Origin of the sequence: Actinoplanes sp. NBRC 103695 (genome assembly GCF_030269485.1) — a bacterium.
Taxonomy (GTDB): Bacteria; Actinomycetota; Actinomycetes; order Mycobacteriales; family Micromonosporaceae; genus Actinoplanes.
This window is the reverse complement of the sequence record NZ_BSTL01000001.1, coordinates 351,931-465,125: the sequence shown is the minus strand read 5'-3', so window position 1 is coordinate 465,125 and position 113,195 is coordinate 351,931. Positions and strand designations below refer to the sequence as shown.

General features: G+C 71.9%; 102 protein-coding genes (2 of these 102 only partly in view). 39 read left to right on the top strand and 63 right to left on the bottom strand.

The window, feature by feature from the left end; all coding sequences use genetic code 11:
• The 3 genes in view from QSK31_RS02005 to QSK31_RS01995 are tightly spaced (at most 49 nt apart) and all read left to right on the top strand, a layout consistent with a single transcriptional unit that may run on beyond the window.
• Positions 1–849: the 3' portion of a hypothetical protein gene (locus tag QSK31_RS02005; protein WP_285680324.1), read on the top strand. 180 nt of this gene lie to the left of the window's left edge; the window shows 849 of its 1,029 coding nt (coding positions 181–1,029); its start codon lies beyond the left edge, outside the window; it ends in the stop codon at positions 847–849.
• A 35-nt stretch (positions 850–884) separates the two neighbouring features.
• On the top strand, positions 885–2,795 hold the full coding sequence (locus QSK31_RS02000; RefSeq protein WP_285680323.1) for a hypothetical protein: 1,911 nt from the start codon (positions 885–887) through the stop codon (positions 2,793–2,795).
• 49 nt (positions 2,796–2,844) lie between these two features.
• Positions 2,845–6,081 (top strand): right-handed parallel beta-helix repeat-containing protein, encoded by a 3,237-nt coding sequence (locus tag QSK31_RS01995; protein WP_285680322.1) that lies wholly within the window; start codon positions 2,845–2,847, stop codon positions 6,079–6,081.
• Here the strand turns inward: QSK31_RS01995 and QSK31_RS01990 are convergent.
• The 4 genes from QSK31_RS01990 to QSK31_RS01975 form a co-directional block, all read right to left on the bottom strand.
• Positions 6,036–6,545, bottom strand: a complete 510-nt coding sequence (locus QSK31_RS01990) for a sigma-70 family RNA polymerase sigma factor (protein WP_285680321.1) — start codon at positions 6,543–6,545, stop codon at positions 6,036–6,038. The genes QSK31_RS01995 and QSK31_RS01990 overlap by 46 nt on opposite strands.
• 11 nt (positions 6,546–6,556) lie before the next feature.
• Positions 6,557–8,404 carry an AfsR/SARP family transcriptional regulator gene (locus QSK31_RS01985; protein ID WP_285680319.1) on the bottom strand — a complete coding sequence of 616 codons (1,848 nt, stop codon included), beginning with the start codon at positions 8,402–8,404 and terminating at the stop codon, positions 6,557–6,559.
• 176 nt (positions 8,405–8,580) lie between these two features.
• Positions 8,581–9,783: a hypothetical protein gene (locus QSK31_RS01980; RefSeq protein ID WP_285680318.1), complete on the bottom strand. Its 1,203-nt coding sequence runs from the start codon at positions 9,781–9,783 to the stop codon at positions 8,581–8,583.
• On the bottom strand, positions 9,773–10,294 hold the full coding sequence (locus QSK31_RS01975; RefSeq protein ID WP_285680317.1) for a SigE family RNA polymerase sigma factor: 522 nt from the start codon (positions 10,292–10,294) through the stop codon (positions 9,773–9,775). The genes QSK31_RS01980 and QSK31_RS01975 overlap by 11 nt, the downstream gene beginning before the upstream one ends.
• A gap of 183 nt (positions 10,295–10,477) precedes the next feature.
• Between QSK31_RS01975 and QSK31_RS01970 the strand changes: the two genes are divergently transcribed.
• The 3 genes from QSK31_RS01970 to QSK31_RS01960 all read left to right on the top strand — a co-directional run bounded on the left by QSK31_RS01970 (position 10,478) and on the right by QSK31_RS01960 (position 13,146).
• On the top strand, positions 10,478–11,773 hold the full coding sequence (locus QSK31_RS01970) for a hypothetical protein (protein WP_285680316.1): 1,296 nt from the start codon (positions 10,478–10,480) through the stop codon (positions 11,771–11,773).
• A gap of 1 nt (position 11,774) precedes the next feature.
• On the top strand, positions 11,775–12,488 hold the full coding sequence (locus QSK31_RS01965) for a CHAP domain-containing protein (RefSeq protein WP_285680315.1): 714 nt from the start codon (positions 11,775–11,777) through the stop codon (positions 12,486–12,488).
• Positions 12,489–12,600: 112 nt separating this feature from the next.
• On the top strand, positions 12,601–13,146 hold the full coding sequence (locus tag QSK31_RS01960; RefSeq protein WP_285680314.1) for a snapalysin family zinc-dependent metalloprotease: 546 nt from the start codon (positions 12,601–12,603) through the stop codon (positions 13,144–13,146).
• Between the two features lie 21 nt (positions 13,147–13,167).
• Here QSK31_RS01960 and QSK31_RS01955 read toward each other — a convergent pair whose 3' ends face one another.
• Positions 13,168–13,491, bottom strand: coding sequence for a TraR/DksA family transcriptional regulator (locus QSK31_RS01955; RefSeq protein WP_285680313.1), 324 nt, complete (start codon positions 13,489–13,491; stop codon positions 13,168–13,170).
• Positions 13,492–13,517: 26 nt separating this feature from the next.
• Here QSK31_RS01955 and QSK31_RS01950 point away from each other — a divergent pair, with 26 nt between their 5' ends.
• Together QSK31_RS01950 and QSK31_RS01945 are read left to right on the top strand one after the other, a co-directional pair.
• Complete coding sequence (locus QSK31_RS01950) at positions 13,518–14,261, top strand: HEAT repeat domain-containing protein (RefSeq protein WP_285680312.1); 744 nt, start codon at positions 13,518–13,520, stop codon at positions 14,259–14,261.
• The gene (locus tag QSK31_RS01945; RefSeq protein ID WP_285680311.1) at positions 14,258–15,625 is read left to right on the top strand and encodes a serine hydrolase domain-containing protein; all 1,368 of its coding nucleotides are present in this window, start codon (positions 14,258–14,260) and stop codon (positions 15,623–15,625) included. The genes QSK31_RS01950 and QSK31_RS01945 overlap by 4 nt, the downstream gene beginning before the upstream one ends.
• Here the strand turns inward: QSK31_RS01945 and QSK31_RS01940 are convergent.
• The 14 genes from QSK31_RS01940 to QSK31_RS01875 all read right to left on the bottom strand — a co-directional run bounded on the left by QSK31_RS01940 (position 15,595) and on the right by QSK31_RS01875 (position 32,400).
• On the bottom strand, positions 15,595–16,404 hold the full coding sequence (locus QSK31_RS01940) for a class I SAM-dependent methyltransferase (protein ID WP_285680310.1): 810 nt from the start codon (positions 16,402–16,404) through the stop codon (positions 15,595–15,597). The two genes, QSK31_RS01945 and QSK31_RS01940, sit on opposite strands and share 31 nt — an antisense overlap.
• Before the next feature lie 29 nt (positions 16,405–16,433).
• Positions 16,434–19,283, bottom strand: coding sequence for a helix-turn-helix transcriptional regulator (locus QSK31_RS01935; protein ID WP_285680309.1), 2,850 nt, complete (start codon positions 19,281–19,283; stop codon positions 16,434–16,436).
• A gap of 145 nt (positions 19,284–19,428) precedes the next feature.
• Positions 19,429–20,109, bottom strand: coding sequence for an alpha/beta fold hydrolase (locus QSK31_RS01930; protein WP_285680308.1), 681 nt, complete (start codon positions 20,107–20,109; stop codon positions 19,429–19,431).
• 43 nt (positions 20,110–20,152) lie between these two features.
• Positions 20,153–21,328, bottom strand: coding sequence for an acyl-CoA dehydrogenase family protein (locus QSK31_RS01925; protein WP_285680307.1), 1,176 nt, complete (start codon positions 21,326–21,328; stop codon positions 20,153–20,155).
• Between the two features lie 904 nt (positions 21,329–22,232).
• The gene (locus QSK31_RS01920; protein ID WP_285680306.1) at positions 22,233–23,222 is read right to left on the bottom strand and encodes an SAM-dependent methyltransferase; all 990 of its coding nucleotides are present in this window, start codon (positions 23,220–23,222) and stop codon (positions 22,233–22,235) included.
• A 31-nt stretch (positions 23,223–23,253) separates the two neighbouring features.
• A complete protein-coding gene (locus QSK31_RS01915; protein ID WP_285680305.1) occupies positions 23,254–23,649 on the bottom strand; it encodes an AtzH-like domain-containing protein in 396 nt (131 codons plus the stop codon).
• Positions 23,650–23,651: 2 nt separating this feature from the next.
• Complete coding sequence (locus tag QSK31_RS01910) at positions 23,652–25,232, bottom strand: SulP family inorganic anion transporter (protein ID WP_285680304.1); 1,581 nt, start codon at positions 25,230–25,232, stop codon at positions 23,652–23,654.
• Complete coding sequence (locus tag QSK31_RS01905) at positions 25,229–25,897, bottom strand: cysteine hydrolase family protein (RefSeq protein ID WP_285680303.1); 669 nt, start codon at positions 25,895–25,897, stop codon at positions 25,229–25,231. The genes QSK31_RS01910 and QSK31_RS01905 overlap by 4 nt, the downstream gene beginning before the upstream one ends.
• Position 25,898: 1 nt before the next feature.
• Entirely contained in the window at positions 25,899–26,591 is a 693-nt protein-coding gene (gene biuH, locus QSK31_RS01900) for a biuret amidohydrolase (RefSeq protein ID WP_285680302.1), read from the bottom strand.
• Complete coding sequence (locus QSK31_RS01895) at positions 26,588–26,992, bottom strand: allophanate hydrolase-related protein (RefSeq protein ID WP_285680301.1); 405 nt, start codon at positions 26,990–26,992, stop codon at positions 26,588–26,590. The genes biuH and QSK31_RS01895 overlap by 4 nt, the downstream gene beginning before the upstream one ends.
• Positions 26,980–28,140, bottom strand: a complete 1,161-nt coding sequence (locus QSK31_RS01890) for an allophanate hydrolase (RefSeq protein WP_285680300.1) — start codon at positions 28,138–28,140, stop codon at positions 26,980–26,982. The genes QSK31_RS01895 and QSK31_RS01890 overlap by 13 nt, the downstream gene beginning before the upstream one ends.
• A 57-nt stretch (positions 28,141–28,197) precedes the next feature.
• Positions 28,198–28,836 (bottom strand): GntR family transcriptional regulator, encoded by a 639-nt coding sequence (locus QSK31_RS01885; protein ID WP_285680299.1) that lies wholly within the window; start codon positions 28,834–28,836, stop codon positions 28,198–28,200.
• A 1,392-nt stretch (positions 28,837–30,228) separates the two neighbouring features.
• The gene (locus QSK31_RS01880) at positions 30,229–30,483 is read right to left on the bottom strand and encodes a hypothetical protein (protein WP_285680298.1); all 255 of its coding nucleotides are present in this window, start codon (positions 30,481–30,483) and stop codon (positions 30,229–30,231) included.
• A 288-nt stretch (positions 30,484–30,771) separates the two neighbouring features.
• A complete protein-coding gene (locus QSK31_RS01875) occupies positions 30,772–32,400 on the bottom strand; it encodes a GGDEF domain-containing protein (RefSeq protein ID WP_285680297.1) in 1,629 nt (542 codons plus the stop codon).
• A gap of 77 nt (positions 32,401–32,477) precedes the next feature.
• Here QSK31_RS01875 and QSK31_RS01870 point away from each other — a divergent pair, with 77 nt between their 5' ends.
• Positions 32,478–33,542 carry a hypothetical protein gene (locus QSK31_RS01870; protein ID WP_285680296.1) on the top strand — a complete coding sequence of 355 codons (1,065 nt, stop codon included), beginning with the start codon at positions 32,478–32,480 and terminating at the stop codon, positions 33,540–33,542.
• Between the two features lie 122 nt (positions 33,543–33,664).
• Here the strand turns inward: QSK31_RS01870 and QSK31_RS01860 are convergent, their stop codons facing one another.
• Positions 33,665–33,781: an MBL fold metallo-hydrolase gene (locus tag QSK31_RS01860; protein WP_285680294.1), complete on the bottom strand. Its 117-nt coding sequence runs from the start codon at positions 33,779–33,781 to the stop codon at positions 33,665–33,667.
• Positions 33,778–34,566 carry an alpha/beta fold hydrolase gene (locus QSK31_RS01855; RefSeq protein ID WP_285680293.1) on the bottom strand — a complete coding sequence of 263 codons (789 nt, stop codon included), beginning with the start codon at positions 34,564–34,566 and terminating at the stop codon, positions 33,778–33,780. Before QSK31_RS01855 ends, QSK31_RS01860 begins: the two co-directional genes overlap by 4 nt.
• Positions 34,567–34,615: 49 nt before the next feature.
• Here QSK31_RS01855 and QSK31_RS01850 point away from each other — a divergent pair, with 49 nt between their 5' ends.
• The 3 genes from QSK31_RS01850 to QSK31_RS01840 all read left to right on the top strand — a co-directional run bounded on the left by QSK31_RS01850 (position 34,616) and on the right by QSK31_RS01840 (position 38,780).
• Entirely contained in the window at positions 34,616–35,461 is an 846-nt protein-coding gene (locus QSK31_RS01850) for a helix-turn-helix transcriptional regulator (protein WP_285680471.1), read from the top strand.
• A gap of 7 nt (positions 35,462–35,468) precedes the next feature.
• Complete coding sequence (locus QSK31_RS01845) at positions 35,469–36,248, top strand: TIGR02452 family protein (RefSeq protein WP_285680292.1); 780 nt, start codon at positions 35,469–35,471, stop codon at positions 36,246–36,248.
• A gap of 198 nt (positions 36,249–36,446) precedes the next feature.
• Complete coding sequence (locus tag QSK31_RS01840; protein ID WP_285680291.1) at positions 36,447–38,780, top strand: glycoside hydrolase family 32 protein; 2,334 nt, start codon at positions 36,447–36,449, stop codon at positions 38,778–38,780.
• A gap of 4 nt (positions 38,781–38,784) precedes the next feature.
• Here the strand turns inward: QSK31_RS01840 and QSK31_RS01835 are convergent, their stop codons facing one another.
• Entirely contained in the window at positions 38,785–39,843 is a 1,059-nt protein-coding gene (locus tag QSK31_RS01835) for a glycoside hydrolase family 43 protein (RefSeq protein WP_285680290.1), read from the bottom strand.
• A 147-nt stretch (positions 39,844–39,990) separates the two neighbouring features.
• Here QSK31_RS01835 and fdhA point away from each other — a divergent pair, with 147 nt between their 5' ends.
• Positions 39,991–41,229: a formaldehyde dehydrogenase, glutathione-independent gene (gene fdhA, locus QSK31_RS01830; protein WP_285680289.1), complete on the top strand. Its 1,239-nt coding sequence runs from the start codon at positions 39,991–39,993 to the stop codon at positions 41,227–41,229.
• Here the strand turns inward: fdhA and QSK31_RS01825 are convergent.
• Both QSK31_RS01825 and QSK31_RS01820 read right to left on the bottom strand, forming a co-directional pair.
• Positions 41,226–42,743, bottom strand: coding sequence for a GGDEF domain-containing protein (locus QSK31_RS01825; protein ID WP_285680288.1), 1,518 nt, complete (start codon positions 42,741–42,743; stop codon positions 41,226–41,228). The two genes, fdhA and QSK31_RS01825, sit on opposite strands and share 4 nt — an antisense overlap.
• A 31-nt stretch (positions 42,744–42,774) precedes the next feature.
• Positions 42,775–45,813, bottom strand: coding sequence for an amidohydrolase family protein (locus tag QSK31_RS01820; protein WP_285680287.1), 3,039 nt, complete (start codon positions 45,811–45,813; stop codon positions 42,775–42,777).
• Between the two features lie 90 nt (positions 45,814–45,903).
• On the opposite strand from QSK31_RS01820, the gene QSK31_RS01815 reads away from it, so the two are divergent.
• From QSK31_RS01815 to QSK31_RS01795, 5 genes are all read left to right on the top strand, one after another.
• Positions 45,904–47,391 carry a family 43 glycosylhydrolase gene (locus QSK31_RS01815; RefSeq protein WP_285680286.1) on the top strand — a complete coding sequence of 496 codons (1,488 nt, stop codon included), beginning with the start codon at positions 45,904–45,906 and terminating at the stop codon, positions 47,389–47,391.
• Positions 47,392–47,468: 77 nt separating this feature from the next.
• Positions 47,469–47,975: a SigE family RNA polymerase sigma factor gene (locus QSK31_RS01810; RefSeq protein WP_285680285.1), complete on the top strand. Its 507-nt coding sequence runs from the start codon at positions 47,469–47,471 to the stop codon at positions 47,973–47,975.
• A gap of 22 nt (positions 47,976–47,997) precedes the next feature.
• Positions 47,998–49,236, top strand: a complete 1,239-nt coding sequence (locus QSK31_RS01805; protein WP_285680284.1) for a hypothetical protein — start codon at positions 47,998–48,000, stop codon at positions 49,234–49,236.
• A 14-nt stretch (positions 49,237–49,250) separates the two neighbouring features.
• On the top strand, positions 49,251–49,484 hold the full coding sequence (locus tag QSK31_RS01800; protein WP_285680283.1) for a hypothetical protein: 234 nt from the start codon (positions 49,251–49,253) through the stop codon (positions 49,482–49,484).
• 109 nt (positions 49,485–49,593) lie between these two features.
• Complete coding sequence (locus tag QSK31_RS01795; protein ID WP_285680281.1) at positions 49,594–49,944, top strand: hypothetical protein; 351 nt, start codon at positions 49,594–49,596, stop codon at positions 49,942–49,944.
• Positions 49,945–49,947: 3 nt separating this feature from the next.
• Here QSK31_RS01795 and QSK31_RS01790 read toward each other — a convergent pair whose 3' ends face one another.
• Complete coding sequence (locus QSK31_RS01790; protein WP_285680280.1) at positions 49,948–51,216, bottom strand: pectate lyase family protein; 1,269 nt, start codon at positions 51,214–51,216, stop codon at positions 49,948–49,950.
• 117 nt (positions 51,217–51,333) lie between these two features.
• Between QSK31_RS01790 and QSK31_RS01785 the strand changes: the two genes are divergently transcribed.
• Entirely contained in the window at positions 51,334–52,506 is a 1,173-nt protein-coding gene (locus QSK31_RS01785; RefSeq protein WP_285680469.1) for a putative acyl-CoA thioester hydrolase, read from the top strand.
• A gap of 78 nt (positions 52,507–52,584) precedes the next feature.
• Here the strand turns inward: QSK31_RS01785 and QSK31_RS01780 are convergent, their stop codons facing one another.
• Genes QSK31_RS01780 through QSK31_RS01770 form a run of 3 tightly spaced genes read right to left on the bottom strand, consistent with a single transcriptional unit; the run spans position 52,585 to position 56,358 of the window.
• Entirely contained in the window at positions 52,585–53,130 is a 546-nt protein-coding gene (locus QSK31_RS01780; protein ID WP_285680279.1) for an alpha/beta hydrolase family protein, read from the bottom strand.
• The gene (locus QSK31_RS01775; RefSeq protein WP_285680278.1) at positions 53,123–53,638 is read right to left on the bottom strand and encodes a hypothetical protein; all 516 of its coding nucleotides are present in this window, start codon (positions 53,636–53,638) and stop codon (positions 53,123–53,125) included. Before QSK31_RS01775 ends, QSK31_RS01780 begins: the two co-directional genes overlap by 8 nt.
• A 59-nt stretch (positions 53,639–53,697) precedes the next feature.
• Positions 53,698–56,358: an alpha/beta hydrolase gene (locus tag QSK31_RS01770; protein ID WP_285680277.1), complete on the bottom strand. Its 2,661-nt coding sequence runs from the start codon at positions 56,356–56,358 to the stop codon at positions 53,698–53,700.
• 124 nt (positions 56,359–56,482) lie between these two features.
• Between QSK31_RS01770 and QSK31_RS01765 the strand changes: the two genes are divergently transcribed.
• A complete protein-coding gene (locus QSK31_RS01765; protein WP_285680276.1) occupies positions 56,483–57,895 on the top strand; it encodes a cytochrome P450 in 1,413 nt (470 codons plus the stop codon).
• Here the strand turns inward: QSK31_RS01765 and QSK31_RS01760 are convergent.
• Genes QSK31_RS01760 through QSK31_RS01735 form a run of 6 tightly spaced genes read right to left on the bottom strand, consistent with a single transcriptional unit; the run spans position 57,885 to position 63,873 of the window.
• Positions 57,885–59,306, bottom strand: coding sequence for an NAD-dependent succinate-semialdehyde dehydrogenase (locus QSK31_RS01760; protein ID WP_285680275.1), 1,422 nt, complete (start codon positions 59,304–59,306; stop codon positions 57,885–57,887). The genes QSK31_RS01765 and QSK31_RS01760 overlap by 11 nt on opposite strands.
• On the bottom strand, positions 59,296–60,414 hold the full coding sequence (locus tag QSK31_RS01755; RefSeq protein WP_285680467.1) for an iron-containing alcohol dehydrogenase: 1,119 nt from the start codon (positions 60,412–60,414) through the stop codon (positions 59,296–59,298). The genes QSK31_RS01760 and QSK31_RS01755 overlap by 11 nt, the downstream gene beginning before the upstream one ends.
• Position 60,415: 1 nt before the next feature.
• A complete protein-coding gene (locus tag QSK31_RS01750) occupies positions 60,416–61,147 on the bottom strand; it encodes an SDR family NAD(P)-dependent oxidoreductase (RefSeq protein WP_285680274.1) in 732 nt (243 codons plus the stop codon).
• Complete coding sequence (locus QSK31_RS01745) at positions 61,137–62,042, bottom strand: cupin domain-containing protein (RefSeq protein WP_285680273.1); 906 nt, start codon at positions 62,040–62,042, stop codon at positions 61,137–61,139. The genes QSK31_RS01750 and QSK31_RS01745 overlap by 11 nt, the downstream gene beginning before the upstream one ends.
• Positions 62,039–62,962, bottom strand: coding sequence for a 3,5-dioxohexanoate:acetyl-CoA acetone transferase (gene kce, locus QSK31_RS01740; protein ID WP_285680272.1), 924 nt, complete (start codon positions 62,960–62,962; stop codon positions 62,039–62,041). Before kce ends, QSK31_RS01745 begins: the two co-directional genes overlap by 4 nt.
• Positions 62,962–63,873: a DUF6282 family protein gene (locus tag QSK31_RS01735; protein ID WP_285680271.1), complete on the bottom strand. Its 912-nt coding sequence runs from the start codon at positions 63,871–63,873 to the stop codon at positions 62,962–62,964. The genes kce and QSK31_RS01735 overlap by 1 nt, the downstream gene beginning before the upstream one ends.
• A gap of 113 nt (positions 63,874–63,986) precedes the next feature.
• Between QSK31_RS01735 and QSK31_RS01730 the strand changes: the two genes are divergently transcribed.
• The 6 genes from QSK31_RS01730 to QSK31_RS01705 all read left to right on the top strand — a co-directional run bounded on the left by QSK31_RS01730 (position 63,987) and on the right by QSK31_RS01705 (position 69,780).
• The gene (locus tag QSK31_RS01730) at positions 63,987–64,865 is read left to right on the top strand and encodes an ABC transporter permease (protein WP_285680270.1); all 879 of its coding nucleotides are present in this window, start codon (positions 63,987–63,989) and stop codon (positions 64,863–64,865) included.
• Positions 64,862–65,650, top strand: coding sequence for an ABC transporter permease (locus tag QSK31_RS01725; protein ID WP_285680269.1), 789 nt, complete (start codon positions 64,862–64,864; stop codon positions 65,648–65,650). Before QSK31_RS01730 ends, QSK31_RS01725 begins: the two co-directional genes overlap by 4 nt.
• Before the next feature lie 3 nt (positions 65,651–65,653).
• Positions 65,654–66,742 carry an ABC transporter ATP-binding protein gene (locus QSK31_RS01720; RefSeq protein WP_285680268.1) on the top strand — a complete coding sequence of 363 codons (1,089 nt, stop codon included), beginning with the start codon at positions 65,654–65,656 and terminating at the stop codon, positions 66,740–66,742.
• Positions 66,739–67,797, top strand: coding sequence for an extracellular solute-binding protein (locus QSK31_RS01715; RefSeq protein ID WP_285680267.1), 1,059 nt, complete (start codon positions 66,739–66,741; stop codon positions 67,795–67,797). Before QSK31_RS01720 ends, QSK31_RS01715 begins: the two co-directional genes overlap by 4 nt.
• Positions 67,798–67,934: 137 nt before the next feature.
• Entirely contained in the window at positions 67,935–68,690 is a 756-nt protein-coding gene (locus QSK31_RS01710; protein ID WP_285680266.1) for an IclR family transcriptional regulator, read from the top strand.
• Positions 68,680–69,780: a cyclase family protein gene (locus tag QSK31_RS01705; protein WP_285680265.1), complete on the top strand. Its 1,101-nt coding sequence runs from the start codon at positions 68,680–68,682 to the stop codon at positions 69,778–69,780. Before QSK31_RS01710 ends, QSK31_RS01705 begins: the two co-directional genes overlap by 11 nt.
• 381 nt (positions 69,781–70,161) lie before the next feature.
• On the opposite strand, the gene QSK31_RS01700 is transcribed toward QSK31_RS01705, so the two are convergent.
• Both QSK31_RS01700 and QSK31_RS01695 read right to left on the bottom strand, forming a co-directional pair.
• Entirely contained in the window at positions 70,162–70,929 is a 768-nt protein-coding gene (locus QSK31_RS01700; RefSeq protein WP_285680263.1) for an ABC transporter permease subunit, read from the bottom strand.
• Entirely contained in the window at positions 70,926–71,834 is a 909-nt protein-coding gene (locus tag QSK31_RS01695) for an ATP-binding cassette domain-containing protein (protein WP_285680261.1), read from the bottom strand. Before QSK31_RS01695 ends, QSK31_RS01700 begins: the two co-directional genes overlap by 4 nt.
• A gap of 145 nt (positions 71,835–71,979) precedes the next feature.
• On the opposite strand from QSK31_RS01695, the gene QSK31_RS01690 reads away from it, so the two are divergent.
• Complete coding sequence (locus tag QSK31_RS01690; protein WP_285680260.1) at positions 71,980–73,419, top strand: sensor histidine kinase; 1,440 nt, start codon at positions 71,980–71,982, stop codon at positions 73,417–73,419.
• Positions 73,416–74,096 (top strand): response regulator, encoded by a 681-nt coding sequence (locus tag QSK31_RS01685; protein ID WP_285680259.1) that lies wholly within the window; start codon positions 73,416–73,418, stop codon positions 74,094–74,096. The genes QSK31_RS01690 and QSK31_RS01685 overlap by 4 nt, the downstream gene beginning before the upstream one ends.
• 12 nt (positions 74,097–74,108) lie before the next feature.
• Here QSK31_RS01685 and QSK31_RS01680 read toward each other — a convergent pair whose 3' ends face one another.
• Positions 74,109–75,347, bottom strand: coding sequence for an aldo/keto reductase (locus QSK31_RS01680; RefSeq protein WP_285680258.1), 1,239 nt, complete (start codon positions 75,345–75,347; stop codon positions 74,109–74,111).
• A gap of 35 nt (positions 75,348–75,382) precedes the next feature.
• Positions 75,383–76,309: a helix-turn-helix domain-containing protein gene (locus tag QSK31_RS01675; protein ID WP_285680257.1), complete on the bottom strand. Its 927-nt coding sequence runs from the start codon at positions 76,307–76,309 to the stop codon at positions 75,383–75,385.
• A gap of 93 nt (positions 76,310–76,402) precedes the next feature.
• On the opposite strand from QSK31_RS01675, the gene QSK31_RS01670 reads away from it, so the two are divergent.
• Entirely contained in the window at positions 76,403–77,635 is a 1,233-nt protein-coding gene (locus tag QSK31_RS01670; protein WP_502872884.1) for a YncE family protein, read from the top strand.
• On the opposite strand, the gene QSK31_RS01665 is transcribed toward QSK31_RS01670, so the two are convergent.
• Entirely contained in the window at positions 77,619–78,737 is a 1,119-nt protein-coding gene (locus QSK31_RS01665) for an LCP family protein (protein WP_285680255.1), read from the bottom strand. The genes QSK31_RS01670 and QSK31_RS01665 overlap by 17 nt on opposite strands.
• A 106-nt stretch (positions 78,738–78,843) precedes the next feature.
• Between QSK31_RS01665 and QSK31_RS01660 the strand changes: the two genes are divergently transcribed.
• A complete protein-coding gene (locus QSK31_RS01660) occupies positions 78,844–79,347 on the top strand; it encodes an LURP-one-related/scramblase family protein (RefSeq protein WP_285680254.1) in 504 nt (167 codons plus the stop codon).
• On the opposite strand, the gene QSK31_RS01655 is transcribed toward QSK31_RS01660, so the two are convergent.
• From QSK31_RS01655 to QSK31_RS01610, 10 genes are all read right to left on the bottom strand, one after another.
• Positions 79,344–80,453 (bottom strand): LLM class flavin-dependent oxidoreductase, encoded by a 1,110-nt coding sequence (locus QSK31_RS01655; RefSeq protein WP_285680253.1) that lies wholly within the window; start codon positions 80,451–80,453, stop codon positions 79,344–79,346. The genes QSK31_RS01660 and QSK31_RS01655 overlap by 4 nt on opposite strands.
• Before the next feature lie 2 nt (positions 80,454–80,455).
• Entirely contained in the window at positions 80,456–81,469 is a 1,014-nt protein-coding gene (locus tag QSK31_RS01650) for an LLM class flavin-dependent oxidoreductase (protein WP_285680252.1), read from the bottom strand.
• Positions 81,466–82,731: an LLM class flavin-dependent oxidoreductase gene (locus QSK31_RS01645; protein WP_285680251.1), complete on the bottom strand. Its 1,266-nt coding sequence runs from the start codon at positions 82,729–82,731 to the stop codon at positions 81,466–81,468. The genes QSK31_RS01650 and QSK31_RS01645 overlap by 4 nt, the downstream gene beginning before the upstream one ends.
• Positions 82,724–83,665: an LLM class flavin-dependent oxidoreductase gene (locus QSK31_RS01640; protein WP_285680250.1), complete on the bottom strand. Its 942-nt coding sequence runs from the start codon at positions 83,663–83,665 to the stop codon at positions 82,724–82,726. The genes QSK31_RS01645 and QSK31_RS01640 overlap by 8 nt, the downstream gene beginning before the upstream one ends.
• Positions 83,662–85,170: an ATP-binding cassette domain-containing protein gene (locus tag QSK31_RS01635; RefSeq protein WP_285680248.1), complete on the bottom strand. Its 1,509-nt coding sequence runs from the start codon at positions 85,168–85,170 to the stop codon at positions 83,662–83,664. The genes QSK31_RS01640 and QSK31_RS01635 overlap by 4 nt, the downstream gene beginning before the upstream one ends.
• The gene (locus tag QSK31_RS01630) at positions 85,170–86,003 is read right to left on the bottom strand and encodes an ABC transporter permease (RefSeq protein ID WP_285680246.1); all 834 of its coding nucleotides are present in this window, start codon (positions 86,001–86,003) and stop codon (positions 85,170–85,172) included. Before QSK31_RS01630 ends, QSK31_RS01635 begins: the two co-directional genes overlap by 1 nt.
• Positions 86,004–86,006: 3 nt before the next feature.
• Complete coding sequence (locus QSK31_RS01625; protein WP_285680244.1) at positions 86,007–86,918, bottom strand: ABC transporter permease; 912 nt, start codon at positions 86,916–86,918, stop codon at positions 86,007–86,009.
• A complete protein-coding gene (locus QSK31_RS01620; protein WP_285680242.1) occupies positions 86,915–88,516 on the bottom strand; it encodes an ABC transporter substrate-binding protein in 1,602 nt (533 codons plus the stop codon). Before QSK31_RS01620 ends, QSK31_RS01625 begins: the two co-directional genes overlap by 4 nt.
• Entirely contained in the window at positions 88,517–89,035 is a 519-nt protein-coding gene (locus QSK31_RS01615) for a flavin reductase family protein (protein ID WP_285680240.1), read from the bottom strand.
• A 98-nt stretch (positions 89,036–89,133) separates the two neighbouring features.
• Positions 89,134–89,988, bottom strand: a complete 855-nt coding sequence (locus QSK31_RS01610) for a LysR family transcriptional regulator (RefSeq protein ID WP_285680239.1) — start codon at positions 89,986–89,988, stop codon at positions 89,134–89,136.
• A gap of 100 nt (positions 89,989–90,088) precedes the next feature.
• On the opposite strand from QSK31_RS01610, the gene QSK31_RS01605 reads away from it, so the two are divergent.
• Positions 90,089–91,255 carry a sulfite oxidase gene (locus QSK31_RS01605; RefSeq protein WP_285680238.1) on the top strand — a complete coding sequence of 389 codons (1,167 nt, stop codon included), beginning with the start codon at positions 90,089–90,091 and terminating at the stop codon, positions 91,253–91,255.
• A gap of 664 nt (positions 91,256–91,919) precedes the next feature.
• Here QSK31_RS01605 and QSK31_RS01600 read toward each other — a convergent pair.
• Positions 91,920–93,500 (bottom strand): MBL fold metallo-hydrolase, encoded by a 1,581-nt coding sequence (locus QSK31_RS01600; RefSeq protein WP_285680237.1) that lies wholly within the window; start codon positions 93,498–93,500, stop codon positions 91,920–91,922.
• Positions 93,497–94,642, bottom strand: coding sequence for an LLM class flavin-dependent oxidoreductase (locus QSK31_RS01595; protein ID WP_285680235.1), 1,146 nt, complete (start codon positions 94,640–94,642; stop codon positions 93,497–93,499). Before QSK31_RS01595 ends, QSK31_RS01600 begins: the two co-directional genes overlap by 4 nt.
• A 46-nt stretch (positions 94,643–94,688) precedes the next feature.
• Between QSK31_RS01595 and QSK31_RS01590 the strand changes: the two genes are divergently transcribed.
• Positions 94,689–95,906, top strand: coding sequence for an aminotransferase class V-fold PLP-dependent enzyme (locus QSK31_RS01590; RefSeq protein WP_285680233.1), 1,218 nt, complete (start codon positions 94,689–94,691; stop codon positions 95,904–95,906).
• On the opposite strand, the gene QSK31_RS01585 is transcribed toward QSK31_RS01590, so the two are convergent.
• From QSK31_RS01585 to QSK31_RS01570, 4 genes are read right to left on the bottom strand one after another with little or no spacing between them, the layout of a single operon-like run.
• The gene (locus QSK31_RS01585) at positions 95,863–96,708 is read right to left on the bottom strand and encodes a TauD/TfdA dioxygenase family protein (protein ID WP_285680231.1); all 846 of its coding nucleotides are present in this window, start codon (positions 96,706–96,708) and stop codon (positions 95,863–95,865) included. The genes QSK31_RS01590 and QSK31_RS01585 overlap by 44 nt on opposite strands.
• A complete protein-coding gene (locus QSK31_RS01580) occupies positions 96,705–97,472 on the bottom strand; it encodes an ABC transporter ATP-binding protein (RefSeq protein ID WP_285680229.1) in 768 nt (255 codons plus the stop codon). The genes QSK31_RS01585 and QSK31_RS01580 overlap by 4 nt, the downstream gene beginning before the upstream one ends.
• On the bottom strand, positions 97,459–98,484 hold the full coding sequence (locus QSK31_RS01575) for a taurine ABC transporter substrate-binding protein (RefSeq protein WP_285680227.1): 1,026 nt from the start codon (positions 98,482–98,484) through the stop codon (positions 97,459–97,461). The genes QSK31_RS01580 and QSK31_RS01575 overlap by 14 nt, the downstream gene beginning before the upstream one ends.
• A 15-nt stretch (positions 98,485–98,499) precedes the next feature.
• On the bottom strand, positions 98,500–99,354 hold the full coding sequence (locus QSK31_RS01570) for an ABC transporter permease (protein WP_502872883.1): 855 nt from the start codon (positions 99,352–99,354) through the stop codon (positions 98,500–98,502).
• 340 nt (positions 99,355–99,694) lie between these two features.
• Between QSK31_RS01570 and QSK31_RS01565 the strand changes: the two genes are divergently transcribed.
• From QSK31_RS01565 to QSK31_RS01555, 3 genes are all read left to right on the top strand, one after another.
• On the top strand, positions 99,695–100,087 hold the full coding sequence (locus QSK31_RS01565) for a hypothetical protein (RefSeq protein WP_285680224.1): 393 nt from the start codon (positions 99,695–99,697) through the stop codon (positions 100,085–100,087).
• An 84-nt stretch (positions 100,088–100,171) separates the two neighbouring features.
• The gene (locus QSK31_RS01560; protein WP_285680222.1) at positions 100,172–100,846 is read left to right on the top strand and encodes a DUF6766 family protein; all 675 of its coding nucleotides are present in this window, start codon (positions 100,172–100,174) and stop codon (positions 100,844–100,846) included.
• A 149-nt stretch (positions 100,847–100,995) separates the two neighbouring features.
• Entirely contained in the window at positions 100,996–102,180 is a 1,185-nt protein-coding gene (locus tag QSK31_RS01555; RefSeq protein WP_285680220.1) for a zinc-dependent alcohol dehydrogenase, read from the top strand.
• 160 nt (positions 102,181–102,340) lie between these two features.
• Here QSK31_RS01555 and QSK31_RS01550 read toward each other — a convergent pair whose 3' ends face one another.
• The 4 genes from QSK31_RS01550 to QSK31_RS01535 all read right to left on the bottom strand — a co-directional run bounded on the left by QSK31_RS01550 (position 102,341) and on the right by QSK31_RS01535 (position 107,052).
• Positions 102,341–103,219 carry a hypothetical protein gene (locus QSK31_RS01550; protein WP_285680219.1) on the bottom strand — a complete coding sequence of 293 codons (879 nt, stop codon included), beginning with the start codon at positions 103,217–103,219 and terminating at the stop codon, positions 102,341–102,343.
• A gap of 147 nt (positions 103,220–103,366) precedes the next feature.
• Positions 103,367–104,860: a D-alanyl-D-alanine carboxypeptidase/D-alanyl-D-alanine endopeptidase gene (dacB, locus tag QSK31_RS01545; protein ID WP_285680217.1), complete on the bottom strand. Its 1,494-nt coding sequence runs from the start codon at positions 104,858–104,860 to the stop codon at positions 103,367–103,369.
• A 47-nt stretch (positions 104,861–104,907) separates the two neighbouring features.
• Positions 104,908–105,792: a class I SAM-dependent methyltransferase gene (locus tag QSK31_RS01540; RefSeq protein ID WP_285680215.1), complete on the bottom strand. Its 885-nt coding sequence runs from the start codon at positions 105,790–105,792 to the stop codon at positions 104,908–104,910.
• Positions 105,793–105,831: 39 nt separating this feature from the next.
• Positions 105,832–107,052, bottom strand: coding sequence for a cytochrome P450 (locus QSK31_RS01535; protein ID WP_285680213.1), 1,221 nt, complete (start codon positions 107,050–107,052; stop codon positions 105,832–105,834).
• A 109-nt stretch (positions 107,053–107,161) separates the two neighbouring features.
• On the opposite strand from QSK31_RS01535, the gene QSK31_RS01530 reads away from it, so the two are divergent.
• The 3 genes from QSK31_RS01530 to QSK31_RS01520 all read left to right on the top strand — a co-directional run bounded on the left by QSK31_RS01530 (position 107,162) and on the right by QSK31_RS01520 (position 108,767).
• Complete coding sequence (locus tag QSK31_RS01530; RefSeq protein ID WP_285680212.1) at positions 107,162–107,833, top strand: TetR/AcrR family transcriptional regulator; 672 nt, start codon at positions 107,162–107,164, stop codon at positions 107,831–107,833.
• Positions 107,834–107,904: 71 nt separating this feature from the next.
• Complete coding sequence (locus QSK31_RS01525) at positions 107,905–108,366, top strand: hypothetical protein (protein ID WP_285680211.1); 462 nt, start codon at positions 107,905–107,907, stop codon at positions 108,364–108,366.
• Positions 108,367–108,371: 5 nt separating this feature from the next.
• Complete coding sequence (locus tag QSK31_RS01520) at positions 108,372–108,767, top strand: GntR family transcriptional regulator (protein WP_285680464.1); 396 nt, start codon at positions 108,372–108,374, stop codon at positions 108,765–108,767.
• A gap of 118 nt (positions 108,768–108,885) precedes the next feature.
• Here QSK31_RS01520 and QSK31_RS01515 read toward each other — a convergent pair whose 3' ends face one another.
• Genes QSK31_RS01515 through QSK31_RS01500 form a run of 4 tightly spaced genes read right to left on the bottom strand, consistent with a single transcriptional unit; the run spans position 108,886 to position 112,956 of the window.
• Complete coding sequence (locus QSK31_RS01515) at positions 108,886–110,103, bottom strand: ABC transporter permease (RefSeq protein ID WP_285680209.1); 1,218 nt, start codon at positions 110,101–110,103, stop codon at positions 108,886–108,888.
• Positions 110,100–110,777: an ABC transporter ATP-binding protein gene (locus QSK31_RS01510; RefSeq protein WP_285680207.1), complete on the bottom strand. Its 678-nt coding sequence runs from the start codon at positions 110,775–110,777 to the stop codon at positions 110,100–110,102. Before QSK31_RS01510 ends, QSK31_RS01515 begins: the two co-directional genes overlap by 4 nt.
• Positions 110,774–111,952: an efflux RND transporter periplasmic adaptor subunit gene (locus QSK31_RS01505; protein ID WP_285680206.1), complete on the bottom strand. Its 1,179-nt coding sequence runs from the start codon at positions 111,950–111,952 to the stop codon at positions 110,774–110,776. The genes QSK31_RS01510 and QSK31_RS01505 overlap by 4 nt, the downstream gene beginning before the upstream one ends.
• Before the next feature lie 47 nt (positions 111,953–111,999).
• Positions 112,000–112,956 (bottom strand): hypothetical protein, encoded by a 957-nt coding sequence (locus QSK31_RS01500; protein ID WP_285680204.1) that lies wholly within the window; start codon positions 112,954–112,956, stop codon positions 112,000–112,002.
• Between the two features lie 209 nt (positions 112,957–113,165).
• On the opposite strand from QSK31_RS01500, the gene QSK31_RS01495 reads away from it, so the two are divergent.
• Positions 113,166–113,195, top strand: the start of a protein-coding gene (locus QSK31_RS01495; RefSeq protein WP_285680202.1) for an FAD-dependent oxidoreductase. 1,353 nt of this gene lie beyond the right edge of the window; 30 of the gene's 1,383 nt are visible here — the first part of the coding sequence; the start codon lies at positions 113,166–113,168; the stop codon falls past the right edge of the window.

Sequence of the window (113,195 nt, the reverse complement as noted above, 5' to 3'; positions counted from 1 at the left end):
CTGGCCGCCGCCCTGGACGCGGCCGGCGCGGACGCCGAGGTGGTGGCCGCCCTGGAACGCTCGGAGACGGACGCGCAGAGCTGGTTCGGGCTCGCCCCCGTCGGCCCCGACACCCTCGACGCGTACGGCGAAGCGGTGCCGTACAGCATGGACCTGACCGCGCCGTACGAGGGACCGGGCCACGCCGACCCGATCGACGAGTCGATCCGCGCCGCGGTGTCCGCCGGCGACGTTGGCGGCGTGCCGATCCTCGGCGTGTGGCGGGCCTGGCGCTTCCCCGCCCACAACACCCCGTGGCCGCCACCGCGCCGCATCTACCTGGTGCAGGGCGACGCCGCCGACGAGAGCCTGGTCCGGGTCGCGCCGGTCCTGCAGGACGCGCTGACCGCCGCCGGCGAGACCGACCCGCAGGTCGAGGTGTTCCGCGAGCCCGGCGCCCTGCCCGCCTTCCAGCGGACCGCGCTCGGCTTCGGCGCTCTGCTGTACGCCTCGGTGCCGGCCCCCGAGATCAGAATGGCCCGGGTCTTCGACGAGACCGAGCCGGCCCTGTCCGACGGCGAACGGGCCGAGGTCCTCGGCTACCTCGGCGCGGGCACTCCCCTCATGGTCAGCCCGCAGCGCACCGAGGACGTGGCCGATCCCGCCCGGGGCGCCGTGGTGCCGGTCGCCTATCACACCGACGGCCGCTGGGTCTGGCCCGAGGCGACCGGCTACTACCTCACCGAACACGCCCTGGCCCCCGACTCCGGGCTGCTCGCGCACATCCGCGCGGCCGGATACCGGCCGCCCGCGGTGGACACCGTGTCGGTGCATCGGGCGCTCACCCGGCTCTATGCGACCGGCGGGTGAACTTTGCCGCCCGGCCGTCCGTCGTCCTTGTCGAGATGGACACCGGTCTGGAGCGCACCCCCGCGAACGGCGGCTTCCTCGAGCTGCCCACCGGCCGCCCGCCGCTCAGCCACCGCCCGCGCGCGCCCCGGGCGTCCCGCTCCCGCCCTCTGCCGCCGCCACCCACGCAGGTGCCCGGCCGGCCCACGGGAGCGGGCTGGAGCTTCCTGGACGGCGCGTCGGTCCTCGGGCCCACGGCGGCCGGTTTCGTGGTCGAGGTGGCCGTCGACACCATCGGCTTCCGGGTGGCCGGCCGGCCCGCTCGCCCACCCGACCTGGCCGCGCATCTGGCCGCGATCTGCCCGCCGGCCCGCTCGCTGCTGCTGGCACCCTCGGGAGTTGTCACGTCGGCGCCGGCAATGACGCTGCTGCTCGGGTCCCTGGTGGACGCCCTCGGCCGGCCGGTGGTGGTGGCCACACCGGATTTCCGGGTCACCGCGACGGGCCTCGTGCTGGGCGGTTTCCGGCGCTTCCACCCGCGTTCCGGCCGCGCCGCGCGCCGCATCGACGACCTGGGCCCGGCCCTGCCGATCCCGCCCACCGGCTTGGCGCCGGCCGCGTCGCCGGTCCGGCCCCACCCTCCGGTACGCCGTGAGCCCGCTCCTCCGTCACCCGCGTCCCCTCCCGGCCCATCACCCACCTCTCCGCCCGGGGCCGCCGGACCGTCCGCGGCCTCCGTTCCGCCCGGCGCCGCGTCCGATTCAGCCACCTCGGCCTCCGCAGCCGCACCCGCCGTCCTTCCGCCGTCCGGCACCGCCTCGTCCTCCGCCGCCTCCACGCCCACCTCAGCTCAGCCCACCCCGGCTCCGGCCGGGCCCACTCCGCCTGTCATCACGCCGCGTCCCGCCGGCGTCTTGCCGTCCGCCGCGGATCCGCCGGCGGTGGATCCTTCAGCGCGGCCCGCCGCCACGCCACAGCCCGGGGAAGCAGCCGCCGGGCCGACCAGCGCGCCCTCGCCGATCGACGCCGAGCTTGTCGCCCTGCTCGCCGCGCGGCCGGTCCTGGTCTTCGCGAATCTGGCCGGACCGGCCACGGCCGCCGCGCCCTCGGCCGAGCCGGTAACGCTGACCAAGCCGGTGTCCGCGCCGCCCGCCGTGCCGGCCCCGGCGCACGATGGGGAGGAACCGGCCACCGGCGCGCTGTGGCTGCCCGAGGCCGCCCCGGCGGCGGCCGATCGGGGTGCGGTCCGGCAGGCGCTGAACGGGCGCTACGACGCCCACGCGCGGATCGTCGCCCGGCGGCTGTCCGAGGATCCGGGATTGCGGGCGGTGGCCGGTTCATCCGCCGACATCACCGCGGGGCTGGTGGCAGTCCGGGCCTATCTGCTCGAGGAACGCGACACGGTCAACCGGGTGCTGCGCGGCGACGAGGTCGACGACGCCGGGCGGGAGCAGGCGGGGATCCTCGCTCGGACCGCGACCTACGGGCTGCACCGGCTGCCGTCGGTGTTCGGCCCGGTGTTCCATGCGACGGCGGCCGGGAGCGCGGCGGTGTCCGGCTACCGGCCGGGGGACGAACTCGTCGAACCCGCCTTCCTCGACGTCGACCTGACGCCGCCCGCGCCCGGCCCGGAGACGTCGGTGGAGATCGCGATCTGGTCGGTCAGCGCTCGCCGGGTCGGCGGCCTGGAGGTCGGCGACGCCGCCGCGTTGTTCCCGCCGGGCAGCCGGTTCGCGGTTCTCGCCGTGGACCGCTCCGACGAAGCCCCGCCGCGCGTGCTCCTGCGGGACCTGTCGGCCGTGCGCCGCGGTGGCGGGGACGACCTGGACCGCATCCTGTCCCGGCTCCGGGACGCACCCCGCAACCGGCGGGCTCCGGGCGGGCGGCCGCGTTCCCGGTATGCGCCGGGACTGGACGACTCGGGCCGGCGCTACCGGCGACCGGACCCGACGGCGGCCGGCACGTGACGGGGCGGCGGGCAGGCAGGCGGCACGACGGGCTAGAGGGTGGGGCAGCGTGAGCAACAGCGTGGTGTCGGTGTCGCAGACCGAGCCGGGATGTGAGTCCTCCATCTCGGCGGCCCTCGCGGTGGCCGCGCCGGGCGCCACCGTCGTGGTGCAGCCGGGCGTCTACCGGGAGCAGCTGCACGTCTCCGGCGACGTGACCGTGGTGGCCGAGGACGGCCGCGGCACAGTCACTGTGGACGGTGGTGACGGAGTGGCGTTGTACGCCGCGGGCGGCTCACCGACGCTGCGGGGGCTGGTGCTGGTCGGCGGGGGTACGGCCCTGCCCGCGGTGCAGGTCGGGCGGGGTGTGGCCACGCTTGCCGACTGTGAGGTCAACGCGAGCGGCGTGGTGGCGGTGCACGCGCCGGGCGGCAAACTGGAGATGACCGACTGCGTGATCCGGAACCCGGCCGGCGCGGGGCTGCTGGTGGAGAAGTCCGGTCAGGCCAGCGTCACCGGCACCACGCTGCGCGAGATCGGCGCGTCGGGACTGGTCACCACCGGCGGCGCGGATCCGTTGCTGCGGGCCTGCACGATCACCGACGTACGCGGATCGGCGGTCCTCAGCACCCGAGGCGGCCGCGGCACCCTGCAGCGCTGCGACATCAGCGCCGCGGACGGGCCGGCGGTGGCGGTCGAGGAGGACAGTTCGATCCGGCTGACCGGCACCACGGTGCACGACACGCCGGGGTCGGGCGTCGTGGTGACCGGCGGCACCCCGGTGCTGGAGGACTGCGAGCTGCGGTCGATCGGCGGGCACGGCATCGTGGTGTCGGGCAGCGCGCGGCCGCGGGTGCGGCGGACCCGGGTCCGGTCCGCGGGCGGGCACGGGATCCTGTTCGTCGAGGACGGCGCGGGCGATTTCGCCGAGTGCCGGGTGGAGGGCACGGGCGCCGCGGCGGTGGCGGTCGGCGACCGGGCCCGGCCGACGATCGAGGGCGGGCACTTCGCCGGCGGCGACGAGGCGGGGCTGTTGTTCACGGGTACGGCCGGCGGGCACGTCCGGGGTGCCGTGGTCAGCGGTGGCCGGGTCGCGGTGGCGCTCACCGGATCGGCCGCGCCGACCCTGGAGGACGTGACCGCCCGGGACTGCGCCGAGCACGGCATTCAGGTGGCCGAGCAGGCCCGGCCGACGATCCGCCGCGGGCGTGTCGAGCGGTGCCTGGTGGCCGGCGTGGCGGTCGGCGCCGGCGCGTCGCTGGAGGCGACCGAGCTGACCGTGCGGGACGGCAAGCACGGGGTCACGGCGGCGGCGGACGCCACGATCCGGCTGACCAGCTGCGACATCGCCGACGCCAAGGACGCGGGGGTGCTGGCCGGAAACGGCGCCACAGTCACGGCTGTGCGCTGCCGGATCCACGGCGGCGGGGTGGGCGTCCGCTTCGCGCCGGGTGCCACCGGGCAGCTGGACGAGTGCGAGGTCATCGACAACGCCCACGACGGGGTGGTGGTGGAGACCAAGGAGACGGTGAAGGTCACCGGCGGCGCGCTGACCGGCAACGGCGGTGAGGGGGTACGCCGGACCGGACCCGATCCCACCGCCGGCGAGGACACGGCCGTCCCGTTGCTGAAGGACCTGGACCAGCTGGTCGGGTTGGCGGGGGTGAAGCAGGAGGTCGCCACGCTGGTGGGCCTGCACCGGGTGGCCGCCCGGCGCGCGGCCGCCGGGCTGCCCGCGCCGCCGATGTCGCGGCACATGGTCTTCGCCGGCGCGCCCGGCACCGGCAAGACCACGGTGGCCCGGCTCTACGGCAATATCCTGGCCGCGCTGGGCGCCCTGAAGACCGGTCAGCTGGTCGAGGTGGCCCGGGCCGATCTGGTCGCCGAGCACATCGGCGGCACCGCGGTGAAGACGGCCGAGAAGTTCGCCGAGGCGATCGGCGGCGTGCTGTTCATCGACGAGGCGTACACGCTGTCCCCGGTGGAGGGTGGCTCCGGCCACGACTTCGGCCGGGAGGCGGTGGACACGCTGGTGAAGCTGATGGAGGACCACCGCGACGAGGTTGTGGTGATCGTGGCCGGCTATTCGGCGCAGATGCGCGCGTTTCTGAACGCCAACCCGGGCCTGGCCTCGCGCTTCTCCAAGACGGTGGAGTTCGAGAGCTACTCCACGGCCGAGCTGGTCACCATCGTCGAGCGGATGTGCAGCTCGCACCACTATGCCCTGGAGTACGACACCCGGGTCGCGCTGGCCGCGCTGTTCGACGGCATGGTCCGGGACGCGAACTTCGGCAACGCCCGGGTGGCCCGCAAGGTGTTCGAGGAGATGATCGGGCGGCAGGCGTTCCGGCTGTCGGAGAGCAGCTCCGGCTCAGGGGTCGAGCTGGCCCAGCTGCTGCCGCAGGACCTGGGCGCGCCGCCGGCGTCCGGGGTGCGGGCCGGGGACGCCCACACCGAGGTCGTGGACCGGCTGCTCGGCAAGCTGCACAGCATGATCGGCCTGGCCGGGGTGAAGAAGGAGGTCTCCGAGATGATCGACCTGCTCTCCACCACGCGGGCCCGGGTGGCGGCCGGGCTGCCCGCGCCGTCACTGTCCCGGCACCTGGTCTTCTCCGGGCCGCCCGGCACCGGCAAGACCACGGTCGCCCGGGTCTACGGCGACCTGCTCACCGCACTCGGTGTGCTGGCCGGCGGGCAGTTCGTCGAGGTGGCGCGTGCCGACCTGGTGGGCGAGTACATCGGCCACACCGCGCAGCGTACGAAAGAAGCCTTTGAAAGGGCCCGCGGTGGCGTGCTGTTCATCGACGAGGCGTACACGCTGGCGCCGCCCGGGGTGCGCAACGACTTCGGCCGGGAGGCGATCGACACGCTGGTCAAGCTGATGGAGGACCACCGCGACGAGGTGGTGGTGATCGCCGCCGGGTACGAGCGCGAGATCGAGGTGTTCCTGGCCGCCAACGCCGGTCTGGCGTCCCGGTTCTCCCGGCGGATCCACTTCGCCAACTACAGCCCGGACGAGTTGGTCGCGATCTTCCAGCGGCTGGCCATGACCAGCGGGTACGAGTGCCCCGGCGAGACCCTGGTGGCGTTGCGGGAGCACTTCGAGCAGGTGCCCCGCACCGCCACCTTCGGCAACGGCCGGTACGCCCGGCAGGTGCTGGACGACTCCGTCACCCGGCAGGCGGGCCGGCTGCGTACCCTCGCCTCACCGACCGTGGAGCAACTCCGCACCCTGACCGTCGCGGACGTCTCGCCGAAGGATCACGCCGCCTCGTCCAGCGCGCTGCGCAGCGAGCGCAGCGCGTAGTAGGCCCGGGACTTCACCGTGCCGACCGGAACGCCCAGCCTGGCCGCGGCCTCGTCCGCCGAGGCGCCCCGCAGGTACAGCTCCGCGAGGATCGTGCGGTGGGAGTCGGTCAGCGCAGTGAACGCCTCCTGCATCGAGTGGTTGGCCAGCGCGTTGTTCGTGGTCTGGTCCTCGGTGGCCAGGTCGATGGCCTCGAGCAGGCTGACCTCGGCCGGCCGGACCTGCCGCATCCGGGCCGCGTCGATCGCGATCCGGCGGGCCACCGTGAACAGCCAGCGGCGTGCGTTCTCCTCCTCCACCGGCAGCGCGTCGAGGTGTTGCCAGGCCCGGACCATCGTCTCCTGGACCAGATCCTCCGCGGTGTGCCGCTCGTTGCGGGTCAGGCTCAGCAGGAACCGCAGCAGTGGTGCCGCATGGGTGGCGTGCACCCGCGCCATGCGGGATTCGGGGTTTTCATGGGTCACGGGGCGTGACGTTACGACGACCGGAGTGACGTATTTGTGGCTCGCGGAGGGAGGCGGGTCACTTCACTTCCCGGTTGCTTTCCCGTTGCCCGGCGGCGCATTTCCGTCGCGTACGCACGGGCGAGTTTGTGCCAGGAGTAGCGCCCCGAGTTGCGTTCGGACACCAGCCCGGCCCGATCCAATTCGGCCAGCAGCGCGTGCGCGGTGTCCGGTGGCAGACCGCCGGTGCCGGCCGCAACCGCGACCGTCAGCTCGTCGGCGGGATAGAGCGACAGCAGCCGGAACAGGCGCGCCGCGGGCATGCTGAGGCGGCGGTACGACCCGGCGAACGCGGTCCGCACGCCCGCGGCGATCTCGCTGTGCGCGTATCTTTCCGGCTCGTCGGCCAGCTGCCGCAGCTCGTCCGCCAGGTCGGCCAGGCTCAGCTCGGGATGGGCCGCCGCCCGGCCCCCGGCCAGAGCGAGCGCCAGCGGCAACCGGCCACAATGGTCGATGACCGCGTCCAGGGCAGCCGGCTCGGCCGCGGCCCTCTCGAGTCCGACGTGCGCGCGCAACTGGCCGCGCGCCTCGGCCAGCGACGGCAGCCCGACCGGCACCAGGTGTGCGCCGGCGGTCGCCCGCAGCCGGGTCAGCTTGCGCCGGCTGGTCACCAGCGCCAGGCAGCGGTCGGTGCCGGGCAGCAGGTCGGCGACCTGGTCGGCGTCCCGGGCGTCGTCCAGCACCACGAGCATCCGCCGCCCGGCCAGCAGGCTGCGGTAGAGCCCGGTCATCGCCTGCCTGCGGGGTGGTACCGCGGCCGGCTCGACGCCCAGCCCGGCGAGCAGGTCGCGCAGCGCCTCCTCGGCGGTGAGCGCGGTCCGGGCGTGGTCGAAGCCGCGCAGGTTCAGATACAGCTGGCCGTCCGGGTAGCGGGTGGACAACCGGTGCGCGGCGCGGACGGCCAGGGTGGTCTTGCCGGTGCCCGGCATGCCGTGCAGCGCCACGACCGGGCCGCGCACCTGGGCCAGCAGGTCCGCCCGGCCGGTGAAGAACGGCAGGTCCGGCGGCAGCTGGGCGGGCGCCGCCTGGACCACGGACGCCGACGGGAACTGCTGGCGCAGCACCTGCTCGTACGCCTGCCGGAGCTCGGCGCCCGGGTCGACGCCCAACTCGTCGCGTAACCGGAGGCGCACCCGCTCGTACCGGGCCACCGCGTCGCCCTGCCGGCCGGAGGCCGCCAGGGCGAGCAGCAGCCAGGCCTGGACCGCCTCGTCGTACGGGTGCCGGTCGGCCGCCTCCTCCAGCGCGGGCAGCGCCACCCGGGTCTGCCCGAGCGACAGTGACGTCCGGGCGAACTCCTCCACCACGGTCGAGTACTCACGGTCGATCGCGGTGAAGGCCGGGTGGGCTCGGTGTATCGGGTCGAGATCCGCCGCCACCGGGCCCTTCCACCAGCTGAGCGCCTCGGCGTAGAGCTTGACGGCCCGGTCCGGCTGCTCGTCCGCGGCCCGTTCGGCGAGGCTGCGGAAGGTCAGCAGGTCGAGCGAGCCGGCGTCGACGGTCATGCCGTACCCGCCGCCCCGCGGCACCAGGAACCGGCCGCTGGCCCGGTTGGGCAGCTCCGGCTCGCACTGCCGGCGCAACCGGCCGACGTGCCGGTGCACCAGGTTCACCGCGTGGGCGGGCGGTTCCTGCTCCCAGAGCAGCTCGACCAGCTCGGAGAGGCTGGCCGTCTGCCGCGCCCGGGCGAGGAGGAGGGCGAGCATCGTGCGTCGTTGCCGCGGTCCGAGGTCCATCTCCTCGCCGTCGCGCCACATGCGCACCGGCCCGAGGATCTGAAAGCGCACCGCGGGCGTCGCGACGTCGTGGGGATGGTGCATCGTCGCTTCACCACGCCAATTTGGTGTGATTTGTCTAGGGGGCGACGAGGACGCTACTCCACCCTACGATGTCCGCAAACGGTCTGCCCCCATCGAAACCCGCCTATTCACGTGGCGTTCACCGGGACCGATCAGCGACCTGCGACGCTCGCACTTCCGAAGTGGACGCCGGTAATTCAGCATCGCCAGATCAGCGGCGTCTCGGCGCCGTCACCGGCCGTCTGCCGGCCGACGATGACCCGGCCGTCGGCGCTCACCCCGGTCGCCTCGTCGGAGTCCCGGGCCTCGGTCAGGTGCGCCAGCTCGACCATCGGAGCGGCGCCGCGGATGACCGCGTCCCGGTACGGCGGCTGCGCCTCGGCCCGCGACGACGTCCCGACCGTGTCGCCGTCCCGGGTGATCCCGGAGGGCATGACCCCGGTCAGCACGTCGGCGCGCGGGAGCGGGTATGTCGTCAGGCGCCACCGCACCGCCCGTCCGCTGGTGGCCGGCGCCTCCCGGATGGACGGCGGATTCCCGCCGGCGATGCCGTAGGCCCAGTCCCCGACGATGCCGAGCATGGCGCCGGCGTCGTCGTACACGGTCGGCGGCTGCCGCCCGAACCCCTTGGCGTCCCAGAAGATGGGCCCGCCGCCCAGATGACCGACCACCACACCGGCGTCGGAGATGCCCAGCGCCGCCGACGGCACGTCGCGCCGGTCGAGCGCGCGCACCGTCCCGGGTTGCGCGGCCGGCCACAGCACGGCCGTGGTCAGGTTCTCGTCGCCGAACGCCACCCCGACGATGTCGCCCCGGGCGTTGACGGCGTTGGCCACCATCGCCCGCCCCTGGTACGCGGGCAGCGTCTGAACCCGGCCGTCCCGGTAGACCCAGGCGGCGAGCTTCTCGTCCCGGGTCACCCCGCCCACCACGACACCCGACGCGTTCACCCCGAACGGCGTCGGGGCGAACCCCGGCACGGCCAGGCCGAGCAGCCGGCCGTCGTCCCAGAGCATCGCCCGGCCCTGCGCCTCGGTCTCCTCCGAACCGGCCGCCGCCCCGATCACGTACCGGCCGCTCGGGTCGATCCCGGTCGGCGCGAGGTGCTTCTCCCCCGGCGGCGCCTGCAGGGCGGCGACCCGGCAGGCCGGTGCGGCCGTCGCCGACGGCGGCGGCTGCACCGGCACGGTCCGCCGTTCGTCCTGGGTGGCGGTCAGCACGCCGGCGGCGACGGCGACCGTGGTGAGCGCGGCCGCCCCCGATACCGCGGCCGCACGCTTGATCCGCACCCGGCGGCGACCGGTCACGATGGCCCGGTCGAGGTCCACGTCGAGCGGCGGCGCCGGCTGCTCACGCAGCGCGGCGAAAGTGTCCATCCCGTAGCGGCTGTCAGTGTCCATGCGAACTCCCCAGAGCGGTCCGGGCGGCGACCGGTTCGTCCAGCAGCCGCCGCATCATGGCGAGCCCGCGCGAGCTCTGACTCTTCACCGTGCCCTCGCCGCAGCCCAGCAGCGCGGCCACCTCGACGACCGGCAGGTCGTAGAGGAACCGCAGCACCAGCACGGCCCGCTGCCGCGGCGGCAACCGGCGCATCGCGGCGACCAGCGTCGCCCGTTCGTCGTCGGTGCGGGCGGGCGCGGCGGTCTCCGGCAGGGTCGCGGACAGCCGGATCCGCGCCCACGGACGCCGCCGCTCCATCAGGAACTGCCGGAGGAGCATCTTGTTCACGTACGCGTCGACGTGCTCCACCCCGCGCACCCTGGGCCACCGCTCGTACAGCCGGACCAGCGTGCCCTGGACCAGATCGGACGCGGAGTGCACGTCCCCGCAGAGCGTGTACGCCAGCCGCTTCAGCCGCTCCATGCCGGCTGTCGCATAGTCGACGTACTCGCGCTCCCACTCGACGCGCATGCACACCCCTTCCGTCGCAAAAGGTAATGCGCCGCAACGGCGGAAAGGTTGCCTCCTGAGTGGTCCTTTGTTCGTACCGAGTGGAGTCGGATGATCGTCTCACTTCCGAGCCGGGTAGCTGACAGACGGAATCGCAGGTAGGGGTGGATCCTTCTCGCCAGGTACACGACAGGAGGTCCGACGATGTCCGTCCCGCCCGGAGGCCGGCTGTGGCCCGAGCACTGGGCGGTGCAGGCCGATCTCGAAGCCGACCGGATCCAGCACCGGCTCAACGTCGCGACCGCCCGCGAGCTGCTCCCGTCCGAGGTGGAGGCGCACGCCGCGGTCGAGCACCACGTGACCGAGGCGCGCGGCGCGTGCCGGGCCAGCGGCCGGTTCAAGCGCCGCGGCTTCCTCAACCAGTGGCGCGGCGCCTCGGTGGAGCGCGCCTACCTGCACCTGCACACCGCCAAGATCTTCCTGGTGGAGGTGCTGCCCGAGCACGAGGTCACCGCCCTTCTCCCGGAGGTGTCGACCCGGCTCGGACAGGCGCTGGACCGCAACGACCCACGCCGGGTCGAGGGCGAGCGTGCCCTGCAGACCACCACCGGGGTCGCCCGCCGGGCCGCGGTCAAACAGGCCATGGAGGTCGCGTACGACGCGTCCGACGAGGAGTACGTCCGGCTGCGCGACTTCCGGAACATCATCGTGCTCGCCGCCGCCGCGATCACCCTGCTGACCGGGCTGCTCATCCTGTTCGTGGCCGAGTCGCCGAACGCGATACCGCTCTGCTTCGACCCGGCCGTCACCGCCCCGCCGGACCCGGCCGTGCAGGCCCCGGTGCCGGCGCCGAACGTCTGCCCGCGCGGCGCCCCGCTCGGCCCCGGCCGGGGCGACATCCTGATCGTCGCCGGGCTGGGCGCGCTCGGCGGGGCGCTCGGGGCGCTGATCGCCATCCGCCGGTTGCGGGGCACCTCCACGCCGTACTCGGTGTCCACCGCCCTGGCCGTCCTCAAGGTCCCGTCCGGGGCGCTCAGCGCGATCATCATGATGCTGCTGCTGGCCGGCGGCTTCGTCCCGGGCCTGACCAATCTGGACAGTCAGCGCCAGATCCTGGCGTACGCCCTGCTCTTCGGCATCGCCCAGCATCTGGTCACCCGGGTGGCGGACAACCGGGCGCAGCAGCTGATGGACAACATCCCGAGCAAGGACGCGCAGGCCAAGCAGACCGAGCCGCCGGTGGTCGTGCCCGCCCCGCCCGCGTTGCCTCCGTCCCCGCCGCCGGTCGTGGCACCGGTCACCGAGGCGGACGACGAGTTCCTGCCCGAGCACGAGGTCGGCGCTCTGGTCGACCAGTTGAAGGCGGCCGACGAGGAACTGGAGGTGGAGGCCTTCCCGCTGCGGCCGGAGGAGCCCGACGAGTTCCCGGACGACGACGGCGACCCCGAGATCGACGACGAGGAGCTCGCCCAGACCGGTACGGACAAGGGGGTGGGCTGAGATGGCCCGGACCGCGGCGGACGTCCTCCGGATCGCCCGTTCCCAGATCGGCTACCAGGAGGGCCACAACAACGACAACAAGTACGGCCGGGCGTACGGGATGAATCATGTCTTCTGGTGTCAGCAGTTCGTCTGGTGGGTGTTCAGCCAGGCCGGCGCCGGCGTCGAGATGCCGAAGACGGCCGTGACGCGCGTGGCGTACCCCTGGTACCGCAAGCATCGCGGCCTGGTCCGGGTGCGCGACGCGAAGCCGGGCGACGTGGTGTGGTTCGACTTCAGCGGCAAGCTCAAGCCGGTCTCGCACGTCGGCATCGTGGAGAAGAACCTGGGCGGCGGCCGGCTGCAGACCATCGAGGGCAACACGAACGGCAAGGGCTCCCGGTCCGGCGGCGGGGTGCTGCGCAAGGTGCGGTCCGGCCGGATCGTCGCCATCGGACGCCCGCGCTACACCGTTTCCGTGAGGAAGACGGGCTCCACCGACCTGCGTTACCCCGGCCACTCGATCGGACCCGGCAGCAGGGAACGCGCGACGGTGCGATGGATCCAGGCGCGGCTGAACGTCTGGGCCGGTACGCGGCGCAAGCACCTCACGGTGGACGGCGAATTCGGCCCGCACACCACGAGAATGCTGAAGGACTTCCAGGTCGGCCGGGGCCTCAAGGGCGTCGGCGTGGCCGGCCCGAAGACCTGGCCGCTGCTCAACGCGATCCGCTGACCGCCGGCTGCCGCCCGGTATGACGATTTCCATATGCCCGGATGACATTGATGGTCTTCTCTGTCTTGGTACGGTCGGCCGGTCAGCTTTCCGACCCCCAGGAGGGCAACGAATGTTGCTTCGCAGGTTGGCCGCGGCACTGCTCGCCGCAGTCTTCGTCACCGCCGGCCTACAGGTCACCGGTGCCACCCCCGCCACAGCCGCACCGCGGGTGCTCTACTACGACGCGTCCCAGGCCCAGGAGTTCGTCGCCGCGGTCGACCAGGGCGCCCAGATCTGGAACAGCCGGGCGACCAACGTCCGGCTCGAGCCGGTCCCGTCCGGCCGGACCCCCAACATCCGGGTGTACGCCGACAACGGCTGGCCGCGCACCTACACCACGTCGCTCGGCAACGGCCGCTGGTACATGGGCCGCGAGGCCGTGAACGAGGGCTACTACGTGCCCCGGATCGCCGCCCACGAGTTCGGCCACATCCTCGGCCTGCCGGACCGGCGCACGGGCCTCTGCGCGGACTTGATGTCCGGCAGCAGCGCCCCCGTGAGCTGCACCAACCCGAACCCCAACGCCCAGGAGACCGCCCAGGTCAACGCCAACTTCCGCACCGCGGCGAAGATCCCGGCGCAGACCTACGTCTGGGTCGGCGCCCCGGCGGCCTGACGCATCAGGCCCCCGAGCATCTCAGGCGCAACCCATGCAGGTCCGGGCGAACGGCCGCGCCTCGAGCCGCTCGCCCGGAATGGCCTTGCCGCAGCGCTCGCACACGCCGTAGGCGCCGGCCGCGATCCGGGACAGGGCGTCGTCGAGGTCGGTCACGCGACGGCGGGCCGCGGCGAGGACCGCGGTCAGCTGTGCCCGCTCGTACGCGATCGTGCTGCCCTCCGGATCGTGCTCGTCGTCGGCGTTGGAGTCGCGTGACGCCGCGAACAGGGCGCGCAGGCTCGCCTCGAGGTCCCGCACCTCGCCGGCGGCCTCGTCCCGGAGTCGTCGCAGTTCGTCACCCATGGTTGTTCCCACTATGCTCCGCCGCGATGGCCAGACTCGTGCACCTGACGCTGGAGGCCAACGCCCGCCGGATCATCGCCGGGGGCATCTCGGCCCGCAGCCGCGCCCGCACCGGTGACCGCGGCGTCTACTGCATGCCCGTCCTCGCCTCGTTCACGCTGACCCACCAGTGGATCCGCGAACTCCGCCGGTGGAAGCCGGGCGTTCTGGTGGCCGCGGACGTCCAGATCCCGGACGACGAGCCGGTGACGATGGGCCGCTACAACCACGAGCCCGTCCCCACCACAGCCGCCCATGCGGTCGGCGTCATCAGGGACCTGCCCGACCCCCGGGGCCACGAGATCTTCGTGCCGCGAGCCATCACGGCGCGGGAGGTCAGGCGGATCCGCCGCGTGCCCCAGCGGATCGGCTGGCGCTACCGTCCCGACGCCCACGGCCGCCGGCCCTGCGCCTGCCCGTCGTGCCTTCCGCCGGGCCTGCCCGGCGTGGCCCGCCTGCGCCGCCGGTTCCCCGTCTCCCCGGTGCCCGAGCCGAAGGCGCAGCTCATGGCCGCCCTGGCCGAGGCGACCGAGCCCGAGGCCATCGTCGACCTCCTCGGCCGGCTGGCCCGCGGCCGGCGTGGCGCGGCGGAGGAACTCGCCTACCTGGCCGATCACCCGGACGCCGACGTACGCGAGACGCTGTTCTACGCCCTGGACTCCTACCGGGGCGACGCCGCGGCCGTTCTCCGTGACCGGCTGGCCCCGGAATTCGATATAACCGAGGAATGACCCTCCCTCGCAGCACCCCGGCCGAGCAGGGCGTCGACTCCCGTGGCATCGACGCGTTCGGGGCCGCGCTGGACCCGTTGCCCGGCGTCGAGACCCACAGCCTGATGGTCGTCCGGCACGGCCACGTGGTCGCCGAACGCTGGTGGCGGCCGTACGGCCCGGACCGCGCGCACCTGCTGTACTCGCTGTCCAAGAGCTTCACCTCGACGGCGCTGGGCTTCGCGGTGACGGAGGGGCTGGTCGATCTGGACGCGACGGTGCTGTCGTACTTCCCGGAGTGGGAGCGGCGGGTCACCGACGAGCGCAGCCGCCGCACGAGGGTGCGGGACGTCGCGTCCATGGCGTCGGGTCATACCGACGAGACCATCGACGAGGCCGTCGTGAAGGGCGACGGCGACATGGTGCTGGGCATGCTGCTGATGCCGCCGGAGCACGAGCCGGGCAGCTTCTTCGCCTACAACCAGCCCTGCACCAACGCGCTCTCCGCGATCATCCGCCGGGTCTCCGGTGGCACGCTCACCGACTTCCTGGCGGCCCGGCTGTTCCGGCCGCTGGGCATCGACACGTACGGCTGGTGGACCGACCGCACCGGCCGTGAGCTGGGCTTCTCCGGCCTGCATATGACGACGGAGGCGATCGCGAAGCTCGGGCAGCTGTATCTGAGCGGTGGCGGGGACCTGCTGCCCCCGGAGTGGGTCACCGAGGCCACCCGCGCCCACGTGACGACCGAGATGCCGAACGTGGACTCGTCCCAGGGGTACGGGTTCCAGTTCTGGCGCAGCCGGCACGGCTACCGCGGCGACGGCGCCTACGGCCAGCTCATGGTGGTGCTTCCGGAGGCGGACGCGGTGGTGGCGATGACCGCGCAGAGCCCGGACATGCAGGCGGTCCTGGACCAGATGTGGACCCACCTGCTGCCGGCGCTGACCGCGGAGGACGGCCCGGCCGGTCCGTGGCCGTCCGAGTGGCCGGCGTTGCCGGGTCCGGCCGGGCAGGCACTCGGCAGCCGGCAGGAGTGGCCGGATCTGACGGCGCCCTTCGCCGGCCTTCCGACGGGCGCCTTCCAGCCCGATCCCGCCAGCGCCACGCATCGCGTGCACGCCGTCCGGGTCACCCCCACCGAGATCACCCTGGACGACGGCCGTCCCCTCACGGTGCCGGTCGGCGACGACTCCGGTCCGGTCATCGCCATGGTGGCGACGGCCGGTGAGCGGTACCGGATCGACGTGGTGTTCGTCGAGAGCCCGCACCGCCTCCGGCTGACGCTGGACCCGGCGACGAACACGTTCGTCGAGGACTGGCAGACCGAGCCGCTCGGGCCGACCCGGCTGGGCTACCTGCGGATGCCGATCACCTCGACGTAACGGGACGGGATCTTGAGGGTGCCGTCGGTGGCGACGTTGTGCTCGTCGGCCAGCGCGACGATGTCGTCGTACAGGGCCTTGCCGTTGTCGCCGAGCGCCTCGAACGCCTTCAACGTGGGCCCGTAGTTGTCCCGGAAATAGTCGGCGAGCCCAGCCGCCGACGCGAACCGGAACACCAGGTCGCGGGGCGTGATCGTGAGCTCCGGGAAGGAGGACCCGAGGAGCTCCCGAAGGCGCTCCGAGGAACCCCACAGCGGCGGCGGGCTGATCCCGGGCGGCGGCGGCACGTGCCGGCCGATCGTCTTGAACAGGTGCCCGATGAAGCCGTCCGGCGTCCAGTTGGCCAGGGCGACCGTGCCGCCGGGACGGCACACCCGGGCGAGCTCGGCGGCGGCCACCTCCTGGTGCGGCGCGAACATCACACCGACCACGGAGAGCACCGCGTCGAAGGAGCCGTCGGCGTACGGCAGCGCCTCGGCGTCCGCCTCCTCGGTGGTGAGGCGCAGGCCCTCGGCCTGTGCCCGGGTGCGGGCGCGGTCCAGCAGGGCGGTCACGTAGTCGGTGGCGACGACGTCGCAGCCGCAGCGGGCGGCGGCGATGGACGCGTTGCCGGTGCCGGCGGCGACGTCCAGGACGCGGGCGCCGTACGACAGGTCGGCCGACTGCACGAGCAGCTCGGCCATCGGATGGATGAGGGCGGCCACGGCGCCGTAGTCGCCGCTCGCCCAGGTCTTCTGCTGCTTCGCCTTGATGCCGTCCAGGGCCAGTGTCGTAGTCATGCCGTTGACGCTAGGAGCGGCGAGGACCCCTACTCATGGGTGGATCTCCCCATCTTGGAAGCTGCCGCTGTCCGGGTTGCGACACCGAGCCTGGCCAGGATCGCCGACACGTGATGGTCGACCGTCTTGGCGGACAGGTGCAGGCGGGACGCGATCTGCGCGTTGCTCAGGCCTTCGGCGATCAGGGCCAGGACCTCACGCTGGCGGGCGGTCAGCCCGGTCGGGTCGGCGGAGGTCGAGGGTCTCGGTCCCCGGGGTACGCGCTGACCGCGGTCCCGCAGCTCACGGCGGAGAACGGCGGCCCGTGCCACCGCCCCGAACCGGTCGAAGACGCGGAGCGCCTCCTCGCGCGCCTCGGCGTCACCGTGGGAGAGGGCTTCGGCCCGGGCGTACGGGCAGCCCCGCGCTTCCCACTCCTCCGCCGCGCCCCGCCAGTCCCCGTTGATCAGCAGCCGGTAGGGCGTGGCCACCCCGGTCGGCGCCTCGCTCAGCCGCCCGCACCGCCACAGCCAGAACGCCAGCTCACCGGCCATCCACGGCTGCCCGATCCGCTCGACGACCTCGAGCCCGCGCTTCGCTTCGGCGGCCGCCCGGTCCACGTCGCCGGTCAGCCAAAGATGCTCGGCCAGCGCGGTCGCCCCGGGCGCCACGAACTGCATCTCGCCGGTGCCGTGCCCGCGCTCGGAGGCGAGCCGCACATCGTCGACTGCGCCTTCCTCGCCGCGCCGGCTGCGGATGACACCCCGCACGGCCAGCGAGAGCACCAGGGCGCCGCCGGGCATCTGCGGTCCGGGGATCGCCTGCTCGGCGGCGTCCCGCGCGCCCGTCCAGTCGCCGCGGAGCATCCGCAGATGCGCCTGATAGCCGAGCAGGTGCCGGGTGTATCCGTTGAGGTCCCGGGCGACCGTGAAGGCAAGCACCCGCTCCAGCGTCTCGGTCGCGAGCTCCAGGTCGAGCCAGTCGGTCGCCATGCAGGCCAGGTTGACCAGGGCCCGGGCGGCCGGGTCGTCGGCGCCGGCCTCGGCCGCCTCCCGGTGCGCCTGTTCCAGTTCCTCCCGGCCGGTCGGGTAGTTCCGGTACATCCGGGCCGTTCCGATCGCGATCAGTGAATGAGCCGCCGTCGGCACGTCGCCGGCCTCGCGGGCCAGGGCCAGCGCGCGTTCGCCCTGGGCGATCGCCTCGACGTCCCGGTCGGCGAGCATCATCAGCGAGGCGAGCTGACTGTGCGCGGCGGCCAGATCCCGCCCGGCAGCCCCGTCTTGCCCGGCAGCCCCGCCCCGCACGGCAGCCCCATCCCGCACGGCAGCCCCATCCCGCACGGCAGCCCCATCCCGCACGGCAGCCCCGTCTTGCCCGATGGGCGGCGCGGACAGCACCTCGATGGCACGCTCGCACGCCGCCATCGCCTCGTCGGTCTCCCCGAGCCACCAGGTCAGCCGGGCGATCCAGCGCAGGTTGTCACCGATGCGCGGCCCGTCCCCGGCGGACTCGCGCAAGATCAAGGCTTCCCGGTACGCCGCCAGCGCGTCGACCGTCAGCCCACCGTGATACGCCGCCAGCCCGTACGCCTCGAGCAGCCCGGCCCGATCGTCGACGGCGAGCGGCAGCGCCGTCTCGTAGTGCGCGGCCGCCTGCCGGTACGCCCCCACCGCCGACGCCCGCGCGGCCGCGATCGGGGCCCACCGCAGCACCGCCGCCGCGTCCCCCGCGTGATGGGCGTGATGCACCAGCCGCGCCGGATCCACCCCCGGCACCGGTCGCGCCTGCTCCACACCCAGCACCGGTCGCGCCTGCTCCACACCCAGCACCGGTCGCGCCTGCTCCACACCCAGCACCGGTCGCGCCTGCTCCACACCCAGCACCGGTCGCGCCTGCTCCACACCCGGCACGGGCCGCGCCGCGTCCGCCCCCGAGACCGGCCGCGCCGGCTCCACACCCGGCCTGCCGGTGAGCGCGGCCAGCACCTCCGCGTGCAGAGCCGCCCGGCGCACCGGCGACAACGACTCCTCCACGGCCCGGCGCAGCAGCTCGTGCCGGTACGCGACCCCGTCCCCGGCCGCGGTCAGCACCCCGCCGGCCAGGCATTCCTCGACCGCCGCGGCCCGGCCGCCGAGCAGCGCCGTCTCGGCCCGGGTCGGCAGCACCGCCACCAGCCCGGCCACTTCACGGGCCGCCTCGGACAGCCCCGCGAGCCGGGACAGCACGAGGTCACGCACGGTTGCCGGCACGCCCCGCCCGCCGGACAGGAACTCGGTCACCAGGAGGGGGTTTCCGCCCGTCACGTCGTACACATGGGAGGGAGATCGACCCGCGCGGCGCGCGAGGTCCGCGACGGCGGTGACCGACAACGGCGCCAGGGAGAGCCTGCTCAGGGCCGGTCGCGGCAGGCCGGCCAGGACGGATCGCAGCTGGTGCGCCGGCCCGACCTCGTCGTCACGGTAGGTGAGTACGAGCAGGGCCCGGCAGCGGGCGAGCCGCCGGCCGAGGAACGCGACCATGTCCAGCGTGGCCTCGTCCGCCCAGTGCAGGTCCTCGACGATCAGCACCGGCCGGGCGGCCCGCGGCGGCACCTCGAGCAGGTCGATGAGCGCGTCGAAGACCTGGTCGCGGGGCCGGTCGGCGACGCGTTCGCGGAGGGCGCCACCGGCCTGCCGGGCGATGTCGTGCAGCGGGCCCAGGGCACGCGGGGTGAGCAGCGGGTCGCAGGCGCCCCAGTACACGCGGGCCCGTCGCCCGGCCCGCGCGGCGAACGCGGTGGCCAGCGCCGACTTGCCCGCTCCGGCCTCGCCGGACACGACCGCGACGCGCCCGCCGACGGCGCTGGCGGTCAGCAGATCGTCCAGCGCGGCCAGCGGCGCCGCCCTCTCCAGCAGGTCCATCACGGCCGATGATCGCAGGTCAGGGCCCTGCCCGGCAGTCGCCTTCCGGTCTAATCACGCAGCGTCGCGACGGCCGGCCACGCACCGCGGCCCGCGGCGATCACGCAGCGTCGCCGCCACTCGCCAAGCGGTCGGCCCGCTGCGATCACGCAGCGTCGTGCAGGATCGCCGCCAGCTCCGTCGGCTGGTCGATCATCGGCCAGTGGGAACCCGGCAGCTCGCGGAACTCGCCGCTCATGTGCTGGAACGCCGGCACGGTGCCTGCCATCCCTTTCACGTCCGCCTCGGTGAAGCTGCTCATCACGAACAGCCGCGGCAGCTTCTCCCACGCACCCGTGTAGTGCACCGGCGACGTGGCGGTCGCTACCGGCTGCGGCACGGAAAGCCTGGTCAGCCGCTCGGCGTGGCCCGGGACGACCTGCTCCCACGGCGGCGCCGGCACCACTTCGGCGACCTCGCCCGTAGGTTCGCCATCGGTGGTGAAGTCGGCCTGCGACATGCCTTCCGGCAACGGTCCGGTGTCGACGAACACCAGTTTCGCGATCCGCTCCGGCGCCCGGTCGGCGACGCTCGGCGTCACCACGGCGCCGGCGTAGCTGTGCCCCACCAGCACGACGTCGTGGAGTTCCTCGTACCGGAAAAGGTTGAGGGTGTCGGTCACGTGCGTGTCGAGGTCGGTGCCCGGCCCGGCGAGATGCGCCCGCTCCCCCATGCCGGTCAGGCTGAGCGCGTGCACCTCGTGGCCGCGTCCCCGCAGGTCGGCGGCGACATCGCGCCAGGACCAGGCGCCGAGCCAAAACCCAGGGATGAGCACGAAGGTCGTCATGCGGTCCACGCTAGCGACGATTGCGGCCAGTTCCCGTCCGTAATCACAGCTGCCCGTGATTGGGCGGCACTGTGTCGGCGAGCTCGTAGGCGCCGAGGTGGTGATATTTCCAGTCGACCGGGTCGTGAACACTGTGCGTGCGCGCGTTCCGCCAGTGCCGGTGCAGATCCCAGCGCTCGTCGGTGGCGCTCGTGCCGCACAGGGCGAAAAGCTCACTGGCCGTCTCGACCGCGACTTCACTGGCAAAGGCTTTCGCGGCCGCGACGGCGAGAGACCCACGCGCGGCGGCCTCGGCATCCGCCGGCACAAGACCAACCCCGTCGAGGGTACGCGCCGCGTCCGCGAGCAACGCCTCCGCGGCACGCACCCGGGCAGCCGCCCGCCCGTACCGGTGCAGCACATGCGGATCCTCCGCGGCGCTCGAGGCGCCGTACCGCACCGCCTCGGTCGAGGGCCGCGCCCGTTCCCGCAGGTAGGCCCGCGCATCCCGGAGCGCCCCGCCGGCGATCCCCGCCTCGATGGCGGCATGCACGAGCTGCGCCCGCGCCCCGAGCTGCTGCGGCACCGCGAACGCCCCCGCCCAGTCCACCACCAGCTCAGGTTCGACCGGCACCCCGTCGAACCGGGCGGTGCCACTGATCGTGGCCCGCTGCCCCATCGCATTCCAGTCGGCGTCCACGCCGACCCCGTCCGCATCCCGCCGCACGAACACCAGCGAAAGCCGCCCCGAGGCATCGAGCGCACTGACCGCGATCCAGGCCGCCGTGAGCGCCCCCGTCGTGTAGTACTTCGTGCCGCTCAGCACCCCGTCGGTGTACCGCGTCTTCAGATCCTGAGCATGCTTGCCGCCCCGCTCAGCGAGCGCGTTCCCGATCCGCCGCCCCGCCAGCACTTCCCCGAAGAGCCGCTTCCGAGCCTCCGCACTCCCATGCACGGCCAAGGCATCCACGAGGAGAAAATGCCCTTGAGGCACCTGAGCAAGAGCCGGGTCGACGGCGGCCAGCACCCGGACCACCTCGGCCAGCGTGACCGCCCCCAGCCCCGGCCCACCGTCACTCGCGGGCACGGTGATCCCCAGCAGCCCGGAGGAGTCGAGCGCGGCCAGCGCCTCAACCGGAACCACCGAGGCCCCCGCCCGATCCCGCTCGACAACCCCATCAACCCACCCCGCGGCAACCCCCTCGGCGGCGCCAACAGCTGCGTCGTGCGTCCTCACCATGCGTCCTCCTCCAGCGGCAAAGCAGCCTATCCCCCGCATCCCCCGCTGCGCCCTCCCCAACCAGCCCCGCAACGCTGACCTTCTACGACGTGGTCGACGGAATGGGACCGAGAGTGGAGGAATCTGCGTCGGAATTTCGGAGGTCCCATCTCTTCCGGACCCTTTGCCTGCGCCAGGAAATCCGCTGGCCCTCCCACGCAATCGCACGCCACCACCCCTCACGGAAAGGCAATGACCGCCCCTCGCCGGCGATCCATTCTTCGTTGGTTCGGGCATTGCTTCCGTTCGGATCGTCCGCCCGAGCTGGGCCTCGGCCGCAGGGGACGTCTTTTGTTCTTGGCTGATCGGCGTTTCGGGAGCGCAACGATGTCCAGCCAGGCGGCCAAGACGCTCGGCATGCCGCCTTTTCAGGCCCCATGCGCGGTGACGTTCATGCTCGCGGCGGAATTCTTCCCCCGCCGGAGAATAACTGCGAGAGGCTTTCCGATCGCGCATTGTCGACAATTCAGCCATCGTGAACATCTGAAGCTGCCGCATGGATAAATTATCCCGCAGCCCACCCATTCCACGTCAGTATTCGATCATGCCAAAATTTCATCCCGTTGCCATTCAACTGAGCTAAAGGACGTCTCTCACGATAGGCTTGACAAAGCCGCCAAGCTCGCGTGCGATGGGCCATGGCAAGCGCTTTTGACTTAAAGGTCTCGAGCGATACGCGGCAGCAATGCATCCAAGCGGTCAGACCAGCGGCAGCAATGCATCAGAGCGGTTAGACCAGACGACGCGAAAGGACAGCGCGGAACCAGCAACCCAGACGACGCGAGCAGCAACCCAGACGACGCGAGCAGCAACCCAGACGGCGCGCGCGGGGACTGAGCTGGAAGTGAGCCACACCCCCGCAGCCCTAGAGACGACGCGCCACCACGGCCGTGGCGAACGAGCTCGGATGGACAGTGCCCCCCGCAAATCCGGCCGTGGTCAACTCAGTGCAAAGCTCCTCGGTCGTCAGCGCCGGAATCTCCCACCCCTGGGTCAGCAGCACGCTCAGCGACGTCTGCGGCTCGGCAGCCGAGGTGCCCGGCGGGATCAGGCCCGGGACGATCAGCAGGCCGCCGGGCCGGAGGCGCTCGTACGCGTTGGCCAGGGCCTTGACCCGGGTGGCGGCGGGGAAGAAGAACTGGCTCCAGAAGACCACGTCGAACGGCTCCGGGTCGGTGTACGCGGTGGCGTCCTCGATGACGTACCGGACCCGGTCGTCCACGCCGAGTGCCGCCGCCTCGACCTTTGCCAGGGCCAGCAGGTCGGCCGACAGGTCCACCCCGACCGCGGTGAGCCGGGGGTAGAGCTGGAGCATGGTGAGCAGCGCCCCGCTCAGGCCGCAGCCCAGTTCCAGGTAGCGCACGTCGCCGGCGGCGAGCAGGTCGTTCCACGCCGGGATGCCGCCGACGACGCCCTGCATCGCCGCCCGGGCGAGGGCGGTGGACGGCGCCAGGGTGACGCTTGCCGCCAGCGCCGCCCGGTCGGTGTCGGCCAGGTCCTCGTAGCGGTCCGGTCCGTCGGCGGTGAACATCTGCTCGATCAGGCGGGCGCGGACCGCCGCGCCGCCGAGCTGGTTGGCGAGGTGGGTGCCGGTGCCGTCGTTCAGCATCGGAGCGTAGGTCGTGCTCAGCCGGTAGCGGTCGGGGTTGTCGGTTTCCAGCACCCCGGCCGCGCGCAGGGCGACGCACAGGTCGCGGACCCGGCCCGGGCCGAGTCCTGTCACCCGGGCCAGGTCCTCGACGCTCGTCTCGCCTGCGCAGTGCGCCAGGAAGCCGGAGGTCAGCGCTCCCCGCAGCAGCGCCGACTGCTGGGTTGCCAGCGCGAGCGCACTCACTGCCTCGTTGATGTCTGTCATGCCAGGCTTGACGCCGTGCCTCTTCCCGTGTTCAACGGGACTGTCGAACAGGGGCGTCCGGACCAGGTTCGGAGACATGGGCGTGCACGATGCGCCAGCCCTCGGGCAGACGTGCCCACGTCTGCGACTGCCGGCCCAGGATTTCCCGGCCGGGGTAGCCGAACAGAGTCGTCACGATCGCGACGTCACGCCCGTACCCCCGGACGGTGGTGTCCTTGAGGTGTCGTCCCGGCGGGAGGGTGGGCTGGGCGCGCCGCCAACGCTCCTGCTCGGCGGCGCCGGACTGCTGGTCGGCGATCCCGAAGCGGACCGCATCGCCGGCGAAGAACCCGATGATGCGGTCCACGTCGTTCGCCACCAGCGCCTCCTCGTAGGCCTCGAAAGCGGCCGAAACCTCGGAGACGACATCTGGCAGGTCGAGGATCATGGTCAGGCGACCGCAGCGGGCTCTTTGACCGGCGCGGGCGAAGGCGAGCCCTCGAAGGCGGCCGGCTCGCCGGGCTCCGGAACCCGCGGCGATGGGCGGGACAGGGCGAACAGCACGCAGACCACGGTGAGGAACAGGTATCCGAGGGTGACCTGGCCGTCCGCGTTCCACTGCACCTTCTCGGCGTGGATCAGCCCGACGAACGTCAGCACCGCTCCCGCCCCGGAGAACACCGCCGCGTGCCAGAAGCGTTTGTCGATGATGAACGCGACGATGCCGCCCAGCACCAGCCCGGCGAGGATCGCGCCGGAGCCGAGCGTCTTCAGCCCGTCGTAGACCACGCCCGCCCCGGCCAGCGCCGGCATGCCCACCTCGGAGGCGCTGGTCCCGGCGGCCGAGAGCACGTTGTCCATCTGCCCGGTGGCCCACGAGGCGATGTTCGGGATCAGCGCGGCCACCACGGCCGCCGCATGCGCCCGCGGGGTCGCCTGGAAGGCCTGCGCGCCGATCAGCAGGCCGATGTAGAGCAGGATCGGCACGATCGCGGCGGTCGGGAAGATCGCGCCGAGCACCCCGAACATCCCGAAGAAGCAGAGCAGCGCGATCACCACGCCGGTGGCCATCGAGTAGCCGGTCCGGCCGCCCGCCGCCTTCCAGCCGGGGTGCCCGACGTAGACGGCGGGCGGGAACGGCGAGCCCAGCGCCGAGCCGAGCACCGCGCCCGCGCCGTCGGCCAGCAGCACGCTGCGCAGGTTGTACCGGTCGCCGGCGGTGGAGGCGCTCTCCACGTTCGTCATCGCCTCGGTGAAGTTGTAGACGCCCAGCGGGATCGCGGTGGCGAGCAGCGGCGCCATGTCCCGCAGGCCGTCGATCAGCAGGTCCACCTTGAGGTGTGGGAAGGCGAACGCGATGTCCTTGGCCGCCCCGGTCACGTCGGGCACCGACATGGCGCCGCCGATCCAGCCGATCGCGGTGCCGATCAGCAGCGCGGCCAGCCCGATCGGGATGTTGAACGGCAGCTTCACGTCGGTGAGCAGGCCGATCAGCAGCAGGCCGAAGACCGGCAGCGCGATCCACGCGGCGGTCCACATGTTGCCGGCCGGGGTCATCGAGATGAAGGTGATCGAGATGCCGGCGAGGGTGCCGAGCAGGGCGGCGCGGGGCGCGTACTTGCGGATGTACGGGCCGATGAACGCGCCGATCAGCACGATCACGCCGATGATGAACGCCCAGGCGATGCCCGCCGTCCACGCCCGGAGCGGGTCGCCGGTGGTCAGGTAGATGGGCAGCATGATCACGAAGATGACGATGAACATGTGCGGCACGCTGGGCCCGTACGGCATCGCGGTGACGTCGGTGCGGTTCTCCCTGCGGGCCAGCCGGCGAGCCAGAAAGGTGTAGTAGACGTTGCCGGCGACCAGCGCGATGCCCAGCGCGGGCAGGATCACGCCGAAGACGTCGGACGCCGGCATCTTGATCACGCCGATGCACAGACCGGTCAGGGTCAGCACGTTGACCAGGACGTTGACGCCGAAACCGAAGAACGCGTTCGTGTCGCCGCGTACCCAATGAGGCAGTTTCATTTGATCTCTCCCGGCGTAGCGAGCGCGGCGATCACGGAAGGGGAGTCGGCGACCCACCCGAAGATCCCGCCCTGGGCGGCGATCATCTCCAGGCCGGCCTGGTGAAATGACGGGAAGTAGGAGCCGACGCAGTCGGCCAGGACCAGGCACTCGTAGCCGCGGTCGTTGGCCTCGCGGACGGTCGTGTGGACGCAGACCTCGGTCGTGACACCGGTGACGATCAGGCTTTCAACCCGTAATTTGTCCAAGATGTCTGACAGCTCGGTCGCATAGAACGCACCCTTGCCGGGCTTATCCACCACGGCCTCGTCGGGCGCCGGCGCGAGCTCGTCGATGATGTCGTGCCCATACTCGCCTCGGATCAAGATGCGTCCGAATTGTCCCTGCTGGCCGATGTCCGGACCTCGCCGCAACTTGGCCGGTGGACAGTCTGACAAATCGGGCAGGTGGCCCTCTCGGGTGTGGATGACCGGCAATCCGGCGCCCCGCCAGGCGGTCAACAAGGCGCTCAGGGGAGCGATCGTGCGGCGGAGCTGCGAGACGTCGTTGCCGAGGCTCTCGCCGAAGCCGCCCGGCAGCAGGAAATCCCGCTGCATGTCGATCACGAGCAGGGCGGTCGTCGAAGGATCGAAGGTGAACGGGGTCGGTTTCGCGAGGACTTCCATGTCAGGCCTCCGTGGCCGCGATGACGTCGTCCGAGGTGGACACGCAACCGAAGACGCCGCCCTGCATCGTGACCATGTGCAGCGCGGCGGTGTGGTTGCCCGGATCGGTGGCCCCCGTGCAGTCGGAGAGGATCAGGCACTCGTACCCGCGGTCGTTGGCCTCGCGCATGGTCGTGTGCACGCAGACGTCCGTGGTGATCCCGGTCAGGATCAAGTGCGTGATCTGATGCGTACGCAGGACGAGGTCCAGATTCGTGGCGTAGAACGCGCCCTTGCCCGGCTTGTCGACGATCACCTCGCCGGGCGCCGGGGCGACCTCCGGGACGATCTCCCAGCCCGGCTCCCCCTTGATCAGGATCCGGCCGCACGGTCCCGGCCCGCCGATCTCCGCGCCGATCTGGGCGGAGCGCCAGCGCTTGTTGGCCGGCAGGTCGGACAGGTCCGGGCCGTGGCCCTCCCGGGTGTGCACGACCAGCATGCCCAGCTCGCGGGCGTGCTGGAGGAGGCGGGCGGTGGCCGGCAGCCCGGCCCGGGTGAGCGCGATGTCGTAGCCCATGGCGTCCACGTAGCCGCCCGGGCCGCAGAAGTCGGTCTGCCAGTCGATGCAGATGAGCGCGACGTTGCGGACGTCGACCGAGCCGTCGTACGGCCAGAGGTAGGGGTTTGCCTTGACCGGCCCGATTCGTGCGGTCATGCGCGAAGTCCTTCCTGTAGGAACCGCCGCCAGCCGCCGCTGGCGGTGATGTCGATGGCGTCGTCGGCCGCGTACGCCTCGCAGAGGAAGCCGGTCACCTGGGCGCCGTCCTCGAGCTCGACCCGGCCGAGCGTGAGCGGCTTGGCGATCCGGTCGAGCAGGCTGCCCGCCCCCGCGTACGGCAGCGTCCAGAGCTCGACGTCGATGCGGTGCCCGGGCGCCCGCCGGACCAGGCCGGGCACGCCGGACGGCAGCCGGTAGAGCCGGTACGCCGCGGTGGTGCGCGCGGGCCGCAGGAACGTGCCGCCGCGTTCCAGCAGTTCGCCGTTGCGGGGCTCGCCGCGCAGGTGCAGCCCGACCACGGCCAGTGTCATCAGCGGGTCCAGCGTCATCGATGCCATGCCGCCGCCACCTGCGCCAGGTCGTCGTCGCTGAACGCCGGTCCGAAAAAGGTCAGGCTCGCCGGGCGGCCGTCCGCGGTCATGCCGTTCGGCACGGCCACCGCGGCCAGGTCGAGCAGGTTGGTGAACTGCGTGTACCGGCCCAGGTCGAGGTTGCGCCCGATCGGGTCGGCGGCGACCTCGGCGTGCGTCCAGGTGGTGCCGACCGTCGGCAGGACCAGCACGTCGATGGTCCGGAACAGCCGCTCGGTCCAGGCTCTCAGCTCGCGCAGCCGATGCATCCCGGCGAACGCGTCGGTCGCCGTGAACGTCCGCCCGCTCTCCAGCACCGCCCGCGTGACCGGCAGCACCGACTCGGGATGCTTGTCCAGGAAACCACCGAGATCCGCCAGCCGCTCGGCCACCCACGGCCCGCGATAGAGCAGGTCACCGGCCTCCAGCAGCGGCCCGATGCCGACCTCGACGACATCCCCGAGCCTCTGCCGCGCCCCGGCAAAGGCGCGCGCCTGACCGTCATCACCAAAAAAGTCAAGCTCATCGGGTACGCCGTAGACGAGGCTCCCGCTGATCCGGCGTTCGCCCTGGCGTCCCCACGGATCGTCCGGCACCAGACCGCGAGCGATCATGGCAACGGTCGCCGCCAGCTTCACGTCCCTGGCGAAGACCGACACACAGTCCAGCGAGCGGCAGGCCGGCACCACCCCGACCGTGCTGAGCAGGCCACGGGTCGGCTTCACCCCGACGATGCCGTTGAGCGCGGCGGGCACCCGGCCGGAGCCTGCTGTGTCCGTACCCAAGGAGAAGTCGATCTCTCCGGACGCCACCGCGACCGCCGATCCGGAGCTCGAGCCGCCCGAGATCAGCCCGCCGCCGAAGACACTCTCCGGCGCGCCGTAGGGAGAACGGGCGCCGGTCAGCCCGGTCGCGAACTGGTCCAGGTTGGTCTTGCCGACCAGCACCGCGCCGGCGTCGACCAGCCGCTGCACCACCGGCGCCGTCCGTTCCGGCAGGTAGGCGAAGTCCGGGCAGGCGGCGGTGGTCGGCACGCCGGCCACGTCGATGTTGTCCTTGACCGCGAACCGGAGGCCTTCGAGCGGACCCTTGGGCCCCTCGCGCTCCGGGATCATGCTGATCCAGACGCCGTTCATTCTGTCGATTGTTGACAGAATCATTTCGGGAGCGGTCGCTGAATTGTTACCGGGTGATTACTGCGCCAGGTAGGCGCGACCCCCGTGCCTGCTCAACGCCTCCCCGATCGTGGCCGGATCACCCGACTCGACCGCATCCAGCAGCCGCTCGTGCCGCCGCACCCCGTCCGCGGCATCGGCGACCTCGGCCTCCCGGGCCAGGTTCACGGCCATGTACAGCTGCAGCCGCACCAGGATCGACTCGAACAGGGCGGTCAGCTGACGGTTCCCCGACAACGCCACCACCTCGACGTGGAACCGCCGGTGCGCCTCGGCGATCGCGAACCGGTCCCCCGTCTCGGTGGCCTTACGCATCACCTCGACCGCGCCCCGCAGCCCCGTCAGATCCAGCACCTTCGGCAGGGCGGCCGCCACATGCCGTTCCAGGAGGTCACGGATCTCGTAGAGTTCTTGAACGTCCTCGTCGGACAGGGTGGCGACCCGGGCGCCCCGGCGCGGAATATGCTCGACCAGGCCCTGCTGCGCGAGCAGGCGCAGGGCCTCCCGCAGAGGGCCCCGGCTGATGCCGAGCTGCCGGGTCAGCTGCTCCTCGACCAGGCGCTGGCCGGGCTCCACACGGCCGCTGAGGATCTCCCGGCTGAGCCGGTCGAGAGCCAGCTCGACGAGGCTGTAGCTGGCCAGTTCCCCATCGCTCACGCAAGAGAGTGTGTCACGGGCCCGCCCCGTCTCCACGCACCGCGCCCGCCGGGGGTCTGTTCCGGGTCGTCTTCCCGAGCGGGGTCGGTGGTGCTCTTCCCGGCCCGGGGCCCGACTCCGTCCCGACGCCCGTCCCGACGTCTTGCCTCCCATCCCCCCTTCCGTCCCTCCTCGCGTGCCGACGCTCGTTCCGTCTCCGGTCCTGACGCCCGTTCCGCTCCCGACGCCCGCCTTCCGTTCGCGACGCCCGCCTTCCGTTCGCGACGCCCGCCTTCCGTTCGCGACGCCCGCCTTCCGTTCGCGACGCCCGCCTTCCGTTCGCGACGCCCGCCTTCCGTTCGCGACGCCCGTTCCGCCTTGGCCCCGCGCCTCTCCAGTCGCCCGGGCCGGCGCTTGGCTGCCTCGCTGCCATGCATCGGTTTGAGGCCTTTAGGTCAAAAGCGCTTGCCATGGCCCGTCGCACGCGAGCTTGGCGGCTTTGTCAAGCCTATCGCGAGAGACGTCATTTAGCTTAGTCGAATGGCAACGAAATGAAATTATGGCATGATCGACTACTGACGTGGAGTGGGTGAGTTGCGGGATAATTTATCCATGCGGCAGCTACAGATGTTTACGACAGCTGAATTGGCGACGATGCGCGATCGGACTGCGTCTCGTAGTTATTCTGTGGCAGGCGAAGAATTCCGCCGCGAGCATGAACGCCATCGCGCGTGGGGCTTGAAGAGGCGGCATGCCGAGCGTCTTGGCCGCTTGTCTGGGCATCGTTGTGGCCGCGAGGCGTCGATCACGCGGGGACCAACGGCGACGCCCCCGCTGGAGTCGGTGGAGGCCCAGCCGGCGCGGACCGCCGAAACGAAAGCGGCGCCCACGCCAGTGAGGAACGGGACATCCGCCGCGCCGGAGGAAGCCGCAGCTGTGCTGGAGAGAGCGTCAGCTGCGCCAGACTTGGCCCCGGCGGTGCAGGATGGAATGCCGGCTGCGCCGGAGGAAGCCGCAGTTGTGCTGGAGAGAGCGTCGGCTGCGCCAGACTTCGCCCCGGCCGCGCAGGATGGAACGTCGGCTGCGCCAGACTTCGCCCCGGCCGCGCTTGAGGAAATGTCAGCCTCGCCGGACATGGGCCCGGCTGTTCCAGAGGAAACGCCGGCCGGGCGGGTAGTCTCGGCCGGAACGGAAGGCGTTTCGTCTGAGCGAGAGGGGTCACCGGCGGCGATTCGACGGCGCCCCTCCGCGAGTAGTGGTAACACGAATCTGCATGGAAACGGAAGCCGCTCTCGTGGCGCGGTAAAAGGCATCGCCTGTAAATATGGTTGCAACATGCGGGAGGAGATTTTGGAGGGGCTGCCTGCAATTCCTGATCCTGCCATCCGAGAGATTATGCAAGTCGCCCGGCATTCAGCAGTCGCCCGGCATCCAGCAGTCGAACGCGGACCAGCAGATGTCGTTGCGCAGCCTCTGGTCGTCGAGGACGAGTTTGCGGATCGCTTCCGGAAGCTGCTCCCGTTGCCATCGGCATTCGAGGCGGCCTGCCTCCAGGCTCAGGTCTGCGGCTGCGGCCGCCCACAGCGTGAGGAGATGGTCCGCGTCTGTGCGAGTTCCGCCACGGCGGATCGTCACGAAGCGTGGATCCCGGACCTTCGGGAGGATCACGATCGATGGCCTTCCTCACGCGGGGGCACGGTCCAGGGTCGCATCGGCCGGACGGTGCATCAGCCAGGCACAGTCCAAGCGCCGCATCGGCTGGGAGGCTCGCCTTTGGGAGGAGCATGGCATGGTCCGGGGTCGCACCGCCTGGGCGGCTCGCCTCCGGGAGCAGCATGGCATGGTCCAGGGTCGCACCGGCTGGGCGGCTCGCCTCCAAGACCGGCAGAACACGGTTGGGGGCGCGAGTCGGCCAGAAGGGGTCGGGGCGGATCGGGTGGTGGGTCGGGTTTGGGATCAGCTGGCCGCGGCTACGGCTCGGCCTCTGCCTGTTGCTTTGGCTCGGTAGAGGTTTCGGTCGGCGTCCTCGATCAGGCGGTCGACGTCTCGGGCGGGGCCCACTGCCTGGCCCGCGCTGATGCCGACCGTGAGGCCGGGTGCCAGGTCCTCCCAGCGGTGCAGGGCGATGGCTCGCACGATGCCGTCGGCCAGGACCGGGATGTCGTCGCCGGGTGGGAGGTCGACCAGCAGGAGCATCTCGTCGCCGCCTCGTCTGATCGCCATGTCGCCGGGGCGGGTTGCGGCCTGCAGGACCGTGCCGACCGCGCGCAGGACCTCGTCGCCGACCACGTGGCCGTATGTGTCGTTGACCGCCTTGAAGTGGTCCACGTCGACCACCACCACGCCGATTCGCTCCTCGGGGGCCCGGCGGCGCAGGCGGGCCAGGAACGGGCCCTCGGCGTGGCGGTTGGCCAGGCCGGTCAGGGCGTCCAGGTTGGCCTGGCGGGTCAGCCGGTCGCCCTGGCGCAGGACCCGGGCCGCCGCCAGCCGGGTGCGCATCGCGCCCAGGACTGCCATGCGGGCCTGCCAGCGCTGCTCGGCGACGTGCCGGGCGTACCGCAGGGCGGTCCTGTCCTTGCAGTCCTGGGCGGACAGGCACAGTGCCAGGGAGGTGAGGCTGGGCTTGTAGTCGTCCAGGAGCTCGGCGGCGCGGTTGGCGAGCCTCGCCGCGGACGGGACGTCGCCGCTGTCGTGGGTGCCGACGGCGGCGGCCAGCAGCAGGCAGGCGCGGTAGCCGGGCCAGGTGCTGCCGGCGAGGCGGTCGTAGAGGTCGGCGGGGACCTGGCAGGGGCCGCCGGGCAGGTCGGTGCGGCCGGCGACGACGTCCAGGAAGCGTTCCAGGGCGAGGGCCTCGACGGCCCAGGCGGTGGGCAGGTCGGCGCGTTCGGCCGGGTCGGGGCGCACGGCGTCGGCCGCCACGCGGGCGGCCGGGTCGCGCAGGCCGACCTCGATCATCGCCCCGGCCAGGGCCACCGCCGCCTCGAGGCGGTTCATGACGAGGGCGCGGCGGGTGAACGCCGGCACCGAGCGGGCCACCGGCGGCAGGGGCGGGTCCAGCCACTCGGCGGCCCGGGCGTACATCTGCTCCTCGATCTCCCACAGACCGAGCCGGTGGAACGCCTGGCCGCACTCGACGTAGACGACCGGCACCTCGAGCGCGCGCAGGCCCAGGGCGTCGCCGGCGAACTCGATCGTGTCGTCGACCATGGCGACCGCCTGGGCGAGCAGGCCGCCGACGTCCTCGCCGAGATCGTCCGGATGGGACGGATCCTCGATGAACAGGGCCCGGGAGGCGAGCGCCAGGCCGATCAGGATCTCGTCGCCGCCGGCCTGGGCGGCGTTCAGCATGGCGTCGGAGCTCTGCCGGACGGCGCGGCGGCCGGCGTTCTGCAGCGAGCGGCCGATGAGCTGGCCGTGCAGCAGCAGGACGCGCACCTCGGACCAGCCGGCGCCGCGGGCCTGCTCGGCGAGCCCGCCCAGGATCTCCGGCATCGGGCTGACCTGGGTCTGCTCGATCAGGGCGTGCGCCATCACGCGGGCTGTCAGCCGGTCCCTCGGCAGCGCCGGGACCGCGGCGGAGGTCACTGACCATTCCTAGCAGAAATCAGGCGTTCACCGTGGGGCCATCGACACTCATCCAACCCACCGGCACGATGGCATCCATGGCTCTGCATGTTTCCCGGCGCGCGTTGTTCGCCGCCGGAGCGCTGCTGACCCTGCCCGCGCCCGAGGCCGTCGCCTACGCCGGGTTCCGGGTGGTGCGCCGGAGGCCCGGCCTGCCGTCGGTCCCGGAGATCACCGTCCCGGCCGGCTACACCCTCATGACGGGTACGCAGTACCAGGCGGCCAGCCGCGCCGAATATCTGCGCTTCGTCCAGGGCGAGCGCGACGACGCCGGGATCCGGGTGTCGGTGCGCTGGCCCGACGTACCCGTGAAGGATGTGATCGCGGGCGAACGGCACCTCGCGCTGGAGAGAGATCGGTGGACGGTGAGTTTCACGCTGCCGATCCACCGGACCTCGGCCACCGCGGACTCCCCGACCGTGCAGGTGTGGAGCTATCTGGGCCAGCCGGCGAGCGGGCTGTACTGGCATGTCGAGCACAACGACCCGGACCGGGCGGCGGGCGTCTGGCAGACCGTGCCGTGGCCGTCCGGCGAGGTGATCGCCGTGCAGTCGTGGATGGCCGCGACCCGGGAGGTCCTCGCCGATTCCGGCCTGGTCGCGGAGGCGCAGCGGCGCGGCCACTTCTACGCGCTGATGGGCTTCGAGACGAACAACCCGCTGCACCTGGACAACCCGCCGCACTGGCACATGTCGTACTACCCGGGTCCGACGATGGCCGCGCCGAAGGCCACCGTGCCGCACTTCTGGGTGGACGCGCGCGGGCGGACCTTCTACAACGGACAGGATGTGCAGGGCGGGGGCCGTACGCCGTACCGGGTGGACCAGCCCGCGCCGATCCTGGACGCCGAGGGCAACCTGGTGGTGACCACGACGATCCGCGCGAACGGCGGACTGGACATCGATCCGCCGGACGGGCCGACGTATTCGATCGTCGCGGCGGCCGGCGAGGATTTCACCGGCCGCCTCAAGATCTTCAAGGCGGGGCGGCCGTGGCGTTCGGTCGGCACCTACGACAACGTCCGTCAGGGGCACCTGCAGATCTCCGCGTCCGGCGTACGGACCGACTACCGCTACGACCCGCTGACCGGGATCACCCGCTGACCCGGCAGCACCACGCGGACCAGGTCGCCGAAAACGCCTCCAGGTCGCAGTGGTCGTAGTGCTCGTGGGTGATCGGCACGGCGTCCAGCTCGGGCAGGTCGGCCACGCTCAGCGCGACACGCTCACCGGGGGTCGTAGGTGGGCGTCACGGTGAACCACGGGTCGGTCAGCAACCGCCGCCCGCCGATCTCCAGCAGGTGGCAGCTGTGCCCGATCCGGGTCACGGCCAGGTCGCTCATCGCTCAGCTCCCGCGACGAGCGGGGCCGTCACGGCCGCGAGCAGTTCCTCCGGCGTCTCCAGCTGCGGCAGGTGTCCCGCGCCCTCGATCAGCGTGAACGTCGCGCCCGGGATCGCGTCGGCGTAGGCCCGGCCGTACTCGGCGACGGCGATGCCGTCCGCCGCACCCCAGACCACCTTCACCGGCAGGTCCAGGTGGGCGAGCCGCTTGCGCAGGGTGGGATCCGACATGCTCATTCCCGTGTACGCGGCCAGCGCCGTCAGGTCCGGCCCGGGTCGCGTCGGGTCCGGCGGGAACCTCTCCGGCTCCCGGAACGACAGCTTCGCCAGCTCCGCCGGGGCCAGCCCGCGAACGTCGGTGATCGGATGTTCCGGCACGTCCAGCCCGACGGCGTTGACCAGCACCGCGCCGCTGACCCGGGGGCTGCCGAGCAGGGCCAGCTCGGCCGCGACCCAGCCGCCGATCGAGTTGCCGACCACCGTGACGTCCCAGACGTCCAGCCGCTCCAGCAGGTCCGCGTAGAGCGCCGCCAGCGCCGGGATGCCGGCCAGGTCGTCCGGCCTCGCCGTGCCCGCGAAGCCGGGATGCGTCGGCATCAGCACGCGCGCGTGCAGCCGCGCGGCGAGCAGGTCGCCGAACCCGGCCACCGACACGGGCCCCGCACCCCCGTGCAGCAGCAGGAACGGCCGGGTGCGGTTCCGGTCGAGCAGGGTCACGCTCGCGGTGCCGAGCTCGTGGGTGGTGGTCGTGGAAGGCCGGCGGAGGGCCGAAGGGATCGTGGTCACGCCTCGACTATCGACCGCTTTCCGGGCGGGTAGGAGATGATGGTTGATCGTGGGACTCTCACCACCACCCTCAGCGGCTGGGGACGGGGCGGCACGCCGGGCCGAGCTCGCCGACTTCCTGCGTACCCGCCGCGCGGCCCTGTCGCCGTCCGACGTCGGCCTGCCGGACAGCGGCCGCCGGCGCACGCCCGGGCTGCGCCGCGAAGAGGTCGCCCAGCGCTCCGGGGTCGGCCTGTCCTGGTACACCTGGCTGGAGCAGGGCCGCGACGTGAGCCCGTCCGAGCAGGTGCTGCTGGCGCTGTGCCGGGCGCTGGCGCTGTCCCCGTCCGAGCGGGGACACCTCTTCCTGCTGGCCGGTGTGGCGCCGCCCGGCCTGCCCGACGGCCCCGTCGACCCGGACACCGCGGCCCTGGTCGACGGCCTGCTGCCGCACCTCGCGTTCGTCCTGGGCCCGCGCTTCGACGTGCTGGCGCACAACCGGGCCGCCGAGCTGATCATGTCCGATCTGGTCGCCGCGCCGCCCGACCGGCGCAACATGCTGCTCTGGCTGTTCGCCACACCCTGGGACAACGGGGCGTGGGAGCACACGGCAAGAGCCAACCTCCTCGATTTCCGTACGGAGTTCGCCCGCCACCCCGGCGAGAAGTCGTACGTCTCCCTGGTCGACGAACTGACCGCCCGCAGTCCCCGGTTCCGCGAGTGGTGGGCCGACCACGACGTCCAGGTGATGGAGCCGTCCGAGAAGCACATCCCGCACCCCGAGCTGGGCCTGCTGCGCCTGCTGTCCACCCAGTCCCGCCCCGCGCACGCCCCCTGGTTGCGCCTGCGCATCCTGGTCCCGGCGGACGACGCCACCCTAAAGTCGATCGCGGCGGCCCTGGACGCCACGCGATGATCCTGGGGTGAGCAGCAGGTTGCGGGCGATCGCCCGCGAGACGGTGGAGATCGCCGAGCGCGGTTCCTACGGCGACATCTCCCTCCGGGACGAGGTCGCCCGGGCCGTGGCCGGAACCCGCCTCCATCTCCCCGACGACCCGGTGGCCGCCCCGGCGCCGGGCGGCCCGGCCACGATCACGGTGACCGGCGAGACCTCCCTGGCGGCGACGAGGCGCCTCGGCGGCGACGTGGCCTGCCTGAACTTCGCGTCGGCCCGCAGCGCCGGCGGTGGTTTCCTCAACGGCGCCCAGGCCCAGGAGGAGAGCCTGGCCCGCAGCTCGGCGCTGTACCCCTGCCTGCGAGCGGCCGGCGACTTCTACGCCTACCACCGCTCCCACCCCGAGCTCACCTACACCGACCGGGTGATCTACTCCCCCGCTGTCCCGGTCTTCCGCGACGACAAGGGCACCCTGCTGCCCGAGCCGTACCCGGTCTCGTTTTTGACCGCGGCCGCCCCCAACCGGGCAGCGATCGTGACCAACCAGCCCGACCTGCTCCCGGAGGTCCCGGCCGTGCTGCGCCGGCGGGCCGCCCGCGTCCTGGCGGTGGCGGCCGCCCACGGCCACCGCCGCCTCGTGCTGGGCGCCTGGGGCTGCGGCGTCTTCGGCAACGACCCGCCCACCGTGGCGTCCGCCTTCGCCGACGCCCTCCGGGAGAGCCCGTGGTTCGACGAGATCGTCTTCGCCGTCCTCGACCGCGCGCCCGCCGCTCCCATCCGCTCCGCGTTCGCGGAGGCCTTTGCCTGAAGCTCAACTAGAGGCTGAGGGTCAAGGTCTGGTTGAGGGTTAGGGTTTGGGATTGCACGCACGAGCCCGGAAGGGCTCGGGCCATCCCCGATGGGCCCCAGCCCGTAGCCCGCGGGAGCATACGGTCCGTACCCCGACGGACGCGGGCAACGAAAGATCTTGATCCTGATTCATCGATGTCTACCTATACTCTGCGGTATGGGGAGACTCTGGCGAGGTGCGGTGTCCGGTGTGCTCGCTCTGGTGGTCGTGATGGCGGCGCCGGTCGTGCCCGCGCGGGCCGGGACGCCCGACGGCTACCCCGAGTTCCCCTACCCCGCGACCTCCTACGACGAGCCGCTGCGCGGGCAGTTCCACTTCAGCTCGCGCGCCGGGTGGATGAACGACCCGAACGGCTCGTTCTGGTACCGCGGCCAGTACCACCTGCTCTACCAGCACAACCCGCACGGCCTCGCCTGGGACACGATGCACTGGGGGCACGCCACCAGCCCGGACCTGGTGCACTGGACGCAGAAGCCGATCGCGCTCGAGCCGGGCGTGCACCCGGGCGAGCTGTGGTCCGGCAACGGGATCGTGGACACCGGCAACGTGACCGGGCTGAAGAGCGGCGACGACGACCCGATCCTGGTCTTCTCCGGCACCGGCGGCGCGATCATCCACTACAGCCTGGACGGGGCCAGGACCTTCCAGACGTACGCGGCGGGCCGCAAGGTGGCCGTCCCCAACGGCACGAGCCGGGACCCCAAGGTCTTCTGGCACGCGCCGTCGCGACGCTGGGTGATGGTCATGTGGTCGGACGGCGGTGGCAACGGCGCCGACTTCTTCACCTCGACCAACCTGCTCACCTGGACGTGGCGCAGCCGGTACGCGGCCGGCTGGTTCTTCGAGTGCCCGGACATGGTCGAGCTGGCGATCGACGGCGACCCGGCACGCAAGACCTGGGTGCTGACCGACGCGAGCGGCGAGTATGTGAGCGGCGACTTCGACGGCACCACCTTCCGGCCGCGCACCGGCGTGCAACGCATGGACTACGGCGCCAACGACGCGGGCGGCACGTTCTACGCGGGCCAGACGTTCACCGGCGACCCGCAGGGCCGGACCGTGCAGATGGTGTGGCAGCCCGCGTCGCGAGGCAGCGTCTGGAGTGGCAACCTGACGTTCCCGGCCGAGCTCGAGCTCAAGGGCACGACCTTGACGCGTACGCCGGTGAGCGAGATCGCCTCGCTCCGGTCCGGGACCGTCACGGCGCCCGCGCGGACGCTGACCCCGGAGGCGCCGTATGTGACCGGGGGCGCGGACGCCTACGAGGTCAGCGCGACGTTCGACACGGCCGGTGCCACGGCGACCCGGTTCGGGCTGCGACTGAACGGGCGGACGATCGCCTACGACCGGGCGGCGCAGACCCTCTACGGCGCGCCGCTCGCCCCGGACAACGGGCGTGTCACCGTCCGGGCGCTGGTCGACCGCGGGCAGCTGGAGATCTTCGGCAACGACGGGCGGCTGTCGGTCAGCGACGTGGTCACCGACTTCGACCCGGCCGCCGGGGTCCGCGCCTACGCCGAGGGCGGCTCGGTCCGGCTGGCGTCGTTGCGCTACGACCGGCTGGGCTCGGCGTGGGGCCGCGGCGAACCGACCCTGGACAGCAACCTGGGCGGCACCTGGGCGGCGTCCGGCGGCGCCTGGACCGACGACGCCGACGGCAAGCTCGGCACGGCGGCCGGGGACGGCTTCTACCTGAACAGCGGCTCCTTCCAGAACGGGACCTACGAGGCTGATGTACGGCTGCGTGACGCGGCCGCCGCGGGGGTGACGTTCCGCGACCAGTACACGGCGAACGTGGACGTCTCCGGGGTGGTCAAGCTGTGGCGCCCGGGGCGGGTCATCGCGACCGCGCCGGCGGCGATCACCCGCGACCGGACGTACCACCTTCGAGTGGTCGCCGCGGGTTCGCACTTCCAGGTCTTCCTGGACCACGGCACGACCCCGCTGATCGACGCGACGGACACCGGTCAGCCGCTGTCCGGGAAGGCCGGGGTGAACGTCTTCGACGGCACCGCGGTCTTCGACAACGTGCACCTGAACGCCACCGGCTTCCGCACCAACCTGACCGGGCCGTGGACGTCGTCGGCCGGCACGTGGACGTCACCGGGCGACGGCCTGTCCGGGCGCGGCGCCGGCGACTCCTTCACGTACAGCACGCAGCGCGGCGCCGACTTCACCTACGACGCCGACGTCCGGCCGGTCAACGGCATCGCCGCCGGCATCACGTTCCGCGACGGCTACACGGCGAACGTCGACGTCACCGGCGTGGTCAAACTGTGGCGGCCGGGCCGGGACCTCGCCGCGTACGCCACCCCGATCGTGCCCGGCCGCTGGTACCACCTGACCGTCGTCGCCGCGGGCAGCCGCCTCCGCGTCCGGCTCAACGGCGTCCAGGTGATCGACGCGACCGACACGGCGTACCCGGAGGGGCGCTTCGGCCTGAACACGTACGCGGGCAGCGGCGCCTTCCAGAACGTCCGCGTCAGCTGACCAGCTACTCGAAGAACTTCAGGCCCCAGCCGGTGTCGTTGTTCGGTCCGGGGACGTTCGCGCGGCTGTAGGTCACGCTGCCCCACCAGCAGAACGAGCCCGTGTACCAGTACCGGTTCTCCCAGGAGTACGGCGTGCCCTTGGGGACCGCGTGGAACATCAGCGGGAACCGCGGCCCGGCCGGCGGGCTGGTCGCGATGTCGCCGTAGAGCAGCACGAACGTGTGGTGGCCGGGCCCGTCGACGAAGAGGGTCGGATCCCAGCCGCCCATCATCGTTCCCCGGTTGGAGCCGAACAGGCAGCCGTTCGACTTGTACCAGTCCCACACGTAGGTGGGGTCGCCGCCGGCGCGTAGCCGCAGGTCGGCCAGGCAGTACTGGTCGCTCCAGGAGCCGTTGGCGGAGTAGACGACGTGCAGCTGGCCGTTGGGGTCCTTGATCGGTTCGGGGCCCTCGTTGATGAACGGGTTGCCGACGACGCGTTCCCAGCCCTCGCGAGGCTGGGAGATGATGTACCGGCCGCCGGTGGCCGCGCTGGGGCTGCTCATCCGGGCGATGTACAGGTTCTGTTCATTGCTGGTGTCGCCGGACCAGCCGGACCAGACGAACCAGCGCTGCCCGTTGAAGGTGAACATGGTGCCGTCGATGGCCCACTTGTCGTCGGGCAGGGCCACCTTGGTCTCGGCGCCGTACCCGCTGTTCGGGGTCGCGGAACTGATCACGTACATCCGGTGGGCGGCGCCGCGACCGGCGGCGAAGTGGATGTAGAAACGGCCGCCCTCCATCGAGAACTCGGGCGCCCACACCTCACCCAGGTTGCGGGTGTCCGACCAGACCTGGTGGACGACCGGCGCGCCGGCCAGCCCCTCGGGCGAGGACGCGGTCCGGACGCCGAGGCCGCCGTTCCAGGACTGGACCGAATGGTAGGTGCCGTCGACCCGGATGACGCTGGGGTCGGCGGCGCGGATGCTCTGGGCCGCCTCGGCGACATCCGGCGCGGGCAGACCGATGGCGGCGACCAGAGCGAGCACCAGGGCGCCCAGGACGAATCGGGATCTGACCATGATCACGGTCCCCTTCCGGTGAGGCCTCTCCATCGTTGTACATCAATATGTCAGCGGGCCCTCGGTTTCGGATTGCGCGACAAACGACCGGCCTGTATCGGCGGCGGGCGGGAACCCTGGCGTCATACGACGCGATGGGAGGCAACGATGCCAGCCAATCGGGCTGTGGTTTATCAGGGGCCTGGCAAGGTCGAGGTTCAGGACATCGACTACCCGACGTACGAGGTGAAGGACGGCCCCGGCGTCAACAAGGCGAACGTCGGGCGGCGGGTTCCGCACGGAGCGATCCTGCGGACCGTCGCCAGCAACATCTGCGGCAGCGATCAGCACATGGTGCGCGGCCGGACCACCGCGCCGGAGGGGCTCGTGCTCGGCCACGAGATCACCGGCGAGGTGGTGGACGTCGGATCGGACGTCGAGTTCGTGAAGGTGGGCGACATCTGTTCGGTGCCGTTCAACATCGCCTGCGGGCGGTGCCGGAACTGCAAGGAGGGCAAGACCGGCATCTGCCTGAACGTGAACCCGGATCGGCCCGGTTCGGCGTACGGCTACGTCGACATGGGCGGCTGGGTCGGCGGGCAGGCCGAATACGTGCTGGTGCCGTACGCGGACTGGAATCTGCTGCGGTTCCCGGACCGGGATCAGGCGCTGGAGAAGATTCTCGACCTGGCCATGCTCACCGACATCTTCCCCACGGGATATCACGGGTGCGTGAGCGCGGGCGTGACCACCGGCTCCACGGTGTACGTCGCGGGCGCGGGGCCGGTGGGTCTGGCGGCGGCCAGTTCGGCGTGGCTGCTCGGCGCCGCGGTGGTGGTCGTCGGTGATCTGAACGAGGAGCGGCTGGCGCAGGCCCGGAGCTTCGGGTGCGAGACGGTGAACGTGAGCGAGGGCGATCCCGCCGATCAGGTACGCCAGATCCTGGGCCGGGACGCGCCGGCGATCGGTGAGCCGCTGGTCGACTCGGCGGTGGACGCGGTCGGCTTCGAGGCTCGCGGGCACGGGGCGGACGCGGCGACCGAGATGCCGGCGACGGTGCTGAACTCGTTGATGTCGCTCACCCGGGCGGGTGGTGCGGTCGGGATTCCGGGGCTCTACGTGACCGGCGACCCGGGCGGTGTGGACGAGGCGGCGAAGGTCGGCTCGCTGTCCCTGCGGCTGGGGCTGGGCTGGGCGAAGTCACTGTCCTTCGTCACCGGTCAGTGCCCGGTCATGCGCTACAACCGGAACCTGATGATGGCGATCCTGCACGACCGGGTCCAGATCGCACGGAACGTCAACGCGACGCCGATCCCGCTCGATCGGGCGCCGCAGGGCTATCAGGACTTCGACCAGGGCGCGGCGAAGAAGTACGTGCTCGACCCGCACGGCATGGTCAGAAGTTAGGACGTGATCGCGTCGGCTGCCACAGCGGGCTCGCGGTGGCGGCCGGTGACGCCGGTGACGCCGGTGCGGCGGTCGCGGCGGCTGGTCTTCTCGGCGTACATCTCGCCGTCGGCCGCGGCCAGCAGGGCTTCCGCGTCGGGCTCCGGCAGGCTGCTCGCCGCCGCCACACCGATGCTCACACCGATGGTGAAGCACTCGTCGGAGCGCCACACGGGCTCGTCGCAGAGGCCGCGGAGCCGCTCGGCGATCGCCTGGGCGTCGTCCTCGTTATCCACGTTCTGGGCGAGCACCACGAACTCGTCGCCGCCGAGCCGGGCCGCGATGTCGCCGGGCCGCAGGTCGGAACGGAGCCGGCGGGCGAACTCGACGAGCACGTAGTCGCCGGAGGCGTGCCCGTGCCGGTCGTTGATCTGCTTGAAGCCGTTGAGGTCCAGGTAGTAGACGACCGGGCCGAACTCCTTCGCCCGGGACCGGGACCGCAGCAGCGCCAGGTCGAGCCGGGACAGCAGGGCCTGCCGGTTGGCCAGCCCGGTCAGCTGGTCGTGCTGGGCCCGGTGGGCGAGCACCGCGCGGATGTACTCCTGTTCGCGGACCACGAGCACGAAGCGGACCAGGATCAGCGACGTGAGCACGGCGATCGAGGTGAGCAGCGAGATCCGGCTGACCAGGCTGTCGAAGGTCTGCATGCCGGCGAACATGGGCAGGGCCACCAGCGCGATGCCGAGGAACACCACCCGGGCCGGGTGCAGGCGCTGCTCGAGCAGGTCGTCGGGTTCGGCGATCCGGGCGGCGTCGCGGTGCACGAGGGCCGCGGCGAAGAAGCTGTTGGCGACCAGCAGCGCCCCGTCGAGGCGGTCGACCTGCGTGGCCCAGGGCAGGTCGGGGAAGATCTGCGGCAGCATCGAGATGGCGACGTCGCCGATCAGGGTGACGACGAGGGCGGCGGCCAGGTAGAGCGTGGGGCCCCTCTTGGGGCCGGGGGCCAGGATCAGGATGGCCGCGGCGGCGAAGAGGACGACGTCGCCGAGTGGGTAGAGCGCGGCGCCCAGGGTGCCCAGGGTGAACCGTTCGCCCTCGAACGCCGGGAGGATGATGAACTGCCAGCAGAGCCAGGCCATCACGGTGGCCATGGCGAGGGCGTCGAGCAGGCCCTCGCGGAGCTTGCCGGGCGCCCGCAGCCGGACGAGCTTGCCGAGGCCGATGGCGAGCAGCGGGTAGCCGCTGATCCAGAACACGTCGGACGGTGAGACGAGGCCGAGCGGGCCGATCAGACGGTCCAGCACGTCGTACAGGAGGTCGCCGAGCAGCCAGACGGTGAGGGCGCCGACGATGAACGCGTAACCGGTACGGACCAGGCCGTGCAGCGAGCGCAGCCGCGCCCAGCCGAGGACGACGAGCGCGACGAACCCGACCTGGTAGCACACGTGTGCGAACACGGTGCCCGGCCAGATCGCGGTGGGAAGTCCGCACAGCGCGGCGAAGACCGGCAGTAGCGGGGCTGGCACGCGTCTCATACAGTTCTCTTCGGCCCCCGCGGCCGGAAACCTAAGAAGTTTGCGCGCAGCAGGCATTCCTCCCTTCCTCGACCCAGTGCGGGTCGTGCCACCAGTGCGGGTCGTCCGCGCGCCGGACGAAGGGCGCCACCGCGGATTCGGGCGGCGATACGTGCGCGAACGGCTCGATGAGGTCGGAAACGGTGTGCGGGACCCCGTTCGTCACCACGGCACGCACGTCCGAGGCGTTGGCGATGTCGGCGAGCGGGTCGGCGTTGAGGATCGTCAGGTCGGCGTAGTGCCCGGGGGCGACCCGGCCGAGCGGTTCGGCGAGGAACTCCCCCGCCGCCCGGGTGGCGGTGCTCAGCGCCTCGTACGTGGTCATGCCGTAGCGGACCATGGCGCGCAGGTTGAGGTGGGTGCTGATCCCGTTGGCCGCGATCGGCGAGTCCGTCCCGTTGACCACGTGGCCGCCGGAGCGGATCAGCCGGGTCAGGTGCTCGACCTGGCGGGCCAGGTTCTCCCGGGTGGGCGTCTGGTCGGTGGCCCGGCCGGCGGCGATCTGCGCCTGGAGGGCCGCGTACTCCCACGGCGGGTACAGGGCCTGGACCCGCGGGTCGGTGGCCAGGGCGTCGTCGTCGACCAGCAGGGTGGCCGCGGTGAACAGGGTCGGGGTGAGCCGGGCGCCCGCCGCGACGAACAGCTTCCGCACCTCGGGGTAGACCGCGCCCAGCGTGGAGACGGTCCGCGAGTAGCCGAAGCGGCTGGTCGCGCCGACGTGCTCCATCTGGTCGCCACCGAAGTTCAGCGCCGGGTAGTGGTAGTGCGAGGTGGCCGGCACGCCGTGCCGGTGCGCCCAGTCGATCACCCGGCGCTGCCACACGGGCGGCAGCCGCACGTACGCCTTCATCAGGTCGTAGTCCAGCGCCCCCGCACGCGACAGCTCCAGTGCCAGCTGAGCCGGGGAGAACGTCGGCCGCATGAAGTTGTAGTAGATGCGCGGCCCGTCGACCGCCTCGCCGGTGCCGAAGTACCGCGGCCCGATCCGCGCGCCGGACTGGATCGACTCCCGCTCCTCGACCATGTGGTAGGCGGGACTGCCCGGCGACCGCGTGGTGGTGACGCCCAGCGACAGCCACAGCCGGCCCTGCCGGGCGCCGTACGAGTAGCCCTGCATCTCCCGGTGGTGGTGCATGTCGATCAGCCCCGGGATCACCACGGCGTCCCGGGCGTCGACGACGCGCCCGTCCCATTCCTGCGGGGAGGACGAGACGGAGGCGATCCGATGCCCCTCGACGACCACGGTCACGTCGCGCTCGAGGCGACGGGACGTCCCGTCCCAGAGGCGGCCGGCCCGGATCACCGTACGCCCGCGTGGTTGTGAATTTGCCCAGGTCAACGGCATCGGGACGGGGCGCGGGGCGCCGCCCGACGCGGAGACCAGCCGGAACGTGCCGTTGTGCAGGTAGAGCAGCTCGTCGTCGCCGCGCCACACCGGTGCGTCGGTGACCTCGTCGGTGACCTGGCGCGGGCGGCCGGCGAAGGTGCCGTCCGCGTCGACCCGCACGACCCACAGGACGCTCGCCACCACGTACGCCAGTCGTGTCCCGTCCGGCGACCACACCGGCCCGTCGTCGCCGCGGGTCTGGATCGAGCGGTCGGGCAGCGGGTCGGCGTAGCGCCCGGCGCCGGTGGCCACGTCGACCAGCAGGATCTTGCTGAGCCCTTCGCGGTAGCGGGCCGAGTAGGGCACGATCGCCGCCAGCGCGATGGTGCGCCCGTCCGCCGACCAGGTGGGCCGGCCCGGTTCGAAGGTGGCGGTGAAGAGCTGCCGCAGCGCGCCGGTCGCCACCTCGACGGTCCAGAGCGCGCCGGTCTGGTCGAGGAACGCCAGCCACCTGCCGTCGCGCGACCAGCTGCCGGAGACGGCGGCCGCGTTCGGCAGGCGGGTGAGCTGCCGGTCGGCGCCGGTGGTCAGGTCGTGCAGCCAGATGTCGAGCTTGCCGCCGCGGTCGGTGGAGTAGGACAGGTGCCGGCCGTCCGGCGAGAAGGCCGGGTCGCTCTTCCACCACAGGTCACGGGTCAGCGGGCGCGGGGCCTTGCCGATCGGCATCAGGTAGATGTCGTTGAGCGCGCGGAAGGCGATGGTCCGGCCGTCCGGGGAGACGGCGGGGCTGCCGAGGCCGCGAACCGGCCTCGGCAGCGGCGAGTCGAAGTCGCGCTGCCGCTTGCGATAGCTGGGCCGCGTGACACTCAGAGGCGCCACGAAGCCGATCCGGCCACCCGTGGAACGCCGGATCTCCCCGCCGGCGGTGTAGACGAAGGAGGACGGCGACCGCCAGGACACCCGGAACGGGAAGACGTCCTCGCCGGTCACCAGGGGCACGTTGCCGCGCCACAGCTCACTGCGCCCCAGCCCGCTCACGTTGTGGATCAGCTCGGCGCCGTCCGGGGTCCATTCCGGGGCGTGGATGACGCGGCCGGCGGGCACGGTCACCGCGGTCTGGCGTACGCCGGAGGCGACGGTCAGCACGTCGATACGCGTGTTGTCCACGACGAACGCGACCTTGCCGCCGTCCGGGGACCAGGCGGGCTCGTACTCCTGCTGCCCGGCCTGGTCGACCAGCGGTGTGACCTCGCCGGACGCCACGTCGAGGAGCCACAGCCCGTAGCTGCCGCCGCGGTCGCTGGAGACGACGATCCGCCGCCCGTCGGGGGCGAAGCGGGGCTCGCGGTAGTCGTACGGCCCGGTGGTCAGCCGCCGCAGCCCGCCGCCGTCCGGCCGGATCGTCCAGATGCCGAACGAGGAGTCGCGGTACGACTGGAACGCGATGCTGCGGCCGTCCGGCGCCCAGTCCGGCTGCCCGATGTCGTAGAGGTCCCCGGTGAGCCGGCGCGCCGGTCCGCCCGACGAGGGCAGCACCCACAGCACCCCGACCAGGTCCATGGCGATCCACCGCCCGTCCGGCGAGACCCGCGCGGCGATGTCGGTCCCGGTGCCGGCCTCGACCGGCCGCCCCAGGGTGACGGCCGGAGCCGCGACCACCACACCGGCCGCGCCGGCCAGAAGTTCCCGTCTGCTGATCGGCATGGTCTCGACGGTAGTGCCGATGACCATCGATGGGAATGAATGGAACACTTGACGACATGAAGTAACACAGGCAAACATCGTCTAATGTCGATGTTCGGAGGAATCGTGAAGAAGGTCGCCGCCGTCGCGGGGATTGTCGCCGTCACCGCGGCCGCAGCCCCGGCCTCGGCGGCCCCGCCCGACTACACCACCGCCGAGGCCGGGAACCCGTTCGTCGCGGGGTGGTACGCCGACCCCGACGTGGCGATCTACAACAACCGGTACTACGTGTTCCCGACCTCGTCCCGCCCGTACGCGGAACAGACCTATCTCGACGCCTTCTCCTCCACCGACCTGGTCAACTGGACCAAGCACCCGAACGTCCTCACCACCGCGAACGTGACCTGGGCCCGCTACGCCGTCTGGGCGCCCGCCCCGATCGCCCGCAACGGCAAGTACTACCTCTACTTCGCCGCCAACGACATCCAGAGCAACGCCGAGCTCGGCGGCATCGGGGTGGCCGTGGCGGACCGGCCGGAAGGGCCCTACCGCGACGCGATCGGGCGGCCGCTGATCGCGCAGTTCGTCAACGGCGCCCAGCCGATCGACCAGGACGTCTTCATCGACGACGACGGGCAGGCGTACATCTACTACGGCGGCTGGGGGCACGCCAACGTCGCCCGGCTCAACAGCGACATGACCAGCCTGGGCACGTTCCCCGACGGCAGCACGTACAAGGAGATCACGCCGAGCGGGTACGTCGAGGGCCCGCAGATGTTCAAGAAGAACGGCAAGTACTACCTGATGTGGTCGGAGGGCGGCTGGACCGGGCCCAACTACGCCGTGGCGTACGCGATCGCCGACTCCCCCACCGGGCCCTTCACCCGCCTCGACCGGATCCTCGGGCAGGACGCCGCGGTGGCGCGCGGCGCCGGGCACAACTCGGTGCTGAACATCCCGGGCACCGACACCTGGTACATCGTCTACCACCGCCGCCCGCTGAGCGAGACCGACGGCAACGCCCGGCAGCTCGCGTACGACCGGATGACCTTCCGCCCGGACGGCACGATCGAGCCGGTCAAGATGCTGGTGAAGGACAACTTCGCGGACGGCAACGCGCTCGGCTGGAAGACCTACGGCGGCACCTGGTCGGTGTCCGGCGGCCAATACCGCACGACCGCCTCGTACGGCGGCAAGTCCCTGTTGGACGACAACCACACCAACGCCGTGTACGACCTGGACGTCACCGTCACCTCCGGGGCGGGCGACGCCGGCCTGGTCTTCCGGGCCACCGGCGCCGGCGTGGGCACGGACACCTACCGCGGCTACTACGCCGGCATCACACCGGCCGGGCGCGTCGTGCTCGGCCGGGCGAACAACAACTGGACCCAGCTGGGCTCGGCGCCGCTGACGATCACCCCGGGCACCCAGTACCATCTGCGCGTCGAGACCAACGGCTCGACCCTGAAGGTCTACGTCGGCGACCTGAGCACCCCCAAGATCACGGTCACCGACACGACCTACGCCTCCGGCGCTTCGGGCGTACGCGTCTACAACGCGGCGGCCGCCTTCGACAACGTGGTCATCACGAATCGATAAGAGCGAGGATCGTGCCAACCGGATCGTGGCCCATGCCCGTCTGAGGGGGTGGAACGGGCTGCGGGAGGGACTGGGCGATGCGGGATGGTTCGGACGATGAGTACGTCGAGTACGTCGCGGCGCGGGTTCCCGCGCTGCGACGTCTGGCGTACGTCCTGACCGGCGACGGCCACCGCGCCGACGACCTGGTTCAGCAGACCATCACCACGCTGTACGTGAAGTGGCAGCGCGCCCGGAACGCGGACAACCTCGACGCGTACGTGCGGACCATGCTCATCCGCACGTTCGTCGACGAGCGCCGGCTGGCCTGGGCCAAGGTCCGGCTCTTCCGGGACACCCCGGAACCGGCGCCGGTCGTCGAGAGCGGCACCGAGGACCGCGAGGTGATCCGCGCCGCGTTGCGCCGGCTGCCCCGCCGGCAGCGGGCCGTGCTGGTGCTCCGCTTCTTCTACGACCTCTCGGTCGACGAGGTGGCCCGGTCGCTGGACTGTTCGCCGGGCACCGTCAAGAGCCACACCTCCCGGGGCCTGGCCGCGCTGCGTGGGCAGCTCGGCGTCCGGGCGCTCGCCGGGCACACCCCCTGATTCGACTGCGAGGAGCAGATACATGCCTTCCGAAGTGGACCTGCTGCGGTCGCTGGACGACGAGCCGGACACCCCCTCGACCATCGACATCCGCAAGGCGATGAGCTCGGGCCGCCGGCGCCGGGCACGCCGCCAGGCCGGCTACGCGGGCGCCGCCGCGCTCACCGCGATCGCCGTCACCGGCACGTCGGTGGCGATCAACCTGAGCGCGAGCCCAGGTCCCGTGGCGCAGCCCGCCGCCTCGGGTGCGCCACGGGCGTCAGCCGGCGCCACGACACCGGTGACACCGGCCGAGCAGGCGCAGGCTGTGCGGGCTCCGGAGAAGTGCACCATCCGCAAGCTGAAGGCCCCCGGCGGGGCGCCGATGGCCCTGGCCAGCGGGGCCGACCCGACCGGCCGGTACGTCGTCGGGCGCACCTACCCCAAGGCCGGCGGCTACCAGGCGGTGATCTGGGACGACGGCAAGGGCCGGGAGATCATGCTGCCCGGTGACATGGAGGAGTCTCTGCGGGACGTCAACACGTCGGGCGACGCGGTCGGCTGGAGTTACGTCGGCGACGACAAGAACGGCAGCGGGCCGAAGCCGTACGCCTACCAGGACGGCAAGGTCGTCAAGATGAGGGCGAAGGGGTACGCGCAGCCGGTCGCGATCAACGACGCCGGCACGATCGTCGGCGCCGAGCCCGACGGCTCGGGGCTGGTGTGGCGCTCGGCGACCGCCGAACCCGTGCGGCTGCCGGTCCCGGCGGGCACCCGGGAGGCCCAGCCGCGCGACATCGCCGAGGACGGCACCGTCGCCGGCAGCCTGGACTCCGAGCGGGCGGTCGTCTGGGGCCCCGACGGCCAGATGCGCGAGCTGCCCAAACCCACCATCGACGGCAGGCCGGCCGTCAGCACGCAGGCCTTCGACATCCGCGGCGACTGGGTCACGGGCATGGCGAGCCCCGAGAGGGATGCCGCCGCCGGGCCCGTCTACGCGGTGCGGTGGCGGCTGAGCACCGGCACGGCCGAGGTCGTTGCCGAGCTGCGCGACCCCGCCGACAAGGTCAACGCCCAGGGCTGGCTGGTCGGGATCGACCCCAAGGGGTACGCCGTCCTGGTCACCGGCAAGGACACCGTGCGCCTGCCCGACCTGGGTAAGCACCGGCCCGACGGGACCGCCACGACGGTGAGCACGCTCAGTGACGACGGGACCTTGATCGCCGGCCATTCCGACGACAAGGACGGTGTCATCCAGGCCGTTGTCTGGCGATGCGGCTGAGCGCTGTTCGCCAGGTGGCAGCCCGGGACGGCATCCAGGCCCTCGATGCCGTCCCGGGCGGGAGGCCGGCGACGCGTTCGGTCACGATGATCGAGCTGCCGGGCAGCAGCTCCGGGATGGGCAGCGCCTCGGTGCGGGCCGGCTCCCAGCCGAACGGGCCGGTCACCCGGATCGCGCCGGTGCCGCTCAACCTGGTCCTGCCGCGACGCCTGACCGGCCGTGAGGCATGTGGTTCCTCATCTTCCTGAAGATTTCCTGTGAATCAGCTCACTGAACGCTGAAACGGGGCAGCGGGAGCGCGTGTCACGGCCCTAAGGTCACCGCCTCTGACCCCATCTTTCCTTCTTGGAGCCTCCCGTGTCCGACGGCACTTTCTTCGCCTATATCGCCCTGCTCGTCTTCAGCGGCGTCCTGCTCGCCGTGCTCGGCCTCGGTGGCTTCGGCCAGTCGAAGGGCGCCCGCATCATCGACGGCGTATTCGCGGCCGCGTTCGTCGTCTACGCCGGCTACCTGCTCTTCGTCTTCGACGGCGGCACGGTCATCATCAGCTACTACGCCTTCATCGTCCCGATCCTCGCGATCGTGCAGGTCTTCAAGGCGCGCAAGGCCAACCGCCTGGCGGCCGAGGCGCCGGCCGCGCCGGCCGCCGAGCCCGCCGCGCCGGTTCAGCAGCCGGTTCAGCAGCCGGTCCAGCAGCCGCACCAGTAGGACCTACCTCAGCCGGCGCGATCCGGCCGTGGCCGCCACGATCAGCGGCACCGCCACGGCCGGGTCCACCCGGGTACGCAGCACCGGCGTCCACCCGGCGCCCGGCAGCAGGTCCGGGTCGTACGCCTCGTTGTAGGCCGCGACCAGATCCACCGGCCGCGGCAGGCGGCTCCCCACCTGGACCAGCGACCCGATCGCGGTGATCCGGGTGCCCTTCCAGTAGTGGATGACGTCGGCGGCGGGCACGTCCGCGCCGAGCCGGAAGTAGTTCTTCTCCGCGTAGATCGCCGACTCGACACCCGCCCCGAGCGAGTACTGGTAGTCCTCGTCGGTGGCGACGAACAGGTTGTTGTAGACGTCCACCTGACCGAACCGGACGCGCGGCGCCCGCTGCAGCACGTTGCCGAACCGGTTGTGGTGCACGGTCACGCGCAGCTTCCCGACGTCCACGCCCGGTGTGTCGGTCGACCCGATCAGCATCGTCTTGTCGTGGTCGTAGTAGTCGTTGTACGACACCGTCACCAGGTCCGACCCGCGGATGACGTCGGTCGCGCCGTCGTGCACCTGGTACGGCCGTCCGAAGTAGACCGGCTGCTCGCTGTCGTGGTTGTCGCCGTCGCTGAATGTGTTGTGGTCGATCCACACGTTCGTGGCGCCGCTGAGCGACACCAGGTCGTAGAGCGAGTTCCAGTTGCCCGCCGCGCCGTCGGTCGGATCCCAGGCGGGGAAGCAGTCGGCGGCGTCGGTGAACTCGACGCCCCGCACGATCACGTTGCCGACGTTGGTGAGGATCAGGCTGCCGCCGTCGATCCGGGCGCCGCGGACGCCGACGATCGTGGTGTTCGGGCCGACGTTGATCCGGATCTGGTCGCCCTGCCGCCGGGCGGAGCGGACCCGGGCGTCCTCCAGCGGCCCGCTCGGTTTGGCCGTCCGGCCCCACACCGCCGGGTCGTAGGCGGCCAGGAAGGCGTCCAGCGAGTACTCCGGGTCGGCGTGGTCGGCGCACGTCTTGTGCTCGGTGGCGTCGATCCGGCCGCTGACGACGACGATCTTCGGGGTGGCGTTCTGGCCGTTGGTGGCGTTGTCGCCGCCCAGGGCGGCGATCAGCTCGGCCCGGTTGCGCGCGACGGCGACATGCTCGGCGTCGGCTGCGGCGCCGCCGGTGGTCCCCGCTCCCCAGCCGTCCCGCGGGTCCGCCGTTTCGCGGGCCACGTCGTGCGCGGGCGCCACGAGGGCGGCGGCGGCCAGGAGGGAGACGACGATCGATGACATGGGTACGAACTTGCACCCGCCATTTCACCCGCGTCAATGACTTCGAATGTGCAGGAAATTTGCAAAGATCAACTTACCTGGCCATTGACCGTTCTCGATCGTAGATTCGCATTCGTGATGGGCATATCGCATTTGCTGACGGCCGCGCTGCTGGTGGTGGGTGCTCCGGGCACCGTTTCGCGGCCGGTGCTGTCCCCCGGCGAGGCCGCCGCGTTCACCCCTTCGGCGTACCTGAAATGGTCCGGTCCCTATGGCGCGCCGGTGGCCGATCCGTGGCGGCCGGCGCCGATCCGCACCGAGCGGGCCGACTTCGTGGTCGGGCGCGGCGCATTCCCGACCGTGCAGGAGGCGGTGAACGCGGCCTACCGCGGCGGCGGCACCTCCCGGCAGTGGATCGCGATCCGGCCCGGCACGTACACCGGAACGGTCTTCATCCCCGGCGGCGCTCCCCCGCTGACCATCTACGGCGTCGGCGACGCGCGGCTGGAGTTCACGGTCGACGCCACGCTCACGCCCGCCGCGTGGACCGCGCTGGTCAACCCCGACGGACGGTACGCGCCCGGCGACCCCGCCTGGCCGATGTTCCAGTCGTGCGCGACCCGGACCCAGACGAACGCCGGCCTGTGCGCCACGGTCGTCTGGGCGCAGAGCACCGACCTGCAGCTGCGCAACCTGACCATCACCAACACGCTGCTCGACACCGTGGACGGCGGCACACACCAGGCGGTGGCGCTGCGCACCGACGCCGACCGCACCCAGCTGGAGGCGATGCGGCTGATCGGCCGGCAGGACACGTTCCTGGCCAACGCCGACGACCCGGCCCGGATCGCCCGGGTCACGGTGAGCGACAGCTACATCGAGGGCGACACCGACTTCGTCTTCGGCCGGGCGAGCACGGTCTTCACCCGTACCCATTTCCGTCTGGTCACCTCGCGTAAGCCGACCGGCGGCGTGATCTTCGCGCCCAACACCGCGCCGCGCCACCCCTACGGCTTCCTGGTCACGCATTCGCTGCTCAGCACCGACGCGGACGCCGCCGCCGGTTACTTCGGCCGGTCCTGGGACCAGGGCGCGAGCGCCACCGGCTACCTGCCCGGCGTCACGCCCAACGGCCAGTTGGTGATCCGCGACAGCCTGATCGGCGAGGGCTTCCGCGCGGAGACGCCGTGGGCGCCGGCCGCGACGACCGGCCGGCCGTTCACCGCGAGCATCGCCCCCGGCCGCGACCTGAACGACGTCACCAACAACCGCCTGTGGGAATACCGGGTTCAGCGCTTGTCGCCCAGCTGAAGCCACCAGCGCGCGCCGGACCGGGCGAGGGAGAGCTCGTCCGGCTCCAGCGCCGGGCTCACCAGGAACCGCATGGGGTCAACACCCAGCCTTCCCGTCGTCGGGCCAGCCGATCGCGTCCAGGAAATCGTCCATCGCGGCGACGACGCGGGCCAGCACCGCGACCGAGTCGGCGGCCGGACCCGGGACCTGCAGGCCGTGGCCGGCGCCCGGGACCTCCAGCACGTGCGGCGACAGGCGGTGGGCAACCTCGCCCTCCCAGACCGGGTCGGAGGTGCCGCCGACCAGCATCATCGGGGCGGTCGCCCGCTCCAGCGCGGCGACCACCCACGGCGCCGTCAGGATCGGCGTCAGCCAGACCGCCGGGAGGTTCCGGGACGCGGCGAGGCCTGCCGCGTTCGTGCCCAGCGACTTACCGATCAGCAGGGTGCCCTCGCCCAGCAGCGGCTCGATCTCGTCGCACACCCACGGTTCGGCCGAGGGCGAGGTGTGTTTCGGCGGCGGGCCGGACCACCAGTGCCAGTGCACCGTCGCGCCGCGGCGCTCCGCCACCTCCCCGGCGTAGAGGAGCATGCCGGCCGCCGGACCGAGCGCACCGCCCGGGATGACCAGGGCCTCACTCACGGTGGCGGGCCTGCGGGGACACCCAGTCGCGCGGGGTGGGTTCGTCGTCCTCGGGTTCGTCGTCGGTGAGGTTCATCCCGAAGGGGAAGAAGCGCAGCTGGTAGCGGCGGGTGTCGTGCGGCTCGGACACGGCCAGGGCCGCGAGCACCGCGACCAGGCGGTCGCGCTGGGCGTCGGGCAGGTCGTCCAGGTCGACCAGGCCGTCCTCGAGCATCTTCACCGCCAGATGCGAGTCGACCTCGTCCTCGTCGCAGGTGTCCAGCCACCAGACGACGTCGACCAGGAGGCCCACGACCACCGGCAGCGACTTCGGGTCGGGGTCGCCGGAGGCCAGGCGGACCTGTTCCCCGGCGGGAAGCTGGGCGATCACCCAGTCGACGCTCCCCCGGATCCTCGCCGCCGCCTCGGGATCGACCTGGTCGGCGGGGATCTCGTCCAGCCAGTCGAGCAGGCCGGTCACGAGACGGTGCAGGGTGCGGGTGAGGTCGGCATCGCCGTCGGCGCTCATGGCACGGGACTCTAACCAAGGCGGCGCCCCGATGACGGGACGCCGCCTCGCAAAGTGGATCAGTCGGTGACCGTGCCCTCGACCGCGGTCAGCGGATCGAGCTCGCCGGTCTCCTCGTTGTAGACCGACACCTGCCAGCGGACCTTCTCGGCGCCCTCGGCCGCGTCGTCGGACACGGTCGGGACCTCCAGGGTCGCCGTCGTCGTGCCCGGCTCGACGATCGTCCACGGCTGCAGTCCGGTCCCGGACAGCGGGCGCGACGGGGACGGGTCCTCGCCGCTGTTGCCGGTGAACCAGGTCGGGTCCACGTCCGTGGTGGACAGCTCCGGCTCGGCCGCCTCCGGGGTGAAGATCACGTAGATCGGCACGCCGGCCGCGGCGGAGAGGTTGACCGTCCAGGTCAGCGGGGCGCCCTCGGCCGCGGTGGCGGAGGCCGGGCTCACCGTGACGGTGGGGCGCGGGTCGTCCTCGCGGACGTCGACCCCACCCACGTAGTCGCCGACCAGCGTGTTGCGGACCGCCTTGGCCGCCACCCACCACCGCACCGAACCGTCGTAGGTGGTGTTGCCCGTGACCGCGACCGGCACCTCGAGGCGCTGCGAGCCGGGACGGACGTCGGCGACCCAGGACCGCGACTCGAACGTGGCCGGGTCGGTGAGGAACAGCCGGACCTTGCCGGCCGTCTTGCCCTTGACCGCGACCGGCACCTGGTACGTGGTCGTGCCGGAGTCACCCTCGTCGGCGCTGACCTCGCCGACGTCGACCCGGGACATCGCCACCGGCCGCGGGTCGGGAGTCCCGGCCCGCCAGCCCCACGCGTCGATCAGCCACGCCGGGCCGGCCTGACGCGGCGTGAGCTCGAGGGACGACAGCGAGGTGACGCCCTTCGGCAGGGCGACCCGCACCTCGCGACCCCAGTACGACGTGGTGAAGTCGGTGCCCGGCACCCCTTCGACGGTCACCTCGCCGAGGTCGTGCCGCCCACCCTCGGCGGAGACGGCGACGACCCCGAAGCGGCCCGTCGTGTTCGGCGGCACGACCAGGCGCAGGGCCAGCTGCGACGCGCCGGACAGCGAGGACGCGCGGGCCGGGCGGATGGTCGCGGCCGCCCCGTCGAGGCGTACGGCGTACCGGCCGGGCTCGTCGTCGGCGACGAAGAACGGCGTGAAGTGCGGCGACCCGCCGGAGAAGTTCTCGTTCACCAGGCACGCCTCGGCCGCGACGCGGGTGACCTGCTTGCAGAGCGCGCCTCCGGTGACGGTCACCGACTCGTCCGGCACCACCGCGGGCGTACGCGCGGCGCCGATCGCGTGGCTGAGCACCCGGGCGGGATTCGCCGAGGGCGCGCTCACGCCGGTGCCGTCGAGCAGCGGCCGGGCCCGGTCGTCGCCGCCCACGAAGAGCCGCGCCGCCGTCGCGATGTAGGTGGCGCCGGCGGTCTGCTGCTGACGCTCGGTGAGCCGGGTCGGCGTGCCGGGCGTACACAGCGGGTCGGGTTGCTCCGGGTCGCTGAAGAAGTCGTCGAAGGACGGCGCCACCGACTGGCCGGGCGTCCACTCGGTGTTGAAGTAGTTGTGGTTGGCGCCGATGAAGTAGAGCGCGCTGTGCAGGGCCCGGCCGGAGCCGACGCCGCGGGTGGCGTCCAGGAACATCTGGCCCTGCAGGTCGGAGACGTCGCCGTCGCAGCCGGGCAGGATGGTCGCCGACGGGACGTCCGGCACCGGGTCGTGCCCGAAGAGCGTGGGTCCGATCAGCAGCGTGCCGCGGATCGTCCAGGAGACCTTGCCGTGGTAGCCGTCCGCCGCGGCCGGCGGCGGGTTGAGGCTGTCCATGGCGGCGCGGTTCACGCCCTCACCGCCGCGGGAGTGACCCATCAGGAAGACCTTGGAGGTGTCGGCGGCGGGTGCCAGGCGGGCCAGCGCCGGGTTGCGGGCGGCCCACTCCGCGAGATGCAGGCGTACGAGCGACGAGCGCGCCTGGGCACCGCCGTCGTCGGCCGCGAAGTCCTGCCCGTTGATGCCGTTCGCCGAGATCGAGACGGTGATGTAGCCCTGCGAGGCGAGCAGCTGCTGTGCCTGGAGGTAGCCGCGGTAGCTGGGCACCTCCTGGGTGCCGGCCGGGCAGGGCCAGTCGCCGGTGATCCGGTCGGGGTCGTCGCCCTGGAAGCAGGTCCAGTGGCGGCCGTGCAGGAACAGGGCCAGCGGCCGGGCGCCCGGGGCTTTCTTCGGCGCCACCACGACGCCGCGCATCTCCACGTTCGCCGGGAAGTCGGGCAACTTGACACTCGGCAGCTCGTACTCGCCGGTGGTGGTCTCGTAGGGTCCGGGGGTGCCGGGGTCGATGTCGGTGGCCGGAGCGAGCCCGGGCACCCGGGGCGCGGCCTTCCTGGCGGCGGGCCGGGGCGACGCGGCGTCGAGGCGCCTCCCGCCGGCGCGTACCGAAAGATCGTCGGTCTCGGAAGGGAGGTCGAGGCGGAAGGTGCGCTGGTCGGCGGTGCCCTGCGCCCGGCCGAGCAGCCGGTCACCGGACCAGAACTCGACCGCGGCGTCACCCATCGGCACCGGCCGCGGGGCCGTCCACACCAGCTTGTCGTGCTGGACCGCCCAGCCGGAGGGCAGCCGGTCCGGCACCGGGCTTGTCGGCGGGTCGGCGTATGCCGCCGCGCCCGTCCCGATCAGCAGGGCCACCGTTGCGGCGGCGGCCGTGAGAACTCTACGCATCGCCCATGTCTAATCGATGGGTGCAAATCGCTCGAAGAACGTCGAAACATCCCCAGGGAAAAGTTCACGTGCCAATCCGGGCACCATCGTAGGCCGAACGCCCCTGTACGGGGAAAATGTCCGCATGCCCGAGAACACGAGCATCCTGGATGGGCCCCGCCCGCTCCCCTTCGTCGGCAACCTGCCGGAGTTCGCCCGCGACCAGAAGACCCACCGGGTGCTCGAGCGGTGGGCCGACGAGTACGGGCTGACCTACCGGTTCCGGCTGGGCCGGCAGGAGGTGGTCGCCACCGCCGATCCGGCGCATGTGGACGTGCTGCTGCGCCGCCGGCCGGACGACTTCCGGCGGGCCGTCAGGTCGTCCACGATCATCGACGAGATCGTCCCGCGTGGCGTGTTCACCGCCGAGGGCGACCGGTGGCGGCGGTTGCGCAAGGTGGCCACCCAGTCGTTGAACGCGGCGTACCTGCGGCAGTACTTCACCACGATCACCATGGTGACCGAGCGGCTGCTGCGGCAGTGGGAGGCGGCCGCCGGGTCCGGCGCGCGGGTCGACGTGCTGGACCTGATGATGCGCTACACGCTGGACGTGACCGTGGGGCTGGCCATGGGCCACGACCTGAACGCGCTGGAGAGCACCGGCGACGGCCTGCACACCCGGGTGAAGCAGCTGTTCCCGGCGATCTCCCGGCGGATCAACGCGGCGCTGCCCTACTGGCGGTACGCGAAGCTGCCACAGGACCGGCGGCTGGACGCGACGGTGCGCGAGATCGAGGCGCTGGTGGGCGAGCGCTTCGCCGCCGCCCGGGTGCGCGTCGCGGCCGGCGATCCGCCGTCGAACTTCCTCGAGGCGCTGGTCAGGCCGCTGGAGAACGAGCCGGAGATCACCGACGAGGAGGTCTTCGGCAATGTCCTGGCCATGCTGCTGGGCGGCGAGGACACCACCTCGTCGACGGCGGCGTGGGCGCTGCACTACCTCGCCGAGAACCCGGACATCCACGCGAAGGTCCGTGCGGAGGCCGACGAGGTGCTCGGCGAGCAGCGGCTGCCCGGCGACCCGGGCACGGTGGGACGGCTCAAGTACGCCGAGGCGGTGGTCAACGAGGTGCTGCGGTTCCAGCCGGTGGCGCCGTTCCTGCTCCTGGAGCCGACCAGCGACGTGACCCTGACCGGGCGGGACGGCTCCGAGCTGTTCGCGCCGAAGGGGCTGCCGATCTTCGTGCTGATGTCGTACGGCGCGCGCCGTGACACCGAGCGCTTCGGCGACCCGGACGTGTTCCGGCCGGAGCGCTGGCTGGAGGGCAAGCTGCCGCCGGAGGCGCTGCCGTTCGCCCCGTTCGGCGCCGGGCCGCGGTACTGCCCGGGCCGCAACCTGGCGCTGATCGAGGCGGCCATGGTCACCTCGGTGCTGGGACGCGAGTTCGACTTCGAGCCGGACCACTCCGCGGGCGCGGTGGTCGAGCGGATGGAGTTCACGACCTTCCCGACGAACCTCAACCTTCGCGTCCGGACGAGGGCGGCCACCGCTACGCGGTGAGGGCGATGTACTTCTCCTCGAGGAATTCGAGGATGCCCTCGGAACCGCCCTCCCGGCCGAGGCCGCTCTGTTTGACGCCGCCGAACGGAGCGGCCGGGTCGCTGACCACGCCCCGGTTGACGGCGACCATGCCGGACTCCATCCGGCGGGCCACCGCGATCGCCGCTCGTTCCTCGCCGAAGACGTACGCCATCAGCCCGTACTCGGTGTCGTTGGCCATCCGGACGGCCTCGTCGACGTCGTCGAACCGGACCACCGCGGTGACCGGGCCGAAGATCTCGGTGCGGCTGATCGCCGAGCCGTGGCGCACCTCGGTGAGCAGCGTGGCGTCGTAGAACGCGCCCCGGGCCGAGGAGTTGCCGCCGCGGGCCAGTTTGGCGCCGTCCGCGATCGCCTCCTCGACCAGCGCGGCCACCTTGTCCCGCTCGGCGACCGAGACCAGGGCGCCGAGCCCGTTCACACGGTCCAGGCCGGGGCCGACCGCGATGGCCGCCAGGGCCGCGTCGAGCCGCGCGACGAACTCGTCGTGCACCGAGCCGTGCACGTAGAACCGGTTGGCCGCGGTGCACGCCGACCCGCCGTTGCGCATCTTGGCCTGCAGCGCTCCCTCGACCGCGACCTCGAGGTCGGCGCCGGGCAGCACGATCAGCGGGGCGTTGCCGCCGAGCTCCATGGAGGTGCTGACCACGCTGTCCGCACAGGCGTGCAGCAGACTGCGTCCCACCTCCGTCGAGCCGGTGAAGGAGAGCTTGCGGACCTCCGGCCGGTCGATCATCCGCTGCACGAGCGGGCCGGTCGGCACCGGCGTCACCAGGTTGACCACCCCGCGCGGGACACCGGCCCGGAACAGGACCTCCACCACGTACGCGGCGGTCAGCGGCGTCTCGCGGGCCGGTTTGAGGATCGTCGTGCAGCCCGCGGCCAGCGCCGGCGCCAGCTTGCGGGTGGCCATCGCCGCGGGGAAGTTCCACGGCGTGATCAGCAGCGAGACGCCGATCGGCTGACGGTCCACGATGATCCGCTTGTCGCCGGCCGGTGCGAGCCGGTAGTCGCCGGGCACGCGCACGGCCTCCTCGGCGAACCAGCGGAAGAACTCCTTCGCGTAGTTCGCCTCGCCGATGGCGTCGGCCCAGGACTTGCCGTTCTCCCGGACCATCAGCTCGGCGAAGTCCTCGACCTCGGCGGTGAGGATCTCGTACGCGGCCCGGAGCAGCTCGCCGCGCTCACGGGGCGCGGTCGCCGCCCACGACTCCTGGGCGGCGGCCGCGGCGTCGACCGCGTCCATGCAGTCCTGTTCCGACGCTGCCGCGAAGGCCGCGATCGTCGAGCCGTCGGCCGGATCGATGACGTCGAAGCGGCGGCCGTCCGAGCCCGGCCGCCACTGCCCGTCGATGAAGAGGTCAGAATGCATCAGAGAGAATCTCCAGGAGTAGGTCCCGTGTGGGGGTGACCGGGGCGATCGCGAGCAGCCGGGTCGAGCCGAGCGCCAGGTCGGCGATGCGCGGGAGCTGCGAGCGCCGCACACCGATCTCGGAGAGGGACGCGGGCACGCCGATCGCCCGGTTGATCTCGACGATGCGGCCGATGGTGTCGTCGGTGCCGAGGGCCTCGCCGAACGCCGCGACCCGCTCCTTGTCCGGGATCGCCCTGAGGACGTGGGGCAGCAGCAGACCCGTACCCAAGCCGTGGGGTGTCTTGGTGAGCGCGCCGATCGGGTACTGCAGAGCGTGGCAGAGGTGCGTGCCGGTGGATCCGAAGGCCATGCCGGCGAGCAGCGACCCCTTCGCCACCTCCTGCCGGGCCCGCCGGTCGGCCGGGTCGTGCACCGCGACCGGCAGCCACGGCCCGAGGTGCGCGGCGGCGCGCAGCGACAGCGGTTCGGTCAGGGCGTTGCGCCCGGTGAAGACCGGCAGCGGCGCCGACCAGTCGAGGTCGAGGCGGCGCGCGGTGAAGGACTCGGCCGCGTGCACCAGAGCGTCGATTCCCGCGTACGCGGTGACGGTCGCCGGCGCCCCCATCGTGAGCTCGGGGTCGACGATGGCCACGGCCGGCACCAGGTACGGGCTGGAGATGCCCACCTTGAGCTCGCGGTCCGGGTCGGAGATCACCGCGACCGGGGTGACCTCGGAGCCCGTCCCGGCCGTGGTCGGCATCGCGATCACCGGCACGACCGGCCCCGGCACCAGGTTCTCGCCGTAGTACCGGCTCAGCGGCCCGTCGTGGGTGACGAGCAGCGCGATCAGCTTGGCCGCGTCGAGCGCGCTGCCACCGCCGATCGCCACGATGACCTCCGGCGCGTAGGCGCGAGCCGTCTCCCCCGCCGCGTCCAGCGTGCCGACCGGCAGCTCCGGCGTGATGTCCGAGTAGACGCGCGCGTCCCGAAGAGGCTCGAGGAACGGGCTCCCCAGGAGGAACGGGTCCACGACGGCCAGCACCCGCCGGCCACCGATCAGGGTGGGCAGCTGCGCCCGGGCGCCGAAGCCGAAGTGCACGCGCGGCGCGACCCGCATCGTTCCCACATCACGCAACGAAACCACCGTCCACCGGCAGGATCACGCCGCTGAGGTGGCTGGACCGGTCGCTGAGCAGGAACGACACCACCTCGCCGACCTCCGCGCCGGTGCCCGCCTTCCGCAGCGGCGTCGCCGCGATGCGTGCCTCGACGCCGCCGGGGATGTTGATCCGGGTCTGGTCGAGCATCGGGGACTCGGTGGGGCCGGGGGCGATCACGTTGACCCGGATGCCGAGCGGGCCGACGTCGTGCGCCGCGGTGCGGGTGAGCCCGATGACCGCGTGCTTGGTGGCCTGGTAGGCGCCCATCCCGGAGCTGCCGCGCAGCCCGCCGATGCTGCTGACGTTGACGATCGAGCCTCGGCCGGCGGGTTCCATCGCGCGGATCTCCTCGCGCATGCACAGCCAGGTGCCCTTGACGTTGACCGCGAGGATCCGGTCGAAGTCCTCCTCGGACACCTTGTCGACGCGGCCGCCCTGGGTCATGGCGGCGTTGTTGAACGCGCCGTCCAGCCGGCCGAACCTGTCCACCGTCGCGTCGACGAATCTCGCCACGTCCGCCGCGGAGGAGATGTCGCCGGTGCAGTAGGCAGCGTCCAGCTCCTTGGCCAGATCGGCCAGCGGTCCTTCGCTCCGCGCGACCAGCATCAGGGACGCGCCGTTGGCGGCGAACACCCGCGCGGCGTCGGCCCCGATCCCGGTGCTCGCCCCGACGACCAGGACGACCTTGTCAGTCAGCATCTGTTTCCTTCGCGGGGTAGTCGGCGGCGTTGAGGACCCAGCCCTGGGCGCTGAAGTCGGCGCGCGGCGGGCCGAAGATGTCGATGAGCTGCTGGTGGTCGCCGACGCCCTGGGTGGTGTGCACGGTCGGCGGCGGGATCACGCAGATCGACGGCGTGGCGATCTCGGCGTGCTCGTCGGAGCGCCAGCTCGTCGAGTCCGGCCCCCACGGGTAGCGGATGTGGTGCTTGAACCGGCCCTTCACCGCGAGCGAGATCTGCTCGAAGTCGTCGTGGTGGTGCGGGGACAGCTTCAGCGGGTCGCGCGGCTTCGACTCCTCTGCCAGGAAGTTCACCATCAGGTTGGTGGTGCGGAAGATGCGCCCGAAGCGGCCCTCGGCGATGGGAGTGTCGGCCAGGCGGTAGACGCGCACGCGGAAACCCCCGACCGGGTCCGGCCAGGGGATCAGAGGCGCGGCTCGCTCATCTGGTTCCGCGTACGCCGCGGCGTTGAGCGCCGCCTCGGTGAGGTCGGTGGCCACGCTGGAGAAGAGCCGGATGAGCACACCGTCGGCGTCGACCCGGATCTCGCTGTCGCCCGGCGGCACGACCACGAACGCCTCCTCGGCCACCGCCACACCGTTGACGGTCACCGGAGCGCTGTCGGAGTACATGAGTACCGCGTACTCGTCGGGCTGGGCGGTGCGCGGGAACACGTCGCCGGCCTTGGCCTCGGTGTAGGCGAGGACCAGGTTCGCGGCCCGGGCGATCCAGGTGCGGCTGCCGTGCGTACCCGTCTCGGTGGGCTCGTGGGTTTTGAACTCGATCCACTGCGACTCGCGGATCGGGGCGTTGGTGGAAGCCGGCGCCGCGGTGGCCAGCTTCGAGCGGATGTCGTCGGCGGCGTACGTGGTCATGCTCTGCTCCTTGGGGTCAGCGCGAGCATCGCTCGGGCGTCGGCCGGGGTGGCGATCTCCTTGCCGAGGTCCTCGACCACGTCGCGGATCTTGCCGACCTGCTCGGCGTTGCTCTTGGCGAGGCGGCCCTTGGCGAGCCACAGGCTGTCCTCGAGCCCGACCCGGACGTGCCCGCCGAGCCAGGCGCTGTGCGTGGCGAACTGCATCTGGTCGCGCCCGGCCGCGAACGCCGAGAACGCGTAGTCGTCGCCGAAGAGCTTGTCCGCGATCCGGACCATGTGCTCGAGGTTCTCGTGGTCGGCCCCGATGCCGCCGAGGATCCCGAACACGCCCTGGATCAGCAGCGGCGGCTTGGCGAGGCCCTTGTTCACGAAGTACGCCAGCGAGTACAGATGCCCGATGTCGTAGCACTCGTACTCGAACCGGGTGCCGAACTCGCCCAGCGTCCGCAGCGTGTGCTCGATCTTGTCGAACGAGTTGAGGAACGGATGCGCGTACGTGTTGAGCACGTACGGCTTCTCCCAGTCGTGCCGCCACTCGGTCACCCGGTCGGCGATGCCGGAGTAGACGAAGTTCATCGAGCCCATGTTCAGCGAGGCGAGCTCGGGCCTGACCCGCAGCGCGCCGGCCAGCCGTTCCTCCATCGTCATCGCGGACGACCCGCCGGTGGTGATGTTGATGACCGCGTCGGTCGCGGCCGTCACCCGGCCGACGATCTCGGAGAACAGCTCGGGCTCGAACGCCGGCCGGCCGTCCGGATGCCGTGCGTGCAGGTGCACCACGGCCGATCCGGCCTCCACCGCCTCGATCGCGGCGGCCGCCACCTCGTCGACGGTCAACGGCAGATAAGGGCTTTGCGACGGTACGTTGACCGACCCGGTGACCGCCGTCGTGATGATGACCTTCTCCGCGCGGCGCATCAGATGCTCTCTTCCAGGCCGAGCAGGTACGCCGTGTTGCGGCAGATCATCTGCCGGATGTCGGCGGCCGCGATCCCGTGGTCCAGCAGCTGCTGCACGATCAGCAGGTAGCCGTCCACCGGCAGCGGATTGCCCTGCTGGCCGAGGTCGGAGTTGATGACGGTGCGCCGCGGCCCGATCTTGGTGATCCAGTCGACCAGCTGCTCGATCGGCCATCCGACCGCGGTCACCTCGGGGTGGTACATGGCCAGTTCGTGCTCGACGAAGGCGCCGTACCCGAGCATCTCCTCGATGTCGTTCTCGGCGGCGTTCACGATGTAGTCGGGGTGGTGCAGCAGCAGCCGCTTGACGCCGTTGCCGCTGGCCGTCTTGAACAGCGCCTTCATCGCCTCGCCGTGCAGGTGCCCGCCGGTGAGCAGGATGCCGGCATCGGCCACCAGCCGGGTCACGGTGTCGGTGTCCGCCGAGACGTCACCGTGCTCGTTGAAGATCGACTCTTCCTTCTCGTACAGGTTGCCGGTGGCGCTCGGGAAGCCGTCGTCGTGGGTGTGTGCCCGGATGTGCTGGCCGGCCGAGACCGTCGGTCCCCACACGCACCGGCCACCCATGTTGATGGCCATCGCGACCGCCGACGGGTTGATGCCGCCGACCTCCGAGTTGAGCGCGACACCGCCGTACACCGGGGTGGGCGCGTCCTTGAGCTGCGTCTTCATCGCCAGCACGTCCATCACGGTGTTGTGGTGGTGCGACTTGACCAGGATGGCGCGCATGTTGATCCGGGCGCCGTCGTAGGACGCCTCCACGTGGTCGATCCGCCGCGGGAACGGGCTCGGCCCGGAGTGGCAGTGCAGGTCCACCGTGCCGTCCAGAACCTTCAAGAGCTCGGGGCTGACCATCCTGCGCCTCCACATGTTCGCTGCTCGCACTTGCGGTTCACCATATGGACGCGCAGGCGGGCCTGTCCAGGCCTGAAGGGCCGAATATTGCCGGCTTGTGTTCGGCATGTGACCGGGGTTGTTGCATTATGAACTTTCGCCTGCTCTACTTCCGAACCATGGTTCTTCGTAAGCAGTGGCTTCTGCTGCTGCCGGCGCTGGCGCTGCTGGCCGCGGTCCTCCTGGTGCCGCTCGGCCGCAGCGTCCTTCAGAGTTTCGGCTCACCCGACTGGACGCTCGACCACTTCCGCGCACTGTTCACCGACGGGGTGACGCTGACCGTGCTCGCCCGCACGGCGCTGACCGCCCTCGCGGTCACCGCGATCGCGTTCCTGCTCGGCTATCCGTACGCCTACCTGATGACCCGGGTCGGCCCGCGGATGCGCGGGATCCTCCTGGTCGTCGTCCTGGTGCCGTTCTGGACGTCGGTGATGGCCCGCAACTTCGCGTGGATCATCATCCTGCAGCGCGGCGGGCCGGTGAACTCGTTCTTCAAGCTCTTCGGCCTGGACGTGGTGCTCTACGAGTCGGTCGGCGGCGTGACCGTGGCGATGAGCCAGGTGCTGCTGCCGTTCATGGTGCTGCCGCTGTTCAGCGCGCTGGGCGGCATCGACCGCAAGCTGCTGCTGGCCGCCCGCGGGCTCGGCTCGCACCCGGTCGTCGCGTTCTGGAAGATCTACTGGCCGCTGTCCCGTGGCGGCGTGGTCTCCGGGATGATCCTGGTCTTCACGCTCAGCCTCGGCTTCTACGTCACACCCGCGCTGGTCGGCTCGCCGAAGCAGTCGCTGGTCGCCCAGCTGCTCGGCCAGCGCACCACCCAGCTGCTCGACTTCCAGGGCGCCAGCGCCCTCGGCCTGGTCGTGCTGGTCGTCACGCTCGTGCTGGTGGCCTGGGCCAACCGGGTCGGCGGCACCATCTCCGCGATCGGCACGGTCGCCGCGGCCCCCGCCGCCAAGGACAAGCCGTGAAGGCCCGGACGGTCGACCCCATTCCGTGGTGGCTCAAGCTGATCGGCGCCGTCGTCGCGATCTACTTCATCCTGCCGACGCTGTTCGTCATCCCGATGAGCTTCAGCGAGGCGGCCACCTTCCAGTTCCCGCCGCGCGGGTTCTCGCTGCGGCTGTACGAGAACTTCTTCACCAACCCGGTGTGGCTGGACGCGCTGAAGAACTCGGTCGTGGTCGCACTGCTGGCGTCGGTGCTGGCCACGGTCGTCGGCACCGCCGCCGCGCTGGGGCTGCACAGTCTGCGCGGGAGGCTGGCGCGCTTCGCTCGTACCCTGCTGATGGTCTCGATGGTCACGCCGGCGATCGTCATCGCGGTCGCGGTCTACATCTCCTTCCTGCAGTGGCAGCTGGTCGGGACGTTCGGCGGGTTCGTGCTGGCGCACGCCGCGATCGGGGTGCCGTTCGTGCTGGTGTCGGTGACCAGCGCGCTCGGCGGGTTCGACCCCAAGCTGCTGCGGGCGTCCGCCTCGCTCGGCGCCCCGCCGCTGCGCACCTTCCGCACCGTCACCATGCCGCTGATCAGCCGGGGCATCGTGACCGGCGCGGTGTTCGCCTTCGTGACGTCGTTCGACGAGGTGGTCATCGCGCTGTTCCTGCGCTCGCCGACCCTCCAGACGCTGCCGGTGCAGATGTACAACAGCGTCACCGTCGAGATCGACCCCACCATCGCCGCCTCGTCCAGCGTGGTGGTCACCGTGGTCACCGTCCTCTGCCTCGTCCTTCAGTTCGCCCGGAAAGGCCGTTAAAACATGGCAACCAACGGCACCCTTCATGGCGGTCAGACCGGCACCCAGATCAGGCTCACCGGGGTCTCCAAGGACTATGGGCTGGCCACCCCCGCGGTCGACGACGTGTCGCTGACCATCGAGCCGGGCGAGTTCATGACGCTGCTCGGCCCGAGCGGCTCCGGCAAGACCACGACGCTCAACCTGATCGCCGGGTTCGAGACGCTGACCGGCGGCACGATCGCCTTCGACGGCAAGGACGTCGGCACCCTGCCGCCGCACAAGCGCAACCTGGGCATGCTCTTCCAGAACTACGCGCTCTTCCCGCACATGACCGTGGCGCAGAACGTCGCCTACCCGCTGCGGGAACGCCGGCTGGCCAAGGCGGACATCACCCGCAAGGTCGCCGAGGTGCTCGAGCTCGTCCAGCTCACCGGCCGCGACGACCACCACCCCGCGCAGCTCTCCGGCGGCCAGCAGCAACGGGTCGCGCTCGCCCGGGCCATCGTCTTCGGACCCAGCGCGCTGCTGCTCGACGAGCCGCTCGGCGCCCTCGACCGCAACCTGCGCGCCACCCTCCAGGCCGAGATCCACCGGATCCACTCCGAGGTGGGCACCACGTTCGTCTTCGTGACGCACGACCAGGAGGAGGCGATGAACCTCTCCGACCGGATCGCACTGTTCAACAACGGCCGGATCGAGCAGCTCGGCACCCCCGAGGAGCTCTACCAGAACCCGCGGACCCTCTTCACAGCCCGGTTCCTGGGCGATTCCAATGTGTTCTCCCCGCTCGCGATCGGCGACGGCAAGGTCACCTGGGAGAACAACGTCTGGTCGGCGTCCACGTCTTTTGCCGACGCCGCCCTCGTCGTGCGGCCCGAGGATGTGCGGCTGGGCTCACCGCCGCCGGACTCGAACTCGGTGAACGCGACCGTCCGCGCGGTCGAGTACATGGGTGCCTACCGCACCGCACTTCTCTCCTTCGGCAGCTCCGGTGTGCTGGGCCGCGCCCGGCTCGACGCCGCCGACACCTCCCTCGCCCCCGGGCAGCAGGTCACCGCGTGGTGGCCGGTCGCCCAGCAACGCCTCGTCCTCTCTAAGGAACCCTCATGAAAAGTCACCGCGTTGTCGTCCCTGCCATCGTCGCCTTATCCCTGCTCGCCGGCTGTGGCGGCGGCGAGCAGGTCTCTACCGACCCCAACGCCAAGGTCACGCTGACGTTCACCGCGTACGGCGGCGCCGGCCAGCAGGCGATGATCGACTCGTACCAGAAGCCGTACACCGCGGCCCACCCCAACGTCACCTTCGTGAACACGTCGCCGCCGGACGTCTCCCAGGTCAAGGCCCAGGTGATGAGCAAATCGGTGAAGTGGGACCTGGTCTCGGTGGCGCCCGGCGTGGCCACCCAGAACTGCGACAAGCTCTTCGAACCGGTCGACACCACCGGCATCGACCCCGCGAACCTGGTCGAGGGCACGCTCGGCAAGTGCTACGTCGGCAACTTCATCAACGCGAACCCGATCGCCTACCGCACCGAGGCGTTCCCCGACCCGGCCAAGGCCCCCAAGACCGTCCAGGACTTCTTCGACCTGCAGAAGTTCCCCGGCCAGCGGGGCATCCTCAGCAACATCCAGAACGGCATCCTGGAGTTCCCCCTGCTGGCCGACGGCGTCGCGCCCAAGGACATGTACCCGCTGGACGTGGACCGGTCGCTGAAGAAGCTCGACACCATCCGGGACAAGACCACCTTCGCCCCCAACGTCGGCGCGCTGCAGCAGGCGGTCGGCGCCAAGCAGGTGGACATCTTCATCCTGCCCGACTCGCGTCTCGTGCCCCTGATGAACGACGGCACCGACATCACGGTGGTGTGGGACGTGACCGTGGCGGCCATGAACGGCTTCGCGATCCCGAAGGGTTCCCCGCACGCGGCGGCGGCCAAGGAATTCCTGAAGACGCTGTGCGGTCCCGAGCAGGTGGCCGGCATCTCCGAGGCGCTGGGCACCCAGCCGGTGAACAAGGCCGCGAAGCCCACATTGTCGGCGAACGCGCAGAAGGTCCAGGCGTTCGGCCCGGCGAACAAGGGCGAGGTGCTCATGCAGGACATCGACTGGTACGCCCAGAACTTCGACGGCGCGTCGGCCAAGCTCACCAACTGGCTCGTCGGCTGATGGTCGGCCAAGCTCACCAACTGGCTCGTCGGCTGATGGTCGGGCAAGCTCACCAACTGGCTCGCCGGTTGATGGTCGGGCGAGCTCACCAACTGGCTCGCGGGCTGATGTTTCGCGATGTGAACTAGGATTCGGCTATGGCGAACAATGAGCCGGGCGACGCCCTGACCTCCGACATCCGGGCGGTCGCTCGCGTGGGCCAGATCTGCGCACTCTTCGGCCCGCGCGTCCTCGAGCTCACCGCCGCCGACGTCGCCGAGCGCACCGGGCTGAACCGCACCACGGCCTACCGCTACTGCGCGTCGATGGTCGCCGCCGGCATCCTCCGGCGCGGAGTCCGGCGCAGCACGTTCGCGCTGGGCCCGCTGATGCTCGAGCTCGGCACGCTGGCGCTGGGCCGGCAGCGGGTCGTCGAGATCGCCGGGCCCTACCTGCGCAAGCTGAGCGCCGCCGTCCGGATGACGGCGGTGCTCAGCGTGATGGGGTCGCACGGCCCGATCGTCGCGCTCACCGAGGAGGACACCAGCCGGATGGTGGTGGTGACGGTGCACGCCGGCACGAAACTCGACGTGAGCGCGGCACAGACCAGATTCTTCCTGGCGTACGCCGACGACGGCACGATGATCGAGGAGATGACGGCCGGCATGTCCGCCGCCGAGCGGGCGCAACTGGAGTCGGAGATCGGCACCGCCCGCCAGCGCGGTTTCAGTTTCGTCCGGCCGAACGGCGGCCCGTTCGTGGTCGGGGCGCCGGTCTTCGACGAGGGCGGCCTCTGCGCGACCGTCGGCATCCTCGGAGCCGGCGACGTGCCCGACCTGACGCCCGCGGTCGAGCAGTTGCTGGCCACGACCGGCGCGCTGAGCGAGGAACTGGGTGGAACCGTTGTTCGATGACCTGGCGGACGCTTCGCCGCCCTACTCGAGCTGGTCCTTCTTCGGGGCGGACGACCGGCGCGGCACGATCAACCTGCTGACCCCCGCCCGGGTCGCGGCGGCGGCGAAGCTGATCCGCACCGGCGAGCAGCTCGGGCTCGACTATGCGGTGAACGCGTTCGAGCCCTACCCCACCGGCACCCGGCCGCCGACCCAGCACCACGTCTTCGCGAACAACGAGTTCCACCGCGACGACTGGCTCGACTCGTTCTACCTGCAGTCGACCTCCCAGCTCGACTCGCTGCGGCACATCGGCCACCCCGCGCACGGCTTCTACAACGGGCAGTCGCCCGACTCGTCGGAGCTGGGCATCCACCGCTGGGCAGACACGGGCATCGCGGGCCGCGGTGTCCTGCTCGACGTCGCGGGCTACTTCGCGGCGGCCGGTCGCGGACCCTTGTCGGCCGCCGGCGGACGCAGGCCCTTGTCGGCGGCCGGCGGACCCGAGCCCCTGCCGGCCGCCGGCGGACCCGAGCCCCTGCCGGCCGCCGGCGGACGCGAGCTCGACGCTCCCTTCTCGGCTGCTGCCGGAAGCGACTACGACTGCGAGACGACGGTGACGCTGGAGGCCGCCCTCCTCGACGAGATCGCGGCCCACCAGGGCGTCACCTTCGACGGCGGCGACCTGCTGCTCCTGCACACCGGCTGGGCGGCGAACTACGTGGCCAAGACCCCCGAGGAGCGCGTCGAGTTCAACACCCGCAACCGCTCCCCCGGCCTGGCCCAGCGCACCTCGACCCTGCGCTGGCTCTGGGACCACGAGATCGCCCTGGTCGCGAGCGACACCCCCGCGGTCGAGGCCGACCCGGTCGGCGAATCCGACTTCCGCGGCCCGGCCGACCGCCCACCGGACCGCGGAGTCGACCACAGCGGCATGCTGCACCGCCCGCTGATCGCCCTGCTCGGCATGGCCATGGGCGAACTCTGGAAACTCGACGAGCTCGCCGCCCGCTGCGCCGCAACCGGCCGCTACGACTTCTTCCTGACCTGCAAGCCCCTGAACATCCCCGGCGGCGTCGGCTCCCCACCCAACGCGATCGCCTTCATGTAACGCTCCCGCGACCGCCCTCGTTCAGCGCTCCCCGCAACCGGCCTCGCTAAGCGATCTCCGCGACCGGCGTCGCTCAACGTTCCGCGCCGCCCCGCCCCACTCCGCCATCCCGCCGCCTCGCCGCCTCGCCGCCCGCACTGCCCTGCCGCCCCGCCGCCGCGCCGCCCGCACTGCCCTGCCGCCCCGCCGCCGCGCCGCCCCACCGCCCCACCGCCGCGCTGCCGCGCCGCCCGCACTGCCCTGCCGCCCCGCCGCCGCGCCGCCCGCACTGCCCTGCCGCCCCGCCGCCGCGCCGCCCCACCGCCCCACCGCCCCACCGCCGCGCTGCCCGCTGCCCGCTGCCCGCTGCCCGCTGCCCGCTGCCCGCTGCCCGCTGCCCGCTCAAGCGTCTGACCGTTTCAGGCGCCACGCAGCCAGGGCACCGAGGAGCACCAGGTAGCCGGCGAACACCAGGGCGCCCCGGCCCGGTGTGAGTTCGTCGGCGGCCTGCACCACCGAGCCCATCGCGTCGCCGGCCGCGGACGGCAGGTACTTGCCCAGGTTGTCCCGCCAGCTCTCCGACAGCACCAGCTGGATGACGCCGGCCAGCACGAACATCACCCCGAAGTACGTGCTCAGCGTGCCCGGCGTGGACCGCAGCACCGTGCCGAGGAGCAGGCCCAGCAGCCCGGCGCCGGTCACGAACGCGGTGGTGCCGGCCAGCGCCCGAAACACCCCGTCGTCGGAGAGCGCCGCCCCCGCGTCGCCGATGATCGCCTGCCCGGCCACGAACGAGACGAGGGCGGCGGCGAACATCAGCGCGTACGACACCGTCCCGAAGACAACCACCTTCGCCGCGAGGACCGGCAGGCGGCGCGGCACCGCGGACAGCGTGGAGCGGATCGTCCCGGTGCCGTACTCCCCGGTCATGACCAGGATCCCGAGCGCGCCGAGGACGAGCATCGCGATGTTGCTCCCGGCCAGGCTGAGGCCGATCACGTCGGGCCCGCCGGTCTCGTCGCTGTCGGCGTCGAAGCCCAGCGCGGAGGCGAGCAGCCCGACGCCGACGAACCCGGCGACCGCCAGGGACAACGTGATAACTGTCGAACGCAGCGACCAGAACTTGATCCACTCGGAGCGCAGGACGCGCGGGAACGTGACCCCGGTCATCGGACGGCCCTTCCGTACTCGACTTCGTCGTGGGTCAGGCTCATGAACGCCTCCTCGAGGCTGGCCTGCCGCGGGGAGAGCTCGTGCAGGGCGATCCCGGCCGCGGCGGCCCGCTCGCCGACCTGACCGGCGTCCATGCCGGTGACCTCGAAGGCGCCCTGGTCCACGCTGGTGATCGTGACGCCCGGCCCGGCGAGCAGGTCGTGCAGCACGGCCGCCCGCGGCGAACGGACCAGCACCGTGTTGAGCGCGGCCCGGTCGATGAACTCGGCGATCGGCTGATCGGCGACGAGCCGGCCACGGCCGACCACGATCAGGTGCCCGGCGGTCAGCGCCATCTCGCTCATCAGGTGCGAGGAGACGAACACCGTGCGGCCCTCGGCTGCCAGGTCTCGCATCAGCGTGCGGATCCAGCGGACGCCCTCCGGGTCGAGCCCGTTCACCGGCTCGTCCAGGATCAGAACCCTCGGGTCGGCGAGCAGCGCGGCGGCGATGCCCAGCCGCTGGCCCATGCCCAGGGAGAAACCGCCCACCCGCTTACGCGCCACCGTGTGCAGCCCGGCCAGGTCGATCACCTCGTCCACCCGGGACCTCGGCACGCCGGTGGTGGCGGCCAGCGCGAGCAGGTGGTGGTAGGCCGTCCGTCCACGGTGTACGGCGGACGCCGCGAGCAGCGCGCCCACCTCGCGCAGCGGGGCGGAGAGGCGGGCGTACGGCTTGCCGTCGATGGTGGCGGTGCCCGCGGTCGGCCGGTCCAGTCCCAGGATCACGCGCATGGTGGTCGACTTCCCGGCACCGTTCGGCCCCAGGAATCCGGTCACCACGCCCGGTCGCACCTGGAACGTCAAGCCGTCGACCGCAAGCTTGTCGCCGTACCTCTTCGTCAAGTCCTTGACCTCGATCATGCCGCCATCCTGGCCACCGCACGAGATGGTCCGCATCGTCGTTCCGCAGGCGTCCGGAAGTACCGCGGCCGCAGTAGGCGGCCGCGGCCGAAGTACCGCGGCACGACGACGGTGCCGGCCGGCGAGCGCCCGTACAGTCGTCGGCATGCGCTTGCCCCAGCCCCGCACCTGGCCTCCGGTCGTCCTGGACGCCATGGCCGGCGCGCTGCTGCTCGGGTTCGCGCTGGTCGCCGCGGTGACCGACGACGGCGACGACCGGATACCGGGCCGCCTCGAGATGCCGGACGTGGCCGGCGCGGCCGCCTGCGTGGTCGCCGTCCTGCTGATCGCGTTGCGCCGCCGCTGGCCGGTGCCGGTGTTCGTGGCGTCGGCCGGGTTCACCGTGTTGTCCGTGACCACGCCGTGGCTGGTGGCGCCCGCCGCGCTGACCTGTCTGTTCTGTGCGTACACGGTGGCCACCCGGATGCGGCGGGCGGTCTCCTGGCTGTCCGGCCTGGTCGCCGGCGTCGTCGTCTACGTCGCGGGCAGCTTCACCCTGGGCGCCTGGACACAGCCGGAGGCGGTCGCGATCTTCGCCTCGGCCGGTCTGGCCGTGGCGGTCGGCGACCTGGTGCGTACGCGGCGGGCGTACCTGGCCGAGGTGCTGGACCGGGCGCAGCGGGCCGAACGCAGCCGCGACGAGGTGGCCCGGCGGCGGGTCATCGAGGAGCGCGTCCGCATCGCCCGCGAGCTGCATGACGTGGTCGCCCACCACATCGCGATGATCAACGTGCAGGCCGGTGTCGCCGCGCATCTGCTGCGCAGCCGGCCGGATCAGGCCGAGGAGTCGCTGGCGCATGTCCGGCAGGCGGCCCGGACGGTGCTCGACGAGCTGTCCACGGTGCTCGGTGTGCTGCGTGACCCTGAGCATCCGGGCGGCCCGGCGGACGAGCCGGCCCGCGGACTGGCCCATCTGCCCGAGCTGATCGAGCAGGTGACGGGCTCGGGGCTGCGGGTGGAGGACCGGCGCGACGGGCAGCCGCGGCCGCTGTCGGCGGCGATGGACCTGGCCGCGTACCGGATCATCCAGGAGTCCCTGACCAATGCCCGCAAGCACGCGCCGGACGGCCAGGCCCGGCTGTGCCTGCGCTTCTCCGATGACGAGCTGGAGATCACCGTGGAGAACAGCGCGACCGGACGCCCCGCCGGGACCGGCTACGGCCTGGCCGGCATACGGGAACGCGCCACGGCGCTGGGCGGGCGGCTGTCCGCCGGCAGTACGCCCGACGGCCGGTTCGTGATGCGGGCGCGCCTGCCGGTGCCGACCCCGGCGGAGGCCACGCCGAAAGACGCCGGGTCGGCAAAGGCCGAGCCGAAAGGCCGCAGGTCGTCCGAGGCCGAGCCCGAGCCGAGAGGCGGCGGATCGGCGCGGACCGAGCCAGGAGGCGACGGATCGGCGCGGACCGAGCCAGGAGGCGACGGGTCAGCGCGGACCGAGCCAGGAGGCGACGGGTCAGCGCGGACCGAGCCGAGAGGCGGCGGGTCGGCGGAGGCCCGGCCAAGAGGCGGCGGAGCGACGAAGGTCGCGCCGAGGGAGGCCGGGTGACGGTCCGGGTGCTGCTGGCCGACGACCAGAAGCTGATTCTGGCCGGCTTCCGGGTGCTGATCGACTCGGCCCCGGACCTGGAGGTCGTCGGCGAGGCCGTCACCGGCGCCGAGGCGGTCGAGCTGGCCCGGCGGACCCGCGCCGACGTGGTGCTGATGGATATCCGGATGCCGGAGATGGACGGCATCGAGGCGACCAGCCGGATCAGCGCGGACGACGACCTGGCCGGGGTGCGGGTGCTGATCCTGACCACGTTCGAGATCGACGAGAACGTGCTGCGTGCGCTGCGGGCCGGTGCGAGCGGCTTCCTCAGCAAGGGCGTCGAGCCGGCCGATCTGCTGGACGGCATCCGCACCGTGGCACGCGGCGAGTCGCTCCTCTCCCCGCGTGCCACGCAGGCCCTGATCACTCAGTTCCTGGAACAGCCGGCGCCGGGGCCGAGCGCCGCGGCCCCCGTGCTGGACCAGCTCACCAACCGGGAACGGGAGATCCTGACCCTGGTGGCGGAGGGCCTGTCCAACGACGAGATCGCCGTGCGGCTGTTCGTCTCCCCGCTGACCGCGAAGACCCACATCAACCGCGCCATGACCAAGCTGGGCGCCCGCGACCGGGCCCAGCTCGTGATGGTGGCCTACCAGACCGGACTGGTGCGGCCGCAGTCCCAGGCCGGCTCTTGAGACATGGCCTGGCTAGACCGCGCGCAGATCCGCCAGCAACTGGTAAGGGTACGGCTTGGGCTTGTCGCTCACCCGGTCCAGGCGGTCGAGCTGTGCCGGGTCCAGGGTGAAGGCGGCCGCCCCGAGGTTGTCGTCGAGCTGCTCCATCGTGCGGGCGCCGATGATCGGCGCCGTGACGCCGGGCTGGTGCAGCAGCCAGTTCAGCGCCGTCTGCGCCGGTGTCCGGCCGATCTCGTCCGCGACGGCGACCAGTTCGTCGACCACGTTCCAGGTCCGGTCGTCGTTCGCATAGTTGGCCCAGGCCTCGGTCCAGGTGGGTTCCCCGGGCCGGTCGGTCGCCTCCCCCGACTGGTCGGTCGCCGCGACGCGGGAGTCGGTCGCCGCAATGCGCGGGGCGGTCGCCGCAATGCGGGAGTCGGCCGCCGCAATGCGCGGGGCGGTCGCCGCAATGCGGGAGTCGGCCGCCGCAATGCGCGGGGCGGTCGCCGCAATGCGGGAGTCGGCCGCCGCAATGCGCGGGGCGGTCGCCGCAATGCGGGAGTCGGCCGCCGCAATGCGCGGGGCGGTCGCCGCGATGCGGGTGGCGGCCGGCGGCTCCGCGCCCCGGCGGATCTTGCCGGTCAGCCAGCCGCCGCGCAGCGGGCTGTACGGCAGGACGCCCAGTCCTTCCGCCAGGCACACCGGGATCAGCTCCCACTCCGCGTCCCGGTCCAGCAGGTTGTAGAGCGGCTGCAACGACACCAGCGGCTCCCACCCGGCGGCCCGGCACAGGTCCACGCCGCGCTGGAGCTGCGCACCGCTGACGTTGCTGACGCCCAGGTAGCGCACCCGGCCGGAGCGGACGATCGTGTCCAGCGCGCGCAGCGTCTCCTCCAGCGGCGTGCCGTAGTCCCACATGTGCAGCTGGTAGAGGTCGACGTAGTCGGTGCCCAGCCGCCGCAGGCTGGCGTCCACCGCGTCGAGCAGGTGCTTGCGGCTCAGGCCCCGGCGGTTGGGTCCGCTGCCGAACCGCACCTTGGTCCCGACGACCAGGTCCTGCCGGTCGCGGCCCTTCAGCCAGCTGCCGACGATCTCCTCGGAGCGGCCTTCGCTGTAGCCGTCCGCGGTGTCGATGAAGGTGCCGCCGGCCGCCACGAAGCGGTCCAGCAGGCGGTGGCTGTCCGCCTCGCCGATCTCCCGTCCGAACGTCATCGTGCCCAGGCACAGGCGGCTGACCTCAAGCCCGGTCGCGCCGAGTCTCGTGTGATCCATGCCCGCGAACGCTAGGACCCGGAGCGCGCTCCAGGTCAAGCGGAGGAACGGTGGGGTCGCACCGCCACGCCGCGGGAGAACCCAGCACCGCAGGAGGACCCCGCACCGTGGGAGGACCCCGCACCGCACGAGGACCCGGCGCCGTGGGAGTACCCGGCGTAGGCGAGCCAGTGGCGCAGCGCCCACCAGAGGCACACCGCCCGGGGCATCGGCATGCGTTCGCCCGGCTCCACGGCCGTGCCGAGGATCTCGTGCAGGCGGCCCAGCCGGTACCGGACGGTGTTGGGATGGAGGAAGAGCGTGGCCGCCGTCTGGCTCAGCCGCTGGCCCTGGTCCAGATAGGTCAGCGCCGTCACGGCCAGTTCGCGGTGGAACCCGTCGTGCGGATCCAGCCCGGACAACAGGCGCGCGGCGAGCAGGTCGCCGAGCAGGGCCTGACCGGCGAAGGCGATGCCGGGCGCCAGGTCGAGCAGGTCGTGCACGCCGGGGCCGGGCGCCACGGCGAGGGCCGCCGCACAGGCCGGATAGCGTGTCACGGCGTCGGCCAGCGAGCCGGCCGGAGCCACGACCAGGACGCGGGATCCGGCGCCGGTGGGCGGGGTCAGGGTCAGGCCGGCCCGATGGCCGTCGATCGTCGTCTCGACGGCACAGTCGAGCGGCGGCCCGTCCGAGGCGACGACGCAGTGGTAGGTGACGTCCGGGCGTACCCTCAGCTCTTCCGGCGTGGCGGCGCCGCCGCGCAGCAGACGACGCAGCGCGCGCTGCGGGGCGGTGCCGAGGTCCCGGGCAAGGCGTTGCTCGGCGGCGGCGAGCAGGAACGCCACGTGCCGCCGCGCTTCGGCGGGGGGCAGCCGGGCGACCACCGGCGAGTGGGCGCGCGCCGCGTCGAGCAGATCGTCGAGCACCGCGTCGTCGGCCTGCAGTCCGTCGGCCGCCGGGTCGCTCCACTGTGCACGGCTCACAAGAATCCGCCCCCTCGTTGAACGTGAGGAACTATCGGATTATTACAGAGAACTGCTTCGATGTGTTACCACCGAGTAACACGAGGAGCGGTCGTGACATCGAAGCTGATCGCGGCGATCGCCGCCGTCACCCTGGTCACCAGCGGTTCAGCCGCACCGGCGGCAGCCGACGAGGCGTTGCGCGAGGTGATGTTCGTCGGCAACAACTGGGAGGGCACGGTCGACGTCATCGAGTCGTCCGGCTCGTACGCCAGGATCGGCCGGTTGAACGTCATCCCCGACCAAGCGCAGCGGCTCACCGAGATCTACCTGAACCCGATCAGGCTGGCGTTCTTCCTCGGTATCCGGAACGGGCCGGGCGAGGGCCACGACCAGCTCGTCGACGACATGTACACCACCCCGGACGGATCCGCGCTGGTCGCCTCGCGGCCCAGCTTCGCCGACGTGGTGTCGCTGAACCTCAGCACCGGCGCGATCAACTGGCGTTTCCCGGTCTCCGGCTACCGCGCCGACCACATGGCCGTGTCACCCGACGGCGCGCGGGTCGCGGTCTCCGCCTCCACCTCGAACACCGTGCATGTGCTCGACATCGCCACCGGTCAGCAGGTCGGCTCGTTCGGGGCCGGGGACAAGCCGCACGAGAACATCTTCAGCCGCGACGGCCGGCGCCTGTGGAACATGTCGATCGGCGAGGTGAACACCGACCTGGACGACCCGTTCTGGGACTGGACCAAGGGCGACCGGCACATCACGGTCGTGGACGCACAGACCTTCCGGACCGTACGCACCATCGACATGCGCTCCCGCCTCAACGCGGCCGGGCGCTCGGACCTGTCGAACGCCGTACGACCGGCGGTCTTCACCCCCGACGAGAAGACCCTCTACTTCCAGGTGTCGTTCTTCAACGGCGTGATCGAGTACGACGTGGCCACCGACCGGATCACCCGGGTGAAGGAGCTGCCGAAGAACCCGGACACGTCCGACGACCGGACCACGTTCGTCAACGACTCGCGGCACCACGGCCTGTCGATCAGCCCGGACGGCAGCAAGCTCTGCGTGGCCGGGACGATGGACGACTACGCGACCGTGGTGAACCGGGCCACCCTGCAGCAGGGCGAACTGGTCGAGGCGATCAAGCCGTACTGGGCGACGGTCAGCGGGGACGGGCAGGACTGCGTGATCTCCGAGGCGGGCGCCGACCGGGTCAGCGCGATCAGCTTCGCGACGGGGCGCCGGGTGGCCTCCGTCGCGGTCGGTGACCACCCGCAGCGCGTCCGCATCGGCCATGTGGCGCAGGGCTGGACGGCGCCTACTTCTCGGCGTTGATGAACTGCGGGTGACCGATCAGGAATTCGTCGATCTTCTCGGTGCGGATCGACTCGAAGAGCTGGTCGGTCTCCGGCACCAGTTTCTCGCCCGCGTACTTGCCGTTCTCGTAGTAGCCGCCGCCGATCAGCTTGATCGTGGTGATGTTGTCGGGACGCAGACCCTTGAGGGCGAGGGCGTAGTCGAGCACCGACCGGCCTCGGCCGTTGAAGGTCAGCGACTTGCCGGCCGCGGTCAGCACCTTGTCCAGCTTGACCGGGTTGGCGACCACGTCGCCGCTGCCCGCCTTCTTGGCGATGGCCTTCAGCACCTGCTGCTGGTGCCGCTGCCGGCCGTAGTCGGTGCCCTTCAGGCCGTACCGCTGGCGGGCGAAGTCGAGCGCCTCCCAGCCCTTGAAGTGCTTGTTGCCGACCTCGTAGACCTTTTTCGGACCCCGGTACGGGTGCTCGTCATTCTTGCCCCGCGGCTGGTAGGGGCGGCCCTTGCCGTTCGGGGCGAGGTGCTCGGACTCGGTGCGCTCGTCGACGTACAGGTCGATGCCGCCCATCGCGTCGACGACCTTCTTGAAGCCGTCGAAGTTGATGATCGCGCCGGCGTCGAACTTCTTGATGCCGGTCAGCTGCGAGACCGTCTTGCTGAGCAGTTCGAAGCCTTGGACGGCGCTGGGCAGGCCGGGGCCGGGCACGTCGCTGCCGATCGACATCGCGCCGTTGATCTTGCCGCGCTGCTCGCCGACGCCGGCCTTGGCGAAGGCCGGGATGGTCACGTAGGTGTCGCGCGGCACCGAGAAGATGTAGGCCGAGTCCAGGCTCGCCGGGATGTGCACGACCATGATGGAGTCGGCCAGCGGCGGCGTCTCCGGCTTCCGCGGGTCGATGCCGACCAGCAGGAAGTTCAGCGGTCCCTTGATGTCGCTCTTGGCCTCTTCCGCGGTGGTCGCGCCACCGTCACCGAACAGGTCCTCGGTCTGGACCGCCCCGGCGTACCGGGCGGCCAGTGTCTGACCCGCGATGGCGCCACCGGCGCCGCCCACGGTCAGCAACGAACCGAGCACAAGCGTGACAACCGCCCATACCGGCGACTTGCGTGCCTTCTTGCCCATCGAGGCGGCCCCTGAGGATCGGCGACATGGTCAACAGCTCGACCGGGGAGAGTACAGGGTCAGGTCGATGCGTGCCCAACCGCCACGGTAGGCGCAGAATCGGACCATGTTTGTGATCAGGGAGAAGTTCTTCTCGATAGGCGACGACTTCGACGTGCTCGACGAGAACGGCGTCAAGGTTTTCCGGGTCGACGGCAAGGTGCTGAGCGTACGCGACAAGGTGGTGATCGAGGATCCGGCCGGTAACGAGCTGGCCACCGTGCATCGCCACCTGGTCGCGATGCGGCCGACCTACGAGATCCGGATCGGCGGCGAGAAGGCGGCCGAGGTCCGCAAGAAGCTTTTCACCCCGTTCCGGGACAAGTTCACCATCGACGTCCCCGGCCCCGACGACCTGGAGATGAAGGGTGACCTGCTCGACCACGAGTACGTGATCGAGCGCGGCGGCGCCGAGGTGGCCGCCGTGTCCAAGCGCTGGCTGACCATCCGGGACACCTACGCGGTCCAGGTCAGCCCCGGCGAGGATCCCCTGCTGATCGTCGGCAGCGTCCTCGCCCTGGATCTGGCCCTGGAGCGCCAGGAGAAGAAGAAGGACGACAAGGACGATTAGCTCTGCCACTCCTTGGCGAGCAGCTCGAAGGAGCGCACCCGGTCGGCGTGCTCGTGGGTGATGGTGGTGACCAGCAGCTCGTCGGCTCCCGTGACCCGTTGCAGGGTGCGGAGGCGCTCGGCCACGGTCGGCGGCGAGCCGACGAACTGCGTCGCGATCCGGTCGGCCACCAGGTCCCGGTCCGCGTCGCTCCACTCGAAGGCCACGGCCTCCTCGGGCGACGGGAACGGGATCGCGCCCTGGCCGGTGCGGATGCTGCGCACCCACGGGCCGTACGGCGTGGCCAGGTGGCGGGCGGTCTCGTCGTCGTCGGCGACCACCACGTCGGCGGAGACCATCACCCTCGGCTCGGACAGCCCGGCCGAGGGCCGGAACGCGGCCCGGTAGGCCTCGACCGCCTCGAGGATCGCGGCCGGCGCGACGTGGTAGTTCGCCGCGAAGGGCAGGCCACGCTCCCCCGCGACCCGGGCGCTCAGGCCACCGCTCGATCCCAGGATCCAGATCTCGAGGTCGGCGCCCTCACCGGGCACCGCGTGCGCCTCGTTGCCCTCGTCGTCGGTGATCCCGGTGGTCAGCAGCGCCTGGATGTCGTCCAGCACCTCGGGGAGGTCGGGGCCCTCGGCGCCCGGCTGCTGGAGCAGGCGGGCGGAGAGCGCGAACCGCGACGAGGCGAGCAGCGGCGCGAACGAGAACGGCGCCGGAATCAGGAGACCGTCGACGATCCGGGCTACGGGTTCTTCTGAAACGGCATCAGACCCAGCGGATCGGCGCTGGCCGGAGCGGCCGATGCCGAGGTCGAAGCGGCCCGGGTGGAGGGCGTCGATCAGGCCGAACTGCTCCACGATCGTCAGCGGGGTCTGGTGGCCGGTCTGCACCGCCCCGGAACCCAGCCGGATCCGCGACGTGTGCGCGGCGATCTGCCCGAGCAGCAGCGCCGGCTGTGAGCTCGCCACGCCGGCGGTGAAGTGATGCTCGGCCACCCAGTAGCGGGCGTACCCGAACTCCTCGGCCCGCCGGGCCAGGTCGATGGTCCGGCGCAGCGCGTCACTCGCGGTGCCGCCGGAGACCAGCGGGGCGAGATCGAGGATCGACAGGGGTACGGGCATGACTACCTCCCTTGCAGCGGGCGTACGGCGGGCGCGATCTCACTCTGGAACAGTTCGAGCGTGGCCCGATGCTGTTTGTCGGTCAGACCGTCCCCGTCGGCGTGCAGATGCATCACCTGGTGGCCGAACCGCTCGTGGTAACGGCCGATCTTGTCGACCACCTGCTCCGGGCTGCCGACCAGGATGGAGCTGCGCTCGATCGCGTCCTCCAGGGTCGGGAAGACCGGTGCGAGGCCGAGCTTGGCGAACATCGCGAGGCGGGCGTTGAAGATCGGGCGGTACGTCTCGATCGCCTCCTGCGAGGTGCGGGCCGCGTAGTAGCCGGCCGATCCGGCGCCGATCCGGATCGCGGCCGGGTCGTGGCCGTGGTGCGCCCAGCGCTCCCGGTAGTAGTCGATGAGCTCGGCGTACGGCTCGATCGGGTTGGTGACGTTGGCCGAGAAGAGCGGGTCGCCGTACTGCGCGGCGAGGTCGACCGACTCGCGGCTGGTGGCGCTCCCGTGCCACACCGTCAGCGAGGGCTGCAACGGGCGTGGCCATGTCTCCGCGTCGGTCAGCGACGGGCGGAACCGCCCCTCCCAGGTGACCGAGGGCGAAGCCCACAGGCGGCGGAACAGCTCGTAGCTCTCCCGGTTGCGGTCCCACTGGTCGTCGGTGGTGACGTGGAAGAGCTTGGCCTGCGCCGCGCCGTTGCCCTTGCCGATGATCAGCGTCAGGCGCCCGCCGGAGAGGTTGTCCAGCGTCGAGTAGTCCTCGAAGGCGCGCACCGGGTCGAGCAGGCTGAGCGTGGTGACGCCGGTCCACAGTTCGATGCGCGACGTCTTCGCGGCGATGTGGCTGAGCACGACCGGGGGCGCGGACGAGATGAACGGGCGCTCGTGACGCTCGCCCACGGCGTACCCGTCGAATCCGAGCTCTTCGCCGAGCACCGCGTTGTCGACGACCTCACGGAGGCGGTGCGCGGCCGACTGCGTCGGGTCGGTGTGCGTGATCAGGGTCAGTAACAGGAATTTCATGCGAGCCCCAGGTGTCCGCGCAGGGTCGTGGTCTCGTAGTCGGTGCGGAGGACGCCGCGTTCCTGGAGCAGCGGCACCACGGTGTCGACGAACTCGTCCAGGCCGCCGGGCGTCAGGTGTGGCACCAGGATGAAGCCGTCGCAGGCGTCGGTCTGCACGTACTCGTTCAAGGACGAGGCGACCCGCTCCGGTGTGCCGATGAAGTTCTGCCGGCCGGTCACCTCGATGATCAGCTCGCGGATGCTGAGGTTCTTCTGCTCGGCGCGGGCACGCCACTCGGCGGCCGTGTCGAGGCGGTCGGCGAACTGGCCGGCGCGGCCCTGGATGATCGTGGTCTCGCCGTCCAGCGGGTCGACGTCCGGCAGCGGCCCCTCCGCGTCGTAGGCCGACAGGTCCCGGTTCCACACCTGCTCCAGCAGCAGGATCGCGGTCTGCGGGCTGACCTGCTGGCGGCGGATGTGGTGCGCTTTCTCGGCGGCGTCGGCGTCGGTGTCACCCAGGACGAAGGACACGCCCGGGATGATCTTCAAGCTTTCCGGGGTACGCCCGTAACGAGGGAGCCGTCCCTTGATGTCGCGGTAGAACTCCTGGGCGTCCTCCAGCTGATGGTGCCGGGAGAAGACCGCATCCGCGTTGGCGGCGGCCAGCTCGCGGCCGCCGTCCGAGTCGCCGGCCTGGAGGATCACCGGGTACCCCTGCGGGCTGCGCGGGATCCCGAACCGGCCCTCGATGTCGAACTGGTCGCCGCGGTGCGCGAACTCGCCGCCGCCGGTGTCCCACAATTCCTTGGCGGTCCGGATGAACTCCCCCGCCCGCTCGTAGCGCTTCTCGTACGGCAGGAAGCCGCCGCGGCGGAAGTTGGCGCCGAAGAACGGGCCGGAGGACGTGACCACGTTCCACGCCGCCCGGCCGCCGGACAGGTGGTCCAGGGTGGCGAGCTGACGGGCCAGCTCGTACGGCTCGTGGAAGGTGGCGTTGAGGGTGCCGGCCAGGCCCAGGTGCGTGGTGACGGCGGCCAGCGCGGACAGCACGGTGAGCGTGTCCGGCCGCCCGACCACGTCCAGGTCGTGGATCCGCCCGCGCTGTTCCCGCAGCGCGAGACCCTCGGCGAGGAAGAAGAAGTCGAACTTGCCGCGCTCGGCGGTGCGGGCCAGGTGCTCGAAGGAGGCGAAGTCGATCTGGCTCCCGGCGGCCGGATCGCTCCAGACGGTCGTGTTGTTCACGCCCGGGAAGTGGGCGGCGAGGATCACTTGCTTAGGCAACGCGGGCCTCCTGCACGTATCGGTTGGTCGCGGTCGGCAGGCCGAGCCGTTCCCGCAGGGTGCCGCCGCGCGGCTCGAACAGGCCACGCTCCCGCAGCAGCGGCACCAGCTCGCCGGTGACGGCCTCGAGGTGATCGCCGGCCCGCACCCGCGCGCCCGTCGCCCCCAGGGTGTGCCAGCCGGCCAGCAGGTCGGCCAGTTCGCCGACCGACCCGGTGTGCACGTGCGCGTCGGACTCGATCGCGGCGCCCGGCGAGAACACCACGTCGGCGACGCCGGGCAGTTCGAGGGCGCCGGGCGCCGGCGTGACGATGACGACGTCGGCGACCCGGGTGGCGAACTCGTGCACCTCGGCCGTGTGCGCCAGCGCGAAGACCGGCAGCTGTCCCTGCGGCGGCCGGGGCACGATCGACGGCCCGCGGACCGAGAAGTACTTCCCCTCGAAGTCGATGTAGTGCAACCGGTCCCGGTCGATGAAGCGCCCGGTGGCGACGTCGGCGATGATCGCGTCGTCCTGCCAGCTGTCCCAGAGCCGCCGCACCACCTCGACCACGTCGGCCGCCTCGGCGAAGAGCTCCTCTGCCGGCAACGAAGAGCGGCGCCCGAGCAGTTTCGCCTCCTCCGGCCGCCCGGACACCCGGACCTGCCAGCCACCGCGGCCGCGGCTCACCCAGTCGACCGTGGCCAGCGCGGTGGACAGGTGGAACGGCTCGGTGTGCGTGGTGGTCAGCACCGGCACCAGCCCGACGTGCCGGGTCACCGGGGCCAGCCGCGCCGCCACCAGGGACGCCTCCGGCCGTGCCGGATCCGATCCGAAGGTGTCCTCGATGGTGACGTAGTCCAGCCGCGCCTCGTCGGCCAGCGTGGCCAGGCGGACCCACTCGTCCGCGTCGAAGGATCGGGCGTCCAGCAGGACGCCGAGGGAGAAGGTCATGGTGCCGCCACCTCCAGGGTCGGCGCCGCCGCCAGCAGCGCTCGGGTGTACTCGTGCTCCGGGGCCGCGAACACGCGCTCCACCGGTCCTTCCTCGACGACCGCGCCGTCCTTCATCACCAGCACCCGATCGGCGAGGTGCCGGATCACGGCCAGGTCGTGCGAGATGAACAGCAGCGCGGTGCCGTCCTCGGCGCGGATCCCGGCCAGGAGGCCGAGCACCTGCGCCTGCACCGAGACGTCCAGCGCGGAGACCGGCTCGTCGCAGACGATCAGGCTGGGGCGCGGCGCGATGGCCCGGGCGATCGCGACCCGCTGCCGCTGCCCGCCGGAGAGCTGCCGGGGATAGCGGTCCAGCACGTCCGCCGTCAGCCCGACACGCTCCAGGAACGGCAGCGGGGTGCCGGTGGCCTCGCCGACGATCCTGCGCACCGTCCAGCGTGGATCGAAGGACGACAGCGGGTCCTGCGAGATCAGCTGGAGCTTCCGTCTCCGCGGCCGCCGGCGGCGCTCGGGTACGCCGGACCACGGCCCGTCCTCGAACGTGATCTCCCCGGCGGTCGGCTCCACCAGGCCGAAGAGCGCGTGCGCCACGGTCGTCTTGCCCGACCCGGACTCGCCGACCAGCCCGACGATCTCGCCGCGGTGCACGGTCAGGTCGACGTCCCGGGCGACCGTGTGCCTGCCGTAGTCCTTCCGGAATCCCCGGACCTCCGCCACCACTCCGGTGGAGGGCCGCTTCGTCGCGGCACGGGGGTGCAGTTCGGCCGCCGCGACCAACTGCTTGGTGTACGGATGCCGAGCGCCCGCGCGCAGCATGCCGGCCGTGCCGCTCTCCACGATCTGGCCGTCCTTCATGACGAGCACGCGATCGGCGAGTTTCGCCACCACGGCCAGGTCGTGGCTGATCAGCAGCAGCGTCCGTCCGGCCTCCTTGAGTTCGCCGAGCAGCCCGAGGATGCGCGCCTGCACGGTGACGTCGAGCGCGGTGGTCGGCTCGTCGGCGATCAGCAGCGGCGGCGACGCGGCGATGGCCGAGGCGATCAGTGCTCGTTGCCGCAGCCCACCGGAGAGCTGATGTGGATACTGCTTCGCCCTGCGCTCGGGCTCGGGCACGTGCACATCGGCGAGGAGCCGGACCACCTCCCCGTCGACCTGGTGCTCGCGCAGCACCTCCCCGATCTCCGCGCCGATGCTGCGCAGCGGGTCGAGCGAGACCAGGGCGTCCTGCAACACCAGCCCGGCGAAGCCGCCTCGCACCCGGCGCCAGTCGCGCTCGGCGAAACCGCGGGCGTCGCGGCCGTCCAGGGTGAGTGCGGCGGCGCGGACCTCGGCGCCGGGTCCGGCAAGACCCACGAGGGTACGAGCGGTGACGCTCTTCCCCGACCCGGACTCCCCCACGATCGCCACGCACTCGCCCGGCTCGACGGCGAAACTGATCCCCCGCACCGCCTGAACGTCGCCGAACGTGACATGAAGATCCTCGACCTCGACCAGCGCGCTCATCAGGCACGCCCCTCGAACCGGCGCTGCAGATATCGACCGGCCACCGTCAGCGAGATGACCGTGAGGGTCACGGCCATGCCCGGCAGCACCGAGGCCCACCAGGCGATGCGCAGATAGCCGCGGCCCTCGGAGATCATCGCGCCCCATTCCGGCGAGGGCGGCTGCGGTCCCATGCCGAGGAAGCTCAGCCCCGCGGCCGCCAGGATCGCCTCGCCCAGGCCGATCATCGCCAGGATCGGCAGCGGCCCGAGCACGTTCGGCAGGACGTGGCGCAGCACCAGGCGAGCACGCGAGGCGCCGAACGCCACGGCCTCGGTGACGTATCCGGCCCGGCGTACCACAAAGGTCTGGGTCCGGATCACCCGCGCGTAGGTGGGCAGGGTGGCGAGGCCGATGGCCACCACCAGGCTGACACTGCCCGGACCGGTGATCGCGATGAACAGCAGCGCCAGCAGCAGCAACGGGAACGCCGACAGCGCGTCGAAGGACCGGCTCAGCGCCTCGTCGGCGAACCGGTGGGACAGCCCGGCCAGCAGTCCGAGCAGCACGCCCGCGAACACCGCGATGCCGACCGCCGCCAGGCCGATCGCCAGCGAGTGCCGGGCGCCGTGCACCACCCGGTCGAACACGTCCCGGCCGAGCTGGTCGGTGCCGAACCAGTGCGCCGCGCTCGGCGCCTCCAGCACGTGGAACGGGTCGGCGGCGAGCGGGTCGGCGGCCAGCAGCCCCGGCCACAGCGCGGCGAGCAGCGCCACCGCCAGGAAGACCGAGGCCGCCGCCACGCCCGGCCGCCGAGGGCGCAGGACGACGGGCCGTTCCAGCGCGAGGGTCATGGATCAGCTCCTCCGCAGTCGCGGGTCGATGGCGAGGTAGACCACGTCGGCGAGCGTGTTGATCAGCACGTACACGAAGGCGCTGAGCACGACGACGGCCAGGACCACCGGCATGTCCTTGCTGTTGACCGCGGCCAGCGTCACCTGGCCCAGCCCGGGCCGGCCGAACACCTGCTCGACGATCACCGCGCCGCCCAGCAGCACCCCGAACAGCCAGCCGGTCAGCGTCACCGCCGGAAGCAGGGCGTGCCGCAGCGCGTGCCGGATCAGCACCGCGTTCTCGGCGAGGCCGCGCGACCGGGCGGTCACCGCGAACGGCTCGCTCAGCGCCCGGTCCAGTCCGTCGCGCAGCACCTGGGTGAGCACGCCGGCGATCGGCAGCGCCAGGGTGACCGCGGGCAGGATCAGCGCCGCCACGCCGCGGTCGCCGGAGACCGGGAACCAGCCGAACCGGAACGAGAAGACGCTGAGCAGCACGATCCCGATCAGGAAGGGCGGGGTGGAGACCAGGACCAGCTCGGTGGTCGAGCTGGTGCGGCGCGCCCAGGCCCGGCGGGTGGTCACCGCCAGGACCAGGGCGATGAGTACGCCCAGAGCGGCCGCCGCCACGGCCAGTTCGAGCGTCGGGGTGAGCTGCTCCCCGATCACGTCCCGCACCGGCCGCTGCAGCAGGTAGGACCGCCCGAGGTCACCGTGCGCGGCCCGCCAGAGGTAGTCGAGATACTGAACGACCGCCGGCCGGTCCAGCCCCCACTCCTGGATGATCTGCGACCGGATCAGTGGGGTGTCGGCGCCGTCGCCGATGATGCTGTCCACCGTGTCGCCGGGCGCGGCGAGCAGCGCCAGGTAGGCCGCGGTGGCCGCCGCCCAGAGGACGATCAGCCCCGAGCCCGCCCGGCGCAGCACGGCTCTCATTTCCCGAGCCAGATCCCGTACGCGCTGACCGGCACGCCCGCGGTGGGCTCGAAGCCGACCCCGCCGACCGTCCTGGCCGCCCCGATCTGGTCGGCCGGGGCGTACAGCGGGAGCACCAGCGCCTGCTCGCCCACCACCCGCTGCTGGAGCTGGCGGTAAAGCTCGGTCCGCTTGGTGGCGTCGCCGGTGGCCTGCGCGTCGTCCAGCAGCTTGTCCTGCGCCGGGTCCTTGACGCGGGTGCGGTTGATCGCGCCGCCGGAGTGCAGCAGCAGGTTCAGCGCCACGCCGGTGTCGGTGTCCAGCCGCGAGTTGTCGAAGACCTCGTACTCGTTGTCCTCCAGCGCCTTGGTGGCGGTGCCCTGGTCGACCAGCGAGACCTCGAGGTCGATGCCGGCGCTCTGCTTCACCGCGGCCTGGACGGCCTGGGCGAGCACGTCGCGACGGTCGCGGACGAACGGCGCGGACTGCACCAGGCGTACGGTCAGCCGTTTGCCGTCCTTGGTCCGGAAGCCGTCGGCGTTCCGCTGGGTCCAGCCCGCCCGGTCGAGCAGGCTGTTGGCCTTGGCCGGGTCGCCCGAGTACGTCTTCTCCAGGGACTTGTCGTAGAACGGGCTGGTCGGGCCGACCACGCTCCACGCCCGGGTGGCGGTGCCGCGGTAGACCGCGTTGAGCACGGCGTCCACGTCCAGCGCCTCGCGGAACGCCTGCCGGACGCGCACGTCGTCGAACGGTGCGCGGGAGGCGTTCAGGTAGTACGTGTACGCGGTGCCGGCGTTGAGGCCGCGGGTCAGCGAGAGCCGCGGGTCAGCCTCGATCAGTTGCTGGTCGGTCGCCGGGACACCCTCGATCACCTGCACCTGGCCGGAGGTGAGCGCGCCCACGCGTACCGAAGGCTCCTTGAGGAATCGGTAGGTGATCTCGTTCAGGTGGGCCGGGCGCTCGCCCCAGTAGCCCGGATTCCGGGTGAAGTGGACCTCCTGGCCGGCCGTGTACCGGTCGAGCAGGAACGGGCCGGTGCCGGCCAGGTCCGGACCGCCGGCCTTGAGGTTCTTGGCCGTCTCGAGCGAGGCGGGCGATACCAGGGCGCCCTGCGGCGCGGCGATGAAGTCCAGGATCAGCACGTCCGGCCGGGTCAGCACGTACCTGACCGTCAGCGGGTCGACGACCTCGACGTCCTTCAAGTTCTTCAGCTGTACGGCCAGCAGCGCCGGGTTGTACCCCGGCCGGCGGATCTGGTCGATGTTCGCCTTGACCGCGGCCGCGTCGAGCGGGGTGCCGTCCGAGAACTTGACGCCCTCGCGCAGCTTGAAGGTGTAGCTCAAGCCGTCCTTCGCCGCCTCGTAGCCGGTGGCCAGCCACGGGACGACGCCGCCGCGCTGGTCGTGGGTGAGCAGGCCCTCGAACGTGTTCCAGACCAGCAGGCGGGCCTTGGCCTGGGCGTACAGGTGGGGGTTGAAGGTGATCGGCTCGGTCTCGACACCCCAGGTCAGGGAGCCGCCGTCCTGCGGTGACCCGGCCCCCTCCGGGTCGTCGCCGCCGTTCCCGCAGGCCGCGAGGGCCAGCGCCAGGATCACCAGGGCTGCCGTCCGGCGGATCATTCAGGCCGCCTTCGGGCCGAGCTTGGCGTACCGGCCGGCGTGGTAGACCAGCGGCGTCGCCGCCTCGTCCACGACGTGGTGGCCGGACTCGGGCGTGGCCAGGACGATCGAGTGGTCGCCGGCCTCGACGTGCTGGACGACGCGGCAGACCATCCGGGCCAGCACGTTGTCGAGCAGCGGGACGCCGTCCGGGCCCTCGTGCCAGGCGCCGTGCGCGGCGAACCGGTCGATGCCGCTGGTCGAGAAGGTGCGCGCCACCTGCTCCTGGTCCTGCCCGAGCACGTGGACGGCGACGGTGCCGGCCTTCTCGACGGCCGGCCAGGCCGAGGCGGTGTGCGCCAGGCAGAACGAGACCAGCGGCGGGTCCAGGCTCACCGAGGTGAACGAGGTGGCGGTGAACCCGGCCGGCGGTGCCCCCGGGGCGGTCACGACGACGACGGCGGCGGCGTGGCGGCGCAGCAGTGCGCGAAAGAGATCGGCGTCCACAGCGGGGTCCTGACGAATCGGAGCGATGGTCACGATGGCCCTCCTCAGTGCTTCTACCTCGATATCCTATGGGAGAGATGGGGATTTGATCGATGCTAATCGGTGATCGGTCTGATCATTCGGTGGTTCGGCTAGGATGCGGCCCTGAGCGGCGTCGCCAGGGCCCCGCGTAAGGCGTTGGCGACGGCGGACCCCAGTGCCGGGTCGGCGCCCCGGCGAGCGCGCAGATGCAACGAGATCGGCGCCATCGGCGGCAGGTCGGCGCGTTCCTCCAAGCCGTCCGGGCCGGGCCCGGTCTCGGCCAGCAGCGCCAGACCCAGACCGGCGCGGGCCGCGTCGATCACCCCGGCGACGTATCCGGAGTCACAGGCCACGTAGGGCTCCAGACCTCGGGCGTCGAGCGCGCCCAGCGCCCGCTCGCGGATCATGCACGGCTCCTCCACCGCGACCAGCGGCCAGCCGCCGCCCTCCGGCGGACGCCAGCCCGGCGCCGCGAACCACCGCATCGGCAGCGAACCGACCGGCAACCCACCGGAATCGGTCAGCACCACGGCCAGGTCGAGCGACCCGCGATCGAGCGCGTCCATCAGCCGCGCCGTCCGGTCCACCCGGAAGCGGACCCGCACGTCATGGTGGACGGCCTGCAACGCCTCGGTGACCACGGCCAGGATCAGGTCGGCCGCGTGCTCCGGGACGCCGACCGCGACGGCCGGCACCTCGATGCCGATCAGCCGCCGCAGCGCCCCGTCGTGCGCGGCCAGGATCCGGCGCGCCTCGCCGAGCAGCAACTGCCCGTCCGTGGTGAAGACGGCCTGCCGCCCGCGCCGCTCGACCAGTGGCCGGCCGACGACCTTCTCCAGCCGCCGGACATGCTGACTGATCGCGGATTGGCTCACCCGCAACACGTCCGCGGCGCGATGGAAGCCGCCGTAGTCGGCCACGCCGACCAGACTGCGCAGCGCAACGATGTCGAGGGCCCGCTCCATGTCTCGGACGCTAACAAGCAACTGATACGAGAATGTGTTCGATCGGTCAGGGCTTTCTCGCACTATCCGTATCTCCGATCGAACATATAGAGTTTGGCGGATGGAGCCGCACTTCTCCCGTCGTGATCTCTTCAAGCTCGGCGCCGCCGTCGGCGCCTTCGGGGGCATCGCCACCATCCCTGGCATGGCCTCCGCCGCCGGTCCGATCGTCAAGCCGCTGCCGCCGGAGCTCTTCACGGTGTTCGGCACCAACGCGGAGATGCGCTGGCCGGCGATGCGTGACCAGGGCCACCTGGTGCCGATCGACCGGTTCTTCGTCCGCAACCACACCAGCACGCCGATCATCGACGCCCAGACCTGGACGCTGGAGGTCACCGGCGCCGGGTTGCGCGGCGGGCCGGTCACCTTCACCTACGACCAGCTCCGCGCCCTGCCCGCACACACCGTGGTGGAAAAGGTGGAGTGCGCGGGCAACGGGCGCAGCTACTTCACCAGCCAGCAGGGACAGCCGGTGTCCGGCACGGCCTGGCACCTGGGCGCGGTCGGCGTGGCCCGATGGCGCGGGGTCCGCCTGAGCGCGGTGCTCCGCCGGGCGGGCATCAGCCCCGACGCGGTCGACGTCATGCCGGTCGGGCTGGACCCCGACTACGTGACCGGCGGCGTGAACCTCGGCCCGGTCCGCCGCCCGATCCCCGTGCGCAAAGCTCTGGACGACGTGCTGCTGGCCTACGAGATGAACGGCGAGCCACTGCCGCCCGACCACGGCCATCCCGTCCGGGTGATCGTGCCCGGCTGGATCGGCATCGCGTCGATCAAGTGGGTCGGCCGGATCGAGGTGTCCGACCAGCCGCTGACCTCACCCTGGAACACCCAGTTCTACCGGCTCTTCGGCGAGAGCTACCCCGCCGAGGGCCTGCCCTTCGACGAGCAGGTGGTGAAGAGCGCCTTCGAGCTCGACGAGAACGCCGCACTGCCGGTCGGCCGCCGCACCAGCCTGACTGGCCGTTCCTGGTCGGCGCACGGCCCGATCCGCAAGGTCGAGGTCAGCACCGACGCCGGCGCCTCCTGGCACCGGGCCCGCCCGCTCGGCGGCGACCGCGCGTGGCAGCGCTGGCAGTACGACTGGCGTCCCGCCGCCACCGGCCCCGCCGAGCTGCGCGCCCGCGCCACCGACGTGCACGGCAACACCCAGCCCGAGACGACGGTCCACAACACCCTCGGCTACCTCTTCGACGCCGTCGTCCGCCACCCCGTGCAGGTCACCTGACCGGCCGCCACGCACCCGCCACGCACCCGCCACACGCCCGCCACGCACCCGCCACGCGCCGACGCCCGCGGCTCGGCCCGCACCGACGGCTTGGCCCCCTCATGGCCCGGGATCTTGTGGTGCTGACCCTGCTGCCGACGCTTTCCCCGAGCGTCTGGTCAAGCCCGGCTGCCAGGCGCCCGGGTGCCCGCTCACCGTCGCTGCCGCCGCTCGCGGCCGTTGCCGTGTCGCGCAGTGGTAGGACCAGGCGCTATCCGGCCTACCACGACCGCTCCTGGCTACCACGCGCGCGGACCGTGGTAGCTCAGCGCGGAGTTTCGGCCCGGATGCCGCTCTGGCCCACCGCTGAGTGCCTGGTCCTACCACTCGCGACCGGTCCTACCACCGACCGCGCCCAGCCACGGCCGCGAGCGGCGGCAGCAACGGCGAGTGGGCACCCGGGCGCCTGGCAGACCCGGCTCAACCCCGCGCTCGGCGAGAGTGGCCGCACCCGCAGGGCCAACGAGCAAAGCCAACGAACAGAGCCAACAAGCAGATGGGCTACATCCCGCGGAGGGTCATCGGATCAAGAGCCAGACGGCCCCGCCGAGGCACGCCACCATGAGCAATGCCAGCGCGATGAACACCTGGCCGCAGCCTCGGTAATCGGACTCGCCCCACTCGGTCATCCCGCGACGGTGAGACCGGCAGCGGCGGCGTTCTCCCAGAGGTCGTCGACGTGGACCACCCGTAATCCCGCGCGCAGCAGCAGGCTGGCGGCAGCCGCCGCACGGTAGCCGGCCGCGCAGTGCACCCAGATCTCGGTGTCGATCGGCAGCCCGCCCAGCCGCTCCGACAACACCGGCAGCTCCCCGGAACGTCCCGGCAAAGACCCCACGTCGCCGCGCCGCTCCGACAACACCGGCAGCTCCCCGGAGCGGCCCGGCAAAGACCCCACAGCGCCGCGCCGCTCAGACGTCGCCGGCAGCTCCCCGGAACGGCCCGGCAAAGACCCCACAGCGCCGCGCCGCTCGGACGTCGCCGGCAGCTTTTCGGAGCGCCCGGACGAAGGCGGCAGGTCGGCGAGACGCTCGGAGAGGGTCGGCAGCGGGATGTGGTGGGCGCCGTCGATGTGGCCGGCGTCCCACTCGTCCTGGCGGCGGACGTCGAGCACCGCGATGCCGGGCAGGGCCGCCCGGAGCTCGGCGAACGTCGCGGTCCGCATCGATGAGGCCGGCCCCCACTCCGCCGGGGTGCCGGTGGCCGCCGCCGCGGGGCGGTCGATGCCGATGCGGGCCAGTTCGCGCTGCGCCTCGGCGATCTGGCCGGGCGACTCGCCGAGCAGGGTCACCGGCGTGCCGGGCGGCAGCAGCCAGCCGAGCCAGGTGGCCAGCGGGCCGTCCACCCCGAAGCTGAGCGAACCGGCCAGGTGCTGGTAGGCGAACGCCTTCCGGGCCCGCAGGTCGACCACCCACTCGCCGGCCGCCAGCCGGTCATGCAGCTCGCCGGCGGAGGCGCGGCGCACCGGTGACAGGTCGATCGGGCCGGCCCCGGCGGCGTTCCGGGCGCCCATGTGCGCGTAGTAGGCCGGGTACGGGCGCAGCGATGCGATCAGGTCGGCCGCGAACGCGTCGGCGGACAGGCGGAACACCGAGTTCGCGGTCAGTTCCCGGCCGATCGTGGACGACGCGACGTCGGCGGGGGCGACGGAGCAGAAGCTGCCGAACCCGTGCGTCGGCCAGACCGGCGTGGCCGCCGGCAGGAGCGCGGCCAGGTGGTGGGCCGAGGCGTGCTGGCGGTGCGCGAGCTCCGCGGCGAAGGACGAGCCCAAGAGATCGGTACGGCCGGTGGTCCCGTAGAGCAGCGAGCCTCCGGTGCAGACCGCGAGCGGACGGTCGCCGTCCTGCACCGCGTACGCAAGGTGGTTGAAGGTGTGGCCCGGAGTCGCGATCACCCGCAGCCGAAGCCCCTCGCCGATGTCGATCAGGTCGCCGCCGGCGACCGGCACCCGGTCGAACGAGACCTCCTCGGCGGCGGCGACCAGGTAGGACGCGCCGGTGACCCGGGACAGGGCGAGGCCGCCGGAGACGTAGTCGTTGTGCAGGTGGGTCTCGGCGACGTGGGTGATGCGTGCGCCGAGCCGGCCGGCCGCCGCGAGCACCCGGTCGATGTCACGCTGCGGGTCGACCACGACCGCGGTGTCACCGTGATGCAGCAGGTACGTCCTGTCCCCGAGGGACGAGGTCTCCACCACGGTGACGTTCACGAGGCCGCCGTGGGCTGCGGGACACCGGCGAACGGGATGGCCGACAGCGTCTCGGCCTTCGACGGGTTCTGCCACAGGCTGCGCCGGGCGAGCTCGGGGAGGACGCCTTCGCCGAACCAGTACGCCTCCTCCAGATGCGGGTAGCCGGAGAGGATGAACTCGCTGATGCCGAGCGACGCGTACTCCTCGATCCGGTCGGCGACCTCGCTGTGGCTGCCGACGAGCGCGGTGCCGGCGCCGCCGCGGACCAGGCCGACACCGGCCCACAGGTTCGGCGAGACGAGCAGGCCGTCGCGGGAGCCGCCGTGCAGGTCGAGCATGCGCTGCTGGCCGACCGACTCGCTGCGCCGCAGCCCGGCCTGGACGGCCGCGATCGACTCCGGCGAGATGCCCTGGAGCAGCCGGTCGGCCTCGGCCCAGGCCTGTTCGGCGGTGTCCCGGGTGATCACGTGCAGGCGGATGCCGAAGCGCAGGTGGCCGCCGCCGATGCCGCGGATCCAGGCGAGTTTCTCGGCGACCTGGGCCGGCGGCTCGCCCCACGTCAGGTAGACCTGGGTGTGGTTGACGGCGACCGGGCCGGCGGCCTGCGACGAGCCGCCGAAGTAGATCTCCGGGATCGGATCGGGCAGGCGGCTGAGTTTGGCGTTCTCGACGTGCAGGTGTTTGCCCTCGTGGGTGACCGTCTCGCCGCGCCACAGGGCCCGGATGATGCCGAGGAACTCGTCGGAGCGGGCGTACCGCTCGTCCTTGGAGAGGAAGTCGCCGTAGGAGCGTTGCTCGTGCGCCTCGCCACCGGTGACGACGTTGAGCAGCAGCCGGCCGCCGGACAGCCGCTGGAAGGTGGAGGCCATCTGCGCGGCCAGGGTCGGCGAGATCAGGCCGGGGCGGAAGGCGACCAGGAACTTCAGCCGCTCGGTGACCTCGGTCAGCATGGCCGTGGTGAGCCACGCGTCCTCGCACCAGGCACCGGTGGGTGTGAGCGCGCCGGTGAAGCCGAGCTGCTCGGCGCTGCGGGCGATCTGCCCGAGGTAGCCGACGGTCAGAGGTCGTACGCCGCCGGCCGACCCGACCGGCGTGCCGTGCCCGCCGCCGACGATGTCGCGGCTGTCGCCGTTGGTGGGAAGGAACCAGTGGAAGTCCATGCCCCACCCTACCCACAATCCCTACTAATTAGGTAGGGTTGGTCGCATGCTGACCGTGCGCAATCCCGGCGAGGTGAAGCTGCCCGGCGGGCGCAGCGTCGAGTTCGCCAACCTGGACCTGGCCGCCACCGCGCCCTGCCTGGACGTCGTCGCCGACACCGTCGCCGAGCTCCTGCCCTGGTACGGCAGCGTGCACCGCGGCGCCGGGGCGCTCTCCGAGCGCAGCACCCGGGAGTACGAACTGGCCCGCGAGAGCGCGGCCGACTTCCTCGGGTGTGGCGTGGACGACAGCGTGGTGTTCACCCGCAACACCACCGACGCGCTCAACCTGCTGGCGCACGTCCTGCCGCCGGACACCACCGTCGTCACCTTCGACGCGGAGCACCACGCCAACCTGCTCCCCTGGCGGTCCCCGGTGCGCATCCCCGCCCCGCGCGACCCGGCCGCGGCGGTCGCGGCGCTGGACAGGGAGCTCGCCGGCCGGAGGAACGTGCTGGTGGCGGTCACCGCGGCCAGCAACGTCACCGGTGAGGTGTGGCCGATCGCCGAGCTCGCCGAGGTCGCGCACCGGCACGGCGCCCGCATCTCGGTGGACGCCGCCCAGCTCGCACCGCACGCGCCGGTCGACATGACGGAGCTGGGCGCCGACTATGTGGTGATGTCGGGGCACAAGCTGTACGCGCCGTTCGGCGCCGGGGTGCTGGCCGGGCGGGCGGACTGGCTGGACGCCGCGCCGCCCTACCTGTCCGGTGGCGGCGCGACCCGCTCGGTGTCGGAGAGCTTCGACGTCGCCTGGCACACCGGCCCGGCCCGGCACGAGGCCGGCACGCCCAACCTGCTCGGGGCGGTCGCGCTGGCCGCCGCCTGCCGGGCGCTCACCGGCGCCGACCGGGGCGGCGAGCACGCCCTGGTCGCCCGGTTCCGGGCGGCCGTCGCCGAGCTGCCGCACGTCGAGGAGCTGCGGCTGTTCGGGCCGGACGCCGAGCGGGTCGGCATCGTGTCGTTCGCGGTGCTGGGCGCCGACCCGGACGCGCTGGGCACCGTGCTGGGGCGGGAGCATGCCATCGGCGTACGCGTCGGCCTGTTCTGCGCGCATCCCCTGACCCGCCGCCTGCTGGCCGAGGCCACCGCCCGCCTCGACCCGGATGCGCCGCCCCCGCCGGCGGCTCTGCGCGCCAGCTTCGGCATCGGCACCCGGGTCGAGCACGTCGACCGGCTGATCAGCTACCTGCGGGACCCTTCGGGATATCCCCGCGCAACGTGATGCGGTGCATCACCCGGCGCTCGGTGCCGTAGTCGCGGTTGGCGTAGTGCGAGGTGCTCCGGTTGTCCCAGAGCGCCACGTCGCCGAGCCGCCAGCGGTGCCGCACGATGTGCTCCGGCTTGGTCAGGTGCGCGTAGAGCAGGTCCAGGATGCCGCGGCTCTCCGCCTCGGACACCCCGGCGATGTGCGAGGTGAAGCCCGGGTTGACGAAGATGCCCTTGCGGCCGGTCTCCGGGTGCACGCGGACCACCGGGTGCTCCACCGGGTCGAGCTTGGTGACGATCTCGCCGTCCCACTCGTTGCCCTGGCCGCCCCGGCGCTGGGCCAGGTAGTAGCCGAACTCGCGGGTGCCGTCGTGCACGGCGGTGAGCTGGTCGGCGAGCCGGCGCACCGGCTCGGCCAGGGACTCGTACGCCAGCTGGGAGTCGGCCCAGTTGGTGTCGCCCCCGCTGGGCGGGAGGATGACCGAGCGCAGGATCGAGCCGAGCGGCGGGCGCTTCATGAACGTGACGTCGGTGTGCCACACGTCGGCGAAGCCGTTGTCGGTGCTGTCCAGGGCGTACACCTCGGGGTGGGCCGCGTCGACGCCGCCGACCACCGGGTGCGACGCGGTGAGCTCGCCGATCCGCCGGCCGAGGTCGACCTGGGCGTCGTCGTCGAGTTTCTGGTCGCGCAGGAAGAGCACCTTGCGGTCGACCAGCGCGGCGCGCAGGTCCCGGATGTCGTCGTCGCCCGCCGTGAGCAGGTCGAGTCCGTGGACGATCGCTCCGAAGTGCGGGCCGAGGGGTTCCAGGTCTGTCATACCGAGCTACCTTCCAGGTTGGCCGCCGCCCGGACGGCGTGGCCGATCTCGGACCGCAGGGCGGCGTAGGCGGGCAGGCCGCGGAGCTCGTCAGGCGCGATCTCGCTGCGCGGCAGGTCGATGGGCAGGTCGAGGACGACGCGGCCGGGCCGGGCGCTGAGCACCACCACCCGGCTGCCGAGGAACACCGCCTCGTCCACGCTGTGCGTGACGAAGACCGACGTCCGGCCGGTGGCCGCGCTGACCTGGCGGAGGTCCTCCTGGAGGCGTTCCCGGGTCAGGGCGTCCAGCGCGGCGAACGGCTCGTCGAGCAGGAGCAGCGGGTTCTCCACCGCGATGGCCCGGGCGATCGCCACCCGCTGCTGCTGCCCGCCGGAGATCTGCCAGATCCGCCGGTGGGCGACGTCGTGCAGCCCGACGCGCTCCAGCAGGCTTTCTACGCGGTCGGTGCTCTGTCCCGCATATTTCAAGGCCAGCGCCACGTTGCCCCCGACGGTCTTCCAGGGAAACAACCGCGGCTGCTGGAACACGATGCCCGCACCCCGTCCCGGCACGGGAGGCTTGTCATCGGCGAGCACGGTCCCCCGGGTCGGCTGCTCAAATCCGGCGATCAGGCGGAGCAGGGTGCTCTTTCCGCAGCCGGACGCCCCGACGAGCACGAGGAACTCGCCTTCCGGCACCGTCAGGTCGACCGGCCCCACCGCGGTGACGTCGCCATAGGAGTGTTCTACGCCGTCGAGCTCGATCGCGTCAGCCGAGGACATCGGGCAGCCCCTTGACGTAGATCGCCTTCTGCACCGTCGCCAGGTCGGGGACCGCGTCGATCTTCTGCTGGTCCTTGAGGAACTGGGCGGCGCTGACCAGGTTGTCGGCCAGCTTGCCGACCTTCGCCTCGGTACCCAGCCACTCGTCACCGGCCAGGTCGGCGGGCTTCAGGAAGACGCCCTGGCTGAGCTGCTTCTGCGCCTCGTCCGGGCTCAGGTTGAGCTCGGCGCCGACCGACTTGGCCGCGGCCGCCGGGTCGCTCGCGAGCAGGTTCAGCGCCTGCGCCTCGGCCTTGCGCCACGCGTCCACGGCCTCGGGGTGCGCCCCGATGAAGGAGGTGGAGACCACGCCCAGGTCCAGCGTCGGCTTGCCGGCGGTGGCCAGCTCGCGGCTGCTGACCAGGACCTTGCCGGTCTTCTTCAGCTCGTCGAGGGAGGGCAGCCAGGAGTACGCGGCGTCGAGGTCGCCGCGGGTCCAGGCGGCGAGGATGTCCTGCGGCTCGAGGTCGACGATCGTGACCTCCTTCTCCTTGACCCCGGCCCGGTTCAGCGCGGCGAGCAGGCTGTAGTGCGCGGTGGAGGCGAACGGCACGCCCACCTTCTTGCCGCGCAGCGCGGCGATGTCGGCGACGCCGCTGCCGTTGCGGGCGACCAGCGCCTCGTTGTCGCCGGCCACGTCGAGCACGAAGGCCACCTGGTAGGGGATGTTCAGTGGCGCCGACAGGCCGCGGGCCACCGGGCTGGACCCGATCGCCGCGATGTCCACGCTGCCGGCCACGAACGCGGTGTTGATGCTGGCCCCGGAGTCGAACTTGGTCCAGGTGATCTTGTAGTCGGGCAGCGCCTTCTCCAGCAGGCCCTGGTTCTTCACGACCAGGTCGCCACTCGGGAATGCCTGGTAGGCGATCCTGATGGTCTTGGCGCCGGCCTGGTCACCGCCGCCTCCGCCGGCGGCACCGTTGCCGCAGGCGGCCAGGAAGAGGATCGACAGGAGCGCGAGAGCTTTACGCACGAGGGGATTCCGTTTCTAGGCGCGGCCGCGCCACGGGATCAGCCGATTCTCGGCCGTCCGCAGCAGGGCGTCGATGAGCAGGCCGGAAAGGCCGATGGCGAAGAGGCCGAGGACGACCACGTCGGTCTGCGAGTAGCGCTGGGCGTCGCGGACCATGCCGCCGATGCCCGGGACGCCGTTGATGGTCTCGGCGGCGACCACCGAGGAGTACGCGATGCCGACCGCGAGCCGGATGCCGGTGAAGATCTCCGGCAGCGCGCTGGGCAGCACCACGTCCCGGGTGACCTCCCAGCGGCCGGCGCCGAGGGCACGGGCCGCCTCGACCAGCCCGGTCGGCGCGGAGAAGACCGCCGAGGCGGTGGCGACGGCGACCGGGGGCATCGCGGCGATCGACAGCAGCCACAGCTTGGGCGTCTCGTCGATGCCGAACCAGATGATGAAGAGGCTGAAGTAGGCCAGCGGCGGCAGCGCCCGGACGAAGGTGACGACCGGCTCGGCGACCACCCGGATCCAGCTGACCGTGCCCATCACCACGCCGGCGACCAGGCCGACGCCGACGCCGATGGCCGAGCCGATCAGGATCCGGCGCAGGCTGACGCCCAGGTGCTCGATCAGCAGGTGGCCGCTGTAGCCGCGGACTCCGTCATGGACGGTCGAGGTCACGATCAGCTGGTGCCAGACCGCCGCGGGCGACGGGATGAACGTGGGGTTCTCGGTGACCCGCGCGGTGATCTCCCACAGCACGTACAGAACGGCCAGCGAGAGCAGGCGCAACAGGACGCGGCGGCGACGGTCGCCGCGCGGCGCGAGGGCGCCGGGGCGCTGCCCGGCCTCGGCGGGCGCGGGCGCCGTCGTCAGGGTGGTGGTCACCCCCATTTCCTATAGTGTCGATGGACTTAATAGCAATGGGCGTGACGACCCTGTAACACATGTTGTCTATCGGGAGCTGACCTCGACCACGCCGCCCTCCACCCGGGGACGGCGGGAGCGTTGCCGGCCGCGGCGGCGGGCTGGACAGCCTGGTCGCAGATGAGCCCGGAGCGCCGCCGCGTGGGACTGGTGCACGCCTCGGCGACCGGGTCGCCGCACTCACCGCGGCCTGCAACCTGTCCCCGGGCGCGTCCAGGAACCGGACCTCTTCCACCAGTCGGAGAATCCGCATGTGTGTCGGATTCCCCGGCGCGGCCATTCAAACCCTTAGGGTCTCCTGGTGATCAGATTCCTGCTGGGAGTCGTCGCCACGGTGGGCCTGCTGGCGGGCTGCGCCTCCGTGGACGGCCGCGCCCAGGCAGCGGACGCGGTCGCTGAGCGTCTGTTCGCCGCGATCGACGCGGGCGACGGCGATGCGGCCTGTGCCCTGCTCGCGCCGGAGACCGAGCGGTCGGTCGCCGAGGAACAGCCGTGCGCCGAGGCGATCCTGGACGAGGACCTGCCGGAACCGGGGCAGGTCACCGGCACTTGGGTGTACGGGCAGCAGGCCCAGGTCAAGCTGACCGGCGACACCGTTTTCCTGGCCGTGTTCCCGGGCGGCTGGCGGGTCGTCGCGGCCGGCTGCACCCCGCGCGGCGGCGGCCGGCCCTACGACTGCGAAGTGGAGGCCTGACGCGATGCGGTTGATGTTCGTGCTGACGCTGGTGATCGTCGGGGTCGGCCTGGCATACATCGTCACGCTGGGGGTGCTGCACCGGTGAGAAGATTCCTGAAGGAGAACTCGCTCGGCGTGGTCTTCGGCGTTCTGTTCCTGGTGGTGCTGGGCGCTCAGGCGTACGCCGGGCACGCCACCTTCAACCAGCAGCAGCTCACCGAGGGTCTGCCGCCGATCAGCCTGGGCCGCTACCTGACCTCGGCCAGCTTCGGCGCCGATGTGGCGGAGAACTGGCAGTCCGAGTACCTCCAGTTCTTCCTCTACCTGATCCTCACGGTGTTCCTGCTGCAGAAGGGGTCGCCGGAGTCCAAGAAGCCCGGCGAGTCCGGCCTGGAGTCCGACAAGGAGCAGAAGGTCGGAGCTTTCGCGGACGAGAACTCGCCGGCCTGGGCCCGGACGGGCGGGTGGCGGACCCGCGTCTTCAGCAACTCGCTCGGTCTGGTGATGGGCCTGATCTTCCTGGCGTCCTGGTCCGCCCAGTCCATCGCCGGGGTGGCCGCGTTCAACGAGGAGCAGCTCGCCGACCTGCAGGACCCGGTCACCTGGTCGCAGTACCTGACCGAGCCGGACTTCTGGAACCGGACCCTGCAGAACTGGCAGTCCGAGCTGCTGGCTGTCGCCTCCTTCGCGATCTTGGCCATCTATCTGCGCCAACGCGGTTCACCGCAGTCGAAGCCGGTCGGCACCGCGCACACCGCGACCGGAATTGAGGGATAAAGACAGGTCCGAGCTGGAAAAGGCTCTCCGGAGCTGATCAGAGCGCGCGGCCACGACCCGCGAGCTCTCGTGTGTCTGATGTTGTCATGGCTGCCGCATCCCCCGGGATCCGCGTGATTAACACGCGTCCTGGCGGGCATGCAGCGAGGATGCGAGCACTCACCTGGCAAGGCACCGGCAAGGTCGCCGTCGAGACCGTTCCCGACCCGAAGATCCAGGAGCCGACGGACGCGATCGTCCGGATCACGTCCACCGCGATCTGCGGCTCCGACCTGCACCTGTACGACGTGCTGGGGATGTATCTGGACGCCGGCGACGTCCTCGGCCACGAGCCGATGGGCATCGTCGAGGAGGTGGGCGCCGAGGTCACGCACATCAAACCCGGCGACCGGGTGGTCATCCCGTTCAACATCTCCTGCGGGCACTGCTGGATGTGCTCGCGTGGCCTCTACGCCCAGTGCGAGACCACCCAGGTCAAGGAGCAGGGCAAGGGCGCGTCCCTGTTCGGCTACACCAAGCTGTACGGCCAGGTCCCGGGCGGCCAGGCCGAGTACCTGCGCGTCCCGCAGGCGCAGTTCGGCCCGATCAAGGTGCCGGACGGGCACCCGGACGAGCGTTACCTGTTCCTCTCCGACGTGCTCACCACGTCGTGGCAGGCGGTCCAGTTCGCCGACCTGGAGCCGGGCGGCACGGTGCTGGTCACCGGCCTGGGCCCGATCGGGCAGATGACCGCCCGGATCGCCCGCCACCTCGGCGCCGGGCGGGTGCTCGCGGTGGACAACGTCCGCGAGCGGATCACGATGGCCGAGCGGCACGGCATCGAGGTGCTGAACTTCGACTCGATCGACGACATCCCGGCCGCCGTCCTGGATATGACGGGCGGGCGCGGCGCGGACAGCGTCATCGAGGCGGTCGGCATGGAGGCGCACGGCACCCCGTTCCAGTCGGCGGCGATGAAGGCGGCCGGCATGCTGCCCGACCCGCTCGCCCGCAAGGCCACCGAGACGTTCGGGGTGGACCGGATGGGCGCGCTCCGGACGGCGTTCGCGAGCGTTCGCCGCGGCGGGACCGTGTCGATCGTCGGTGTCTACGGCGGCGAGGCCGATCCGTTCCCGATGATGGACCTCTTCGACAAGGGCGTGACGCTGCGCATGGGGCAGGCCCACGTGAAGCGTTGGGTCGACGACATCATGCCGCTGCTGACCGGCGACGACGACCCGCTGGGCGTGGACGACCTGGTCACCCACCGGCCGTCGCTCGAGGAGGCGCCGCACGCGTACGAGATCTTCAAGAAGAAGGAGGACGGCTGCGTCAAGGTCGTGCTCAAGCCCTGACGGCCGACGACGCCCAGACCACCTTGCCGCCCTCGGCCGGCATCCAGCCCCCTGCTGTGGGCGGTGGCCTGCGCGGCCGGCCCCGCCGAGCTGCCGTCGCGACCACGCTCGTCCGCGACAAGATCCAGCAGCTCGGCGAGGGCTGACCCCGCGTCAGCGGTTATCCGCCGTAGACCACCGTGTACTGCGTGCCCGCCGCGGTGCCCTCGATGACCGTGCCCTCACGGTCGGCGCCCGCGTCCACCCGGACGTTGGCCTCGAACTCCGTGCCCGGGAATTCGGCGAGGAACGGGAACGTCAGCGTCCGCGACGCGCCCGCGGGCAGCGGCTCGGCCACGCAGACGATCCGGTCCGGCCGGCCCAGGACGACCGGGCAGTCGCTCCAGAGCGTGTGCTCGGCGTCGCCGGCACTGCTCGGGAAGGTCACCAACGGGTAGGGAACAGCCTTCCGGGTCAGGTTGGTGATCGTGACGTCGGTGCTGCCGCGGCGCACACCGTCCACCTCCGGCCCGTAGACCAGGTCGGTCGCGGTGATGTCGAACGTGCCGGTCAGCCTCTCGAAGGAGACGCGCCAGGTGGCGCGGCTCGCGGTGCCCGGCGCGACGGTGCCGGTGCGGTCGAGACCCTTCTCGATGCGTACGCGCGCGGTCCCGCCCGGCGGCCGCTCGCGGGTCATCCACGGCAGCGTGAGGGAGTCGGTCGCCCCCGGCTGGATCGGCCGCCCGACGCAGACGATGTTCTCCCCGTCGAAGCTCATGAAGGGGCAACCGGACCAGTCGGCGTGCACGGCGTCGTCCCGCCCGTTCACCGGGAAGGTGAGTGTCGGGAACGTGATGACCTCGGCCGAGATATTGGTGTAGGTCACCGTGTTCTCGGCGAACCGGGTGCCGTTCAGGCTCGGCTGGCCGTACGTCATGTCGGTGGCGGTGATGGTGAACGGCGCGTCGGCCGGCGCGGCGACGGCGGCGGCCGCCCCGCTCAGCGCGACCGTCGCTCCGACGAGTGCCGCGACCATGCCGCGACGAATCCCCCGTGTCATCTGATGCCTCTCATGTCTCCGGTGGCCCCGTTGGTCCACTCCGGACACGATGTAAACAGATCTCGTCAACGCCCGTTTGCCCGGTCGAGCAGGCGGACCTGCGCCGATGCGAAATGGTTGCCGGTGCTCGATGTCGGCTACGCGACTTCAGCAGGCTTTGACCCAGGAGCACTCGATCTCGACCGGCCGGCTCCTCTCCAGGCCGGCCGGTGCGCTCCCGCCGGCCAGGGTCACCGCCACCGCGTCGACCAGTGGCGTGGCGCTGACCAGGGCGGTGTTGACGAGCACCGAGAACACCAGCCGGCGTCCGGTGGGGTCGGTGACGTAGCCGGACAGCGCGTTCACCCCGGTCAGCGTCCCGGTCTTGGCGTGCACGTTGCCGGCGGCGGGCGTGCCGGTCATCCGGCTGCGCAGCGTGCCGCCGACCAGCCTGTCCGGCATGCCGGCGATCGGCAGGGCCGCGTACCAGGTGTCGAACCACGGGCGGGTGCGCGCGGCGAGCAGCGCGGTCGTGATCTGCCGGGTGCTGAGCCAGTCGCGGCGGCTGAGCCCGGAACCCTCCACCGACCGGATCACGTCGGTGCGGACCCCGAGAGCCGCCAGGGCGCCGTCGACGGCACGCATCCCCGCCGGCCACGTACCCGAGCCCTCGGTCTTGTGCCCCATGGCCTTGACCAGCGCCTCGGCGTGCATGTTGTTGGACAGCTTGAGGAACGGGACGAGCATCTCGCGCAGCGGCATCGACTCGCGGGCGGCGACGACCCGCGCCCCGGCCGGCGTGGTGCCGGTGGTGATCCGGCCGCGGACCCGGACGCCGTGCCGGGCCAGCGCGTCGCGGAAGACCGTGGCGGCGTAGCGCGTGGGGTCCTCGACCGACAGGAACTGCCGATCGACCGCCGCGGCGACGCCGGTCACCACGACGGTGTTGGTGCCGTGCTCGCGGACGGCCTCGACGGTGCCGGAGGCGCCCGTGGTGGCGCGGTTGACGACGCGGACGTAGCTGTTCGGCGGGACCATGGTCACCACGGCCCGTGCTCCCGCCGTGCGGCCGGGACGGGTCTCCACGATCACGGCGCCCGCGTCGTAGTCGGTGTCCGGCGCGAGGCTCAGCGCGGAGACCGGGGCGGCGTACGAGTAGGGCTCGTCGTCCCACGACCAGTCGCTGCCGAGCCGCACGTCGTCGAACCAGCCGTCGTCGGCCACCAGGTCGCCCCGGACCGTCCTGACACCCGCCCTCGCCACACGGGCGGCCAGCGCGTCGAGGTCGCCCGCCAGCACGGTCGGGTCGCCGGTGCCCCGCAGGAAGAGGTCGCCGCCGCGGGTCAGCACCTCGGTGCGGAAGCGGTGCTCCGGGCCGAGCACCTCGAGCGCGGCGATCGACGTCAGGATCTTCTGGTTCGAGCCCGGGATCAGCCGCTGGTTGACGTTGCGCTCGTAGAGCGAGGCGCCGGTCGCCGCGTCCCGGACCTCCAGCCCGGTCGTCGCCCCGGCGAGCCGCGCGTCGGCGAGGATCCGGTCCAGTGCCCCGGTCAGCGCCGGGTCGCCGGCCACGCCGTATCCGCCGGAGGCCGGGCCGAGCACCGCGACCAGGGCCAGAGCCACGCTGGTGGCGACGACCCGCCGGATGCGCCGAATGTCCATATCGCTGATCCTAGGTTCGCCGGCCCCGGGAGGTGTCCGATCCGCGATCAGATGCGCACGGCCACGGCGTGGAAGCGGTGCGGCGGGTCGTCGTAGGTGAGCAGCTCCCAGCCGGTACGGGAGAGGGCGGCGCGCAGGACCGGCTCGTCGAGGAGGTCGCCGGGGTCCAGGGTGCGGCCGTGGCGGGCGGCCAGGGTGGCGCGGCCGGTCGGGTGGAACAGGATGAGGCGGCCGCCGGAGCGGGTCACGCGGGCGAGCTCGGTCAGGGCCTCGTCGTGGTCGGGCAGATGCGTCACCAGGCCCGCGGCGAGGACGGCGTCGGCCGTACCGTCGGGAAAGGGCAGACGGCGGGCATCGGCCCGGACCAGCGCCGCGGCGCACGCGGCCGCCCGGCGCGCGGCGGCGGACAGCATCGGCGCGGTGTGGTCGAGGCCGATGACCGTGCCTGCCGGGCCGACGGCCTCGCGCAGCGGGGGCAGCGCCCGGCCGGTGCCGCAGCCCACGTCGAGGGCGAGGCCGCCGGCGCGGAGCCCGGCCGAGGAGACCGCCAAGTCGTACGCGGGCAGGTCGTCGCCGAACTTCGAGTCCCAGCCGGCCGCCCGGACGGCGAAGAACGCCTGCGACTCGGACGCGTACCACCTGTCGCCCGGCACCAGCGCCGGGTCGAGGTGGCGCAGGATCGGCCACGTGGCATCGCCGAGGTCGACGACGGCGCCCGCGTGATCGTCGCGGCCGTCCCCGCGCGAGGTACGCACCCGGACGGTCAGGTCCGCGTCGCCGACCGGCCCGGTGACGACCGTGGCGCCGCACCGGGCGCGGAGCCGCTCGGCGAGCAGCTCCGCCTCGGCGGGCGGGCCGTCGATCGCCACCACGCCGTCCCGCGGCGCCGCGGCGATCAGGTAGCCCAGCACGGTGTCCCAGCGGTCGGTCATCCGTACAGGATGTCACTGCCGGCGTCGACGTTCATGGCGTCACCACCGCACCGGGAGCTCATGGACTCCGTAGACGGCGGCGTCGTGCTTGAACGGGATGCTGTCCCGGTCGGCCGCCAGCGCCAGGGTGGGAACACGCCGGTAGAGGGTGCCGTAGACGACCTGGAGCTCGACCCGGGCGAGCGGCTGGCCCAGGCACTGGTGCACGCCGAAGCCGAAGGCCACGTGCCGGCGGGCGTCGCGGGTCACGTCGAGGCGGTCGGGGTCGGCGAACATGGCGGGGTCGCGGTTGCCGATGTCGTTGGCCACGATCAGGCCCTCGCCCGCGCGGATCACCTGGCCGCCGATCTCGATGTCCTCGAGCGCGACCCGGCGCCGGCCGTTGTGCGTGATGTTGAGGTAGCGCAGCAGTTCCTCGACGGCGCCGGCCACCACGGCGGGGTCGTCGGTGTCGCGCAGCAGGGCGAGTTGGTCGGGATTCTCCAGCAGCGCCAGCGTGCCGAGGGCGATCATGTTGGCGGTCGTCTCGTGCCCGGCGATGAGCAGCAGCACGCCGATCCCGGCCGCGTCGGAGCGGGTCAGCTCGCCGGCCTTCACCCGCTCGGTCAGGGTGGAGAGCAGGTCGTCGCCGGGCCGTGCCGTCTTCTCGGCCAGCAGGTCGTCCAGGTAGTCGTGCAGCCCTTGGAACGACGCCATCCGCTCGGCGGGCGGCACCGTCCTGCTGACCAGGCTCCTGCTGCTCCGCTGGAAGAAACCGTGATCCGCGTACGGGACGCCGAGCAGCTCGCAGATCACCAGCGACGGTACGGGCAGCGCGAACACCTCGACCAGGTCCACCGGGTTCGGCCCGGCGAGCATGGTGTCGAGCAGGTCGTCCACGATCCGCTGGATGGCCGGGCGCATGGCCTCGACCCGTTTGATCATGAAAGGCGCGGTGACCATCCGGCGCAGCCGCGCGTGCTCGGGATCGTCCATCAGGATGAAGCCGATCGGGTTGCCGCTGCCCTGGCGGATCTGGCCGCCGGACGGGTAGCCGGGCTTGCCGGCGTCGGCGCTGACTCGCTTGTCGGCGAGCACGGCACGCTGCTCTTCGTACCGGGTCACCAGCCACGCCGTGCTGCCGTCGATCAGCCGCACCCGGGCCAGCGGCGCCTCTTGCTGGAGGTCGCGGAGCCCCGGCGGCGGGTCGAACGGGCACCCCTCGGCGCGTGACATCGGAAACTCGGGCATCGGGACTTGGTGGACAGATGCGCTGGTCATGGTTCGTCCTTCCACAGTGGGGACGTTTCACCGCGAATGAGCCAATCGCACCGTCGTTCATAAATCAAGTGACTGACTTGTTCCAGTCAGGCTTATCCTTGCGGGCACCATGAATCACGCGCCGACGAATCCGCAGCGCATCGGGCGGGTCAGCCGCACCGAGCAGGTGGAGCACACCCGCGGGCTGATCCTGGTCGCCGCCGAGCGGCTGTTCGCCGAGCACGGCGTCATCTCGGTCTCCAACCGGCAGATCAGCGAGGCGGCCGGTCAGGGCAACAACACCGCGGTCGGCTACCACTTCGGGGCCAAACCCGACCTGGTCCGGGCGATCATCCAGCGGCACTCCGCGTCGATGGAGCTGCGCCGGGAGCAACTGCTGCGGGCGTACGCGGGAAGCACGGCCCTGCGTGACTGGGTCACCTGCGTGGTCCAGCCCTTCACCGAGCACCTGGCCTCGCTCGGACCACCCACCTGGTACGCCCGCTTCGCCGCCCAGCTGCTCACCGAGCCCCGCCTGCGCGAGCTGGCGATCGCCGAGATGCACGAGGCCCCGATGCTGCGCGCCGTGGTCGCCGGGCTGAACGGCTGCCTGCCCGCCCTCTCCCCCGAGGTCCGCGCCGACCGCGGCGAGATGGCGCACACGCTGCTGGTCCACCTGTGCGCCCAACGCGAGCGAGGGCTGCCGGCCGACGCCGGCAAGGCGGCCGAGGTCTGGTCGGCGACGGCGGCCGGCCTGATCGACGCCATCGAGGGCCTCTTCCGGGCCCCGGTCACCCGCTGAGGCACCGGACGGCCCGGCGGAGGGCCGGCGCCGGCGCTCTGTGCCCGGTTGCCCTCACCTACACCGGCGGCATGGTCGACGGGTCCGGCAACCGGCGCTGGTTGCTGCTGGTGCTGACGGCGCTCGTCGCCGGGTTGGTGCCGGCCCAATCGTTGCTGGACCGGTGGGTGCGGCGGGTCGATCGGCGGGCCGGGGCGAGATTGCCGCGACGGGCGGCCCACCCGGTCCGGCTCGGCTGGCACACCGTGCTCGGCCGGCCGCGTGCCGCGTTCGCGGCCACCACCTTCGCGGGCGCGGCGGCGCTGGCGATCGGCGCCCTGACGTTGCACAACTCCACCGCGAGGTACGCGGCGGTCATCCTGCTCATCGGACTGTGCGGGCTCGCGGTCGGCGTCGTCGTCCAGTTGCGCCACATCCTGACGCACCCGGTCGTGGCGGACGACGAGATCTCGCTGACCACCGACGTCATCATGCGGGTCGAGGACGCCCGGATCGGCGCCGTGCCGACCGCGGTGTGGTCGGTGTGGTCGTGAGCCGAATGATCGTCATCGACCCGGCGTCGCCCGTCCCGCCGTTCGAGCAGGTCCGTGCCCAGCTCGCCCGTCAGATCCAGGACCGCACGCTCGCCGTGGGCACCCGGCTGCCGACCATCCGCCGACTGGCCGCGGACCTCGGCCTGGCCGTCAACACCGTCGGCCGGGCCTACCGGGAGCTGGAGGAGGCGGGGTTGATCGAGACCCGCGGACCAGCCGGCTCCTTCGTGTCCGCGGCCGGCGAGAAGGCGCGCGAACGGGCAGGCCGTGCCGCCGCCGACTACGCCGCCGTCATCGCCAGCGTCGGCATCGACACCAGCGAGGCAATCCGCATCGTGCGAGCGGCGCTGACCAGGGGCATCGCGGCATCCCCCGCCGCACCCGGCCCGAACGAGGCATGACATCGCGGCCGAGCCCACCTCGGACGCCGCACGATCCTCGGGCCGCGCCGGGTCGAACCGGGCCGGGCCGGGCCGGGCCGCGCCGCGTCGCGTCGAACCGGGCCGGGCCGCGCGCGGTTCAGCCGGGACCGCGGAGGGCGTCGACCGGCTGCATCGCGGCCGCGCGCAGCGCCGGGTAGAGGCCGGCGACCAGCCCCACCACCGCCCCGGCCAGGGGCGCGCCCGCGGCGAGCCGCCCGTCCAGCACGGGCGTCCACTCCCGGGCGACGCTGATCATCACCACCGTGAGGATGCCCGCGCTGGCACCGACGATGCCGCCCAGCAGGCCGACCACGGTGGCCTCGACGAGGAACTGCGCCGCGATGTGCCTGCGCCGCGCCCCCAGCGCGCGACGCAGGCCGATCTCCGCGGTTCGTTCCATCACGGTGACCAGGGTGACGTTCGCGATGCCCAGCGCGCCCACGGTCAGCGACACCAGGCCGAGGACGAGCAGCAGGCCGCTCACGTCGTCGGCCACCCCGGTACGCAGCGCCGCCGGGTCGGGCGGCGCCACCACCTGCACCGCCGCCGGGTCGTTCGGGCTCAGGGCGAGCGGCGCCTGCCGGGCGATCAGCGGGGCCGCGCCGAGCGCCGTGGTGACCAGCACCGTGCCGACCGGGCCGAGGTGCAGCGTGTCGTCGCCGGTGGTCCACGGGACGATCACCGCGTTGGCCAGTTCCTGCTGGTTGGCGCGGCCGACCCCGCCGAGGATGCCGATCACGGTGAACGGCTTGCCGGCCACGAAGACGGCCGGCTGGTTGTCGACCCGGGTGACGCCCAGCTGTTCGGCGGCCTGCGGTCCGAGCACGGCCACCCGGTCACGCCGGTCGACGTGGCCGGCGTCGAAGAACCGGCCGTGGGCGACGCCGGTCCGGGCCGCGCCGAGCAGGCTCGCGGTGGCGCCGACCACCGGCAGCGCCCGATCGAGGACCCGTTCCGGGTCGCGGACCGTGTTCGCTCGTACGGAAGGCTCCTGACCGGGCTGGGTCCGGGCGTAGCCCGCGACGGCCGTGACACCGTTCAGCCGGGCCAGGTCGGTGAGCGCGCCCCACTCCACCCGCGGCGGCAGGTCGGGGCCGGCCGGCGGCGGGATGTCCGCCGTGACCTCGGTGGCGGTGACCGCGTCGAAGCGCCCGGCGATCTGGTTGCCCGCCGTGGCGGAGAACCCCAGCGTGGTGACCAGGGTGCCAATGCCGAGCACCGTGCCCAGCACGGTCAGCGCCGTGCGCGCCGGTCGGGTGCCGATCCCGGCGACCGCCTCGGCGAAGAGGTCCCGGATGTCCAGTCGCGACCTCAAAGCGGCTCCTGGGTGAGGTAGCCGTCGGTGATCCGGACCCGGCGGCCGGCCCGCCCGCTGACCGTCTCGTCGTGGGTGATCACGATCAGCGTGGTGCCGTCCGCCCGGAGCTCGTCGAAGAGATCCAGCACGGCCGCGGTGTTCGCGCTGTCCAGGTTGCCGGTCGGCTCGTCGCAGAGCAGCAGCGCCGGGTTGCCGGCCAGGGCGCGGGCGATGGCCACCCGCTGACGTTCGCCGCCGGAGAGGTGGGTCGGCCGGAAGTCGCGGCGGTGACTCAGGCCGACCCGCTCCAGCGCGGCGTGTGCCCGCTCGCGGCGCCCTTTTCGAGCGGCCGACGTGTAGAGGCCGCCGAGCATGACGTTCTCCGTGACGTCGCGGTGGGCGAGCAGGTGGAAGGACTGGAAGACGAAGCCGATCCGGGCGCCACGCAGGGCTGTCCGGGCCGCGTCGCCCAGGACGGTGGTTTCCTCGCCCTCCAGCTCGTACCGGCCGGTGTCCGGGACGTCCAGCAGGCCGAGGACGTTCAGCAGCGTCGACTTCCCGGAGCCGGACGGTCCGACGATGCTCAGGTAGTCGCCCCGCCGGACGCTCAGGTCCACACTCTCCAGGGCGATCACCGGCGGGTCGGCGGCGAAGGTACGCCCGATGCCGGTCAGCGTGATGACGTCGGTCATTGGTTGCCGACCACGACCAGGCTGCCCGCCCGTACGGCGTCCTTGTCGGCGGGCGTGATCTGCACGAACCCGCCGGTGGACAGGCCCGCCTCGACCGGCACGTCACGGACCCGGCCGCCCTGGTCCTGGACGGTCACCCGGGCCTGGCCGTCGGACGCGGTGTAGACGGCGGCCACCGGCACGCTCAGCACCTTGTGGCCGGTCCCGCCGACCGTGATCGTCACCTTGACGGCCTCACCCACGAGCGGCGCGATCTTGGCCTGATCCTTGGGCTTCAATCTGATGGGTACGCCGGGGTCGGCCTCCGTCTCGCCCACGCCCGCCTTGACCGGGCCGCCCAGGCTGCTGATCGTGGCCGCGAACGTGTCGCCACCGGCATGTTCCAACGCCGCGCTCATCCCGGTCTTGATCAGATCGGCGTCGTCCGGGCTGACCGTCCCGTTGATCACCAGGTTCGGGTCGGCGACCGTGCCCACCTCCCCCGCCGCCGGCGCGCCCGGGCGGACCTTCACCTCGGTGAGCCGCACCGGGAGCCGGGGCACGAAGAGGATCTCGCCGCTGGGCACGCTGTCGCCGTAGGTCTTCCGGAACTCGGCGAGCTCCGCGGCGGCGGCCGGATCCGCCTCCAGCTGCCGCAGCTGGGCGCGCTGCTCGGCGGTCGGCCCGGTGATCTCGTAGCCGCGCTTGTCGTACCACCTCGCGAGGGCGTTCAGGAGGGCGGTGTCCACGGCGCCCGACCTGGCCACGCCACGACCGGGCAGCAGCCGCCGCAGGGCCGCGCGGACCTGCCGGACGTCGTCGCCGGCGCTGCCACGGGACACTGTCCGGTACATCGGCACCGTTCCGGCCAGTACGAACACCGGCCGGCCGCTGACCTCCAGCAGCACGTCACCCTCGCGCAGGGTGCGACCGGCGACCGGCGCCTTGGTGACGATCGGCGCGGCCGCGTCGCCGGCGGTCGCCACCGAGCCGGTCAGGGTGAGTGGCTTCGGAGCGCCGTACGCGACGGTCCCCTGGGCGTTCACCGTCGCGGTCAGGGTGCGCTCCCGCACCGCGACGGTGATCAGCGAGGCCGCCGGTGGCCGGTGCGCGGCCGCGGCGTCGGCGGGCGACCGCACCCGGCTGCCGGCGAACCACCCGGTGGCTCCGGCCGCGACGGCGACGGCGGCGGTCACGGCCACCACCCGCGACGGCCCCGATCGGGGCATCCGGATCCGCACGGTCAGCCGACACCGCCGCCGGCCCGGACGGCCTTGGCGTACTTGGTGCGCGCGATGGTCGCGTACTCGGTGCCGCAGTCGAGGTCGTCCAGCGCGGCCTTGATCTCCTTGGCCAGCCCGGCCTTGGCAGCGGCCGGGCTCACCGGACTGCCTTTCCCGCCGGCGTCGGCCGTGGCCTGGGCAGCGCCCGCCGGACCGCCGTTCATGGCCTTGTCGCTCCAGGTGGTGAACATCTCCTGCTCGACCCAGCCGGGCTGGGCGCGCTTCACCTCGTAACCCTTGCCTTTCAGGCAGTCGCCGTACTTCTGCGCGGCCTTGACGACGGCCGGGTCGTTGGCGAACTTCGCGTACTCGCGGCGATTCGCGGCCTGCTCGTCCTCCGACGGGCCACTGCCGTAGAACTTGAGCGAGGCTTCTCCGCCACAGCCCGCCTCCGGGTTCTTCGGCGGCTTGCCGCCCTCCTTCACGGCGTCCATGTTCCCGTTCAGGGCCTTGTCGTACGCCTTCTGCTGCGCCGGGTCGAGGGCGTCCCGGATGCCGTTGTTCGGGTTCTTGCTCGGATCGGGCGCCGCCACGGTGACCGCGGGATCGTTCGGGTAGACCAGCCTGCTGTAGCCGCCGAAGCCGTACTTGGCGCGGAAGGCACGGACCTGGTCGGCCGGCTCCAGGACGTACAGCATCCCGGCGTACCGGGAGATCTGCTCGCCGGACTCGAAGCTCAGCGGGTGCGGGACGTACCGGAAGCCCTTCTTCTTCATGCAGTCCGCGATCATGTTCTCCGCCTTGACCTCCGCCGAGTCCGGATCGCCGGCGGGCGTCGCCGGGGTCGCGGCGGCCGGCGCCCCGGCGGGCGGGGTGTCGAAGGCCGTGGCCGGAGGGGCCTCCGTCTTGCCGCACCCGGCGGCCAGCAGGGCCAGGCCCAGCGCCAGTGCCGCCGGGCACGTGGTGGAGCGTCGCATCGGTTCTCCTCGTCGGACGGTCAACGGACGCCCCATTGACGGATCCCGGCGGGTGAAGGTTGCACGGCGCCCGGCAGATCACCGGCCGCGAGGGCCCCTGTGCGACATTGTGGGCGGCCTGGTCGGAGCAGCGGATTGAACAATGACCCGAACGCATCCGTTTGACTGCCTGACGGGTAGGCCGGTCTGGGTCAGCGAGGGGTGACGTGATGAGTTCGTCCGCCGAGGTGTTCGACACG

Bases quoted from the DNA above. Each gene is read 5' to 3' on its own strand.
- QSK31_RS01785 (WP_285680469.1), top strand. From the start codon at position 51,334: ATGGGCATATCGCATTTGCTGACGGCCGCGCTGCTGGTGGTGGGTGCT.
- QSK31_RS01730 (WP_285680270.1), top strand. From the start codon at position 63,987: ATGAACTTTCGCCTGCTCTACTTCCGAACCATGGTTCTTCGTAAGCAG.
- QSK31_RS01750 (WP_285680274.1), bottom strand. From the start codon at position 61,147: ATGCTGACTGACAAGGTCGTCCTGGTCGTCGGGGCGAGCACCGGGATC.
- QSK31_RS01760 (WP_285680275.1), bottom strand. From the start codon at position 59,306: ATGCATTCTGACCTCTTCATCGACGGGCAGTGGCGGCCGGGCTCGGAC.
- QSK31_RS01815 (WP_285680286.1), top strand. From the start codon at position 45,904: ATGTTCGGAGGAATCGTGAAGAAGGTCGCCGCCGTCGCGGGGATTGTC.
- QSK31_RS01805 (WP_285680284.1), top strand. From the start codon at position 47,998: ATGCCTTCCGAAGTGGACCTGCTGCGGTCGCTGGACGACGAGCCGGAC.
- QSK31_RS01825 (WP_285680288.1), bottom strand. From the start codon at position 42,743: ATGAGACGCGTGCCAGCCCCGCTACTGCCGGTCTTCGCCGCGCTGTGC.
- QSK31_RS01540 (WP_285680215.1), bottom strand. From the start codon at position 105,792: ATGACCGACCGCTGGGACACCGTGCTGGGCTACCTGATCGCCGCGGCG.
- QSK31_RS01940 (WP_285680310.1), bottom strand. From the start codon at position 16,404: ATGACTACGACACTGGCCCTGGACGGCATCAAGGCGAAGCAGCAGAAG.
- QSK31_RS02000 (WP_285680323.1), top strand. From the start codon at position 885: ATGGACACCGGTCTGGAGCGCACCCCCGCGAACGGCGGCTTCCTCGAG.
- QSK31_RS01500 (WP_285680204.1), bottom strand. From the start codon at position 112,956: ATGCGACGCTCCACCACGTGCCCGGCGGCACTGGCGCTGGGCCTGGCC.
- QSK31_RS01985 (WP_285680319.1), bottom strand. From the start codon at position 8,404: ATGCACCATCCCCACGACGTCGCGACGCCCGCGGTGCGCTTTCAGATC.
- QSK31_RS01655 (WP_285680253.1), bottom strand. From the start codon at position 80,453: ATGCCCGTACCCCTGTCGATCCTCGATCTCGCCCCGCTGGTCTCCGGC.
- QSK31_RS01965 (WP_285680315.1), top strand. From the start codon at position 11,775: ATGGCCCGGACCGCGGCGGACGTCCTCCGGATCGCCCGTTCCCAGATC.
- QSK31_RS01745 (WP_285680273.1), bottom strand. From the start codon at position 62,042: ATGACCACGTACGCCGCCGACGACATCCGCTCGAAGCTGGCCACCGCG.
- QSK31_RS01640 (WP_285680250.1), bottom strand. From the start codon at position 83,665: ATGACCTTCTCCCTCGGCGTCCTGCTGGACGCCCGATCCTTCGACGCG.
- biuH (WP_285680302.1), bottom strand. From the start codon at position 26,591: ATGACCGCACGAATCGGGCCGGTCAAGGCAAACCCCTACCTCTGGCCG.
- QSK31_RS01635 (WP_285680248.1), bottom strand. From the start codon at position 85,170: ATGAGCGCGCTGGTCGAGGTCGAGGATCTTCATGTCACGTTCGGCGAC.
- QSK31_RS01680 (WP_285680258.1), bottom strand. From the start codon at position 75,347: ATGGATCACACGAGACTCGGCGCGACCGGGCTTGAGGTCAGCCGCCTG.
- QSK31_RS01660 (WP_285680254.1), top strand. From the start codon at position 78,844: ATGTTTGTGATCAGGGAGAAGTTCTTCTCGATAGGCGACGACTTCGAC.
- QSK31_RS01955 (WP_285680313.1), bottom strand. From the start codon at position 13,491: ATGGGTGACGAACTGCGACGACTCCGGGACGAGGCCGCCGGCGAGGTG.
- QSK31_RS01595 (WP_285680235.1), bottom strand. From the start codon at position 94,642: ATGGACTTCCACTGGTTCCTTCCCACCAACGGCGACAGCCGCGACATC.
- QSK31_RS01700 (WP_285680263.1), bottom strand. From the start codon at position 70,929: ATGACCGGGGTCACGTTCCCGCGCGTCCTGCGCTCCGAGTGGATCAAG.
- QSK31_RS01835 (WP_285680290.1), bottom strand. From the start codon at position 39,843: ATGGTCAGATCCCGATTCGTCCTGGGCGCCCTGGTGCTCGCTCTGGTC.
- QSK31_RS01535 (WP_285680213.1), bottom strand. From the start codon at position 107,052: ATGACCAGCGCATCTGTCCACCAAGTCCCGATGCCCGAGTTTCCGATG.
- QSK31_RS01620 (WP_285680242.1), bottom strand. From the start codon at position 88,516: ATGATCCGCCGGACGGCAGCCCTGGTGATCCTGGCGCTGGCCCTCGCG.
- QSK31_RS01775 (WP_285680278.1), bottom strand. From the start codon at position 53,638: ATGAGCGCCGACGGCGATGCCGACCTCACCCGCACCCTGCACCGTCTC.
- QSK31_RS01935 (WP_285680309.1), bottom strand. From the start codon at position 19,283: ATGGACCTGCTGGAGAGGGCGGCGCCGCTGGCCGCGCTGGACGATCTG.
- QSK31_RS01970 (WP_285680316.1), top strand. From the start codon at position 10,478: ATGTCCGTCCCGCCCGGAGGCCGGCTGTGGCCCGAGCACTGGGCGGTG.
- QSK31_RS01915 (WP_285680305.1), bottom strand. From the start codon at position 23,649: ATGATCCTCGACCTGCCAGATGTCGTCTCCGAGGTTTCGGCCGCTTTC.
- QSK31_RS01695 (WP_285680261.1), bottom strand. From the start codon at position 71,834: ATGATCGAGGTCAAGGACTTGACGAAGAGGTACGGCGACAAGCTTGCG.
- QSK31_RS01610 (WP_285680239.1), bottom strand. From the start codon at position 89,988: ATGGAGCGGGCCCTCGACATCGTTGCGCTGCGCAGTCTGGTCGGCGTG.
- QSK31_RS01770 (WP_285680277.1), bottom strand. From the start codon at position 56,358: ATGCGTAGAGTTCTCACGGCCGCCGCCGCAACGGTGGCCCTGCTGATC.
- QSK31_RS01860 (WP_285680294.1), bottom strand. From the start codon at position 33,781: ATGAGCGACCTGGCCGTGACCCGGATCGGGCACAGCTGCCACCTGCTG.
- QSK31_RS01590 (WP_285680233.1), top strand. From the start codon at position 94,689: ATGCTGACCGTGCGCAATCCCGGCGAGGTGAAGCTGCCCGGCGGGCGC.
- QSK31_RS01790 (WP_285680280.1), bottom strand. From the start codon at position 51,216: ATGTCATCGATCGTCGTCTCCCTCCTGGCCGCCGCCGCCCTCGTGGCG.
- QSK31_RS01720 (WP_285680268.1), top strand. From the start codon at position 65,654: ATGGCAACCAACGGCACCCTTCATGGCGGTCAGACCGGCACCCAGATC.
- QSK31_RS01905 (WP_285680303.1), bottom strand. From the start codon at position 25,897: ATGGAAGTCCTCGCGAAACCGACCCCGTTCACCTTCGATCCTTCGACG.
- QSK31_RS01840 (WP_285680291.1), top strand. From the start codon at position 36,447: ATGGGGAGACTCTGGCGAGGTGCGGTGTCCGGTGTGCTCGCTCTGGTG.
- QSK31_RS01735 (WP_285680271.1), bottom strand. From the start codon at position 63,873: ATGTGGAGGCGCAGGATGGTCAGCCCCGAGCTCTTGAAGGTTCTGGAC.
- QSK31_RS01550 (WP_285680219.1), bottom strand. From the start codon at position 103,219: ATGACACGGGGGATTCGTCGCGGCATGGTCGCGGCACTCGTCGGAGCG.
- QSK31_RS01510 (WP_285680207.1), bottom strand. From the start codon at position 110,777: ATGACCGACGTCATCACGCTGACCGGCATCGGGCGTACCTTCGCCGCC.
- QSK31_RS01520 (WP_285680464.1), top strand. From the start codon at position 108,372: ATGATCGTCATCGACCCGGCGTCGCCCGTCCCGCCGTTCGAGCAGGTC.
- QSK31_RS01980 (WP_285680318.1), bottom strand. From the start codon at position 9,783: ATGGACACTGACAGCCGCTACGGGATGGACACTTTCGCCGCGCTGCGT.
- QSK31_RS01950 (WP_285680312.1), top strand. From the start codon at position 13,518: ATGGCCAGACTCGTGCACCTGACGCTGGAGGCCAACGCCCGCCGGATC.
- QSK31_RS01960 (WP_285680314.1), top strand. From the start codon at position 12,601: ATGTTGCTTCGCAGGTTGGCCGCGGCACTGCTCGCCGCAGTCTTCGTC.
- QSK31_RS01925 (WP_285680307.1), bottom strand. From the start codon at position 21,328: ATGGTGAGGACGCACGACGCAGCTGTTGGCGCCGCCGAGGGGGTTGCC.
- QSK31_RS01715 (WP_285680267.1), top strand. From the start codon at position 66,739: ATGAAAAGTCACCGCGTTGTCGTCCCTGCCATCGTCGCCTTATCCCTG.
- QSK31_RS01975 (WP_285680317.1), bottom strand. From the start codon at position 10,294: ATGCGCGTCGAGTGGGAGCGCGAGTACGTCGACTATGCGACAGCCGGC.
- QSK31_RS01765 (WP_285680276.1), top strand. From the start codon at position 56,483: ATGCCCGAGAACACGAGCATCCTGGATGGGCCCCGCCCGCTCCCCTTC.
- dacB (WP_285680217.1), bottom strand. From the start codon at position 104,860: ATGGACATTCGGCGCATCCGGCGGGTCGTCGCCACCAGCGTGGCTCTG.
- QSK31_RS01665 (WP_285680255.1), bottom strand. From the start codon at position 78,737: ATGGGCAAGAAGGCACGCAAGTCGCCGGTATGGGCGGTTGTCACGCTT.
- QSK31_RS01625 (WP_285680244.1), bottom strand. From the start codon at position 86,918: ATGAGAGCCGTGCTGCGCCGGGCGGGCTCGGGGCTGATCGTCCTCTGG.
- QSK31_RS01650 (WP_285680252.1), bottom strand. From the start codon at position 81,469: ATGAAATTCCTGTTACTGACCCTGATCACGCACACCGACCCGACGCAG.
- QSK31_RS01890 (WP_285680300.1), bottom strand. From the start codon at position 28,140: ATGAACGGCGTCTGGATCAGCATGATCCCGGAGCGCGAGGGGCCCAAG.
- QSK31_RS01585 (WP_285680231.1), bottom strand. From the start codon at position 96,708: ATGACAGACCTGGAACCCCTCGGCCCGCACTTCGGAGCGATCGTCCAC.
- QSK31_RS01930 (WP_285680308.1), bottom strand. From the start codon at position 20,109: ATGACGACCTTCGTGCTCATCCCTGGGTTTTGGCTCGGCGCCTGGTCC.
- QSK31_RS01605 (WP_285680238.1), top strand. From the start codon at position 90,089: ATGGAGCCGCACTTCTCCCGTCGTGATCTCTTCAAGCTCGGCGCCGCC.
- QSK31_RS01895 (WP_285680301.1), bottom strand. From the start codon at position 26,992: ATGGCATCGATGACGCTGGACCCGCTGATGACACTGGCCGTGGTCGGG.
- QSK31_RS01820 (WP_285680287.1), bottom strand. From the start codon at position 45,813: ATGCCGATCAGCAGACGGGAACTTCTGGCCGGCGCGGCCGGTGTGGTG.
- QSK31_RS01810 (WP_285680285.1), top strand. From the start codon at position 47,469: ATGCGGGATGGTTCGGACGATGAGTACGTCGAGTACGTCGCGGCGCGG.
- QSK31_RS01910 (WP_285680304.1), bottom strand. From the start codon at position 25,232: ATGAAACTGCCTCATTGGGTACGCGGCGACACGAACGCGTTCTTCGGT.
- QSK31_RS01710 (WP_285680266.1), top strand. From the start codon at position 67,935: ATGGCGAACAATGAGCCGGGCGACGCCCTGACCTCCGACATCCGGGCG.
- QSK31_RS01580 (WP_285680229.1), bottom strand. From the start codon at position 97,472: ATGTCCTCGGCTGACGCGATCGAGCTCGACGGCGTAGAACACTCCTAT.
- QSK31_RS01555 (WP_285680220.1), top strand. From the start codon at position 100,996: ATGCGAGCACTCACCTGGCAAGGCACCGGCAAGGTCGCCGTCGAGACC.
- QSK31_RS01525 (WP_285680211.1), top strand. From the start codon at position 107,905: ATGGTCGACGGGTCCGGCAACCGGCGCTGGTTGCTGCTGGTGCTGACG.
- QSK31_RS01530 (WP_285680212.1), top strand. From the start codon at position 107,162: ATGAATCACGCGCCGACGAATCCGCAGCGCATCGGGCGGGTCAGCCGC.
- fdhA (WP_285680289.1), top strand. From the start codon at position 39,991: ATGCCAGCCAATCGGGCTGTGGTTTATCAGGGGCCTGGCAAGGTCGAG.
- QSK31_RS01630 (WP_285680246.1), bottom strand. From the start codon at position 86,003: ATGACCCTCGCGCTGGAACGGCCCGTCGTCCTGCGCCCTCGGCGGCCG.
- kce (WP_285680272.1), bottom strand. From the start codon at position 62,962: ATGCGCCGCGCGGAGAAGGTCATCATCACGACGGCGGTCACCGGGTCG.
- QSK31_RS01870 (WP_285680296.1), top strand. From the start codon at position 32,478: ATGGCTCTGCATGTTTCCCGGCGCGCGTTGTTCGCCGCCGGAGCGCTG.
- QSK31_RS01945 (WP_285680311.1), top strand. From the start codon at position 14,258: ATGACCCTCCCTCGCAGCACCCCGGCCGAGCAGGGCGTCGACTCCCGT.
- QSK31_RS01690 (WP_285680260.1), top strand. From the start codon at position 71,980: ATGCGCTTGCCCCAGCCCCGCACCTGGCCTCCGGTCGTCCTGGACGCC.
- QSK31_RS01920 (WP_285680306.1), bottom strand. From the start codon at position 23,222: ATGACAGACATCAACGAGGCAGTGAGTGCGCTCGCGCTGGCAACCCAG.